Here is a 115343-nt window from a genome sequence, read left to right as displayed (position 1 = left end):
GCGGGGGAGCGGGTCGAGGGCATCGGGTTCGCCGAGGCCGGAGCAGCGGTCAACGACTACCCCATCGGGGTCGTGTCCGCCACCTCCGACGCCGGGCTCGCCGCCGACTGGGTGGAGCTGGTCCGCTCCGGGACGGGCGTGGAGGCACTCGACGCGGCGGGGTTCGAGACGCCGTGACACCCGAGCACACACCCGCCCCCGCGCCGCCGCGGGGGCGCGCGCCGCGGACACTGCGGGCACGCCCCGGACGCCCGCCGTGGGTGCTGCTCCTGCCCGCGCTCCTGGGCGCCGCCTTCCTCGTCCTGCCCCTGGCGGGCCTGCTGGTGCGCGCACCCTGGTCCACCATGGGCGGCCGCCTCACCGAGCCCGAGGTGCTGTCGGCCCTGTGGCTGTCGCTGTCCACCGCCACCGCGGCCACCGCCCTCTCCCTGCTCCTGGGGGTGCCGCTGGCCTGGCTGCTGGCCCGCACCGACTTTCCCGGACGCCGCCTCGTGCGCGCACTGGTCACCGTCCCCCTGGTGATCCCGCCCGTGGTCGGCGGTGTGGCCCTGCTCCTGGTCCTGGGCCGCAACGGACTCCTGGGGCGGTACCTGGACGCCTGGTTCGGGATCACCCTCCCCTTCACCCCCGCCGCGGTCGTCCTCGCCCAGGTGTTCGTCGCCATGCCGTTCCTGGTGATCAGCGTGGAGGGCGCGCTGCGCGGGGCGGACCGCCGCTACGAGGAGGCCGCCGCCACCCTGGGCGCCGGCCGGGTCACCGTCTTCGCCCGCGTCACCCTGCCCCTGGTCCTGCCGGGCATCGGCGCGGGCGCGGTCCTGTGCTGGGCGCGGGCCCTGGGCGAGTTCGGCGCCACCATCACCTTCGCCGGGAACTTCCCCGGCACCACGCAGACCATGCCGCTGGCCGTGTACGTGGCCATGCAGCACGACCCCGAGGCGGCCATCGTGCTCAGCCTGGTCCTGCTGCTGGTCTGCCTGGCCGTCCTGGCCACCCTGCGAGAGAGGTGGACGAACGCCTGATGGCCCCGACCGACGAACTCCCCGAAGCCCCCGCACACGTACTCGACGCGCGGCTGCGCCTGAACCGGGGCGGCTTCGCCCTGGACGTGGACCTGCGGGTCCGGCCCGGCGAGATCCTCGCCCTGCTGGGCCCCAACGGCGCGGGCAAGTCCTCGGCCCTGCGAGCCCTGGCCGGACTGCTCCCCCTCACCGGCGGCCACGTGCGTGTGGACGGCCGCGACCAGACCGCCGCCCCCGTGGAGCGCAGGCCCGTCGGCATGGTCTTCCAGGACTACCTGCTCTTCCCGCACATGAGTGCCCTGGACAACGTCGCCTTCGGCCCGCGCTGCCAGGGGCTGTCCCGCTCCGAGGCCCGCGAGCGCGCCGCCGGGCTGCTCGCCCACATGGGCCTGTCCGAGCACCTCCGCTCACGGCCGGGCGGCCTCTCCGGCGGGCAGGCCCAGCGGGTGGCGCTGGCCCGCGCCCTGGCCGTGCGCCCGCGCCTGCTGCTGCTGGACGAGCCCATGGCCGCCCTGGACGCCAGCACCCGTATCGACGTGCGCGCCCGGCTGCGCCACCTGCTGGAGGAGTTCGACGGCGCCACGGTGCTGGTCACCCACGACCCGCTCGACGCCATGGTGCTCGCCGACCGGGTCGCGGTCGTCGAGAACGGCGGGATGGTCCAGCAGGGGCCGCCCTCCGAGGTGGCTCGGCGCCCCCGCACCGCCTATGTCGCGCGCCTGGTGGGGCTGAACCTGTTCCGGGGCACGGCCGAGGGCACCACCGTCACCCTGGAGGCCGACGGGCCCGGCGGCCCCGCCCGGGTGGAGGCGCACGAGGCCCACCACGGCCCCGCCCTGGCGGCCTTCCCGCCGCGCGCCGTGGCCCTGTATCCGCGGCGCCCGCACGGCAGCCCGCGCAACGTGTGGCGGCTGAGGGTGGAGGGAATCGAGCGCTTCGGAGACCAGGTGCGGGTGCACCTGGCGGGCCGTCCGTCCCTGGCCGCCGACATCAGTCCGGCGGCCCTGGCCGAACTGGGCCTGACCCGGGGGGACGAGGTCTGGGCGGGGGTCAAGGCCGCCGAGGTCGAGTGCTATCCGGGCTGATCCCGGCGGCGCCCGCGGCACACGGCCCGCGCCTCCTCTCGGGCCGCCTCGGACAGCAGAAAAGCACACAAATCTACCCAGTGAGAGATATTGAAACCAGTAACGGAAAACCTGTGCACATCTGGATATCTCACCCTGACGCTGGGGAGACTGTAGAAACCTGGCGACGAAGAGTCCTTCCCCCAGCGGCCGAGGAGGGTGCCATGTCCCTGAGAGAGCACGAGAGAAGGATCCTCGAGGAGATCGAGCGGCAGCTCAGCGAGGAGGAGCCGGACCTTGCCGGACGCATGGAGTCCTTCGGATCCGAGGATCCCGACGCGCCGGCGGATCCCAACCTGGCCAGCTGGAGGCCGTGGGTGGCGTGCGCCCTGATCGCGGCGGTCACGGCCAGCCTGCTGGTGCTGCTGTTCGTGCTCACCCCGAGTACACCGCAACCGTCCGCGCCGGCGCCCGCCAGCACGTCGGAGACCACCGGTGGCCCGGTGCCGGAGGAGGACCCTCTGGACACCGATCCGGCGAACACCGGAGCCAACGGGACGGAACCAGTCGAAGCGCCCTGACCACCGTCGTACGGCGGGCACCTTCGCCGCGGCAGGGGCGCCCGTGGGCCCGGTCGGCCTGATCCAGGGGGACCACGGTCCTCCGGGGGCCTCCTTCGGAGCGGCACCCCGGGCTCCGACACGCGACGGCGTGTGACGCGCACCTGTGCGGGTGCGCGCCACACGCCGTCGTGCGTTCACCATCGGTACCGGGCGCACCGCCCGCCGGGGAACGCGTTCAGGAACCGTAGCCGAGGACCAGGGTCCAGAAGGGGCCGTCCTCGTCGTGCACGACGCCCGCGCCGACCTCCTTGGCGGAGCACCTCATGAGCACCTTGTCGTGCCCGGAGTGGCTGGTCCAGGCCCGCACGGCCTCCTCGGGCGTCTCGAAGCCCCTGGCCACGACCTCGCCCGCGACGCGGTCGTATCCCAGGTCGCGGGCACGGTCGCCGGCCGAGGCCTCGTGGAGGAACGGCGAGCCGGTGGCCGAACCTCCCCCGGCCCTGGCCTGGCTGTGCTCACGGGCCGCCTTGGCGAGCACCTCGTCGGTGCCCAACGCGGAGCACCCGGCCTCGGCCCTCTTCGTGTTCAGCAGCCGTACGACCTCGGCCTCGGCCTCGGGCCAGGGCTCGGCCTGCTCCGCCTCCGAGCCGCTGACCCAGGGCGGCGGCCAGCCGCCACCGGGCCCGGAGGCGGGCGGCGGGGCCCCCTCCCCGAAGGGGTCGGCCGCCCCCGTCACACCAGCGCAGCACAGGGCCATCGCCAGTCCCGCGAGGACGGGGCCTCGCACCCACCGGTTTCGCATGTCCTTCCACCTTCCGCACGCGGGGCTCCGCCTGCCGCGACGCCTCCGCGCATACCAGGGGCGGACGACCGGAGGCCGTCCGCCCGCAAAGGAACTCACTTCGCCGCGCTGGTGGTCCTGTCCACCGCGGCGCCGTGCATGGAGGCCGTGTAGGTCACGTACTCGTAGGTGACCTTCCCGTCCTCGTCCGCGTGGCTGTGTACCACCGTCATGGTGGCTCCCTCGACGCCGGCGGCGCCGAAACTGCTGTGGAAGCTCGCGTCGGCGGCCGCGACCGAGGGCGCACCCAGGGCCAGGCCGGACGCCAGGACGGTCAGGAACAGTGCTCGTCGTCTTGGAGTCATCGGTTCTCCTTCGAAATGGTCGGGTCACGCCCGCCGGACGCGGCGGTCCGCGGACCGCCGCGTCCGGCAGAACCGATCTCTAGCGCGCAGCGCTGACGACGCTGTGGATACCGGCGCCGTGGGGGCCGGCCCAGGAGGCGCTCTTCTTGAAGAAGGCACCGCCGTCGTGGTGGCCGTTGTCGTCGTCCTCGTCCTTGTCGTGGTGGCCGTCGAAGGCGACCGCCTTCACTTCGTAGCTCACGGCGCCCTTGGGGCCCGCCGCGTTGGACCCACCCGAGAAGAAGCTGTCGGCCAGAGCCGTGGCCGGAGCGCCGAAGGCGAGGGCCGGGACGGCGACGGCGGCGAAGGCGAGCCGGGTGAGAGACTTGCGGTTCATGCTGTGTCCTTTCGAGGCGGACTGGCTCTCTGCCAGGCCGATGGCGCGGGTCCCCCCATCTCGACCCCGGAGGGAACCGTTCTCCTGGCGCCGTTCGTACATCTGCCCCGAGACCGAACGTATTAACTCTTAGTAGTAACTCAATAGCTTAAAGTAATAATTGGCCGTTTTGGATCCGATTTTCCCTGGTCTGGAAGGGCATGTGCTCCGAACAGGGAAGGGTCCGGGCCGCCCCCGGCCGCGGCGGACCCGACGCCCGAGGCGCCCTCGCGGATGTACGGGAACACGAACGGCGCGCACCGGCGGAACCGGTACGCGCCGTTCACGTCGGCGGGAGCCGACGGGAGGTCAGAGGGCGTTGGCGAACTTCACGGCCAGCGGACCGGCCACGGACGAACCGCCCCCACCGCCCTCGACCACCACGGCGAAGGCCACGTCGCCCTTGAAGCCGATCATCCAGGCGTGGCTGGGCAGGTTGCCGTCCTCGTCCGCGTCCTCGGGGGTGCCGTACTCGGCGGTGCCCGTCTTGCCGTACACCTCGCCCTGGAAGGACAGGTCCTTGGCGGTGCCCTCGGTGACGACCGCGCGCATCATCGTCCGCAGCGTGTCGGCGTGGGTGACCGGCCGGGGCTCGGGCATCCCCTCCCGCACGGGGTCGGTCACCAGTACGGGATGGCGCCAGGAACCGTCGGCGACCGCTGCGGGCACCGTGGCCATGTGCAGCGGCGAGGTGAGGATCTGGCCCTGGCCGATGCTCTGCGCGCCCAGCAGGACGTTGCCGTCCGGCGTCGGGAACGACGGCTCGAACGTGGGCACGCCGACGTCCAGGGGCGCGTTCATCCCGAACTGCTCGGCGCTGGCCTGCAGGATGCCCGGGTCGATCCGGTCCACGACCTGCTGCACCAGGGCCGTGTTGCAGGAGGTCGCGAACGCCTGGGTCATCGACTGGGCCCCGTAGGCGGCGCCACCCGCGTTGGTGAAGGTCCAGCCGCCCGGGTCGTACTCCTCGGTGCAGTTCATGGGGGTGTCCACGCCCACCCCGTTGTCCAGCAGGGCGCTGTAGGAGACGACCTTGAACGTCGACCCGGGGGCGTACTGGCCCTCGAAGGCCCGGTTCATCCCGCCGGGCACGTTCACCGCGGCCAGGATCTCCCCGGTGGAGGGACGCAGGGCCACCATCCCGGCGGGGTCGCCGGAGCCGATGATGGCGTTGGAGGCCGCGTCCTGGACGGCCATGTCGATGCTGGTGGTGATGTCCTCGCCGTCGGAGCCGTCCAGGGTGGCCACCGTGTTCTCCTCGGTGACCTCCAGGGAGGCGGGGTCCTCCGCCGCGGCCGCGTCGGCCATCACGATGGTCGTGGCGGCCTCACCGGCCAGCCGTTCCTCGTAGGTGCGCTGGAGCCCGCCGACGCCGATGGTGTCGCCGACGCTGTAGGCCGGGCCGAGGCGCTCGACGTCCTCCTCGGTGGCCTCGCCCAGGGAGCCCGCGAGCATCTGCAGCGAACCGGAGACGTCGGTGGTGTCGATCCGGGTACCGTCGGCGGCGAGGATGTGTCCGCGCTCGCCCCACACGGCGGTGCGGGCCAGGACCTGGCCCTCGCCCAGGCCGGGGTAGGCGACCTCGGGGGAGAAGTCCACCCACCACTCGCCATCCTCGCGGACCAGCGGAAGCTCGCCCTCCCAGCCCCAGTCGCCGGCGTTGGTCAGGCTCACCGTGACCTCGTAGGAGGCGCTGCCGCCGCCTCCCTCGGTGCTCGGCGCGCCGACCTCCACGTCGAGGGACTCGATACCCAGTCCCGCGTCGATTCCGCTGAGCACCGAGGCGGCGTCGCCGCCGGTGGTGACCGCGGCCAGCCGCTCGTAGTCCTGCGCCTCCCACGCGGCCTCGTACTCGGCGGTGGTCTCCTCGGGCCGGGGCATCGTCAGGACGTACCAGGAGGCGGCGCCGCCGACGAGCAGCAGGACCACCACGGCGGAGACGACGCCGATGACCAGACCGCGCCGCGACCTGCGCGGCGGCGGGGGAGCAGGGTCGTAGCCCTCGGCTCCGGAGTAGTCGGGGCCGTCGGGGTGGCCGGGGCCGCCCGGTCCGCCGGGGGACGCGCCGCCGTAGAGGTACTCGAAGCCCTCCGCGGGGCGCTGCCCGGACCGTGGCGCGGACGCCGCGGCCTCGTACTCCGGCTCGGGCGGGCCTCCCGGATAGGGGGTGTCGCCGTGGTGGACGGGCCCGCCGGGATAGGGGTCCTCGTCCCAGGAGCCGTCACGGCCCGACGGTGCCTCGTACCCGGTCGGGGAGGGCTCCTGCCAGGAGTCGTGGGCGGGACCGGGACCGCCGGGAGCCCCGCCGCCGTGGTCGCTCCAGCCGCCGGCGGGTCCCTGTGCCGAGGGATAGGGGGTGTCCCAGCCCTCGGGGCGGTTCGGTCCCGGAGCCGAGGGGGCGTCCCAGGAGTCGGTGGGGGAACCACCGCTTCGGGGCGCGTCCCAGGAGCGGTCGGGGGCGTCGGAGCCCTCCGGACCGCTCCAGGAGGCGGCGGGCCGTTGCTCCGGGCGCGGGTCCGCCCAGGCGTGTGGTGCGGAGCCTCCGTGCGGGGGAGCGCCCCACGCGTCGTCGGGCTGTTCCTCCGGGCGCGGGTCCGCCCAGGCGTGTGGTGCGGAATCCTCGCGCGGGGGAGCGCCCCACGCGTCGTCAGGCCGTTCGTGGGAGAGGCTCTCAGGAGGAGCACCGAACGCAGACCCGGGCGGGGGCGCGGGATCCGTCGGCCGCGGGGGCTGGTGTCCACCGGGGCCGAAGGGGTCCGTGGGAGGTGCCCCCTGTGGCCGACGGGGGATGCGGTAGGGGTTCTCGGGGCGCGGGGCGTGCGCCGGGTTCTCGTCCGTTTCTTCGGGCGGCCCGGAGGAATCCGGCTGCCGGGGGGACCGTTCGTCCACGCCTGACCGTCCTTCGCTGCGTTTGCTGGAGATACCACGATGCCCCGCTCCCACCTCGGTGGGAGCGGGGCACGAGGATGAGGGTCGGCATGGCGGTCGCCTCTCGGCGCGGGGCACAACGGGGCTCCTGACCGTACGGTCACCCACCCGGGGGCGGGGCCGGACGCGGTATTCCGCGAAGGCAATAGTTGAGGCCCGGGGGACACTTGCTACCACACCGACCAACAGTGACTCTAACCCATCGGGAAGAGCCGTTGTTCCGCTACCCGGGGATGAGGCGCATGCGCAATCTCACGGTGGGAGGGGGCGGAAGCGGGGAAGGGGTGGCCGATCCCGCAGAGGGGTGCGGGACCGGCCGGGGAGCACGCGCGCCGGAGACTACTCCTGGCGTGCGACGCTGGTCTGTTCCTCGCGGGAGAGCAGCTTCAGGCGCTTGCGTCCGCGCTCGGCGCCCAGCTCCTCCTCCCTGGCCTCGATCCGCTGCCAGCCCTCCCAGGTGGTGTAGCGCACGCCGCGCTCCTCCAGCAGGGCGCGGAAGGCGACGGGGTCGGGCTCGGCGGCGGGGGTGAAGGACTCGCGGTCGGCCACCAGGTTGGTGACCGTCTCCAGGGCGTCGCCCTTGGTGTGGCCGATGAGGCCGACGGGACCGCGCTTGATCCACCCGGTGGCGTACACGCCGTCGATCGGCTTCTCGTCCAGGTCCAGGACCCGGCCCTCGGCGTTGGGGACGACGCCGCGCTCCTCGTCGAAGGGCAGGTCGGCCAGGGGCGATCCCAGGTAGCCGATGGCGCGGTAGACGGCCTGCACCTCGTGGTCGACGTACTCGCCGGTCCCCCTGACGTTGCCGTCGCCGGTCAGCTCCATGCGCTCGGTCCGAAAGCCCGTGACCCGGTCCTCGCCGAGCACGGCCACGGGGCTGTGCAGGAAGTGCAGGTGCAGGCGGCGCTCGTCGCCGCGCTCGTCGCGGATCGCCCAGTTCTGCAGGATCTTGACGTTGGTCTTGACCTGGTTGGACTCATCGCAGGCCTGCAGGCTGCCCTCGTCCATGTCGAAGTCCTCGGGGTAGACGATGACCTCGACGCCGGGCTGCTTGTCCAGTTCGCGCAGCTCCATCGGAGTGGCCTTGCACTGGGCGATGCCGCGGCGGGCGAAGACGTGCACGTCGGTGATCTGCTTGGCGCGCAGACCCTCGTACACGTTGTCGGTGATGTCGGTGTCCATCAGGTCGTCCGCGCTCTTGGCGAGGATGCGCGCCACGTCGACGGCGACGTTGCCCGCGCCGATCACGGCGACGCTGGTGCCCTCGACGTGCCAGGACGGCGAGACGTCGGGGTGGGAGTCGTACCAGAAGACGAAGTCGGCGGCGCCGTGGCTGCCGGGCAGGTCGATGCCCGGGATGTCCAGGGGCCGGTCGCGGTCGCTGCCGGTGGCGAAGACGACCGCGTCGTAGTGGTGGCGCAGGTCCTCCAGCTTGAGGTCCACGCCGTACTCGACGTTGCCGTAGAAGGTGACCTCCGGCTTGTCCAGGATCTTGTGCAGCGCCCCCTGGATCTGCTTGATCCGGGGGTGGTCCGGGGCGACGCCGTAGCGGACCAGCCCGTAGGGGGAGGGCAGCTTGTCGAGGATGTCGATGCTGACGGACGTGCCGCACGCGGACAGGGTCTCGTCCTTGGTGAGCAGGTCCGCGGCGTAAATCCCCGCGGGGCCCGCACCCACGATTCCCACTCGCAGTGGTCGCGTCATCGCACAGCTCCAAGTCTTCGCGCCAGAGTCGGACGCCATCAAAAGGTAAGGCTTGCCTAATCTATCCGGTGTCGGCACCGGGAAACCCTACTATAAAGGTAGAGAATTCCACTCGTGGTGCCAGGTGCCGCCGCGACGCTGCGGAGTCCCTCGGGAGCGGTCATCGCAGGCAGAGAGGGGCCGGGGCACCTCGCGGGCGTCCCGGAGGAGCCCTCAAACAGGGGTCAACGCCGCGTCACCGGCACATGAGTTCCGAACGGGCTGTGGGGAAAGTCACCGGGTGAAGGCGGGGGTGTGCCGGCCGCCGGCGCCGGGAGGCCTCATCCCTGGTCGAGCTCGGCCTTGACCGAGGCGGCGAACCTGGGCACCTGCTCCTGGCCGGACAGCTTGGCGATGGCGTCCATGATGGCGTCGGTGGCCTCGCGGCGCGGACGCGCCATGTGGGCCCGGCCCCGCCACGGCGACAGGTCCACCGCCTCGCCGAAGCGCACGCCCACGCGGTTGAGGGAGGGCACCTTCCGTCCGGGCGGCAGGATGCGCTCGGTCCCGGCCAGCGCCACCGGCACCACCGGGGCGCCCGTGGTCAGCGCGAGCCAGGCCAGCCCGGTCTGGCCGCGGTAGAGGCGGCCGTCGGGCGAGCGCGTGCCCTCGGGGAAGATCCCGAACACCTCGCCGCTCTCCAGCACCGCCAGGCTGTTGTCCATGGCCTCCTGGGCGCTCTGGCCCGGACGCCGGTCCACCGACAGCTGGCCGATGGCCCGCAGCGCGCGGGAGAACAGGCGCCGGGGCAGGGTCCCCTCGTCGAAGAGCTCCTGCTTGGCGATGAAGCGCACCGGCCGGGGACAGGCCACGCCGATGAAGAGCGGGTCGATCAGCGCCAGGTGGTTGACGGCCAGGATCAGCGGGCCGTGCGCCGGGACGTTGTGCACGCCCTCCACGCGCTGGGGCCACACCACGCGGGTGGCGGGCGCGATGACGGTTTTGGCGGCTCCGTACAGTGACACTGGTCGGCTCTTCTCGGTGAATGGCGGGTCCGTGCGGCGGGGGCGGACGGTCCGGAGGGCTCCCCGCGCTGGAGGGCTCCCGTGGTCCGCGCTCCGAGCTTATCGGTGCAGGCGGCACGGGACGCGGCCGCGGGGTCGGTGGGCGGCCGCCCCGGATCCGTTCGGGGGAACACTGCCGTGGTGGGGGTCACAGGCGCTAGGCTCATGGTCTAGACCTCTGGTGCAGGTCAGGGGTCGTTCCCGACGCGCTCGTGAAGCGAGGAAGAACAGCCATGCCGAAACTGGTCGACGTCAGCCATCAGATCACCGACGGGATGACCACCTTCCCGGGCCTGCCCGAACCGGCCGTTGAGGAGAGTACCTCGGCCCCCGGCGCCGCCCCCGGCCGCGAAGCCAGCAGCGGGCGCGTGACGATGGTCGGTGCCACCGGCACCTACGTGGAGATGCCCGCCCACCGCTACCGGGACGGCGCCGACCTCGCCGACCTGGACCTGGCCCGCGTGGCCGACCTGCCCGGAGTGGTCGTCACCATCGCCTCCTCCGCCCCGATCGGTCCCGAGGCGCTCTCCGGCCTGGACGTGCACGGACGCGCCGTGCTGGTGCGCACCGGCTGGGACCGGCACTGGCGGACCGAGGCCTACGGCGGCCCCGAGCACCCGTACCTGACCGAGGCGGCCGCCAAGGCGCTCGTCGACGGCGGCGCCACCCTGGTGGGCATCGACTCGGTCGGTGTGGACGACACCTCTCCCACCGCCGAGGGCGCCCGCCCCGCGCTGGCCGTCCTGCTGGCCGCCGGGATCCCCGTCGTCTCGCACCTGTGCCTGCTCGACCAGCTGCCCGAGGACGGCTTCACCTTCTTCGCGGTGCCCGCCAAGGTCCGCGGGATGGCCGCCTTCCCCGTGCGTGCCTTCGCCCTCACGGACTGAGCGGGGCCTGGCCGGGGAAGCCCCGGTCGCCCGGGGCCGGCCCGCCCGCCCTGAGGGGGCTCAGAGGTCGGCGTCCACGTCCCTTTGGGCCCGGTGCCGCTCGCGCTGGGCCCGCCGCTCGGCCTCCTGGCGGGCCGCGCGCTCGTCCTGGGCGACCGCGCTGGTCATCGCGTTGGACAGCGCCCGCAGCTCCATGTTGAGCCGCGGGTAGGCGGGCAGGCGGGGTACGGCGCCCATGCGCGGGGTGCGCCTCTCCTCCATCGAGGAGACCAGCTCCCCGAAGGCCAGGTCCACCCGCTGCAGGGTGATGACGCCGGCCGCTTCGGGTATGTCCCGCGCCAGCGCCGCCAGCGCCAGGTAACCGGTGCGCTGGGTGGCCACCACCACCGGCCACAGCGGCAGGGTGGAGGCCGCGCGCGGCACGTCCCCGATCGCGCTGTCGTAGACCCCGCGCAGGTTCACCAGGGCCGCCCGCATGTCCCGGCGCAGCCGGTAGCGGCGCTCCGGGCCGATCTCCACGTCCTGGTCCAGGACCGCCACGATGCACTCGCGCGCGATCCTCAGCACGCTCGTGATGGCCTGGGGCAGGCGGGTCGCCGACGCCCTGCGCCACAGCAGCAGCGCGCCCAGCAGGCCGAACGCCGAGCCCACCACGGTGTCGATGATGCGCGACCCGGCCAGGTCGGTGATGGGGTCGGGCGCGGCGGTGTTGGCCAGCAGCAGCGCCATCGGCGTCACCAGCACCGAGGCGTAGAAGAAGTTGCGGCCCACCACCAGCTGGGTGAGGCCCTGGAAGGCCCCGGCGAGCACGATGGTCAGGGCCAGCGGCGGATGCGTCGCGATCACCGCGGCACCGATGAACACGCCCACCAGGGTGCCCAGCGAACGCTGCAGGGAGCGGTTCATGGTCAGCACCACGTTGCCCGCCTGGAGGACGGCGGTCGTGGTCAGGCCCACCCAGTAGTAGTGGTCCAGGCCCATGAACAGGCTGAACGCGCCCGCCGCGGTCACCGTGATCCACATGCGCAGCGCGGTGGGGCGTACCAGCGAGTCCGAGCCCAGACTGGAGCGCAGCGAGTCCCACAGCGCCGGATAGCGCTCGTCGTGCAGGGCGTCCGCCCGCTCGTCGTCCTCGTGGGAGGCGCGGCGCGCGGACTGGGCGGCCCGGGCCAGCTGGCCGTAGAGCCGGGCCTCCAGGGAACGGGGGCGCATGCCCCGGCGCAGCTCGTCCAGCTCCTCGGGTTCGGGGGCGCGGGCCGGGTCGGCCACGGCCCGCGCCATGCGTTCGGCGAAGTCGGCCGCCTTCTCCGGCAGCGGCGTGGGGCGGGCCATGCACACCTGGGTGGTGGACAGGTGCACGTCGGAGACCCAGCGCAGCAGGGAGCGCAGCCGGGCCGCCTCGGGGGTGGTGCGGTAGCCGCGGGTCTGCGCCAGCAGGACGATCCGCCAGGCCTCGGCCACCGCCACCGAGGCCTCGTGCTGGGCGTGGTCCAGGTCGGGGGTGCCCACGGAGCGCAGCAGGGACGCGAGCTGGCGGTAGGCCCCGGCCACGGCGCGGTACTCGGGGTGGCGGGCGCGCACGGGCGCGCCGGACATCGACACCGACCAGCCGATGGCCGCGCCGACGGCGGCCACCGCCGCGTGGAAGGGGACGTCGGCCAGTCCGCCGGGGGCGATGGTGGAGATCGCGCCGACCAGCACGAAGAACAGGGCTCCGGGCTTGTCCACCCGCCATGCGGCGCACACCCACGTGGCGACCCCGGCGGTCAGCCCGATGGACAGCACGGGGGCCCAGGGGGCCAGGGCCGAGGCGAAGGAGCCGAGGGCGACGCTGGCCACGAAGCCCAGGCCGACCAGGGCCAGGGCGGCCGAGCGGTAGACGTAGGGCGTCTTCTTCTCGTACAGGACCGTCATGGAGCCCAGGGCGGCCAGTGTGCCGACCTCGGGGCCGAACAGCCACGCGGCCAGGGCGAAGGAGAGTGACATGGACAGGGCGGCCTTGACCGCGGTGGTCCACGCCCAGGCGCCGGACTGCAGGCCGAACAGTGCCTTGAGGTCGACCCTGGGACGGGGTCGGGCGCCCACTGCGACGCGTTCGGGTCCTTCGCCGGGGGAACCACCCAGGTCCATCGGCCCGGTGTCTCCAGTGGTTCCCAGATCTCGCACGATTTCCATCCTAGACCGGGATGAACCGGTGCTTAGGTGACTTCCTGGACACAGGGAGGGAGGTCCGTCACGCCTCGGCGGCGGCTCTGCCACCCGCCCCGGTGCTCCCGCCGCTCCCGGCCTGCTCGGCCCGGGCCTCCGCCTCCTCGGCGCGCCGCTCGGCGTGTTCGGCGCGTTCCACGGCCCGGTCGCGCGCCTCCTCGGCCAGGGCCAGGCGGGCCGCGGCGGCCTCCCTGGACTCGGCCAGGGTGATCTCGGCGTTGCGGCGCTGGGCGTCGAGCTCCCCGGTCAGGCGCTCGCGCTCGGCGTGCAGGCGTTCGAGCTCGGCGGTGAGGCGCTCGCGCTCGGCGGCGGCAGCGGCCCGGTCCGCCTCCAGGCGCTCGCGGGACCGCTCCAGCTCGGCGTCCAGGCGCTCGCGCTCGGCGGCCAGGGTCCGGGCGGCCTGGTGGGCCTGCTCCTCGGCGCGCTCGGCGCGGGCCCGGGCGCTCTCGGCGGCCAGGACGGCCTCGTCGCGTCGGCGGACGTGCTCGGCCGTCTCGGCGCGCAGGCCCTCGATCTCGGCGCGCGCGTGCTGCAGGCGCCGGGCGGCCTCGGCGCGCTCATGTTCCAGCTCCTCACGGGCCCTGGCGGCCTGCTCGGCGATCCGGCGCTCGGCGGAGGCCAGACCGGCGTTGGCCTCGGTGACGGCGGCGTCGCGCTCGGCCCGGGCCTCCCGGGCCAGGATCTGCTGGCGGCCCCGTTCGGTCTGGGCGGCGTCCCGGTCGGCCAGGGCCTCCTCCGCCATGCGCTCGGCCTCCTGGGTGGCGGCCACGGCCGAGGCGGCGGCGTCCTCGGCCGCGCGCAGGGCGCGTTCGGCCTCCCGGCGGCGGTTCTCGGCCTCCAGCCGTGCGCTGTCGGCCTCGGCGGCGTGCCGGGCCCCGGCCAGGCGGGCCGCCTCCACCTGTGCCTCGGCCGCGGCCGGGTCGGTCATGGTGGAGAACGCCTCGGTGGCGGCCCGGAGGGTGGCGGTCAGCTGCTCGCTCTGGACCGCGAAACGGGTGAGCAGGTCGTCGGCGCGCAGACGCGCGGCGGTGACCGGTTCGGCGCCGGGAGCGGGGGAGGGCGCGGCGGCCTCCTCCTGGGCGGCCCGGGTCTGCTCCTCCTGGCGCTCGGCCTCCTGGGCCTGGCGCTGGCGTTCCTTCCAGGCCCGCCACCGGGTGTGTTCGGGCAGGTCGCAGTACTGGGGCGGGCGACCGGGGGAGGAGGCGCGGGGCACCGGCCGGTCGCAGCCGGGGAAGTTGCAGGTGTTGGAGTCGGAGGAGGCCACGGGGGTGAGCGTAGCGGTTCGCCCGCCTCCGGCGCGGAGGGTGTGTCGTCTCGCCGGCCCCTGCGGAGCGGGGGAGGGCGCCACGGGGCACCGGGAGGGCGCGGCCGCCGACGGCCCGTGCCGCTGTGGCCGGAAGGGCCCACCGGCTCGGCTCCGACCGGCGTGATCCCGTACCTGCGGCGAGGTCGGATGTCCGAGCGCGCCATGGGTGCGGGATCACGGCGCCGGAAGTCCCCTGGCGCGCACCGGCGGCGGTTCCGGCCGATCCGGCGCGTGCTGCGAACCGCGGTCCGCCCCGACGCGTCGGACCGGACGGGGCCGCGTCGGGCGGACCCCGCCGACGAACGTGGGGAGCGGATTTTCCGTGCGATCGGTATCTCGCGCACCGAACACCCGGAGGACGAGCGCGTCCGGAGCGGGGCCGGCGGTGCTCCGCCTGCTCCTGGCGGTGTCCGTGGCCGCCCTGTTCGCCTGGGCCCTGGGCGTGGCGCTCCTGCTCCTCTCCGTACTGGGGGGAGAGTGCCGCCTCTGGGGTGTCCCGCGGGCCCCGGATCCCTGGTCGGTGCCCCTGCACCACGTCGATCCCCCGTGTGACGGGAGGACCTCCCTGCTGTGGGGGTGGGTGGTGATGACCGCGGTCATCGCGTGGGTCGCCCTGCTGCTCCGGGCGCGGCTCCGCTCCGGCCGGGGCGGAGCCGGGCGGCCCGCTGCCGCGGCGGTCGGCGCGGTCGGCGCGGTGTGCCTCGCCTGCGCTCCGGTGATCGCCCCGCAGTCCCTGGACGGGTTCCGCCGCCTGTGCGGGAGTCCGCTGTTCGGCATCGCCGACACGTGCGTGTACCGCGTCGGGCCGTGGTGGTGGGCGGCGGTCGCCTTGCTGGGCGCCTTCTCCGTGCTCGCCTGGGCCTGGGACCGGAAGGAGTGAGACGCGCAACCGCCGCGCCCCGGGGCAGGGACGCGGCGGACGGCGGCGGAGGTCCGGTCAGTCGTGGGCGCCGAAGCCGTCCACGCGGCAGACCATGGTGGTCACGAAGGGCCGGAAGCCCTCCTGCTCCAGGAAGCGGATGTCCTCGGAGGCCGTGGCCAGCGCGGAGAACTCGATGTCGCGCACACCCATGGCGGCGAGCTGGTGGCGCACCTCCTCCAGCAGCTTGGAGCCCACGCCGGTACCGGTGTACTCGGGGTCGATGGCGAAGGTCTGCACGACCGCGACGCGCTCACCGCGGTCCCAGCTGCCCTGGGCGTTCTCGCGGACGGTCACCATCGCGTACCCGGCCAGGTCGCCGCCGCTCTCGGCGAGGATGGCCATGGTGTCGGGGTCGGAGAGCCAGGAGATGTACTGGGCGCGGCGGCGCCTCCAGGACTCCTCCAGGCTCACCTCGCCGATGATGTCCGCGAGGTGGGGGGCGGTCAGCGTGTGCTGCTGGTGGAGGGCGCCCCACAGGTCCGCGAGTTCCTCTATCTCGTGCACGCCCAGGTAGCGGAAGCGGAGGACACCCACGTCGGCGGGTCGAGGTTTGGTCATCAGAGAATTTTGCATGTTTTTCTCCCCCGTTTCACCAGCATTGGGTGCTGTTCCCCTCCGGGGTCCCGTTGGAGGGGCCCGTGTTCGAGCTGTGGAACCGACTGTACGTGTCGGTACCAATCTGGGCGTGTGCGACACGGAGGAAAGAGGCGCGTGAGATGCCCTTCGGGAAAGAAAATCGCTTTTTCTTTCCGTGGTGTCACGTAGTGCCCCGTGGGCGAGGGCCATGCGCGGACAGCGGACGGTGTGCACGGAATCACGCTGTAAAACGGTGCAACACAAGCGAAACCGCCCGGAAACCCGTTCGTACTTGCCATAGGTTGGACGGCATGATCGATGTTCGGCGGCTGCAGCTCCTCCAGGCACTCGACCACCACCACACGGTGGCCGCGACCGCGGAGGCGCTCAACGTCACCCCGTCGGCGGTCTCCCAGCAGCTCTCCGCCCTGGCGAGGGAGGCGGGGGTTCCGCTCGTCGAGCGCAACGGCCGCCGCTTCCTGCTCACCGGCGCCGCGCGGGTCCTGCTCAAACGCGCGCACGTCATCTTCGCGGAGATGGAGCGGGCCACGGCCGACCTCGCCGAGTACGCGGAGGGCGACCGCGGTGTCACCCGCGTCGGCTCCTTCTCCACCGGTATCAGCGACCTCATCGCCCCGGCCCTGGCGCGCCTGCGCACCAGCCACCCCGGCTGGTCCTTCGAGGTCGTCCAGGCCGAGCCGGAGCAGAGCGCCGAGATGGTGCGCTCGGGCCGCCTGGACGTGGCCCTGACCATGTCCACCGGGCACCTGCCCCCCACGGGGGACCCCGACTTTCGCACCGACCCGGTGATGGTCGAGATGTTCGACGCGATCCTGCCCTACCAGCACCCGCTGGCCACCCGCACCAGCCTCCACCTGGCCGAGGACCTCGCCGACCAGGACTGGATCCTGTCCGCGCCCGGCACCGCCTGGCACGAGTGCGTGTCCGGCGCCGCCCACCAGGCGGGCTTCCAGCCGCGCGTGGTGCACACCGTCGACGACTTCAGCGCCGTGTTCGCCCTGGTGCAGGCGGGCCTGGGCATCGCCCTGATGCCGCGCCTGGCCTGGACCGGTCTGAGCACCACGCAGATCGTGGTGCGCGGGGTGCGCGAGAGCGCCCGGCGGCACATCATCGCGCTCTCGCGCGCCGGCGCCACGCCCGAACCCCTGCTGACCGCCGTCCGCGAGGCCGCGAGCAAGGTCCCGGTCCCGTCCGTGGGCCCCTTCGCCATCGCCGGTTAGTCCCGGCGCCGCGCTCCCCGGGCCTTCGTCCCGGCGGGTGTGCGCCCCGGGAAGCGGGGGGAGCGTGTCGGCCCGGCCGTGCCCGGCCCCTACGGGGACTCGGGCAGCGGCGGCACGTCGTCCAGCACGCTCTGGGCGGACTGGTGCAGGTACCGGGCCACCACCCGGATCGGCTTCCATGCCCAGCCGCCGGTGCGGCCCGCCAGGTACACCCGCCGGACCCCGCCGAGCTCGCCCAGGGGCGCGTGCGCGACCCCGCGCCGGGTCACCGCCGACAGCCGGGGCACCACCCCCACGCCCACACCGTCGGCGGCCAGCTCCTCGAACAGGTCCAGGTTGTCGATGCGGTGCACGATGCGCGGGGTGAACCCGGCCTCGGCGCACATGCGCTGGACGAGCGCCTCCTCGTCGCCCCGGTAGGGGCTGGCCATCCACGCGGCACCGTCCAGCTCACGCAGCCGGCGCCGCGTCAGGGTGCGGCTGTCGGCGCCCTGGGAGGGCTGGACGAGCAGCAGGTCCTCGCTCCCGATCGGACGCACCGTCAGAGTCCCCGGGAAAACCCGGGGGAGGAGGCTGTACTGGTACACCACCCCCAGATCGGCCCCTCCGTCCTGGAGGAGGCCCAGTGCCTGCTCGGACTCGTGCTCGGTCAGGTGGACCCGGATCCCGGGATGGTCGCGCCGCAGACGGCGCAGCGCGGGCAGCACCAGGGGCGCCGCCGTGGTGTACATCACCAGGTCGACGCGGCCGACCGGCTCTCCCCCGCCCTCGAACTCCGCCTGCGCCGCCTCCACCCGGGCCAGGATGTCCACGGCGTGCTCGGCCAGCCTTCGTCCGGCCGGGGTGAGGCGCACCCGCCGGCCGTCGGGGGCCAGCAGGGAAACGCCCGCCTCCCGCTCCAGGACGGCGAAGTGCTTGGAGATCGCCGAGGTGCTCATCCCCGTGACCTCGGACACGGCCGCCATCGTGCCCAGGCGCTCCAGTTCGACGAGCAGGCGCAGCCGGGTGAAATCCATCCACCAAAACTACATGGTGTATCCACCATCAGTCCGTGGACAGAAACAAAACCGGATGGGTCCAATGGTCGGGTGATCCGCTTTCCTGCTTCCTCGCCCCGTCATGTCCGCTTCCTGGTGCCCGCGCCCCTCATGCTGCTCATCGGCATGTTCACCCTGCACACCGGCAGCGCCCTGGCCGTCACCGCCTTCGCCCAGGCCAGCCCCGCCACCGTCACCTGGCTCCGGCTGAGCTGGGCCGCGGTCCTGCTGCTGGCCCTGGGCGGTCGCTCCCTGTGGCGGTCCGTGCGCGCGGCGACGTGGCGCGAACTGGGTGCCGTGGTGATCCTGGGCACAGCGAGTGCGGGGATGATGCTGTTCTACTCCGAGGCGACGGCGCGGATCGAACTCGGCACCGCCACCTCCATCGAGTTCCTCGGCACCCTCGTGGTGGCCGTGGCCGCCATGCGCCGCCGCCGTGAGCTCGTGTGGATCCTCGCCGCCGTGGCGGGCGTGCTCTGCCTGACCCGCCCCTGGCAGAGCGAACCCGACCTGGTCGGGATCGCCTTCGCCCTGGCCGGGGCGGTCTGCGTGGTGGGCTACATCGTGCTGACCCAGCGGGTCGGTGCCGGTTTCGGCGCCGTGCACGGACTGGCCCTGACCATGACCGTCGGAGCCCTGGTCAGCGCGCCGCTGGGCGCCCCCGCCATGATCGCGGCCCCCGACACGGACCTGATCCTGTTCACCCTGCTCATCGCGCTGCTCTTCCCGATGGTGCCCTTCCTGCTGGAGATGATGGCCCTGCAGCGGATGGGCCGCACGGCCTACAGCACCTTCTCCAGCCTGGAGCCGGCGGTCGCCCTGGTCATGGGCCTGGTCGTCATCGGTCAGGCGCCCGCCGCGGTGCAGGTCGCGGGGATGGCCCTGGTGGTGGTCGCGGGCGTGGGCGCGGCCCGGGGCGACCGGGCACGGCGGCCCGCCGTGTCCGACCGGGCGGTGGAACACCCCGTCGCCGCCGACGGGCTCCGGCCCGGTGGACAGGCTCCGGTGGAGGAGGTCGGGCCCGGGATCGCGGACCGGGCCGAGGCCGGTGTCCTGTCCGGCCGGGGGGCTTGAGGGCCGCGGTGCGCTCCCCGCGCCCCGGCCGTCGACCGGAACGCGGGCGCCGACGGGCTCGCCGTCGGCGTCGCGGGGGCGGAGCCGCCGCTCATCACCCGACTTCGGGGATGCGGACGGAGGCGCCCGAGGCGATCTCGCGCAGCGCCAGCACGTGCTGCTCGAAGGCCGTCCTCCCCTCCCGGCTCAGGGACAGCGAGGTACGGGTGCGTCGTCCCACCGGGAACTTGCGCACCTGAACGTAGCCCGCGTTCTCCAACACCGTGATCTGTTTGGACAGTGCCGAGTCGGTGACCTCGACGGTGTCACGCAGCACCCGGAACTCGATCTCGGTCGCCGAGGCCAGCGCCGCGACGATGGAGAAGCGCACCGGGGCGTGGATCACCTCGTCCAGTCGGCTGCGTGGATGGTTCACACCGCGCTCCTGCTCCGACGCAGCGCCATGCAGCCCGCCACCGAGGTGGGGACGGCGCTCAGCGCCGCCATGGGGATCCACCAGGCGGGGTCCTCGGGGAAGAGGTACATGCCCGCCACCACCGCCAGGCCGTAGACCGCGCCCCACACTCCGATCCCCCAGGCGTGCAGTCTGGCGTAACCGAGCGGCTTGACCGGCTGGCGTGCCTGGTAGACGCTCAGCGCCGTCAGGCACACCGCCAGGACGGCCATCGCGACCACCACACCCCGGAGCGTCTGGCTCAGTCCCATCGTCAGGACCACGACCATGCTCATCAGCCCGTACCCGATGCCGTAGACCGCGTACCAGCGCCCGAGGGCACGCACCCGCGTCCCCACCGTCTCCGCCCGCTCCAGGGTCTCCAGGGCCTCGTCCTGTCGCATACGACTCTCCGTTCGTTCAACCTTTTGTAAGGATGGCACTCACTTTCCAAGTTGGCAAGTGATTTCCCGAGGTTCAAACGAAGGCCGCGCACACCCCGATGCCCCGTCCCACAAGCGACATCCGTCACCGTCGCCGCCCCGCCTCATCGGCGCGGAGCGTCACCGGGATGCACTAGCTTGGTGCGATCATGGCCGCGAATTCTGATCTCGAACTCCTCCGCGCCTACGAGCCGGTGCTGATGTGCACCAAGGGGGAGCTCTTCTTCCCCACCGACGTGGACGCCTACGTACGCAACTGCAGCCTGTGGATCGAGGAGCCGGGAGGGCGCGAGAGCCGTCTCGTCCCCGCCGGAGAACTCACCCTGGACCGCCTCGCCCGCGCCGAGGAGGAGTGGCCCGGACGCCACAAGCACCTGCGCTTCGTCCAGGAGGAGACCCTGCGCGAGGAGGCCCGCCGCTACAGGGGAGTGGCCCGCACGGTCATCCCCAAGAGCGGACGCCTGGCCGCCGTCGGCGTCCTGGGCCGGGTCCTGGACATCCTGATGAAGCTCTCCCTGCTCATCCGCGGAGCGGTCCCCGGCGGTGTCACCTTCGCGGCGGTGACCCGCTACCGGGAGCGCGTCGACAACGGCGGCGCCACCTACTACGGCCGGGTCACCCGCGAGGGCGGCTACACCATCCTCCAGTACTGGTTCTTCTACGCGATGAACGACTGGCGGACCATCTACGGCGGCGTCAACGACCACGAGGCCGACTGGGAGCGCGTCACCGTCTACCTCGTGGAGGACCCCGACGGCACCACCCGCCCCGTGTGGGTGGGCGCCTCCTCGCACGAGTACCACGGCGACGACCTGCGCCGCAGCTGGGAGGATCCCGACCTGCACCGGGACGGGGACCACCCCGTCGTCTACGTCGGCGCGGGCTCCCACTCCCACCAGATGCTGCCCGGCGACTACCTCATCCAGGTCGACCCCGCCTTCCTGCGCGGCCCCATCCGCGTCTGGCGGCGGATCACCCACCGGATCCTCCGCGCCGACAGCGCCCTCAACCGGCACGGCATCGGCGTCCCCTTCGTCGACTACGCGCGCGGCGACGGCGTCCGCCTGGGCCCCGACGGCGACCGCGAGTGGTCCGTCGTCCTCATCGACGACGAGACCCCCTGGCTCAAGGGCTTCCGCGGCCTGTGGGGGCGCGACACCGGAGACTTCTTCGAGGGCGAGCGCGCGCCCAGCGGGCCCCGCTACGAACGCGACGGCACCATCCGCCGCTCCTGGGCCGACCCGCTGTCCTGGGCGGGCCTGCAGAAGGTCGCCCCCACCGAGACCGCCGCACGCGCCGAACTGCACGCCCACGTGCGCTCCCTGGACGAGCGGGTGAGCGCCCTGGACGCCGACATCATCGACCGCCGCGACCGCCTGCGCCGGCTCGACTCGGCCCGCATGGTCCTCGAACGCGAGGCCCACACCCGCCCGCGCGCCCGCGAGTACGCCGAGCGCATCGCCGCCCTGGAGATGGAGCTGGCCGGGGTCTACGAGACCCGCGTGCTCATCGCCGACGAGCGCGACGCCCACCTGCGGGCCCTGGAGGCCGACACGCCCCTGGTGCCCTCACCCACCGGGCACCTCAAGGCGCCCCACCTGCCCTACTCCTCGGGGCAGCAGCGCTCCACCCGCTTCCTGCACCTGTGGGTGGCTCTGAGCACCCCGCTCCTGCTGGTCTCGCTCGCCCTGCCGCTGTTCCTCCTGGACCCGCAGTACACCCTCTACGCGATGCTCGGCGTCGTCGTGGCCTTCGCCGCCATCGACTCCGTCGCCCGCCGCAAGTTCGTCCAGTACCTCGTCGGACTGGCGGTCATCGCGGTGGTGGTCGGGCTCGTCGTGGGGATCGTGGTCGCGTTCGCCGTCAACTGGCGCATCGCCATCACCGTGCCCATCGCCGTCATCGTGGTGCTGCTGCTCGTGGTGAACATCCGCGAACTGCTGCGCCGCTGATCCGTCCATCCCACCCGTCCCGCGCGATGCCCGCGCGGGACGGGCAGGGCAGGGGCCCTGCCGCCCCCCGCGTCCGGCCGGCCGGACCGCCGACGGCGGTGGCACGATGGAGGCCATGGACGAGGCGCTGTTCGGAAGTCCCCCCGTGGAGGTGGCGCCCGGCGCCGTGCACCTGCCCGGATGGCTGGCCGCCGACGCCCAGGCCGACCTGGTCCGGCGCTGCCGCGACTGGGCGCGCGGACCCGCCGGGATGCGTCGGCACACCATGCCGCGCGGAGGGGTGATGAGCGTTCAGATGGTCAGCCTCGGCTGGCACTGGTCCCCGTACTCCTACACGCGGACCCTGCCCGACGGCGCACCCGTCCAGCCCTTCCCCGACCTCCTCGGCGACCTGGCCGCGCGCGCCGTGGCGGACGCCTACGGAGCCCCGCCCCCGGCAGGCGCCGACCCCTACGACGTCGCCCTGGTCAACTTCTACGACGCCGACGCCCGCATGGGCATGCACCAGGACCGCGACGAGCTCTCCCGCGAGCCCGTGGTCTCCCTCAGCCTCGGCGACACCTGCGTGTTCCGCTTCGGCAACACCGAGACCCGAGCCCGCCCCCACACCGACGTCGAACTGCGCAGCGGCGACCTGTTCGTCTTCGGCGGCCCCTCCCGCATGGCCTACCACGGAGTCCCCCGCACCCGGCCCGGTACCGCTCCGCCCGGACTGGGCCTGGACGGACGGCTCAACATCACCATCCGCGCCTCCGGACTGCGCGGCTGACACCGCCCCGGATCCGGTGCCCCGCTCCTGGCGTGCCCGCGCGTCCGCCGCACCAGGGTCGGCCCGCTCCCGCCGGGAGGCCGCTCCCCGCCGTGCGCGGGGCCCGTCCGAACCCGACTGCCTCCTCCCGTACGGGGCAGTGCTCCCAGAGGGCGGCTCCCGACGGGGAGCCCGCGCGCCCCGGAGAAGCCGGGCCGCGTCCGTACCGTCAAGCCGAGCAGGAGGCCAGAACGCATGACCGACTCCTCGCCCGAACGCATCATGGACCTGGGCCGCCGACGGGCCGCGCTGCCCGACCGGACCTCTCCCGGACCGGTCCGCACCGTCCTCTACCGCGACGGGCACCGCGAGCGCGAGACCGGCACCGTCGCCGAGGCCCACCAGGTCATGGGACGGGAGAGCGGCCTCATGGCCTGGATCAGCATGAGCATGCCCGACCGGGACCAGCTCACCGAGGTCGCCCGCCTCTTCGGCCTGCCCGGACTGGCCCTGGAGGACGCCATCGTCGCCCACCAGCGCCCCAAGGCCGAGGTCTATCAGGGCGTGCTCTTCCTCGTGCTGCGCCCGGCCCGCTACGACACCGCGCGCGAGTCCGTCGAGGTCGACGAGATCCACCTCTTCGCCGGACACGACTTCGTGGTCACCATCGGCCACGCCGACCACGTGGACTTCGAGACCGTCCGCGGCCTCCTGGAGGCCGAGCCCCGTGTCCTCGCCCACGGCACCCTGGCCGTGGTCCACACCGTCCTGGACCTGGTCGTGGACGGCTACGCCCCCGTGGTCTCCGAACTCCAGGACGACGTCGACGAGGTCGAGACCCAGGTCTTCAGCGGTGACTCCAGGGCCTCGAAGCGCACCTACCGCCTCGCCCGCGAGGTCATCTCCCTCTCACGCGCCGTCGAACCGCTGGGCGCGGTCCTGGACGGACTGATGGAACCGCTGTCCCGGCATCCCGACCGCCCCCGGGAGCGGCCGGACCGCTACGAGGTCGTCTCCATCGCCCCGGACCCGTTCGCCCCCGCCCAGGGGCGGAGGGGCATCGCCACGGCCCTGCCCTTCCGCATCCCCGCCGAGAGGCGCGGCGAGATGCACCACCGCCTGCGCGACGTCGCCGACCACGTCGCCGCCGTACGCGAGCGCGTCGACGGCTTCCGTCAGCTGCTCCAGAACATCATGACGGTCAACAGCGCCCTCATCGACCAGGCGCAGAACGAGGCGATGAAGAAGGTCTCCTCCTGGGGCGGCATCCTGGTCGTGCCCACCCTCATCTCCTCCGTGTACGGCATGAACATCGAGCCACGGCCCGGCTTCCACTGGATGTTCAGCTGGCCGCTGGCCCTGGTTCTCATGGCGCTGTCGAGCCTGAGCCTCTACGTTGTCTTCCGTCGCAACGGTTGGCTCTGACGGGGATGGTGGCGATGACGGGGAACGGATCCGCCGAGCGCGAGGTGCTGCGGCTCATGACCGGGCCGTGGGTCGCCCGGGCGGTGGCCACCGCGGTCGAACTGGGGGTGCTCGACCGCCTCGCCGAGGACGCCGCCGACGACGCCGACGGCCTGGCCGCGGAACTGGACCTGCACCCCGACCGGCTGGGCCGCCTGCTGCGCCTGCTCGCGGCCGTCGGGGTCCTGCGGGAGCAGCGGGGGCGCTACCGGCCCACCGAGGTCGGTGCCGCCTTGCGCCGCGGCCATCCCTCGGGCATGGCCGACCTCGCCCTGCTCTACGACAGCGACATGTTCACCTCCGCGTGGACGCGCCTGGCCGACACCGTGCGCACCGGGGAACCCGCGTTCGAGGCCGCCCACGGTACCGACGCGTTCACGTATCTGGAGGACCACCCCGAGGACGCCGCGCGCTACACGGCCGGGATGGCCGCGAGCGGACGGTTCTCCACCGCGATCCCCGACGTCCACGACTTCACCGGCGCCCGCGTGGTCGTCGACCTCGGGGGAGGGGACGGCGAACTCCTGGCCGCGGTCCTGACCCGTGCGCCGCGGGCGCGCGGCGTACTCGTGGAGCGTCCGCCCGCGCTGGCCGCCGCCCGCACCCGCCTGGGCGCGTTCGTCGACGCGGGGCGGTGCGAGCTGGTGGAGGGAGACTTCCTCCGGGGCGTGCCCGCGGGCGCCGACGTCTACCTGCTCAGCCGGGTCCTGCACAACTGGTCCGACGAGGACGCCCGCGCGGTGCTGCGCCACTGCCGGGAGGCGATGGCCCCCGACGGGCTGGTGCTGATCGCCGAACGCGTCCTGCCCGACGACGGCCGGCCCTGGCTCTCGTCGGTCCTGGACGCGCACATGATGGTGATGACCACCGGCGCCGAACGCACCGAGCGCGAGTACGAGGCGCTGCTGCGCTCGGCCGGGCTCACCACCCGCCGGATCCTCGACCTCCTGCTGGAGATGCGGCTGCTCGTGGCCGGGCCCGCGGCCCCCTGAGCCTCAGGCGTTGAGCAGGCGGTCGATCTCCCCCGCCTCGCGCCTCGCCGTGACGGCGTACTGCTCTGAGGCCAGCAGCTTCTCCCGCCACTGCTCGGCGGCCTCGGCGATGCTCCGGTCCAGGCGCCGGACCGCGGCCTCGGCCGTCTCCCGCGACTCGGTGCGCCCCCTCAGGACGGCCACGACCGAGGCCGCGGCGCACGCGGCGGCGGCCAGGCACAGGAACCAGGCCAGGCTGTTGGCCGAGACCAGGCCCAGCACCGCCAGCAGGCCGGTCACGGCCAGGAAGCCCCACACGTACACGGGGGCGGAACCCTCGTACCCCCACTGCATGCGCAGCCGGTCCCGGGCGCGTTCCAGCTCCCCGGGGTCCGCGCCGTTCGAGGTGATCCTCACCCGTACCCCCTGCGCGCTGAGGACCGTGGCGTCCTCCACCGGCGCGGCGGCCTCGCGCACCAGCTCCTCGGCGCCCTCCATCACCGCCGGGCGCTGGAGGACCAGGGCGAAGGTGCGTCGGTGGGGCGGGGCGTCCTGGCGGACCAGGTCGTCGTCGAGCAGTTCCCCGACGGTTCCCACGGTCTCGGTCCACCGCGGTCGCGGCCCGTCCTCGCCCTCGATGACCGCGCGCAGCTCACCGGCGCGGGCGAGCAGCGGAGCCTCCTCCGCGCTGCCCTCCTCCACGAGCAGGCGCAGGGTCTGGTCCAGGAACTCGGCGCTGACCTCGTCGGGGGCGAGCGCCTCCAGGGGCGTCCCCTCGCCACCGAGGGCGGTGATGCGGGCGACGCTCTCGCGCAGGCCGGTGATCCGCTGCGCCGCCGCGGCGCGCCGCTCGATCCCCTGCGGCTCCCGGCGGGAGGAGGGGCCGCGCCGGACGGGCCGCACGGAGGACGCCTCGGCGGCGGGTGTGAGGGAGGCGGACAGGGCGGTGGCGGCGGGAGCACGCACCTCCTGCCGCGCCCAGTGCCCGACGGTGGACAGCAGCAGGTGCTCGCGGGCCTCGTCGCCGAAGGACCCGTCCGCGGTCAGCAGCCACAGGGCGCGCTGGCCCCGGGTCACCTCCTCCGAGGGGCCGGGCAGGTGGGGGAGCAGTTCGGCGGTCACCCCCTCGCCCATGGCGCGGGCGTGTTCGGCGCGGGTCAGGGCGGTGGCCATCGCCGCGAAGTGGCGTGCGCGCCCGGCGTCGCGCCGGGCGGCCTCGTCGAAGCGCGCGCGTGCGGTGCCCGTGTCGCCGGCCAGCAGCGCGTGCAGGCCTCGGGCGGCCGGGGTGAGCCAGTACCCGGGAACGTCCGCCAGGTCCAGGCGGGGGAGGGCGGCGCCGTCGAGCATCTGCAGGACGCGGTGCCGGGCGAGGGCCGCGCCGTCGAACATCGCCAGGGTGGCGCGGATGTCGCTGAGCTCGATGAAGGCGTCGAGGGAGGCGGAGACGCGATTGACCCGCTGTTCCAGCGTGCCCTGGATGCGGGACAGTTCCGAGCGCATCCTCCTGCGGTCGCTCGCCATCTGGTAGTGCGCGGAATTGAGACTGTCCTCCAGGTCCCTGATCTTCCGGTTCTGCGAGTAGTCGATCCAGTTGCTCAATGCGTCCCTTCCCTCACGCGCGCCAGGACGATGCGGCGCGCCGCGGAGTGTGACGACCGGAAAGGGCCTCCGGTTTCCCGGACCACGTCCTTTTTCGGGGACGGGACACGTGGGAGACCGCGTGGGACCGGCGAACCAGGCACTCCCGTTCCTCTGCGTGCCTGCTCCGCTACCTGGGGCCCCTTGGTGTCGCAGGCCACATCGCCTACACTTGGGAGCGCTCCCAGAAAGGAATCCCATGGACGAGCCCACACTGCCTGCCAGCCTCCTCTTCGGCACCGCCACCGCCGCCTACCAGGTGGAGGGAGGCGTGCACGAGGGCGGCCGGGGCCCCTCCATCTGGGACACCTACTGCCGTACCCCGGGGCGCGTCGCCCGCGGCGAGACGGGGGACGTGGCCTGCGACCACTACCACCGCTACGGCGAGGACGTCGCCCTGCTCGCCGACCTGGGCGTGGACCTGTACCGCTTCTCCGTGGCCTGGCCGCGCGTCCAGCCCACCGGCAGGGGCCGTCCCAACCCGGAGGGGCTCGCCTTCTACGACCGCCTCGTGGACACCATCCTCGGCGCCGGGATCGAACCCGTCCTCACCCTCTACCACTGGGACCTGCCCCAGGCTCTGGAGGACGAGGGCGGCTGGCGGGTCCGCGACACCGCCTACCGCTTCGCCGAGTACTCCGGCATCGTCGCCGACCGCCTCGGCGACCGGGTCAACCGGTGGATCACCCTCAACGAACCCTTCTGCTCGGCCTTCGTCGGCCACGCCGTGGGCCGCCACGCGCCCGGCACCCGCGAGGGCACGCCCGCCCTGGCCGCCGCGCACCACCTGCTGCTGGCCCACGGCATGGCCGTCGGCGAGCTGCGCGCGGCCGGGGCCGGGGAGGTCGGCATCACCCTCAACCCGGACCACCTGCTGCCCGCCACCGAGTCCGACGCCGACCGCGCCGCCGTGGAACGGGCCCGCACGCTGCACAACCGCGTGTGGTTCGACCCCGTCTTCACCGGCGCCTACCCCTCCAACGAGGACGAGGTCTGGGGCGAGATGGCCGACGGCTCCTACCGCGCCGAGGGCGATCTGGAGATCATCGGCCAGCCCCTGGACTTCCTGGGCGTCAACTACTACCGGCCCATCATGCTGCGCGACGCCCCCCACGCCGAGGCCGATCCGGCCCTGCGCACCGCGGTGGACATCCGCACCGAGCAGGTGGCCATCGAGGAGGTCCGGCACACGACCATGGGCTGGCCGGTCGTTCCCGGCACCTTCGCCGACCTGCTCATCGACCTGAACCGCCGCTACCCGAACCTGCCGCCCATCCTCATCACCGAGAACGGCTCGGCCGAGGACGACCGGCCCGACGAGGACGGCCGGGTCCGCGACACCGAACGCATCGAGTACCTGCGCGACCACCTGGACGCGCTGGCGCGGGCCATCGAGGCGGGGGTGGACGTGCGCGGCTACTTCGTGTGGTCGCTGCTGGACAACTTCGAGTGGGCGTTCGGCTACGACCGCCGCTTCGGCCTGGTCCGCGTCGACTACGAACGCCTGGAGCGCCACCCCAAGGACAGCTACCACTGGTACCGCGACTTCCTGACCTCGCACCGCGCGCGCAGGGTCGGCGAACTCGCCGCCCGGTGGGAGGAGTAGGAGGAGGGCTCCCGCGCGCCGCGGACGGTGCCGGGGGCGCGGTCAGGCGTGCTGGCGGGCCACGTTGCCGAACGCGCCCACGACCGCGCCGAACGCGAACATCGACGCCTCGTCCTCGTCCATGTGCACGATGCCCGCGGGAACGCGGACACGGTAGGGTTTGGCCTCGCTCGGGAGGATCTCCAGGCCGTCGATGATCCCCTGCCCCTCCAGCATCAGAAGGGCCTCCTCGACCCTTCCGGTCCGGTCGCCGCGAGACCATATCGACATACGTCAAACCCTAACTACGGCCCGAGCCGAGACAAGGGCACCCGAAAACGGCACCACGGGGGCAGAGCGGTCCACTGTTTCCCGGGCCGGGGGACCGGCCCTGTCGCGCTCCGGGGGATGTGTCCCGGTGTGCGCGGGGAGTCACACGGTCGGCTTCTCGTATCCGAAGGACCGAGTGCGCGGGCGGGTCCCTGGTTCTGGTGGCCAGGAGGGCCCTTCCGCGTTCACCGACTCCCTCAGAGGGTAGCGGGGCGCACGGCGGGCGTCCGGCGTTCCGCGCAACCCGTCCTCGGCGGGCGGGGCCGCGGGGAGCACGTATGTCGGCGCGCGGCACCGCACCACGGCGGACGCGGGCGGAACCGGATCTGGCCGGAACCGGCCACCGCCCGAAGGAGAGAGCGTGTGCACGTGGCCCGGACGGGGCCGCACGTACCCGGCCCGGACGGGGCCCGGTGCCGGTCGTGGCCGCTACCGGCCTCCTCGCGCGGAACGCACCCGCGGCAGGCCGCCGACCAGCACGGACGCTGTTCCGTTTCTCCGTTCTGGCAAGGGAAACACGGGCACGGATGTGCCCCGGGATGCCGGTGGGGTTGTCCTGGTGGGCGCGCCGTTGGATCCTGACGACGCCTACCGGACCGGCGGGCTGGATGTGGACGCGCGGACGACCGGAGGGTGGCACCCCCGCTTCCGGAGCTCCGTGGTGGCCCACGGAGAAGGTCTCGGAGCCCTCCCCGGGCGCTCCCGCGTTCGGACCAGCCGCGCCAATGAGCCCCGACCATCCCCTGCGAACCCGACCGGACCAAGGCCGACCGGGCCGCGGGCACACCTGTGGTGCCATGCGGCCCGGGTCGGCCCTAGGTCGTGCACTCCCGCGGTCACGGGGCCGTGCCTGGCACCGCGAGCGCGTTCGGCTTGTCCTTCGAGTGCGGGAGAGCGGGGTTCGCACGCTCCACCGCCCGTCCTGGGACGGTCCTCCACCAGAGGTGGTCCACGATGATCTCGGCGTCATCGGCCTGGTACTGGTACCGGTCGGGGCAGGCCGAGCGCTGCGGGCCCTGGGCGACGTCACCGATCGGCTCCAGACCCAAGAGCGCCTATGCCGACGGTCACGAGGAGGTCGGCGGCACCGGGCGGCGGCCGCGGGACCCGCGCGGTGCGGCCATCCCAGGCCGGGCGGGAGCGTGCGCCGACCTCGCGTTCGCCCCGGACCCGGGGGAATCCGGAGGAGGCGACTCCCAGCGGCCGATCCGGCGAGCTACCGCCCCCGTGGCCGTCGACAGGAACCTCGGCCCACACGGCACTAGGATGTGCCCGACCGTTCACCCCGCTCTCACCCGGATCCGTAGGGTGGAAGCGGGGGACGAAAGTGTTTTTCCGGGCCCGCCCGCGCCTCGCCGCGTTCGCGCCGTACGGCGGACCGGAGCGGTCCCCGATGGGGGAGGTGTGCCCTCGCCCGCCCTCCACGTGGTGAACGTGCCGGAGCGCCCCGTACCGGGAGTGGCGGGACGCTTCCGGGTGGGGTCCGCCCGACGGGTGCGGCCGCGCGGACGCACCCGTCACTCCCTAGTGGTGGGGAGGCTTGATGACCGCGGCGACAATCCCGGTGGCGAGCATCATCGTCAGACCCACGATCATGAGCACGAAGGCGACGGTTCCGACCATGGTGTTTCCTTAGCGTTCGTTGTTCCCGTGCGCCGTGCGTGGCGCACGCCGCGCCGGTGCCGTCCGGGGAACGGGGGCGGCGCGCACTTCCTCGGAGGATCACCCTATCCCGGCCGTGTGCCGCCACCGCGCCGGGTGCCCGCTCTGACCAGCGTGGTCGTCGACACGGCCCCGGAACCGGCGACCGGTACCCGGTTCAGCGGTCGGCCCAGGCCCGCTGGTAGGTCCGCACCAGCCAGCGGTCGGCCCAGGCGGCGTCGGGCTCCTCGGGCAGGTCGGAGGTCTCGCACAGGCCGACCAGCCGCTCCTCCAGTTCGGTCGTCCGCGCCAGGGCCTCGGCGCGGCTGTGCTCGCCGCGCCGCAGTTCGCGCAGCCAGGTGCGGTCGGGTTCGGGCATGGGCAGGGTCAGGCGGCCGGTCCTCATCAGCTCCACTCCCTGGATGCCCAGACGGAGCATGTGGTAGGCGAACTTGGTGTCGAAGCCGTACCTGTCGATGAGTTCGGGCCGGTTGGTGTGCTTGCCGCCGCGCAGGCCCTCCATGCGTTCGCGCTGGGCGCGCATGTAGCCCAGGAAGCGCCTGCCCGCCCGGCGGGAGAGCAGCCGGTCGGCGTTGGCGCGCAGGTCGTGGCCGACGGAGGTGACGGCGACGATCTCGCTCTCGGGCACGAACAGGGGCAGCAGGACGGTGGGGTTGCCGTCCAGGGCCAGCCGCATCCACTTGCGCAACGAGTAGACGGTCAGGTCCAGGTCGCCGGGGCCCGAGCGGATGTGGTCGGGCCGGGTGCGGTGGACGTACTGCTCGAAGGAGCGCAGGCCGATGACGTACTCGGGCGGTTCCACGCAGATGCCCAGCTCGTCGCGGTCTCCCTGGTCGGAGACGGTGAGTCCGTGGACACCGGAGCCGACCTGGCACCGCAGGACCGTTCCCTCCTCCGCGATCCGGGCGAACTCGGGGGTGGAGTGCTTCACTGGCGGCTCCTCTTCTCCTGTGGTGCTGGCGCGGACGCCGGGGGCGCCGCACGGCAACCTATCCGGTGCGTCCCCGCGGCCACGAGTGCTTTTGTCGTGGGTCGCCTTCCGGCGCCTGTGCGCGCAGGCGAACGCGTCGGCGCGGCCGGGGCCGCCCCGCGGGCGGACCGGAAACGACCGACGGCCCCCGACACATGCGCTCCGGCACTTGCCCGGTAAACCCTCGGAACCGTTTACTTGTCCGAGTACGCACTTTTTGTCGGCACAGCGAGCGCAGAAAGCAGGACCGTGCCCCCCGAGACCCCCGAGGGTTCCACCCCCCAGATCGACACCTCCGTTCCGCACAACGCCCGTATCTGGAACTACTGGCTGGGCGGCAAGGACAACTATCCGGTGGACCGGGAGATGGGCGAGCAGATCCGCTCGTTCTTCCCCGAGATCGTGGACAACGCGGTCGCCGACCGGGGCTTCCTCGCCCGCGCGGTCACCCACCTGGCGCGCGAGGAGGGCGTCCGGCAGTTCCTGGACGTCGGCACCGGGCTGCCCACCCACAACAACACCCACGAGGTGGCCCAGGCCATCGCACCCGAGTCCCGGGTGGTCTACGTGGACAACGACCCCCTGGTGCTCGCCCACGCCCGCGCGCTGCTCACCGGCACGGACCGGGGCGCCACCGACTACGTCGACGCCGACCTGCGCGATCCGGACACCATCCTGGAAGCGGCCGCGCGGACCCTGGACCTGTCCCGGCCGGTGGCGCTGATGCTGCTGGGCGTGGTCAACTTCGTCGCCGACGACGCCGAGGTCCGCTCGGTACTGGACCGGCTCCTGGGCGCGCTGGCCCCGGGCAGCTTCCTCGTGCTCTCCCACCCCACCGACGACATCGACCGGGAGCGGGCCCACCAGGTGGCCGCGGCCTGGAACGAGCGCGGCACGCCCAAGCTCACCATCCGCACGGCGAAGCAGATCACCGCGCTCTTCGACGGACTGGAACTGCTGGAGCCGGGCGTGGTCTCCTGCGCGCTGTGGCGCGCGGAGCCCACTGAGGTGGGCGAGGTCCGCCCGGTGGCCGAGTACGGCGGCGTGGCCCGCAAGGTCTCCTGACACCTGTCGGGGCGGGGGCGCGTCCCCCGCCCCGTTCGCGGCACGCCGCCCACGGCGGGCCCCGGACGTCCGCCTCAGTCGGCGCGGGCGATGGCGATGGTCGCCCCGAGCCTGCTGCCCGCCTCGTAGAACATGTACTGCACGCCTCCGTCGGAGCCGAAGGAGGGCGCCGCGCTGCGCCCGGAGTCCGGGGGCCCGGCCATGGGGGTGTGCACCGTGCCCAGGTGTTCGCGCAGGCCGAAGTCGCGGCCCACCTCGGTGAGGCGGATGTCGCCCCGGCTGGTGTGGTAGGCGACGTAGGTACTGCCCCCGCGCTCGACCAGGTGCGGGCCCGACAGGTCGGACACCCCCACCTCGGCGTGGCTGACGAGCGGCTCGGGGTCGAAGTCGAAGGTGATGCCGTCGGCCGACCATCCCCAGCCGATGGAGCGGTGGTTGCCGGTGCTGTTGCGCATGAACACCATGACGTAGCGCGATCCCCGGTCGGGCAGCGGGTGTTCGAAGACCCTTGCGTAGGAGGCCTCCGTGGTGCCCGGGACCATCGCCGTGGTCAGCACGGTGCCCTCGTAGGCGAAGTGGATCCCGTCGCGCGAGCGGGCCAGCCGGGTGGTGGTGTTCTCCCCGTGGAAGTACAGCCACATCTCGCGGTGCTCGGCGTTCCACATCACGTGGGGCGAGGAGACGTGGCTGACCCGGTAGTGGGGATCCCACACGTTGGCCACGACCGGGTTGCCCGGGTACTCGGTGAAGGGTCCGTCGGGACTGTCGGCGTAGGCCAGGCAGACGCCGCCGGGGGCGTCGTGCGGGGCGTAGTAGAGCAGGAAGCGTCCGGGTGGGTCGGGCAGTCGGCCCGCCGTTCCGCGCAGGCACGGGAAGATCAGCTCGCCCGTGGGGTTGTAGGCGAGCGACGCGGTGTCCAGCGCCTCGCGCAGGAAGGTGTAGGTCGGCAGGACACCCGGGGCCCGTGCGGCGGTCGCCGGCGCCGGGGAGAGCAGGCCCGGAGCCAGCAGGGCTCCGGCGGTGGCCGCTCCGGCGCCCCGCAGGACCGTGCGGCGGTCGGGGGAGGGCCGTGTGCGGCGGGGGTGCGCGTCGGACATGACGATTCCCTTCCGGAGCGGGTCGGGGGGTGCTCCGAGGCCCGAAGTCTTCACCAGGGGTGATGCGTCAGTCAAGGTTCTAATACGTATTAACGAAACCTTCTGGCCCTCGCTGGAAATCTCCTGCTCCCCCTCTTGACACATAGCGTGCCGCAGCTCACAGTCATCAACTAATGCGCATTAGCACGGCGGCCAAGAGGAGAAACAGGTGACGGAAGTCAGGAGGGCGGGTGCGCGGCGCCGCCCACGCCAGTCCGACATCGCGCGGATGGCGGGGGTCTCCCAGGCCACGGTCTCGCTGATCCTGCGGGGAACCCCCGCCGGGATGGCCCTGGCCCGCGAGACCCGCCAGCGGGTGCTGCGGGCCGCCGAGGAGCTGGGCTACGTCCCCGACCCCGTGGCCACGCGGCTGGCCTCGGCCAGCAACGCGATGCTGGGGCTGTACACCTTCAGCACCACCTTCCCCACCGACGTGGCGCACTCCTACTACCCGATCCTGGTCGGGGTGGAGGAGGAGGCCGCGGCCCAGGGGCAGGACCTGATCCTGTTCACCGGATCGGCCCGCGCCGCGGCGCGGGCCGACGACCCCGCGGCGGTGCGGCGCGTGCGCGCCGCCGACGGCTGCCTGTTCTTCGGCCGCCACGTCCCCGAGGAGCCCATCCGCCGCCTGGCCGAGGACGGGTTCCCGTTCGTCTACATCGGCCGCCGCGACGAGCCCGGCATCCCCTACGTGGGCGCCGACTACGTCTCGGCCTCGGCGCAGGTCGTGGCGCGACTGGCCGCACTGGGCCACCGCGAGCTGCGCTACCTGCGCGAGCACGACGAGGCCCCGGCCTCGGCCGACCGCGAGGAGGGCGTGGTACGCGGCGCCCGCGCGTCGGGGATCGACCCCTCCCGCCTGGTCGTGTGCACCGACGGATCGGACCTGGACGACCTGCTGCGCCGCTGGCTGGACGAGGGCGTCACCGCCGTCGTGGTCGAGCAGACCGACACCGGCGCGGCCCTGGACGGACTGGGGGCGGCCGTGGACCGGGCCGGGCTGCGCTGTCCACGCGACCTGTCCCTGGCCCTGCTCGGCGCGTCGACCGGGACCCGGGGGCACGCCCCGGGAGGTGGCGCGGCCTACGGCGGGTTCGACGTGCCCATGCGCGCGATGGGCCGCGACGCGGTCCGTCTGCTGCTGGAACTGATCGCGGGCGCCCACGGGGAGCCTCCCCGGCGCCTGCTGCCCTGCGAGCCGGTGGAGGGCGGCACCGTCGCCGCGCCCCGGACACGAGACACCTGAAAGGCGCAAGATGACCGAGACCAGCACAGAGATCCTCGTCGTCGGCGGGGGCCTGGGCGGGGTGGCCGCGGCCCTGGCCGCCGCCGACTCCGGGCGCCGCGTCGTGCTGACCGAGGAGACCGACTGGATCGGCGGACAGCTCACCTCGCAGGCGGTGCCGCCCGACGAGCATCCGTGGATCGAGCGGTTCGGAGCCACCGGGTCCTACCGGCGCCTGCGCGAGGGCATCCGCGACCACTACCGGCGCGCCTACCCGCTCCGCGCCGAGGCGGCGGCCTCGCCCACCCTCAACCCGGGGGCGGGCCGGGTCAGCAAGCTGTGCCACGAGCCCCGGGTCGCCCTGGCGGTGCTGGAGGAGATGATGGGCCCGCACCGCGCGGCCGGGCGCGTCACCGTGCTGCTGCGGCACCGGCCCGTGGAGGCCGTGACCGACGGCGACCGGGTGGCGGCCGTGGTCCTGGAGGACGAACAGGGACGGCGCCACACCGTCAGCGCCGCCTACGTCCTGGACGCCACGGAGAGCGGCGACCTGCTGCCGATGGCGGGCCTCGACCACGTCACCGGCGCCGAGGCGCGTTCGGAACACGGTGAGCCGCACGCTCCCGAGGCGGCCGACCCGGCCAACCTGCAAGGCATCACCTACTGCTTCGCCGTCTCCCACCACGAGGGGGAGGACCACACGGTCGAGCGCCCGGCCATGTACGACTTCTGGCGCTCCTACAAGCCCGACTTCTGGCCGGGTCCGCTGCTGGGCTTCTCCGCCCCCGACCCGCGCACCCTCGAACCGGTGGGGCGCACCTTCGTCCCCAACCCCGGCACCGACCCCCTGGCGGTGGACGCCGACCAGAGCGCCGACGCGGGGGACAAGGAACTGTGGGGATTCCGGCGCATCCTGGCCCGGCGCATGCACCTGCCCGGCGCCTTCGACTCCGACATCACCCTGGCCAACTGGCCGCTCAACGACTACTGGCTCAGACCGGCCCTGGAGATCGAGGGGATGGTGGACGCCGAGGCCGTCCGCCAGGCACACGAGGAGGCCCGCCAGCTGTCCCTGTCGGTGCTGTACTGGCTGCAGACCGAGGCACCCCGCCCCGACGGCGGCACAGGCTTTCCGGGGCTGCGGCCCCGGCCCGACGTCACCGGCGCCGAATTGGGCCTGGCCAAGGCGGCCTACGTGCGCGAGTCGCGCCGTATCCGCGCGGTCACCACCGTCACCGAGCACGACGTGTCCCTGGACCTGCTCGGCCCGCACGGCATCGTGCGCCGCCACGACTCGGTGGGTGTGGGCAGCTACCGCATCGACCTGCACCCCTCCACGGGCGGCGACAACTACGTCGACGTCGCCAGCGTCCCGTTCGAGATCCCGCTCGGGGCGCTGCTGCCCGAACGCGAGACCAACCTGCTCCCCGCCGCCAAGAACATCGGCACCACCCACATCACCAACGGCTGCTTCCGGCTGCACCCCGTCGAGTGGAACATCGGCGAGGCCGCCGGTCGGCTGGCCGCCTTCGCCCTGGAGCACGGCACCACACCGCACGCCGTGCACGCCAAGGGCGAACTGCTGGAGGGCTTCACCTCCCTGCTGGACCGCACCGGCGTCGAGCGCCACTGGCCCGACGTCCGCGGCTACTGACCATCCCCATGGGGGTGGGCGGCCGAACCGTCCCGGCGCGCCCACCCCGACTCCCCACAGAAGGGGCGACATGAGCGACCCATCCCCATCCCCCACACCAGGCCCCGTGCGCATCGGCATCGACGTCGGCGGAACCTTCACCGACGCCGTGGCCGTCAGCGCCACCACCTACGCCCTGCTCGGACAGGTCAAGGTCCCCACCAGCCACGACCACGCCGACGGGGTGGCCCACGGCATCATGACCGCGCTGGAGGGCCTGCTGGACGACATCGGCGTGAGCGCCGAGGACGTCGGCTTCCTGGCCCACGGCACCACCCAGGCCACCAACGCCCTGCTGGAGGGCGACGTGGCCACCATCGGCATCGTCGGCGTCGGCAGCGGCTACGACGCCTTCGCCACCGGACGGCTGCGCTCCCTGGGCAAGCTGAGGCTGGACTCGGGCCATCCGCTTCCCGTGCGCTACTCCGCGCTGCGCGACCCCGACCGGGAGGGGGCGGCGCTGGCCAGCGTCGACCGGGTACTCGCCGAGGGCGCCGAGGTCGTCGTCGCCGTCGAGCCCTTCAGCGTGGACGACCCCCGCGGTGAGCTGGCCGTACTGGAGGCGGCCCGCACCCGCGGGGTGCCCGTCACCGCCACCCACGAGATCACCCAGCTCTACGGGTTGGGCAAGCGCGCGCGCACCGCCGCGCTCAACGCCGGGGTCATGCCCCGCATGCTCCAGACCGCCGACCTGGTCGAGCGCAGCATCCACAAGGCCGGGGTCACCGCCCCGCTGATGGTGATGCGCTGCGACGGCGGCGTGATGTCTCTGCCCGAGATGCGCCACCGGCCCCTGCTGACCGTGCTCTCCGGACCCGCCGCGGGTGTGGCGGGCGCGCTCATGGGCGAGAAGGTCAGTGAGGGCGTGTTCCTGGAGACCGGCGGCACCTCCACCGACATCAGCGTCATCCGGCGCGGCCGCGTCCAGATCCGCCACGCCCGCCTGGGCGGCAAGGAGACCTACCTGTCGGCGCTGGACGTACGCACCGTCGGCGTCGGCGGCGGCTCCCTGGTGCGCGTCGGCGGGGGAGAGGGACCCGGACGGGCGGACCTGACCGACGTGGGCCCGCGCAGCGCCCACATCGCGGGCCTGCCCTACGCCTGCTTCGCCGATCCGGCCGAGCTGGAGGGCGCCCGCCTGGTGCGGATCAGCCCCATGGCGTCCGACCCCGGCGACCACGCCGTCCTGGACACCGGGAGGCAGCGCTTCGCCCTCACCGTGACCTGCGCGGCCAACGCCGCCGGGCTGGTTCCCGAGGGTGACTACGCCCGCGCCGACGCCGACGCGGCCCGCGCCGCGCTGGCCCCGCTCGCCGAGGCCCTGGGCACGGGTGTGGAGGAGGCCGCTCGCGCGGTACTGCACAAGGCCACCGAGCGCGTCGCCGAGGTGGTGGAGGAGCTGGTGGGCGACTACGGCCTGGACCGGCAGGTGTGCGCCCTGGTCGGCGGGGGCGGCGGCGCGGCCACCGTCACCCCCTACCTGGGTCGGCGCACCGGCCTGGCGGCACGCATCGCCGCGCACAGCGAGGTCATCAGTCCCCTGGGGGTGGCGCTGGCGCTGGTACGGGAGTCGGTGGAGCGCATCATCCCCGGCGCCACCCACGCCGACGTGCTCGCGGTGCGCGCCGAGGCCGAGCGGGCGGTACTGAGCCAGGGCGCCGACCCGGCCGGGATCGAGGTGGACGTCACCGTCGACCCCCAGCGCAACCTCGTGGCGGCCGTGGCCACGGGAGCCACCGAACTGCGCACCAAGGACCGCACCGCCGGCGCCGACGACGAGACCGCACGTGCCGCTGCCGCCGACAGCCTGGGCGCCGGCCCGGGCGAGCTGACCGAGTACGCCTCCACCGGCCAGTACCGGGTCCTGGGACTGGTGCGCAGGCCCAGGGGGCCGCTGGGCCGCCTCGCCCGCGAACGCACCCATGTGCGGGTGGTCGACGCCGAGGGCGTGGTGCGCCTGCACAGCGCCGACGCCCGGGTGGACACGCTGGTGGCCGCCGAGGCCGAGGGGCGGATCAAGGACCTGGTGGAGGAGCGCACCACCTACGGCGACGGCGGGGCCCTGCCGCCGGCCGTGTGGCTGCTGCTGGGGCCCAAGCTCGCCGACCTGTCGGGCGTGCTGGACCCCGGGCACCTGGTCGCGCTGGCCTCGGCGGAGGTCGCCAGGCGCGCCCCCGACGAGCGGATCGTCGCGGTGATGGAGAAGCGCCGATGAGCGCGCCCACGGTACTGGCCGAGCAGTACGCGCGCATCACACGCGCCCGCGACGAGGACCTGGCCGCCGACCTGCTCGCCCTGACACCCACGCACGAGGGCCGCGACCGCGACCGGTTGCGTGCCTGGGCCTCCGCCGCACTGCGCTTCGGGGAGCGGATGGCCGACGAGGACGCCGGGGAGCCCGGGGGCACCGCGGCCGCGGAGGTGTCGGAGAGGGCCACCGGCGGACTGCGTCCGAGGGAGGTCCTGCTCGCCGAGTTCGTACACCGCTCCGCCGGGGACCGGGTGGTCGTCTACACCGACGCCCTCAACTATGCCCACCGCGTCGCCCGCGCCGCCGGGTGGGGCCGCGACTACACACGCGCGGCCCTGCGCGAGACCGCCCTGGCCCACGAGCACGCCCACCGGATGCTGCACGACGGACGCGGCCGGGCGCTGCTGCGCGAACTCGACCACGTCGTCCTGCGCCTGGGGCCGCTGCGCCTGCGCGGACACGTGGTCGGAGCCGACGAGATCGCCGCGCACGCCTACGCCCGCCGCCGCGCGGGGCTGCGCCGCAGCCCGGTCGCGCTCACCGCGGCGATCGCCGCCACCCTTGCCCACCGGGGCCCGGAACCGGACCGGACAGCCCCACGAACCTCCCCCGGAGAGTGCCCGTGACCGCCTTCGGAATCCTTCTCGCCATGGCGGTGGGCGTCGGCCTCATGCTGACGCGCCGCCTGCCCACCGCCTTCGCTCTCGTCCTGCTCTCCGTCGCGATCGCGCTCATCGCGGGCGCTCCGCTCATCGGCGAGGAGGGCAGCGTCCTCGGAACCGTCGTCCAGGAGGGCGCCCCGCGCCTGGCCGCGACCATGGTCGCCATCCTCCTGGGCAGCTGGTTGGGCACGCTGATGTCCGAGGCCGGGATCGCCTCCACCCTCGTGCGCAAGATCGTGGAGTTCGGCGGTGAGCGGCCCTCCCTGGTCGCGGTCGGCGTCTTCGCCGTCGCGATCCTGTGCGGCAGCATCACCGGGTCGGCCCCCGCGGCGATGCTCGCCGGTGTGGTGGGCATCCCCGCGATGATCGCGGTCGGGGTCACCCCCACCGTCGCCGCGGGGACGGTGCTGGTGGGTATCGCCGCCGGACTGCCCCTGGAGCTGATCAACTGGCAGTTCCTGTCCGACGCCATTGGCGTGCCGGTCTCCACCGTCCAGCACTTCCAGCTGCGCATGTTCCCGATCGCACTGGCGGGCGGGCTGGCCTACATTCTCATCGAGATGCGCCGCAAGGGTGCCCGGCACACCTGGGCGGTACGGGTCCCGGCCGGATCGGGCGCGGGGGGAGAGGAGACCGGTGACAAGGGAGCCGGGACGCCCCCGAGCCGCCGTGAACGGGCCGCGGAGCGGCGCAGGCGCCGCGGGGACGCACCCTGGTACGCGCTCGTCACGCCGCTGGTGCCGATCGTCCTGGCGCTGGGACTGGAAGTGCCCATCGTGCCCTCGCTGCTTGCGGGGGTGGTCTTCGCGCTGGTGACGGCCGTGCCGTGGCGGGAGATGTCCTCCACCGCGCTGCGCACGCTCTACCGGTCCTTCGACGTGGCGGCACCGCCCATCGTGCTGTTCATCGCGATCGGCATGCTGCTGGCCGCGGTGAACCTGCCCGGGGCCGTCTCGGCGCTCACCCCGGTGGTCACCGCGATCAGCCCGAGCAACCCGTGGCTGTTCGTGCTGGTCTTCGCGGTGCTGGTGCCGCTGAGCCTGTACCGGGGGCCGATGAACATCTTCGGGCTCGGCGCCGGGGTGGCCGGTGTGCTGATCTCCGGGAGCATCTACCCGGCTCCCGCGGTCCTGGGACTGATGGCCTCCTACGGGCAGGTGCTGGGGGTGTCGGATCCCACCAGCACGCAGACCGTGTGGAGCTCGCAGTACGCCGGTGTGCGCCCGGAGAGGTCGATGCTGTCCACGATCCCCTACACCTGGGTGGTCGCCGTCGCGGGGCTGGTACTGACGGTGTTCCTCTACCTGCTCTGAGGGTCCCGTGCCGGGTCTTCGAAAGTGTGGCGGGAGCCCTGCACGAGGACTTCCGCCGCACCGGTCCGGGGGCCGCGGCCGAGCCGTCCCGGCTCCAGCTCACGAGGGTGGCAACATCGCCCGGACGGCGAGGGGGCCGCCCGCGTGGCCCGGCCGGTCCCAGTACGGGGAGAGGGACTCGACCAGGCGCAGGCCGTGGCCGCCGATCGGCAGGGGGCCGACGGGGTCGGCGACGCGGGGGAAGCCGATGCCGTGCCCCGGCCGGGGCCGTCGCCGGTGACGCGGAGTTCGAGGCGCAGGCGGGTGCGGAGGAGTTCCACGCGGACGGTTCCGCCGGTGTCACCGCTGGCGGAGCGGCGTTGGGCGTTGGTGACCAGTTCGGAGGCGGCCAGGCTGATCCGGTCGGCCAGGTGGGCCTACGCCTCGGAACCGCTGGACCCGGTCCCGAGGCGTTTTTCTTGCGATGAAGCTGCGTGCATTCCACCCTTGACCCCACAAAAGGGATAAGGGTGATGTGGATGTTCCGCTGCGGCGGCGAAACGGCCCGGTCCACTCCGCGTCCCAGGGTTCTTCCTGACCGGCGCGGGGGGAACGCCCTGGCCCGAGGAGCGGGTGGGTATTCGATCCTCCAGGCACAACTATGCACAAGCACAGGTCAGCGGTCTACTGTGTCGAAGTCGCCGAAGGCGCGGTCACCGGTGTCCGTGACACCCGGGACCGTGAACAGGGCCGCCTCGACGTCCCCGCCGTCGAGTGGGCCGCCCCGGTCAGTGCAGTGCGCGGTCGGTAGCACCCCCGCCTACACGACCGGCCTCTCACCATTTCCCCTTCCTCCTGGTGAGGGACCGGTTCGCGTGGTTGTCGGCGCGTGGTTCTAGAGTGCGTGCATGGGAAGCCGCCTTCAGGTGATCGCCATCGACGCGATCGACATCAGGACCGTGGCCACGTTCTGGAGCCGGGTGCTGGACTGGCCCGTCGTGGAGGAGGTCGAGGACGGGATCAGCCTCGCACCGGCCGAGGGGGTGTCCCCCGGAATCGACGTGTTCCTCGTGCCCGAACGCAAGAGCGTCAAGAACCGCCTGCACCTGGACCTGTGCGTCACGGACGGGCTGACGGTCGCCCAGGAACTGGAGAGGCTGCTGGGACTGGGCGCGGTGAGGGTGGACGTGGGACAGCCGGAGGACGCCCCGTGGACGGTGCTGGCCGACCCCGAGGGCAACGAGTTCTGCCTGCTGCACGGACGCGACGACGCCCTCTGACGGAGTTCCGACCCTCCTTCCGTCTCCCGCTTCCCTCATCCGCTCTCCGCCGTCTGCCCCTCCACGACGCCGTGGTACCTGCCGATGGGAAGCATGAGCGGTTTCCCCGACGTGGGATCGGTGATGATCTCGCTGCGGAGCCCGAACACGGTCCGCACCGTTTCGGGGGTGAGCACCTCCTCGGGCGTGCCCGCCGCGTGGAGCCGGCCGGACGCGAGCGCGATGAGGTGGTCGGCGTACCGCGCGGCGAGGTTGAGGTCGTGGAGGACCATCACGATCGTCGTCCCGAGCGAGCGGTTGAGGTCGGTGAGCAGGTCGAGGACCTCGACCTGGTGGCTGACGTCGAGGAACGTGGTCGGCTCGTCCAGCAGGAGCAGATCCGTCCGCTGGGCCAGGGCCATGGCGATCCAGACGCGCTGGCGCTGCCCCCCGGAGAGTTCGTCGACGGGCCTGTCGGCGAGGCCGACCGTCCGCGTCACCTCCAGAGCGGCGGCGACGGCCTCGTCGTCCTCCCTGTTCCACCGGGAGAGCAACCTCTGGTGGGGGTGGCGCCCCCGCCCGACGAGGTCGCTCACGGTGATGCCCTCCGGAGCGATCGGCGACTGCGGAAGCAGGCCGAGCGTGCGCGCGACCTCCTTCGGCGGCAGGCGGTGGACCTCCTTGCCGTCGAGGAGCACGTGCCCGCCCCGGGGCGCGAGCAGCCGCGACATCGAGCGGAGCAGGGTGGACTTGCCGCACGCGTTGGCACCGACGATCGCGGTGATCCGCCCGGGCGGGACGGCGAGGTCGAGGGACTCGATGACGACATGGTCCTTGTAACCGAGCGTCAGGTCCTCGACGAGGAGCGAATGGGCCGTGGTCACAGGGAGCCTCCCACGCGGTTGGTGCGGACGATCAGGTAGACGAGGTAGGGCGCTCCGAGCACACCGGTGACCACCCCGACCGGGTAACGGGTCCCGAGGGCGAACTGCGCGCACAGGTCGGCGGTCAGGACCAGCAGCGCCCCGACCAGCGCGGAGGGCACGAGCAGGGAGCCGTTCGGCCCGACGAGGCGCGCCGCGATCGGACCCGAGAGGAAGGCGACGAAGGCGATCGGACCGGCCGCGGCGGTCGCGAAGGAGATGAGGCCCACCGCCCCGACGATCGCGACGAGCCGGGTGCGGTCGACGCGCACGCCGAGGGCCGAGGCGGTGTCGTCGCCCAGTTGGAGCGCGGAGAGGCTGCCCGACTGGTACAGGAGCACGGGGGTGAGCACGAGCAGCGCGACGGCGACCGGGACGACCTTGTCCCAGGTGGCGCCGTTGAGGCTGCCGGTCAGCCACCGCATCGCCTCCTGGAGGTCCCACTCGGCCGCCTGGTCCAGGATGTAGGCGGTGACGCTCTCGAGCATGGCCGAGATGCCGATGCCGATCAGGATGAGGCGGGTACCGGCGACCCCGTCCTTGAAGGACAGCACGTACACGGCCAGGGCCACCAGCAGGCCGACGGCGATCGCGAAGACCGACACCCCGGTCTCGCCGAGCGAGAGCGTCACGATCGCGAACGTCGCCGCCGCGCTGGCCCCCGCGCTGATGCCGATGATGTCCGGGCTGGCGAGGGGATTGCGCAGCATGGTCTGGAACGTGACGCCGGCGAGCCCGAAGCACAGGCCCGTCACCACCGCGAGCACGGCCCGCGGCAGCCGGAGCCGCCCGACGGTGAACGAGGCGCCGGGCACGTCCTGTCCCAGGACCACCCGCACCACGTCGCCGGGCGGATAGAAGGTCCGCCCGACCATCAGGGTCACGGCGAACACGAGGACGATCAGGGCGGCCAGGACCGCGATCACCGTGCGCCGCCGGTACGCACGGCGCACCCGGCCGCGGGTGACGGTCTCGACGGTGGAGGCGCTCACGGCGTCGACGGTGGAGGTGCTCACAGTGCGCGAACCTTCTGACGGCGGACGATGTGGATGAAGAACGGGGCGCCGATCAGCGCGGTCACGATCCCCACGTCGACCTCCCCGGGGCGCGCCACGACGCGGCCGACCACGTCCGCCGCCGTCAGGAGGGCGGCGCCGCCGAGCGCCGAGAACGGGACCAGCCACCGGTGGTCGACACCCACGAGCAGGCGGCACACGTGCGGGACGACGAGGCCGACGAAGCCGATCGGCCCGGTGACGGCGGTGGTCGCGCCGCACAGCACGACCGCGCCGAGGAAGGCCGCCCCCCGCGCCGTCGCGACGCGTTCGCCCAGGCCCGCCGCCAGGTCGTCGCCCAGGGCGAGGAGGTTGAGCGCCCGCGCCGACAGCAGGCAGGCGGCGAGCCCGACCGCGAGGAAGGGGAGCGCCTGCGTGATGCTGTCGAACGTCCCGCCGCCCACGCCGCCGATCTGCCAGGACCGGGCTCCGTCGGCGATGTCGTTGCGCGGGATCACGACGGCTCTGATGAACGACGCCAGGGCCGCGGAGGTCGCCGCGCCGGCGAGGGCGAGCTTGAGCGGTGTCGCCCCGCCCCGCCCCAGGGAGCCGATCGCGTAGACGAACACCATGGTCAGGCTCGCGCCGATGATCGCCACCCAGATGAAGCTGGTCGCGGACGCCAGACCGAAGTAGGCGATACCCGCGACGACGGCGAGCGAGGCCCCCATGTTCACGCCCAGGATGCCCGGGTCGGCCAGCGGGTTGCGGGTCACGCCCTGCATGACCGCCCCCGCCACGCCCAGGGCGGCGCCGGCGAGGACGGCCAGCAGCGTCCGGGGGATCCGCTTGGCGACCGCGGCCTGGTCGAAGCCCTCGGCCGAGCCGCCGAAGGCCGCCACGACGGCCGGCCAGGGCACGTCGCGGGAGCCGACGACGACCGAGGCGAACATGAGTGCGCCCAGTACGGCCAGCACGGCGAGCAGCCAGAGGGTCCTGCCGCGCCTCGGACGCCGCGCGGCGGCGGCGCCCGGGGCGGGGGGTGAGGTGTCCGTCGTCACTGCGCCTCGTCGGCCGCTTCGGCGAGGAGCGACAGGTAGTCGTCGAGGACCCACGAGATCGACAGCGGGGTCGGGTTCGCGGCCGTGCCGAGGGGGCTGTCCCCGGGGAGGCCGACGATCGCGTCGTTCTCCACCGCGGGCATCTGCGACAGCAGCGGATCGCCCTCCAGGGCGCTCACGAGCTCGTCACCGCCGTACGTGACGATGATGTCGACGTCGTTGAACGCGTCCGCCTGCTCGGCGCTCCGGCTCAGGGAGAACCGGTCGGTGCTCTCGGAGGCGGTCGCGATGCTCTCGGGGGTGGTCAGACCGAGGTCCTCGAAGAACATGGCCCGGGTGTCGTGGGCCGTGTAGAAGCTGACCTCGCTCAGGTCCGTGGTGTCCACGTGCGTCAGGAACATCGCCGAGCTGCCCTCGATCTGCGGGTACTCCGCGACCGAGTCGGCGACCTCCTGTTCGAGGCCCTTGATGAGCTCCTCGCCCTCGTCCGCCATGCCCAGGGCCTGGCTGTTCAGCCGGATCATCTCCCGCCAGGGCGTCCCCCAGGCGGTCTCCGGGTAGGCGACGACGGGGGCGATCTCGCTCAGCGTGTCGTAGTCCTCCTGGGTCAGTCCGGAGTAGGCGGCGAGGATCACGTCGGGTCGGGTGTCCGCGACCGCCTCGAAGTCGATCCCGTCCGTCTCGTCGAACAGCACCGGGGTCTTCGCGTCCAGCTCCGTGAGCTTCTCCTCGACCCACGGGAGCACGCCGTCGGCGTTGTCGTCACCGAAGTTGGCGGCGGCCATGCCGACCGGCACGACCCCCAGGGCCAGCGGGACCTCGTGGTTGGCCCAGTTGACCGTCGCGACCCGCTCGGGCTCGGACTCGATGGTCGTCGTGCCGAGCGCGTGCTCGATGGTGACGGGGGTCCAGTCTCCGGAGCCGCCGCCCTCACCGCCGGAGGAGTCGGCGGAGGACGAGGAGCAGGCTGCGAGTCCGACGGTGAGCAGCGCGGCCGTGGAGAGCGCGGCCAGCTTTGAAACGCGGGGCATGGTTTCCTTCCCGTTGCGGCCGTGTGGCCTCAGCCATGGCGGTGCCATGGTCCGGCTCCCGCCTCGCCCGTGGCGCGCACGCGGGGGCGTGCGGCCCGGAGGGGCCGATCGGAGTCGCGTTGACGGGGGTACAGGGCACGGGGACACACGTCACCCCGATCGCGGCGATGGCGAGAGCTTAGGTTTGCCTAACCGAATTTAGGGTGTCCTTGGTGAGTACGCAATCACGCAGATGTGACACCTTTTGTCGCGAAACGGACAGAGTCTTCCCGGTCGGGCGCCGACACGGCGTCACTGCGCGCGGAACCGCCCCGGACTCGTCCCCGTGATCCGTCGGAAGACCACGCCGAACGCGCTCGCCGAGTGGTACCCCACACACGCGGCGACCTCGGCGATCTCCTCTCCCCGCGCGAGCATCGCGACCGCGTGCTGCACGCGGGCGGTGGCCAGCCACTGGCTGAACCCGAGGCCGGTCTCGGAGCGGAACGTGCGCGTGATGGTGCGGGTGCTCACACCGAGCCGCGCCGCCCACACGGCCAGGGTGGTGTCGTCGGCGGGATCGGCGCGCACGGCGGCGACGATGGGGGCCAGCAGCGGTGACTCGGGTATGCGCAGGATCAGTTCGTGCTGGGCGGGGGTGAGCAGGTCGGGCACCAGCGCCTCCGTCCTCGCGCGCGCGTCAGGGGCGAGGCCGTCGGCGTCGAGCCGGTCGAGCAGGAGCCGCAGGAGCGGTGTGACCTCCAGCGCGACGGGCCTGTCGGAGATCGAGGGCACCGCGTGGACGCCGAAGTGCGCGGCGCGGTGCCACGTTCCCGCGGGCGTCCAGCCGGAGTGGCGGACACCGGCCGGGATCCACAGGCCGACCGTCGGGGTGATCGTCCAGACCCGCCTGCCGATCGTCGCCGAGGACGCGCCCCGCTGGTTCCAGAGCAGCTCGTGCGTCGGGTGGGAGTGCTCCTCCCAGAACGTGTCCCGGGGAATGACCTCGGTGCTGCCCAGGACGACGAACGGCACGTCGATCTCACCGGCGGCGTAGAGGGGGAGCCTGCGGCTGTCGACCGCGTCGCCCCGTGCCGGCCCGGCGGTGCGCGGTACGGCTGCTGGACTCGTTCGGGTGTCTGGTGCGGGCACGTCAGCCAGGTTATGCGCTGGTGGGAGGCCGTGACCGGGACGGTCTGCCGACGTGCGGTCCCGGGGGCGGGCGAGGGGGCGAACGCAGGAAGGCCGGGGCGCCCTCGTGGGTCCACAGCCAGTCGGGCGGCGACAGCTGCTTCCTCAGGCGGACGCGCCGGCGTGTGTGGCCGGCCAGGGGCGCCGCGACCGCGTCGTCCTCGGGCACCTCCACCCGCGTGAGGAGGTCGTGTTCGGGGCGGATGAGAACCGGGCCGCCCTCTGGCCCGCGCCCTATCAGCCTCAGGTGCCTGAGCGGTCGGCAGGCCTTCTCGGGGGTGGGCGGCATGGTGAGCAGCGTGCCGGAGGCGGACCACACGTACGGCCCGGACCGGTCGACGTGGAAGATGCGGCCGCGGGCCGGGTCGGCGGCGCCGGTCAGGTGGCGCCGTCCGTGTCGTCCTCCGGTGCGTGTGGCGTCGTTCGTGTGGCGCTCCGGACGAATCCGACGATGTGGTCCCGCAGGCGCTCCTGGCCCTTCTCCCCGTGGACGTCCGGACCCACGATCAGCCGGGCGAGCTGAGGTGCGATCTGCGGCCACGCGGCCAGGCCGATGAGGCTCAACAGCAGGTGCCGTGTGTCCAGTGAGGGCGGTGCGCCGAGCCGTTGCGCGAGGGAGGAGAGCTTGTCCTCGTACAGGGCGGTCCGGTTCTCCTCGTCCGGGAGCGGCTTCTCACCGTAGTGCAGGGCCTCCCACAGCAGGAGCCTGAGCAGTTTGGGGTTCGACCGGTGGTAGTCGAACACGCGCGCCACGTAGGCGGCCGGGTCCGTGTCGTCGTCGAGCGCCACGGCCTGGGACAACTCGTCCAGGGCGTCGCCCACCACGTGCTGGAAGAGCTTCTCCTTGTCACCGAAGTTCGCGTAGAGGCGCTGTTTGTTGACTCCGGCCCGTTCGGCGATGCGGTCCACGCGCGCGCCCGCGATCCCGTACGCGGCGAACTCCGCCCGTGCGGCGTCGAGCAGGAGTGCGCGCGTCGTCTCCGTCCTCTTCGTCATCACGACATCGTAATCCAGCACCAACCGGTTGGTTGTAGGGGGTGTCGGGCGGTTCCCCGTCGCGGCGTGCGAGGTGGGCGTACGACCGGAGCCAGGGTCGGATGAAGCGCCCCTCTTGACAACCAACTAGTTGGTTTAAATAGTACGGGCATGGCATCGAGACAGAACGAGAGCACCACGAGCGAGGCTCCGGCTTCTCCGCGTACGTCGTTCGCGGCAACCGTCGCGGCGCTCTCCCTCACGGGCATGCTGGTGGTCGGCCAGCTCTACACCGTCATTCCGCTCTTCGCCCTCATGGCCTCCGACTGGGGGAGCGGTCCCGGCGCGGTCGCGTGGACGGCCACCGCGTTCGCGGCCGCCTACGCCGTCGGCTTCCTGTTCGCCGGGCCCGCCGCCGACCGGTTCGGTCCCCGCCGCACGATCGTCGCCGGCCTCACGGCCACCGCCGTGGCCACCGTCGCGGTCCCCCTCGCCCCGTCGCTGGGGGCGGCACTCGTCCTGCGCGTGGTCCAGGGGCTCGTGGCCTCGGCCTTCGCCCCCGCCGCTTTCGCCTACGTCGCATCCCGGGTCGACCCGCACCGCCGTGTCACCGCCATCACCTGGCTGACCAGCTCCTTCCTCGCCGCGGCGGTCCTGGGCCAGCTCGCGGCCCAGGCCGTCGGACAGGCGGTCGGCTGGGAGCCGGTCTTCCTCGCCGGCGGGGTCGCGCTCGCCCTGGGCGCGGTCGGACTGCGCCTGGTCCTGAGCCCGAACGGGGGCGGCGGCCGGGCGAGGCCGGTCGGCGCCTTCACCGCCATGGCCGGCCTTTTGGGCGACGGGCGGCTCCTGCTGCTCTACGGGGCCACGTTGACGGTCCTTACCGGTTTCGTGGGTGTCTACGGCGGTCTGCAGGTCGCGGGCCCGCCGACGCTCGCCGGAGACGACGGTGCCCTGCTGGCCCTGCGCGCCAGCGCGCTCCCGGCGATGCTGGCCGTCCCGCTGCTGACCCCCTGGCTGGTACGGAGCGCTCCGGAGCGGCGGGCGGCCCTCTCGCTCGGCGCCGCGGCCCTGCTGTCGGCCGTCTGCGCGTTCCTCGCCGGGGGAGCGGCCATCGGCGTGTGCCTCTTCGTCTTCGTCGCCGGTATCGCGGTGGCGGCGCCCGCCTTGGTCCAAGCCGTCGGCGCGAGGGCGGGTGCCGCACGCGGCACGGCCGTCGCGCTCTACACCTTCTTCCTCTTCGTCGGCGCCGGGCTCGGCCCGCAGCTGGCCGCCGCCCTCGCCGGGTCCGGCTTCCCGGTGGTGTCGCTGGCCGCCGCCGCGGTCCTGGGGAGCGGGGCACTGCTCGCCCTGGGGTCGACGGTTCGCAGGGGGAGCGCACGTCGGTCCTGAGGTACGGACCGGTCCGCCGGACGCGCGGTGCACGGGCGGGGCCGGGAGCCGGGACCGGTCCCCGGGCGGGCGGGTCGGCGTTCACGTCCCGCAGGTCCGCCCTCCGCGCACGGCACGTCCGCCGCGGGGTCCTCCCACCCGTCCCGCGGCGGACGTGCGCTGTCGACGTTCCCGCTACTCCTTGGGCCGCTGGTCGATGATGCGGCGGAACTTGCCCACCGAGCGCTCGATCTGCTCGGGATCGACCACGTCCACGCTCACGCTCACACCCACCTTGTCCTTGACCGTGGCGACGATCTCCCTGCTCAGGGCCGAGCGGCGCTCGGGGGTGCAGTCCGGGGCGGCCTCGATGCGCACGGCCATGCGGTCCAGGCGACCCTCCTTGGTGAGCACCAGCTGGAAGTGCGGGGCCAGGCCGTCCAGGCCCAGGACGATCTCCTCGATCTGGGTGGGGAAGACGTTGACGCCGCGCAGGATGATCATGTCGTCGCTGCGGCCGGTGACCTTGTCCATGCGGCGCATGGGGCGGGCGGTGCCGGGGCGCAGCGTGGTCAGGTCGCGGGTGCGGTAACGGATGACGGGCATGGCCTGCTTGGTCAGCGAGGTGAAGACCAGTTCGCCACTCGAGCCGTCGGGAAGCACGTCCTGGGTGACGGGGTCGAGCACCTCGGGGTAGAAATGGTCCTCCCACACGTGCAGGCCGTCCTTGGTCTCCACGCACTCGTTGGCCACACCCGGGCCCATGACCTCCGACAGGCCGTAGATGTCCACGGCGTGGATGTCGAAGCGCTCCTCGATCTCGGTGCGCATCTTCTCGGTCCAGGGCTCGGCGCCGAAGATGCCGACCCTGAGCGAGGTGCTACGCGGGTCGATTCCCTGATGCTCGAACTCGTCCAGGAGTGTCAGCATGTAGCTGGGGGTGACCATGATGATGTCGGGCTGGAAGTCCTGGATGAGCTGGACCTGCTTGGCGGTCTGCCCTCCGGAGGCGGGGATGACCGTGCAGCCCAGCCGCTCGGCGCCGTAGTGGGCGCCCAGGCCGCCGGTGAAGAGGCCGTAGCCGTAGGAGACGTGCACCTTGTGGCCGGGGCGGCCGCCCGCGGCGCGGATGGAGCGGGCCACGACCTCGGCCCAGGTGTCGATGTCCTCGCGGGTGTAGCCGACGACGGTGGGGCGGCCCGTGGTCCCGCTGGAGGCGTGGATGCGGCTGACCCTCTCCTGGGGGACGGCGAACATCCCGAAGGGGTAGTTGTCGCGCAGGTCGGCCTTGGTGGTGTGCGGGAAGTGGCGCAGGTCCCCGAGTTCCTTCAGGTCCTCGGGCCGCACCCCGGCCTCGTCGAACTTCTTCCGGTACAGGGGCACGTTGGCGTAGGCGTGCTCCAGGGTCCATCGGAGGCGCTTGAGCTGCAGGGCGCGCAGTTCGTCGACACTCATGCGCTCGGCCGGGTCCAGGAGTTCGGGCGAGGGCGCCTGCCCCAGGCGGGGGGCTGCGTCGGCCGTCCGCATGGTGGTGTCGTGGCTTGCCATGGGCCTCTCCATGTACTGTGCGCGGGACCCGCCAGGAGCGGTCCTGGAGGGGGCGGGCGGGTGCGTGCGCGGGTCGTGGGCGGGTGGTGCGGTCCGTCGCGGAGCGGACCGACTTGCTTACTGACCGAACGTTCGGTTACTAATGCATTAACGCAGTCTCCGGGCAGCCGTGTCAAGGAGAAGTGTCGATGAGTTCACAGGTGGCGGTGGCCTGGACCACCGTCGTTAACATGGGAGGCCGCACGTGAGCGAGGTCTACTTGGTCGACGGGGTGCGAACCCCCCAGGGCCGCTACGGCGGTGCCCTGGCAGCAGTGCGCCCCGACGACCTGGCCGCCACGGCCGTGGCCGAGGCCGTCCGCCGCGCGGGCGTTCCCGGCGAGGTCGTGGACGAGGTCGTCCTCGGCGCGGCCAACCAGGCCGGTGAGGACAACCGCAACGTGGCCCGCATGGCGGCGCTGCTGGCCGGGCTCGACCCCAGCGTTCCCGGCTACACCGTCAACCGGCTGTGCGCCAGCGGCCTGACCGCCGTGGCCTCGGCCGCCCAGGCCATCCGCGCGGGCGAGGCCGACGTGGTGGTCGCGGGCGGCGTGGAGTCCATGACCCGCGCCCCCTGGGTGATGGCCAAGCCCGGCACCCCCTGGGCCAAGCCGGGAGAGGTCGCCGACACCTCCCTGGGATGGCGCTTCACCAACCCGCGCTTCGCGCAGGCCGACGCCCAGGCACCGGACGACGCCTCCCCCGACGACCTGCGCTATACCCTGTCGATGGGGGAGACGGCCGAGGAGGTCGCGCGCCTGGAGGGCCTCACCCGGCAGGAGTGCGACGCCTTCGCCCTGCGCAGCCACGAGCGCGCCGTCGCGGCCGCCGAGGCGGGCCGCTTCGACGCCGAGATCGTCCCGGTCACCGTGCACGGACGCAAGGGCCAGACCCACGAGGTCACCGCGGACGAGGGCCCGCGCCCGGGTTCGAGCATGGAGAGCCTGGCCAAGCTGCGCCCGGTCTTCCGTGAGGAGGGCATCGTCACCGCGGGCAACTCCTCCTCGCTCTCCGACGGCGCCTCGGCCCTGGTACTGGCCAGCGCCGAGGCCGTGCGCCGCCACGGCCTGACCCCCCGCGCCCGCGTGGTGGCCTCCGCCTCGGCAGGTGTGGCCCCGCAGGTCATGGGCCTGGGCCCGGTCCCGGCCACCCGCAAGGTGCTCGACCGCGCGGGGTGGGACCTGGACGGGATCGGCGCCGTGGAGCTCAACGAGGCCTTCGCCGCCCAGTCCCTGGCCGTGATGCGCCGGCTCAAGCTGGACGAGGCCCGCGTCAACGCCGACGGCGGCGCCATCGCGCTGGGCCACCCGCTGGGCAGCTCGGGCGCGCGCATCCTGGTCACGCTGCTCAACCGCATGGAGCGCGAGGACGCCGCCCGGGGCCTGGCCACCCTGTGCGTGGGCGTGGGGCAGGGCACCGCACTGCTGGTGGAGCGCCCGTGAGCGAGCAGGAGGACACCCGGGAGTTCACGACCCTCAGGGTCGACTGGCGCGAGGACCGCGTGGTGGTGGAGCTGTACCGCCCCGAGGCCCGCAACGCCATCAACGGGCGGATGATCGCCGAGCTGCACCAGGTGTGCGAGCGGATCGAGGCCGACCCCAGGCCGCTGCTGCTCACCGGGCACGGCACCGTGTTCGCGGGCGGCGCCGACATCTCCGAGCTGCGCGAACGCGGCCGCGAGGAGGCGCTGGCCGGGATCAACAGCCGCCTGTTCGAGCGCCTGCACCGCCTGCAGGTGCCCACCGTGGCGGCCGTGGACGGCTACGCGCTGGGCGGCGGCGCCGAACTGTCCTACGCCTGCGACATCCGCGTCGTCACCCCCACCGCCGTGTTCGCCCAGCCCGAGCCGGGTCTGGGCATCATCGCCGGGGCGGGCGCGTGCTGGCGGCTGCGGGAACTGGTCGGGGCCTCGGTCGCCAAGCAGGTGCTGCTGGGCGGCTACCGCCTGGACGCCGAGGCCGCGCTGCGCCACGGCCTGGCCGCCGAGATCGTGCCCTCCGAGGAGCTGCGCGAGCGCGCCCACGCCCTGGTGGACCGTATGGCCGCCTCCTCCGCACTGGCCCTGCGCATGACCAAGATGGTCCTGGACGCCGACGGCCCCCACCCGCTGGCCGACGACCTGACCCAGGCGGTGCTGTTCGAGAGCGCCGACAAGCACGACCGGATGACCCGTTTCCTGGAGAGGAAGAAGCGTTGAGCCCCACCGAGCACGGCCCCGTCGAGCAGGGCGTCGGCAAGCAGGGCGTTCCCGCCACCGTCGCCGTCATCGGCGGCGGCACCATGGGTGCCGGCATCGTCCAGCAGTTCCTCACCAGCGGTGCGGACGTGGTGCTGGTCGAGGCCACCGGCGAGGCGGCCGAGGCCGGTCGCGCCCGGGTGGCGGCCGGCCTGGACAAGGCCCGCCGGCGCGGCAAGATCGACGCCGACCCGGCCGCCTTCCTGGCACGGCTGGGCACGGTCACCGACGCCGCCGACATCCCCGCCGACGCGGGCCTGGTCGTGGAGGCCGTACCCGAGAAGCCCGAGTTGAAGATCGCCGTGCTCACCGCGGCCGAGGCCGCCGTGGGCGAGGACACCGTGCTGGCCTCCAACACCAGCTCGCTGTCGGTCTCCGAGCTGGCCGCCGCCCTCAAGCACCCGCGGCGCTTCCTGGGCATGCACTTCTTCAACCCGGTCCCCGCCTCCAAGCTCGTGGAGCTGGTGGTCGCCCCCGAGACCGGTGACGGGGTCGTGGCGTCGGTGCGCGGCTGGGTCGGCGCCCTGGGCAAGACCGAGGTCGTGGTCAGGGACGCCCCAGGGTTCGCCACCAGCCGCCTGGGCGTCACGCTGGGCTTGGAGGCCATCCGCATGGTGGAGGAGGGCGTGGCCTCGCCCGCCGACATCGACACCGCCATGGAGCTGGGCTACCGCCACCCCATGGGCCCGCTGCGCCTGACCGACCTGGTGGGGCTGGACGTGCGCCTGGCCATCGCCGAGTACCTGGCCGCCGAACTGGGGGACCGGTTCGCCCCGCCGGAGCTGCTGCGCCGTATGGTCGCCGAGGGAAAGCTGGGTCGCAAGAGCGGCCAGGGCTTCCACACCTGGGACGAGGGAGAGTAGAGAGTTGAGCGAGGACACGGCGGCCGGGCAGCAGGCCCCGAAGGCAGTGGAGTTCAGCGAGGCCGACGGGTTGGCCACGGTGCGGCTGAACACGCCCGGCCTGACCCGGCAGGTCAAGGAGGAGCTGCTGGTCGCACTGCGACGGGCGGCGGAGTCCACCACCGCCCGCGCCGTGCTGCTGCTGGGGTCCGACAAGGCCTTCTGCGTGGGCCAGGACCTGGGCGAGCACGCACAGACCCTGCAGGACAAGCCGCAGGACGCCCTGGACACCGTGCGCGAGCACTACAACCGCATCGTGCTGGCGCTGGAGGACATCCAGGTGCCGGTCGTGGTCGGCATCGGAGGGGCCTGCGTGGGCGCGGGGATGGGCTTCGCGCTGGCCGGTGACGTGCGCGTCGCGGCGCGCCGGGCCAAGTTCGGCACCGCCTTCACCGGCATCGGCCTGGCCTCGGACTCGGGGCTGGCCCACCGCCTGGTGACCGCGCTGGGGCAGGCCAGGGCCATGGAGCTGCTGCTGCTGAGCACGGTCTTCGGCGCCGAGCGCGCCCTGGAGCTGGGCCTGGTCACCGAGGTCGTGGACGACGACGCCTGGGCCGACCGCGCCCGGGAGACGGCCCTCCAGCTGGCGTCGGGACCCACCAGCGCGTTCGTGGCGGCCAAGCGCGAGGTGCGCTCGGCGGCCCAGGGCGGCCGCGAGCTGTCCGAGCTGCTGGAGGAGGAGGCCGACCTGCAGAACCAGCTGGGGCAGACGGCCGACCACGTGGGAGCGGTCCGCGCCTTCCTGAACAAGGAGAAGCCGGCCTTCACCGGCAGCTAGCTGCTCCTTCCCCCGCCCGGGGACTTGCCCGGGCGGGGGATTCCGGGGATACTAATTACTGACCGAACGTTCGGTTATGAATGGGGAAGAAGCCAATGACCACGCAGACGGCCCAGGCGCCCCCCGGCGCCGACCTGGACCTGCAGGCGGAGTTCGACGCCAAGGTCGCAGCCGACCAGCGCATCGAGCCGCGCGACTGGATGCCCGAGGGCTACCGTAAGACGCTCGTGCGCCAGGTCTCCCAGCACGCGCACTCGGAGATCATCGGTATGCAGCCCGAGGGCGACTGGATCGCCTCCGCGCCCAGCCTGCGCCGCAAGGCCATCCTGCTGGCCAAGGTCCAGGACGAGGCCGGGCACGGCCTGTACCTGTACGCGGCCGCCGAGACCCTGGGCGTGGACCGCGCCGACCTGACCCGGCGCCTCATCGAGGGCCGTCAGAAGTACTCCTCGATCTTCAACTACCCCTCGCTGACCTTCGCCGACGTCGGCGTCATCGGCTGGCTCGTGGACGGCGCCGCCATCTGCAACCAGGTCCCGCTGTGCCGCAGCTCCTTCGGCCCCTACGCCCGCGCCATGGTGCGCATCTGCAAGGAGGAGTCCTTCCACCAGCGCCAGGGCTACGAGCTGCTCATGCGCATGATGGAGGGCACCGAGGAGCAGCGCCGCATGGTCCAGGACGCCGTGGACCGCTGGTGGTGGCCGTCGCTGATGATGTTCGGCCCGCCCGACGCCGAGTCGCCCAACACCCAGCAGTCCATGGCCTGGCGCATCAAGCGCGACACCAACGACGACCTGCGCCAGAAGTTCGTCGACATGACCGTCCCCCAGGCCGAGAAGCTGGGCGTCACCCTGCCCGACCCCGAGCTGGTCTGGAACGGGGAGCGGGGCCACTACGACTTCGGCGAGCCCGACTGGAACGAGTTCAAGCAGGTCATCTCCGGCGCCGGCCCCAAGAACGCCGAGCGCGTCGAGCGCCGCCGGGCCGCGCACGAGAAGGGCGCGTGGGTCCGTGAGGCCGCCACCGCCTACGCCGGGAAGCACAGCGCCAAGGAGGCCGCGGCATGAGCAAGGACACCAACGCCACCGGCGGATCCGGCTCCGGGGCGGCACGCCCCGAGTGGCCGCTCTACGAGGTCTTCGTGCGCGGCAAGCGCGGCCTCAACCACGTCCACGTGGGCTCCCTCCACGCCCCGGACGACACCATGGCGCTGCACAACGCCCGCAACCTCTACACCCGCCGCAACGAGGGCGTGAGCATCTGGGTGGTGCGGGCCGAGCACATCGCCGCCTCCAGCCCCGACGAGAAGGACCCCTACTTCGCGCCCAGCGGGGACAAGGTCTACCGGCACCCGACGTTCTACCCCATCCCCGAGGACGTCCCGCACATCTAGGTCAGGGGTGGGACCAGCGCGAACACGAGGGACAAAGGAAACAACCAATGAGTGGCGACCACATCTATTCGGCCCTGAGCGAGGAGCACGGCGGCGACGCCCGCTGGGCCTTCGGGACCGGCTTCACCGACGCCCTCGCCGGGGTGGACACCACCCTGCCCGAGGGGGTGGACGGCCAGGACCTGGCGCTGTACTGCCAGATGCTCGGTGACGACGCGCTCGTGCAGGCCCAGCGGCTCGTCCACTGGGTCACCGACGCGCCCGAGTTGGAGGAGGAGGTCGCGCTGGCCAACATCGCCCTGGACCTGCTCGGCCAGGCCCGCCTGCTGCTGGCACGCGCCGGACAGGCCGACGGCACCGGACGCGACGAGGACGACTTCGCCTACCGGCGCGGCCCCGCCGAGTTCCGCAACGTCCACCTGGCCGAGGCGCCCCGGGGCGACTTCGCCCGCGCGGTGGTCACCCTGCTGGTGCTCTCCAGCGCGCGCCTGGCCGTGTTCACCCGTCTGGCCGACAGCCGCGACCCCGTACTCGCCGCCATCGCCGCCAAGGCCGTCAACGAGCTCGCCTACCACCGCGAGTACGCCCTCTCCTGGACCCTGCGCCTGGGCGACGGCACCCCCTACTCGCACGAGCGCGCGGTCGCCGCCGTCGCCGACGTGTGGCCCCTCACCGGCGAGCTGTTCGCCACCCACCCCGTGGAGGCCCGCATGGCCGGGCAGGGCGTGGGCGTGGACCCGGCCTCCGTGCGCGAGGAGGTGCACGCCGTCCTGGCCCAGGTGCTCACCACCGCCACCCTCGACGCCCCCGCGCCCTTCCCCGAGGCGGCCGTGGCCGGACGCGGGGGTCGGCACACCCCCGAGCTCGCCCCCCTGCTGGACGAACTCCAGAAGGTGGCCCGCGAACACCCGGAGGCGACATGGTGACCACGGCCCGGAACAGGACCGGGGAGGAGGCCCGCGAGCGCGCCCGTGCGGCGGCCGCCGCGGTGACCGACCCCGAGCTGCCCATGCTCACCCTGGCCGACCTGGGCATCCTGCGCCGGGTGGAGGTCGGGGCCGACGGCACCGTCGCGGTGTGGATCACCCCCACCTACTCGGGCTGCCCCGCCCTGGCCGAGATGCGCGCGGACGTGGACCGCGCCGTGCGCGCCGCCGGGTTCGACCGGGTGGAGGTGCGCACCGAGCTGTCCCCGCCCTGGACCACCGACTGGATCACCGACGAGGGCAGGCGCAAGCTCGCCGAGCACGGCATCTCCCCTCCCGGGAGCGCGCCCCCGCGCGCGTCCGGCCCCGTCCCGCTGACCCTGCTGCCCACCCGCACCGTCCCGCACTGCCCGCTGTGCGGGTCGGACCGGACCGAGGAACTGTCCCGCTTCGGCGCGACCTCCTGCAAGTCGCTGCACCGCTGCCGGTCCTGCCTCGAACCTTTCGAGCACGTCAAGGAGATTTGACCGTGACCACACCCGTCACCGAGACCGCGCCCGGGGCCGCGCGCCGCCGAGGCGCGTTCCACCGGCTGCGCGTGGCCGCCGTCGAGCGCCTGTGCGACGACGCCGTCGCCGTCACCTTCGACGTCCCCGACCACCTGGCCGAGGAGTTCGCGTTCGCCCCCGGTCAGTCGCTGACCCTGCGCCGCGAGGCGGACGGGGTGGAGGAGCGGCGCAGCTACTCCGTGTGCGCCCCCGTCGGCCAGGCCCCCCGCGTGGGCGTGCGCCTGGTCTCCGGCGGCCTGTTCTCCAGCTGGCTGGTCAACGAGGTCCGGCCGGGCGACGAGATCGAGGTGGGCGCGCCCACCGGCCGGTTCGTCCCCGACCTGGGCACCGCCGCCCGCCACGTGATGCTCGCCGCCGGATCGGGGATCACCCCGATGCTGTCCATGGCCTCCTCGCTGCTGCGCCGCACCGACTCCCACGTCACCTTGCTCTACGGCAACCGCCGCAGCGACACGGTGATGTTCGCCGACGAGATCGCCGACCTCAAGGACGCCTTCGGGGCGCGCTTCGAGCTGGTGCACGTGCTCTCCCGGGAGCCGCGCGAGGCCGAGCTGTTCACCGGGCGCCTGGACGGCGCCAAGCTGGAGGCGCTGCTGGACACCGTCGTGGCCGCCGACGCCGTCGACCACTGGTGGCTGTGCGGGCCCTACGGCATGGTCACCGACGCCCAGGAGGTGCTGGCCCGCAGGGGCGTGCCCGGCGAGCGGGTGCACCAGGAGCTGTTCTTCGTGGAGGGCGCCGAGCCGCCGCCCCAGGCGCGCCACGAGGATCCCGAGGTGGAGGGGCCCTCCAGCGAGGTCACCGTCGTCCTGGACGGGCGCACCACCACCCTGACCCTGCCGCGGGGGGTGCCCGTGCTGGACTCGGCGCAGCGCTACCGCCCCGACGTGCCCTTCGCCTGCAAGGGCGGGGTGTGCGGTACCTGCCGGGTCAGGGTCTGCGAGGGCGAGGTGCGGATGCGGCGCAACTACGCGCTCACCGACGCCGAGGTGGAGGCGGGATACGCCCTGTCCTGCCAGGCGCTGCCCGAGACCGACGCCGTGACCGTGGACTTCGACTCGTGAGCGGGCGCAACGAGGCCGCCTGGCGCATGTTCGAGGCCGACCGGGCGTCCAAGAACCTCGGGATGCGGCTGGTGGAGGCCACCGACGGCAGGGCGGTCGTGGAGATGGCCGTGGGCCCCCTGATGGTCAACGGGCACGGCATCGCCCACGGCGGGTTCGTGTTCACCCTGGCCGACACCGCGTTCGCGTGCGCGTGCAACGTGGAAGGACAGGGTGTGACGGTGGCCTCCGGGGCGGACGTGACGTTCGTGGCCGCGGCCCACGAGGGCGACCTGCTGGTGGCCACCGCCCAGGAGCGCACGCTGTTCGGCCGCAGCGGCCTGTACGACGTCACGGTGCGCCGCGGCGAGGAGGTCGTCGCCGAGTTCCGCGGGCGCAGCCGCACCCTGCCCCAGCGCGGGTAGGGGCCGCTGCGGGGCCGGGGCCGTCGAGGACGGTCCCGGCCCCCTCGCGTGTCCGGAGGACGACCCGGTCTCCCCGGGCCCGCGTCGTCGTGGGGAACCTGGAACGCTTCCGGGCCGCGGGGCGTCCCACTCTTCGTCACCCCCAGACGGACGAGTGCGAAGGCCCCCATCCCCCATGAGCGTCACCCCATCCCCCATCCCCTCTTCCGCGCGCCCCCTGCCGACGGGGCTCGAGCCCCTGGAGAAGGGCGACCCGGACCGGCTGGGCCCCTACCGGCTCGTGGGCAGGATCGGCGCGGGAGGTATGGGCGCCGTCTACGGCGGGATCGACGGGGGCGGGCGGTGCGTGGCCGTCAAGACCGTGCACGCCAGGTTCGCGCGCAAGCGCGCCTACCGCGAGGCGTTCGCCCGTGAGGTGGACATGCTCTCCCGTGCCCGGGGAGTGAGCACCGCGCACCTGCACGCCGCCGACGTCACCGCCCGCGTGCCCTGGCTGGCCTTCGACTACGTCCCCGGCCGTGACCTGCGCTCCCACGTACGCGAGTTCGGTCCCTTGGAGGGGGAGGCGCTGCGCGCGTTCGCGGCGGGCACCGCCGAGGGCCTGGCCGCGCTGCACGCGGCCGGGATCGCGCACCGCGACGTCAAACCGGGCAACGTCATCCTCTCCCCGGACGGCCCCAAGATCGTCGACTTCGGCATCGCCACCACCATCGGCGCCCGGCGTGCCACCGACCGGGGCGCCTCCTACGGCACCCCCGGCTGGGTGGCGCCCGAACGCTATACCGGGGCGGCCGCCGATCCGGCCGCCGACGTGTTCGCCTGGGGCGCCCTGGTGGCGCTCGCGGCCACCGGCCGCGATCCCTTCGGCCGCGGCACCCCCGAGGAGCTGCGCGAGCGGGTCAGCGCCGGACACCACGACGTGGAGGGCGTCCCGGAGGGCCTGCGCCCCCTGGTGGAGGGCGCCCTGTCCACCGACCCCGACCGGCGGCCGAGCGCGGTGGATCTCATGCGGGCCCTGCTGCCCCCGCCGACCGAGGCCGGTGTGGACGGCCGCGGCCGCGTGGTCCCGGCCGCCGAGGCCCTGCGCGCCCTGCTGCGCGACTACTGGCGCGGTGTCGACGCCGCCGGACACGATCCCGCCCGGTGGGCGGCGGCCGTGGGCATGGTCTCCGCGGCCGGCATCGCCGGAGGACTGCTCGGCGGCGCGGGAACCGGAGCGGGCACGGGGGTGGGCGCGGGGGCGGGCACGGCGACGGGTTCCACCGGGGGGACGGCCGCGGGGTCGGGCGGCGCGGTGGGCCTGGCCACCGGGACCGGCACCACCACCGCCGGCGCCACGGGCGGCACCCTCAGCACGCTCGTGGGCTCCAAGGCGGCGGTCGCCGGTGCGGGCGTGCTGGTCACCGCGGGGGTGGCCACCGGCGGATACGTCGTCTACGACCAGGTCAGCACCGCTCCGGTCGAGGCGGTCACCGCCGCAGCCACCACCCTGGAGGAGGGCGGTGGTTTCGTGGTCGAGGTCGAGCGCCGCTTCACCGACGCGCACGCCGAGGAGGTCGCCGCGCGGACCGGGCGGTCCGTCGAGGCGGTGCTGGAGGAGAGCCGGGCCGCCGTCGAGTACCGCTACGCGGCCGGCCAGGACACCTTCCTCGCACGTGGAGAGGTGATGGGGCAGGGCTCCGTCGCGGCGGCCGGCAGCGACGGGCGGCTGTACGTGTACGGGCCCGCGCTGGGGGAGAGCCAGGCCTCCCAGCCGGTCACCCCCGCATGGGAGGCCACCGCCGAGGACCTCGGCCCCCACCTGGTCACCGGGCCCCTGCGCGAGATGGCCGGATCCGGGGACCTGGAGGAGGCCGGGTCCGGGGGCGGTGCGGGCGGCCGTGTCTACACCGGTCCGCTCACCGCACGGCTGGTGGTGGACGGCGCGGTGGTCGATGAGGCCGCGCGGGGCCTGGTCGAGGTGGACGCCGAGGGCGCCCCGGTGCGCATGGAGTACACCGGCGAGCGCTGGCGGGTCGAGGCCGACCTCACCGAGGCGGGCGGCTCCGTGGAGGTGGCCGACCCGCAGCAGGGGCCTGAGCTCGGAGGCGAGGGGTGGGAGGTGTTCCACGCGCCCGCCTGCGGCGAGGTGGAGCTCTACGAACGCACCTGGCAGGTGCGCGCGGACGCCTGGGAGATGACCTGCGATCGCGCCATGGAGGTGGCGGGGCTGCTGGGCACCGAGAGCGAACGGGTGGAGACCCCCCTCGGGTACGCCGGCACCGGTGCGATCACCTACCTCGTGGACCGCGAGATGGCGTGTACGGGGGTGAGGGACTTCGTCCCGGGGCTGTCGGGGGCGAGTTCCCCCTGGTCCCTGGTCCACTGCACGCCCGCGGCGTCCGCCGGGGAGACGGACCTGGGATGGGAGGAGTTCGAGTTCGGGCCCTCCACACTCATCCGGTTCGTCCGGGTGGAGTAGCCGCGAGGGCGTCCGGCCGGCACCGCCACCACCGGGACACACCTCGCCGAGCGCCCGCGCCCTGGCGGGGAGGAGGAGCGGTTCTTCCCCCGGCGCCGTACCGGGACGGTTCAGGGCAGAGCGCTGAACTCCGGGGTCTCGGACACCTGTCCGCTCCGCTCCCGCCGCCGCCCCGGGCGGTCCAGCAGGCCTGCCACCACCGCGATGCCCAGGCCCACCACGGCCAGCACCGCGCCGATGGCGGCCGGGGACGCATACCCCAGGCCGGCGCCGATCCCGACACCGCCCAGCCACGCCCCGGCGGCGTTGGCCAGGTTGAACGCCGAGTGGTTCGAGGTCGCGGCCATGGTCGGCGCCTGGGCGGCCTTGTTCATCACCAGCACCTGGAGCGGGGTGGCCACACCGAACCCCACGGCGCCCAGGACCAGAACCGTCGCCGCGGCCGTCCAGGGGTTGTGCACGGTCACCGTGAACACCACCAGCACCACGGCCAGGGAGGTGAGCGCCCCGTAGATCGTGGGGCGCAGCGCACGGTCGGCCAGGGGGCCGATGACCAGCGATCCGAGCGTCATACCGGTTCCGAACAGGGCCAGGACCACGGGCACGCCGGAGGCGGACATGCCCGCCAGCTCGGTCATCATCGGCGAGACGTAGCTGTAGACGGCGAAGACCCCGGCGAACCCGAAGACCGCCGTGACCAGGCCGAGGACGACCTGGGGACGGCCCAGTTCGCGGACCTCGTGCCGCAGGCCCGTACCCGGGGGCGAGGGCTGGCGCGGCACGAAGGCCGCGATGCCGAGCATCGCGAGCAGGGCGATCCCGACCACGACCAGGAACGCCGCGCGCCAGCCCAACGCCTGTCCCAGGAACGTGCCCGCGGGCACACCGACGATGTTGGCCACGGTCAGGCCCAGGAACATCCGCGAGACCCCCGTCGCCTGGCGTCCCGGGCCGGCGATGTGCGCCGCGACCAGCGATCCCACTCCCAGGTAGGCGCCGTGGGGCAGCCCGGCCAGGACCCGCGAGGCGAACACGGCCCCGAAGGAGGGGGCCAGGACGGTGGCGAGGTTGCCCGCGAGGAAGAGCCCCATGAAGACGAGCAGGACCGTCTTGCGGGGCAGCCGCGTGCTCAGCGCGGTGAGCAGGGGAGCGCCGACCACGACGCCCAGGGCGTAGGCGGAGATGAGGTATCCGGCGGTCGGGACCGGGACGCCGAGGGCGGTGGCGACCTCGGGCAGCAGTCCCATGATGACGAACTCGGTGGTGCCGATGGCGAACGCGCCGACGGCGAGGGCGAGCAGGGCCAAAGGCATGGGCGGGTCCCCTTCGAAGGTGGGCCGGGGTCGCGGGCACCGGGCGCCGTGGGCGGCCCGGGAGGTCCGGCTTCGGGACGCCGGACGACGACGGAGGGTGATTTAGCACGTGCTAAATCCAGTGTCGGCCCTGTTCGGGGCGAATCCAACCGTCCCGCCGTGTGATCTGCCTCCCGGTGTGGTCGGCGCCGACGGTGACGGGTCCTCGGAGCGGGGCGGTGGCCGGAGAAGGGCGTCCCGGCCTGTCCGGGCCGGCCGGCCCCTCAGTGCGGGGAGCGGTCTCCCCCCAGTCGTGAAGGGCCTCGTTCACGGCGGCCGACCCCTCAGCGCGGGGGAGCGGTGCTGTCCCGGACCGTGAGGGAGGGCTCCAGCAGCAGGTGGCGGCTGCGGGTACGGCCCCCGTCGAGCCGCTCGGCCGCCGAGCGGACCGCCAGCCGCGCCATGTTCTCGGCGTCCTGGCGCACCGACGTCAGCCGCAGGAAGGACAGCTGCGCGGTCCGGCTGTCGTCGTACCCCACCACCGACACGTCCCCGGGCACGCCCACCCCGGCGCGGACCAGGGTCGCCAGCAGCCCGAAGGCGCACAGGTCGTTGGCCGCGACCACGGCGGTGGGCAGGGAGTCCCGTGCCAGGAGGCGCCGGGCCGCCCGCGCGCCCGCCTCCTCGGAGTAGTCGCCGGTCAGGACCTCGACATGGTCGTCCAGACCGTGTTCGCGCATCGCCTCGGCGTAGCCCCGCGCGCGCTCGTCGGCGCCGGGGAGGCCGCCTCCGTCGACGTGGACGATCGCGCGGTGTCCCAGTCGGACCAGGTGCTCGACGGCCTGGCGGACACCGGCGGCGTCGGCGGTGCGCACGCTGTCGGTGCCCTCCGCGCCGGTGCGCTGGCCGATCTCCACCACGGGGACCCGCTCGGCCACCCGGGCCAGGTCCGCCGGCGCCTCGGCGGACAGGCCGATCAGGAGCAGCGCCTCGCAGCGCAGCCCCATCAGTTCGTCGATCGCCTCGCGTTCGCTGCGGGTGCTGGCCATCGCGCTGAGCACCACGCCGTACCCCAGTTCGGCGGTGGCCGGGTAGAGCGCCTCGACCAGGTGGGCGTCCATGGGGTATCCCATGCCGAAGAGCACGCCCACCTGCCTGCTGCGCGCCCGGCGCAGCAGGCGCGCGGCCGTGTCCGCCTGGTAGCCGAGTTCCTCGGCGGCCCGCAGGACCCGTTCGCGGGTCCGCGCGCTCGGGCCGGGGCGCTCGCCGAGCACCAGTGAGACGAGTTGGCGGGAGACCCCCACGTGGGTGGCCACGTCGGCCATCGTCGGGTGCCGTGCGGACCGGGCACCCGCCTCGTCTTCGGACATCGCGCCCTCCCGTTCCACGCCGTCGCTCACCACCCCGGAACCTGGGGAACCGGATGGACCCCACCCCATCATGTTCCCGGACGAGGGAGGGGAGAACGTCAGGGGACCAGGACGATCCGTCCTCGCGCGACCCCTCGGGCCTGCCGCTCCCATCCCCGTGCCGCCTCCTCCAGCGGAACCCGCTCGAAGGGGACGGACAGCCTGCCGAGCGCACACTCACGGGCCACAGTGTCCACGGCCGCGCTCCGCTGCTGCGGGGTGAGCGCGTTGTTGGTGTAGCCCAGCAGGCGCAGGGAGCGCCCGCGCAGGGTGCCCGAGTCCAGGGGCGCGTGCTCTCCGGCCGAGGAGCCCAGGTTCACCAGGCGTCCCTCGGGGCGCAGGACACGCGCGGCGGCAGCCGCGGGAGCGCCGAAAAGGGGGTCCAGGACCAGGTCGACGGGGCCCTGCGCGGCCTCTTCCAGCAGAGCGGCCAGCGCGTCGACGTCGTCGGTGTCCAGGGAGGCTACCGCGTCGGCGCCCGCACGGGCAGCCCTCTCCCGCCCCTTGTCCGACCGTGCCGCAGCCACGACCCGGCCCGCTCCGGCGGTGCGCGCCAGCTGCACCGCGGCCAGGCCCACCACCCCGCCCGCACCCAGGACCAGGACCGTCTCCCCAGCGGCGAGCCCGCCGCGCCATGTCAGCGCCATGTGCGCGGCCACCGCCGACAGGCCCAGCGCCGCGACGGCAACGGGGTCGGCGTCCTCGGGCAGGACCACCATCTGGTCCTCGGGTACGCTCACGCGTTCGGCCATGCTCCCGTCTCCCGGGGCCATCCCGGCGGCGGTGGGGAACCAGACCAGGCGTCCGTCCCATCGCCCGACCCCCTGTACTCCGGGTACGTAGGGGGTGGCGGGCACCCCGAAGTAGGACTGCCCCCCGGCGCACAGCAGGTCCAGGGGTGTGATCGGTGCGGCCAGGACCTCGACCACCGCCCGGCCCGGATTGCTTTGCGGGGAGGGCAGGTCGGTCAGGACCGGAGGTCGGCCGGGTGCGGGGATCTGTGCGGCGATCATGGCGTGGCCTTCCTCGTTCGCGACCCGACGTGCCAGGTCAGTGCACCTGGGGCGTGCGGGTCACCTGTGGTACGGACTCCAGGCGGGCGACGTCGGCGCTGATCTCGCCCGCCGTGCGCAGCAGCAGGGGCAGGTGGTGCAGGGTCAGATGCTCCAGCGACGTCTCGGCGGCGTGTGTGTTGACGTTGAGCGCGGCGAACACCCGGCCCCGTCCGTCCCGCAGCGGCGTGGCGACCGAGCGGATGCCCCGGGCCAGGTGCTCGTCGGTCAGTGCCCACCCCTGGGCGCGGACCTCGCGCAGAACGGTGTCGCGCTCCTCCCGGTCGGGACACCACAGCGGAACCAGCCCGGACCGGGTGGGCTCGGCCAGTACCCGGTCGGCCTCCTCGGGCGCCAGGTCGGCCAGCAGGACCTTGCCCAGCGAGGTCTGCAGCGCGGGGAAGCGGGTGCCGATCTGCACGTCCAGCGTGACGATCTTGGGCACCGCGACGCGGGCGACGTAGACGATGTCCGACCCGTCGAGCTGGGCGATGGAACATGACTCGCCCGTGCGTTCGGACAGCTCCTCCAGGTGGGGACGGGCGATCTCCCACAGGCTGGTCGAACGTATGTAGGCCACCCCCAGCTCCAGCACGCGCGGTGTCAGGGAGTAGCCCGCGCTGCCCGAACGCACATAGCCCAGCTCCTGCAGGGTGATCAGGATTCGCCGCGCAGTGGGACGGGCCAGCCCGGTGACCTTGGCCACCTCGGCCAGGGTCATCGTCGGCTGGTGCGGCTGGAAGGCCCGGATCACGTCCAACCCCCGGGCCAGCGCCTCGATGAAGTCGGGGCCGGTACCCTCGCGCGGCATGGTGTCTCCCGTCCGTGTCGTGGAAGCGCCAGCATATCCAGCGGGTGTCCGGTCGGCGGCTCGGCGCCGACCGGTTGTCGCTCACCTGCCTCGGGTACTGGAGTCGCGGTAGTCGGTGTAGGTGTACGGGTTGTCGAGGACCTTCGACTCGGGGATCTCGGGGTTCATACCCACCACCCACTCCTGCTCGCCGACGGCTGTGCGCAGGTGGTCGACGGTGGCGTCCACGCTCCGGCGTACGGCCGCCAGGTCGATGTCCACCAGCCGGTGTTCGTACTTGACCACCCGTCCGTCGACCAGGACGGTGTGCACGTCGCCGCGTTGGGCCTGGAAGGCGACGTGCCCGTACGGGTTGAGCATCGGGAACGACACGGGGGAGTTGTCGTTGCGGATCAGTACCAGGTCGGCTTTACAGCCGGGCGCGATCCGGCCCAGGTCGTCACGGCCCAGGGCGGTGGCTCCGCCGCGTGTGGCCCACTCCACCACCTGGTCGGCGCGCAGGGCGCAGTGGGTGACGGTGTTCCCCAGCCGCTGGGCCTCCAGGTGCTCACGGGAGCGGTCGGCGCCCAGGGTGGTGCGCATGGCGCTGAACAGGTCGCCGCTCCACCAGGCGCTCGTGTCCACCGACAGCGACACCGGGATGCCGTGCGCGCGGATCGCCCAGGTGGGCGGGTAGCCCTGACCGGCGCTCTGCTCGCTCTCGGTGGACACCGACACCGACCCGCCGGTGGCGGCGATGCGCTGGTAGGAGTCCTGCGACAGGGAGGCGGCGTGCACGTAGACCGTCTCCGGTCCCATGAAGCCGTGCTCGTACATGAGCCGGATGCCGTTGTCCCCCGTGGCACCCCACACGCCGGCATGGGTGGTGACGGGCAGCCCCAGGTCGCGGGCGGCCTCGAAGGCGGGCCGCTCGGGGAACTCCGGGTCGCCGGTCACGTCGAAGGCGATCTGCAGGCCGAGCATGTCGTCCTCGCGGTTGCGCTCGACGAAGGCACGGAACTCCGGGGCGGTGGCCCATTCGGCGGGCGCCTGGTGAATGTTGCCGTAGGCCAGGACGTAGCGCCCGGGCACCGAGCGCAGCGCGTCCACGGCCGCGTCGGCGTGCTCGGGCGTCTGCAACCCGTGGGACCAGTCGACGACGGTGGTGACCCCGGCCTCCAGCGCCTCGACGGCGGCGAGTGTGTTACCCGCGTGCACGTCGGCGGGGCGGAACTTCGTGCCGTGTTCCAGGTAGTACCAGACGAAGTACTGGGTGAGGGTCCAGTCGGCCCCGTAACCACGCATGGCGGTCTGCCACATGTGCCGGTGGGTGTCGATCATGCCCGGCATGACCAGTCCTCCGGCCGCGTCGATCTCCGCGGTGCCGTCGGGCACCGGAAGGTCCCGGCCCACGGCGGCCACGCGGTCGTCGACGACCAGTACGTCGGTGTTCTCTAGGACGGTGCGCGCGTCGTCCATGGGCAGTACCGTGCCGCCGCGCAGGACCACCGGTCGGCCTGGGGGGAAACCGATCTGTCTGTTCATGGGGGACTCCTCGCCGTAGCGTCTTGTTGGCTGGTGCACCGCTCTACCCCCGCCCTCTCCGGACGTCGGTCCGCTGTGCGGTCGCCAGTGTGACTCCACTTTTGGTGAGGTTGCCACTTCTGTCAAGGGATGTGGTGGAAGGTCCGACTCCAGGGGCGCTGATTCCTGCGTGCATCCTGAAAGGAACATGGCTGTTCCATCGTGGGGGTTGACGCGAGGAAGGGGCAGATACAGAATCCCCTTAGCGGACATATGTCCGCTGGACGGACATTGAAGGGATGAGAAATGGCGGGGGACCCATACGTACGGGACGGAACAGCCGAGGGGGAGGCCACCGGGACCACCCCGGGCGGTCCGCTGGCGGGGCTGCTGGTGGCGGACTTCTCACGGATCCTGGCCGGGCCCTACGCCACCATGCTGCTGGCCGACCTGGGCGCCGAGGTGGTCAAGGTGGAGAGCCCTGCGGGGGACGACACGCGCTCGTGGAAACCGCCCGTACGCGGCGACGTGTCCACCTACTACCTGGGGGTGAACCGCAACAAGCGCTCCATCGCCCTGGACCTGCGCCAGGAGGAGGACGCGAAGGCCGCGCGCGAACTCGCCCGCCGCGCCGACGTGGTGATCGAGAACTTCCGCCCCGGCGGACTGGCACGCTTCGGGCTGGACCACGACAGCGTCCGGGAAGCCAACGCCGGTGTGGTCTACTGCTCCATCACGGGCTTCGGCTCCGGCGCCGGCCGGGACGTGCCTGGCTACGACCTCATGGTGCAGGCGGTCTCCGGACTCATGAGCCTGACCGGGGATCCGGACGGGACGCCCTACCGCGCGGGCATCTCGGTGTTCGACGTCATGGCGGGCAACCACGCCGCCATCGGCATCCTCGCCGCGCTGCGCCACCGCGACGCCACGGGCGAGGGCCAGCGGGTCGAGGTCAACCTGTTGTCCTCGGCGCTGACCGGACTGGTCAACCACAGTTCCGCCTACGTGGCGGGCGGGACCGTGCCGATGCGCATGGGCAACGCCCACCCCAGCGTGTTCCCCTACGAACCCCTGCCCACGGCCGACGACGACCTCATCGTCACCGCGGCCAACGACCGCCAGTTCCGGTCCCTGTGCGAGGTGCTGGGCATCTCCGGGACCGCGGACGACGAGCGCTTCGCCACCAACGCCGCCCGCACCGCCAACCGCGCCGAACTGCGCCCGATCCTGGTCGAGCGACTGGCCAAGCGGAGCGCGCTGGAGTGGTTCGACCTGCTCGTGGCCGCCGGGGTGCCCTGCGGGCCGATCCAGACCATCGACGGCGGGTTCGCCATGGCCGAGCGCTTCGACCTGGATCCGGTGGTGGAGGTCGGACAGGGAGAGCGCGCGGTCCCCACCACACGCCACCCGATCCGTTTCTCCGCCACCCCCGCCTCCTACCGGCTTCCCCCGCCCGAACTGGACGAGCACGGCGCGGACCTGCGCGCCTGGCTGGCCGAGCCCGAGCAGCGAGAGGAAACCACATGAGCGAGCACCGACAGGACTCCGGCGCGAAGCGGGCACCGCACGGGCGCGATGGGTACCCCACCGCCCTGGGTGCCTCCAGCCCCACCTCCATCACCCTGCTGGGTCAGGACCTGGCCGAGGACGTCATGGGCAAGGTCGGGTTCGGCGAACTCAGCTTCTGGCTGGCCACCCAGCGCCGCCCCAGCCCAGGGGAGACCCGTGTCTTCGAGGCGGTGCTGGCGGCCCTGGCCGACCACGGGTTCACTCCCACGGCCATCGTCACCCGTCTGACCTACCTGTCCGCACCGGACTCGATCCAGGGCGCGCTGGCCGCGGGTCTGCTCGGCGGGGGATCGCGCTTCCTGGGTGTCACCGAGGACACCGGCCGCTTCCTGCACGGGGTACTGCGCTCCCTGGACGGCGACCTGCCCACCGACGACGCCTCCTGGGACGAGGCCGCGCTGCGCACGGTGCGGGCCGAGCGCGAGGCGGGCCGCTTCGTACCCGGCCTCGGCCACCACGTGCACAAGCAGGGCGATCCGCGTACCCCCGCGCTCATGCGCATCGCCCGCGAGGAGGACCTGTTCGGCCCGCACCTGTCCCTCTTCGAGGCGATCGGTCGCGTCCACCCCGAGGTCCTCGGCAAGAGGCTGCCGCTCAACGGCGCCGGAGTGTGCGGCGCCGCCCTGGCCGACCTGGGCCTGCCCATCGAGCTCCTGCGCGGCTTCGCCCTGCTGGCCCGTACCGCCGGGCTGGTCGGCCAGCTCGCCGAGGAGCTGCGGGCGCCCGTCGCCAACGACGTCTTCCTGTCGGTGGACCTCGACAACAGGCCCGTCGACCCCACCCCCTACACACCCGATCCACTGACCCCCTGAACTGCGGGAGAACGATTCCCATGGCGTTCGTGACCGAGAAGAACCTGACCGACCTGGCCGTGGAGCGCTGGGAGAGCGCCCACGACCCCCGCACTGCCCAGCTGCTGACCGCGCTGGTGCGCCACCTGCACGCCTTCGCCCGCGAGGTCGAACTGACGGAGGAGGAGTGGGCGGCCGCGATCGAGTGGCTGACCGCCACCGGGAAGGCCTGCGACGACAAGCGCCAGGAGTTCATCCTGGCCTCGGACGTGTTCGGGCTGAGCACGCTGGTGGTGCAGCTCAACAACCGCTTCTCGAAGGAGGCCACCCCGGCGACCGTGCTGGGCCCCTTCCACATCGACGGCTCGCCGGACGCCGAGTTCGGCCACGACATGTCCGAGGGGATCGAGGGCACGCCCCTGTACGTCACCGGCCGCGTCACCGACACCGACGGCGCGCCCGTGGCCGGGGCGGTCCTGGACGTGTGGCAGGCCGACGCCGAGGGCGCCTACGAGTCGCAGTTGGAGGTGGACGAGGCGCGGCTGCGCGCCAAGTACCGCACACGCGAGGACGGCACCTACTGCCTGCGCACCATCGCGCCGCTCGGCTACACCATCCCCATGGACGGTCCGGTGGGCGACCTGGTGAAGCGCACCGACATCAGCCCGTACCGTCCCGCGCACATCCACTTCCTCATCGACGAGCCCGGTTACGCCCGCCTCATCACCCACCTGTTCCGCGAGGGCTCGGACTTCCTCGCGACAGACGTGGTCTTCGGGACCAAGGACGCCCTGGTCGTGCCCTTCACCGACCACCCGGCGGGCCCGGCGCCGGACGGGAGCGTGTGCGACCGACCCCACCTGCGCGCCGAGTACGACTTCGTCCTGGACCGTCGCGGCTGACACCCGCGGAGCCGGGGAGAGGTTCGGAGAACAAGAGTCCGGGGGCGCGCGGCCTGGGCCGCACACCCCCGGACATGGCTGTGGCCCACGTCCCCCAACGCGGGCCACAGCGGGCGCGGCCAGTGTGCACTGAGTGCGGTCTGGCCGCTGGGAGGGCGGATGCAGCGTCTGAATACGTGTCGGAAACCCCCATTACCGACACGAGCGCGTGCATCCGCGCATGGATTGTGGTGAGCGCCTCTCAGGGCCTTCGATCGGGGTCGGGAGTTTCGGTCTGGGGCGCTTCACCTGAGAGAACGCTTCGTATGACTGAGGTGTTCCCGCTGTACGGACCGATTTTCGGGTCGTCCGGTAAAAAGCGGGTGCGGATCATGCATGCTCTCTCTAAGCTCCTGCCCACGCACTACCCAAGGAAGCGGTTCCCATGTCCGAGACGACCACCCTGTGGCGGCCCACAGGCCCCGCGGAACTCGCGCTGGTCAGGGGGTCCGGCTGGCGGGAGTGGCCGCCGCGCCTGCCGGAGCAGCCCATCTTCTACCCGGTCCTCAACGAGGACTACGCGCTGCGGATCGCACGGGAGTGGAACCTGCCACGCGATGGTGAGGGCCACGTCACGCGGTTTCACGTGGACGCCCGCTTCGCCGCCCGCTATCCGGTCCGCCAGGTCGGCGGGAGCACGATCCTGGAGTTGTGGGTGCCCGCCGAGGAGCTGGCCGAGTTCAACTCCCGCATCCGCGGCCCGATCGAACTGGTGCGCTCCTTCCTGCCCGAGCATCCCGAGGGGATCGCTCCCGGCTGAGGGGCCGCCTCCCGGCTGGGAGCCGGCCGGTGCGGGGACGGCGGCCGGCGGGCGCGCACCTGGTAGCCGTGGGCGCCCGCCGGGAGGTGACGGTCGCGGTGGGTCAGGCCTCGGTCCTGTGCACGGGCAGCAGGTCCGGGTCGACCTCGGTGAGGGCGGCCATGACGTCGCCGAGGGCGTCGGCGAGCACCACGGGCTCGCGGTCGGTCCGGTCGTGGTCCTGGTGGGGAAGGTGCCGTCGGGGGTCGAGGGTCGTGGCCATGGGGCTACGGGCGCGTGGGTCGGGGTGCGCGCCCTCCTCCTTCACGTGTGCTCACGTACTCAGCCGTGCCGGTCGCCGTGACACCCGGTGACCGTTCCGGTGCCAGCTTTTCCAGGGATACCAGGGGATGGTGACATTTGACAGATACGGAGCGTGCCTGTGGGTGAACACTGACCCTCGGATCGGCGCGTCGGGGAAGGAACAGGGGAGGGGCACCAGGCGTTCGCCATGATAGTTTAATAGGAAACTACTTCTTTGGAAGCTAGCTAGGGGAGCGGGCCATGCAGTTCGGAATCTTCTCGGTGAGTGACGTGACCACCGACCCCACCACCGGACGTACGCCGACCGAGGCCGAGCGGATCAAGGCGATGGTCGCCATCGCGCTCAAGGCGGAGGAGGTCGGGCTGGACGTCTTCGCCAGCGGCGAGCACCACAATCCGCCGTTCGTGGCGTCCTCGCCGACCACCATGCTCGGCTACATCGCGGCGCGGACCGAGAGGCTCATCCTGTCCACGGCCACGACCCTGATCACCACCAACGACCCGGTCAAGATCGCCGAGGACTTCGCGATGCTCCAGCACCTGGCCGACGGCCGGGTGGACCTGATGATGGGCCGCGGCAACACCGGCCCCGTCTACCCCTGGTTCGGGCAGGACATCCGCCAGGGCATCCCGCTGGCCCTGGAGAACTACAACCTGGTGCACCGGCTCTGGCGCGAGGACGTGGTGAACTGGGAGGGCAAGTTCCGCACCCCGCTGCAGGGCTTCACCTCCACCCCGCGCCCCCTGGACGGCGTGCCGCCCTTCGTCTGGCACGGCTCCATCCGCAGCCCGGAGATCGCCGAGCAGGCCGCCTACTACGGTGACGGCTTCTTCCACAACAACATCTTCTGGCCCGCCACCCACACCAAGAAGCTCATCTCCCTGTACCGCCGCCGCTTCGAGCACTACGGCCACGGCAAGGCCGACCAGGCCATCGTCGGCCTGGGCGGACAGGTGTTCATGCGCAAGAACTCCCAGGACGCGGTCAAGGAGTTCCGGCCCTACTTCGACAACGCGCCGGTCTACGGCGGCGGCCCCTCGCTGGAGGAGTTCACCCGCGAGACGCCGCTGACCGTCGGCAGCCCGCAGGAGGTCATCGACCGCACGCTGACCTTCCGCGAGATGTTCGGCGACTACCAGCGCCAGCTCTTCCTCATGGACCACGCGGGCCTGCCGCTCAAGACCGTCCTGGAGCAGCTGGACCTGCTCGGCGAGGAGGTCGTGCCGGTGCTGCGCAAGGAGTTCGCCGCCAAGCGGCCCGCGCACGTGCCCGACGCGCCCACCCACGCCTCGCTGCTGGCCGGCAGGCAGGAGCCCGGTCAGGGCGCGCGGCAGTAGGCCGCTCCTCCCCGGGGCCGGGGCCGTGGAACGCGGGGGCGCCCACGGCCCCGGCCCCCGTCGCGCCGCCTCAGCCGCAGTTTCCCCAGGTGTTCCGGCCTCCCCGGGCGAGGGCGCCCGACGTGTTCCCGAAGGTGCTGAAGTACCGCACGCACCGGCCCGCCCCTGGCGCCTGACCCGCCCCAGGAAGCGGGAGGGGACCCGAGCGCGGCTCGGGTCCCCTCCCGCATCACAGGCCGGAGCGTGGGCTCCGTGGGGCGGCGGCTAGCCGACCGGCTCCCCGACCCGCCGCACCGGAGCCCCGTCCTCGTCCCCGGCGGGCCCGTCGGAGGAGCGGGGCGCGGCGACGATGCCCTGTTCGACGGCCATGGTGCGCAGCAACCCGGGCGTGGTCCACAGCGTCGGCAGCATGATCAGCCCCACGGGGACCGCGGTCACCACGATGAAGGACTGCAGTGCCTGGATCCCGCCGTCACCCACCAGGAGCAGCGCGACGGCGGCCAGGCCCATCCCCCCGCACCAGAACGCGCGGACCAGGCCGGAGGGCTCGCCCTCGCGCATGCTGGAGACCGAGATGGCGTAGGACATCGAGTCCAGCGTGGACGCGAGGAAGATCAGCGCGACGAACACCATGAGCACGCCGAGCACCGCGGTCATCGGCAGCGCCTCCAGGATGGACAGCGCCGCGGCGGGAAGGCCGTCCTCGGCGTAGGGACCCGTGATCGTCCCGGGGTCGCGCTGTTCGAGCCAGATGCCGGTGCCGCCCAGGGCGGTGAACCAGACCGTGGTCACCACCGTGGGCATCACCGTCGCCCCGACGTAGATGTCGCGTACGGTGCGGCCCTTGGAGATACGGGCGAAGAAGATCGCCATCATGGGGCCGAAGCCGAGGAACCAGCCGAAGAAGAACAGGGTCCAGTAGCCGAGCCACTGCTCGTCGCCCCGGTACAGGGCCATGGGCAGGAACTCCTGGACCTGCACCACGGTGGACCGCAGGTACAGGTCGGCCACGAAGGGCAGCGACGCCATGCCGACGATGGCCAGGATGAGGACCAGCGCCACCCAGACGTTGGCCCGGCTCAGGATCTGGATGCCCCGGCGGACGCCGCTCAGCACCGACACCGCGGCCACGACGGTCAGGCCCACGATGATCAGGACCTGGGTGGCGTAGGTGTCCGGCAGCCCGAACAGCTCACTGGAGATATAGGAGATCTGGAGTCCGAGGAAGCCGATGGGGCCCACGGTCCCGGCGACCACGGCGAGCACGCAGCTGACGTCCACGACCGCGCCGATCCAGTGCGTGCGCACGCGCTCGCCCATGACCGGCCACAGCAGGGTGCGCGGGCGCAGCGGCATGCCCTTCTCCACCCCGCGCATCATGACCAGGGTGGCCAGCGAACCGCCGACCGCCCAGCCGATGAAGCCCCAGTGCACGAAGCTCTGCGCCATCGCGATCGCCGCGCCCTGGGCTCCGCCGTCGACCTGGTCGGCGTACTGGGGCGGCGGGGAGGCGTAGTGGGCGATGGGCTCGGCCGCCGCCCAGAACACCCCGCCGGCGGCCAGCAGGGTGGTGGTGATCATCGCGATCCAGGAGAACCGGCTGAACGCGGGGGCCTCGGGGCCGCCCATGCGGACCCTGCCGTAGCGGGAGAAGGCCAGGATGGTGACGATGACGAAGGTGGCCAGCATCAACAGCTGCCAGTAGGCGCCGAACCAGCGCGCGGACCAGGTGAAGGCCGTGTCCACGGCGGCACCGACCACCTTGGGGGCGGCGAGCGCGGAGGCGACGAAGGCGACCATGAGCAGGCTGCTCACGCCCATGACCCAGGGATCGGCGTGTCTGCCTCGCGCGGACGCGCGTGAGCGCAGAGTGGAGAACATGAAGTAGAGGGTGCTCCTCGTATGGAGGCACCGGTCGGGGCGTGCCGCGGCCGGTATCTGAAGGTCCATGCGCTGTGCGCGCGTGACGGCCGCCGGGAACGACCGCCCGGTCTCACGGCCAGCGCAGCAGGCGCGGCATGGAGGAGGCGGGGCATCAGAAGCTGCCTCGCCGGAATCGCCAACGAACGAGAACGGGCGGGGACGGGGAGAAATTCCGATCCCACGGTGGTCGACGCGGCGACGTCCCACACTACCGCAGGCCGGAGCGCGTATCCGTGTGAGCGTCAACACCGCCGACGCCGTGGCGTGTGGGCCCGCCACGGCGGCCGGGGCCACAGTCGGTGGCGGCCCTCGCCGTTGCCCGGTGGAGCAGGGCGACGGTCACCGCACCGGGGCAGGGGTGCTCCACCGGGTCGGGCACCAGGGCTCTGTGCTCGCGGTCGGGGAACCTATCAGGAGCGCTTCAGCGCGGTTCGAGCCCGTTGTGGGAGGTTCCCGTCTCCCAAGAATCTCCCGTCCCCGATGGGAGACGGGTGCCTCCCACCCTCACCGGACCGAGCGCCTTCTGTTCCGTGAAGGTCCCCCGGTCATCCGGACGGGGCGGCCGGAAGACGGTCTCCTGCTTGGTCACGGATAGTGACGAACATGGCCGCCCCGCTGTGCGGACATCACCACGGTGGTGTCCTGCCCGTGCAGGCGTTGAGCTGACCGGCCCGGCCTGGGGTGGAGGCCTGGACGCCGTCCTGGAACCTTGCTTTGGCGGCAGCCGCGCGCAGAATCCGCAGATCCCATCCCGGCCAGGCCGGGCGGGACATCACACAGCAGCAGCCCACATGAGCCTGCATGTCCCCACGCCCCGTGGGTCGCGCCGATGATGATTCCCCTGACTATCGACGGCCTGGTGTACGCCGCGTCCATGGTGATCCTGCATTCGGCCCGAGCGAGAACCAAGCCTCCTTGGCTGGCTTGGCTCCTGGTCTGCTCGACTCGCGCGCTCCGTTCGAACTGGAGTTTTGCGGCACACCTGGCAGGATTCGAACCTGCGGCCATCGCATGAGAAGTCCGGCGATTCCGTGTCTCTATGTGCCACGGTGTGCCGTTTCGTTCCTACCCATCCGATTACCGCTGTCATCTCGTGGCAAGAGGTGCCGCTCGGTGCCGTGCCAGTGCGGAACTGCGGAGCATAATCGGAGCACACATCGGCCCTTGGTGGCGTCCGATGGCACCTCGCGAGGTCTTCCGTGGGCGGGGAGCCATCTTCCGTCACACGGTGGAGAGCGGCCACCAACACCCCGAGGAGGTTGTACCTATGTCGTGTACGCCGTTGTGCTCCGCCTACCGGCAGGGCGAGGTGGAACGTGGAGCCCTGCTCGAGAGAGCCAAGGTGGGTACCGTGTGAAGGACGTTCTCGTGGCACTTGAAGCACTGACCGGCTGCGATCCGGACCGGCGAGACCTCGCCGCCGAGGTGCTCGGAGATTTCCTACGCTGCGCCGTGCTTGACACGGCCACCGCCTGCCTGGTCGTTGGCCGGCTGGCCAGCCTGGCCGTCACCGAATCCGTGGTCAAAGTCCGTGAGTCCGCCCTGAACGCGGTCTGCGAAGCGTTCGATCACTACAGCCTGCCCTTGGGCCTTGTTGAACCGCTGGCCTCAGTCGTGAGGACGCTGGAACCCGAACTCCTCGAATACGCTCTTTACATCTTCGGCGCCACACAGGACCCGCGAGCACGGTCGCTGATCGAGCCCTTCCTTCACCATCCCGACCCGAACGTGCGCGAGGAAGCCCGCCTCGCAGGTGCCGAGATCGCCATGTCCATGACCTTTGGCCATGGCTCTCCGGGGCCCGCTTCTCAGTAGCGCACCTTGGGGTTTCGTCAGTGAAGCACATCGACTTTCCTGTGTGGTTTCTCCAGGAAGTTCTTTGTCCCGTGCTGGTCGGGAGAGGCCCTGGTGCGTGCCGGGATCGCCTCCCGTCACTCCCGTGATCAGGCAACCGCCACTTTCGATCATGGGGTATTGGATTCCAGCTCGGATCATTCGATGCGGATTTGATTGATGATCTCTTCCATGTTCGCGATGCTGGATGAGATCCGGTAGTCGTGGTGGCCCCCGTCTGCGGTGGCTATCGTCCACAGTTCATTTGGGGCAAAATGGTCATCGCTGTACTCCATGCACGTGATGTCGTGGTAGTACGCATCTCGTCCATCCACCTGGGTGTTGGAGTCTGGCAGTAGCCCTTCAAGGCACGGGTCCTCAGGCCAGCCCGGGGAGACGCCGTCCACTGGTAGGTCAAGGGGCTCCTTGAACTGGGCAGGAGTAACGGGTTGGTGCGTGATAGCGGGTGAAGGTCTCGCTGGAGGACCGTGGCATGCTCTGGTCGTGACGATCAAGGTCAACCGTGCGGTCCTGGCCCATCCCTGGCTCACCGGCATCTCGCGGCACCACTTGTCCGTGCTCATCGAGGAGCTGGCCCGCCCTTGGGAAACGGCCATCGAAGATCGCCGGCACCGGGTCCGGGGCGGGGCGAGGAAGCGGGCCGCCGGGGCGGGCGCCCGGCACCGCCTGGTCTTCGTCGACCGCCTGGTGGCCACCTTGATCCACCTGCGTCACGACCTGCCGCACGCGGTCCTGGGCCTGCTGTTCGATGTGGATCGCTCCACCGTCACACGTGCCGTTGGCCAGATCCGCGCTTTGCTGACCGAACGTGGGTGCGCGGTCCCCGACCGTCCAGAGGTGCGTTTGCGCACCTTGGAAGACGTGTTCGCCTACGCTCAGGCCGAAGGCGTCGAACTGAGGTTGGACGCCACAGAGGTCCAGGTGCGCAGGCCCCGCGCGAGCCGAGGTGGCCGACGGGCGTTCGTGTCGGGCAAGAAGAAACAGAACACCATGAAGGCCACCATCGTCGCCGATCACCGCGGGCGCACGTTGTGGACCGACTCCCTGCGGCCCGGGAGGATGCACGATGCTACCGCGGTCCGCACCGAGGGAATCGACTCCTGCTTCCGGTATTTCCCGCAAGTGGAGGCGCTGCTGGACGACGGCTACCTCGGTCTGCGCCGCGACCACCCGGGGAAGGCCATCACTCCACCCCGTAAGCCGAACAAGAGTGCTCTGCCCGATGTCCATGAACGATGGAAACGCCATCGTCATGCGCATTCCTCTGATCGGATCACTGTTGAACACGCCCTGGCCGACCACAAACGCTGGAAGCAACTGATCCGCTGGACCCACCGGCGCGAGAACCTCCCGGCCACCTACCGGGCCATCGCCGGATTGGTCTCCGACCGCACCGCGAACATCTGACAAGCACCGCGAACGGGATCACCATGCCTCACCCGCTATCACGCACCAACTCGTAAGAGGGCTTTCGGATCACCGAGCGGTCCGGGCTGCCCCTGTCCGTGGCGATCTCGGGAGCCAACACCCACGACAGCCAAGCCCTGCAGCCCCTGATGTGCGGGATGCCGCCTCTCCGGTCCCGCCGTGGATCCAGGAGGCGCAGGCCCGCCACGCTGCACGGCGACAAGGGTTATGACTACGACCACCTGCGCCGATGGCTGCGCAGGCGTGGAATCGTCCACCTCCTGGCCCGCAAGGGTGTGGAGTCCTCGCAATGGTTGGACCGGCACCGGTGGCAGACCGAGCGCACCATGGCCTGGCTGGCCGTACGCCGCCGTCTGTACCGCCGCTACCGGCCGACCACTTCCTGGCCTTCGCCGGCATCTCCTGCACACTGATGTGCTACCACCGCCTCACCAAATGAGATGAGTCCTCAGCCACGTACGCACCTGCGGGTGGATCTCCTCAAGCACTGCTGGTCAACGCGGCGCTCTCGACAGGAGGCCTCTGCACATCAGGTGATACGCCGTGCGATCAGGAGGGCTGACCCGCAGGAGGTCGAGTCCGATCAGGAGTGAGGGCTGAGGACGCGCTGTGACCCGGTGAAGAACAGTGTGCGGGCCGAAATTCGCCTCGACCCGCACAAGAAGCCCAAAGTCCCCCGTGAGAAGGGTTCGTGTCCGATGCCGGTCACGTGTCCTCGTGTTCAGCCGACCTGGTGTGTCACCAGCTGATGATGTGGGGCTGGGAGGCCTCACGCAGCCCGTGGACGCCGAATTCGAGGCCGAAGCCGGATTCCTTCGCTCCGCCGAAAGGGACACGGGGGTCGACGGCACCGTGTTTGTTGATCCAGGTGGTGCCGGCCTCCAACCGGGCGGCGACCTGCCGTCCCCGCTCGATGTCGGAGGACCAGACCGAGGAACCTAGTCCGACCTCCAGGCTGTTGGCCCACTCGATGGCGTCCTCCAGTTCGGTGTAGCGGATGATCGGCAGGGCAGGGCCGAACTGCTCCTCGGTGACCAGCGGATTGTCGTTGTCGATATCAGCCACCAGGGTGGTCGGGTAGAAATACCCGGCCGCGTTCGGATCGGGGTCTCCGCCGGTGAGGATCCGGGCCCCGGCCTCCTTGGCGGCGCGGACAAGCCGGTCGACGATCTCCCACTGGGCGCGGTTCTGCACCGGGCCGAGCACGTTCTGCTCCTCCAGCCCCACACCCATGGGAGTGTTGCGGGCGACCTCGACCAGCGCCTCGCAGACCTGGTCGTAGAGGGAGTCGGGCACGTAGAGGCGCTTCATCGCCGCGCAGGTCTGTCCTGTGTTGATGAACGCGCCCCAGAACAGGTCTTCAGCGATCGCGGCCGGGTCGGCGTCGTCGAGTACGATCCCGGCGTCATTGCCGCCGAGCTCCATGGTCAGCCGTTTCACCGTCTCGGCGGCGGCCTTGATGATCGTCTTGCCCGTGGCGGTGGAACCGGTGAACATGATCTTCGCGACTTCGGGGTGGCGGGTGAGCCTGCCCCCGACCTCACCACCACCGGGCACGGCGATGAGCACGTCATCGGGCAGGACGGTGTTGAGTACCTCGACCAGGGCCAGCACGCTCAACGGGGTGTATTCGCTGGGTTTGATCACGACGGTGTTGCCCATCCGCAGTGAGGGGGCGATCTGCCAGATCGAGATCATCATCGGCCAGTTCCACGGCCCGATCGCCCCGACCACACCCAGCGGGCGGTGATGCAGCTCCGCACGCCCGGACTCGTCATCGACCACCACCTCCGGCTCGATGGGGAACCCGGCAGTGGCCCGGAGCCAGGCCGCGCAAGCACCGACTTCGAACCGGGCATTGGGGCCGTTGAGCGGCTTGCCCTGCTCCCGGGACAGCAGCACAGCCAGCTCCTCGGCCTGAGCCTCGATCGCCTCCGCGGCCGCCTCCAACAGCTGGGCACGGTCCCGGTCACCCCGGGCTGCGAACCCCGGCTGCGCGGCCCGAGCCCGGGCCACCGCGGCATCAAGATCCTCCACGGTCGCTTCCGGGACGCGGCCCACAAGCTCACCGGTGGCAGGATCACGGATCTCTCGCCCACCCTCGGCAGGCTGGACTCGCTCCAACAGGGACAGGACGTCCTGCGTGTTCTGTGCGTTCATGACCAGACTCCTTCTTGACGAGTGGTTGCGCTGCCCTCAGGTTCGCTCAGCGGTCGGAGACCGAGGTTGTCTGCCCATGCAGGCACCTACGACGTTCGTGCACACTTGGGGCGCCAGCGGACCGGCGGCCCCGCTGTGTCATGAGCAGAGCGGCCCCCGCGAGAACCACCTCCAGGCCCGCGGTACAGGTGGCGATGAGCATCAGCGGCTCGTGCAGATCCACCAGGAGGTCGGGCCCGCCGCCGTGGGCGTGCGCCACCGCTTCGGAACCAGGCTCCCGGACCGGCGCCGACACAAGGGGCGCGCGGCTCATCAGCCAGCCATGGGCGGCCAGCATGCACGTTCCCATGGCAGCGAGGAGCACCCACGCCCGGCGGCTGTCCGACCTCCACAGACGCCCCGCGCACGGCAGGCAGAGGACAGCCATTGCGGCCGTGCCCACCCTGAGCAGCGCGCCACCGTGTCCCAGCATGGCCAGGTGAAGGACCCCTGAGACGACCACTGCGCCGGCGGCGGTCCGACGCAGGAGGAGGTTGTCTTCCATGACACCCTTTCGCAGCGCTTGTGAAACGTGTCATATTTGTAGTTGAGCGTTCGCTCAAAAACAAGGAGGAGCTCCATGGTCGGCAAGGCGTCGCACGAACACAGCAGGCATCCGCTCACCCCTCTCTCGGTCGAGGAGATCGACAGGACGCGCGAGATCCTGGACGGAGAAGGACTGCTCAGCGAAGCCACCCGCATCTCCTATGTGGCGCTTCGCGAGCCGGACAAACACGAGGTCCTCTCCTGGAGTCCGGGCGAGCGGATCGCCCGCCAGGTCTCACTCCTCGTGACCGACCTCAGCACCCTGACGCTGACAGACCTCATCGTGGAGCTGGACAGCGAGCAGATCGTCGAGCGCCGGGTGATCGACGCTGCGCGGGAGGGGTCCGCACCGTCCTTCAACGAGGACCTGGAGGGCGCCGACCCGATCGTCAAGGCCGACCCGGAATGGATCGAGGCCGTCCGCCGACGCGGAGTCACCGATCTCGACAAGGTGGTCGTGATCGGCCTGTCCGCCGGCGTCTTCGGTTACGAGGACGAGGTCGGCAGGCGTGTCGTCCGTGCCCTGGCGTTTCGGCAGGACCACCCGGGGGACTCCATCTGGGCACACCCGATCGGAGGGGTGGTCGCCCACGTGGACCTCACCGAAAGGAAGGTACTGCGTGTCGTCGAGACGGACGTCACCCATGTGCCTGAGGAGTCCGGCGACTACCTGGACCCCGCGGTGCACGGCGGGCATCGCACATCGCTGAAGCCCATCTCGATCACCCAGCCTGAGGGCGTGAGCTTCACCTTGGAGGACGGTGTGCTCAGCTGGGAGAAATGGAACGTCCGCCTGGGGTTCAACGGGCGCGAGGGGCTGACACTGCACCAGCTCAGCTTCGAGGACCAGGGGCGTGAACGTCCCATCATGTACCGCGGGTCGATCGCGGAGATGGTCGTCAACTACGGCGACCCCTCTCCCACCAACGCCTGGCAGAACTACTTCGACGTCGGCGAGTTCCAGTTCGGGCGCCTCGCCAACGCCCTGGAACTGGGCTGCGACTGCAAGGGCGAGATCACCTACGTCGACGCCGTGGTCGCCGACGACTTCGGTCGGCCCACGACGCTGCCGAACGCCATCTGCATCCACGAGGAGGACTACGGGATCCTGTGGAAGCACTCCGACGACATCTCCGGCACACGTGAGGTGCGCCGCCAGCGCCGCCTGGTGGTCTCCTTCTTCGTCACGGTCGGCAACTACGACTACGGCTTCTACTGGTACCTCTACCTCGACGGCAAGATCGAGCTCGAGTGCAAGGCCACGGGTATCGTCTTCACCAACGCCCATCCCGGCGGCGACTACCCCTACTCCACGGAGATCGCCCCGGGTCTGGGCGCCCCCGTGCACCAGCACCTGTTCTGCGCCCGCCTGGACATGGCGGTGGACGGCAACGCGAACGCGGTCGACGAGATCGACGTCCGCCGTGTGCCCAGCGGCGGGGACAACCCGTGGGGCAACGTCTTCACCCGCGACATCACCCGGCTGAGGACCGAGCAGCAGGCGATCCGCGATGCGCACGGCTCCGTCGGGCGCGTCTGGAGGATCAGCAGCACCGAGACGGCGAACCGGCTGGGCCAGCCGACCTCCTACCTCCTCCACACCGAGGACAGCCCCACGCTGCTCTCCGCTGAGGACTCTTCCATCCGACGTCGTGCCGCCTTCGCGGCCCACCACCTCTGGGTCACCCGGTATGAGCGTGACGAGCTCTACCCCGCCGGCCGTTTGGTCAACCTGAACCCTGGACACGGGGGCCTGCCGGAGTACGTGCGCCAGGACGACCCGATCGACGGCGAGGACATCGTCCTTTGGCACACCTTCGGGCTGACCCACTTCCCGCGGACCGAGGACTGGCCGATCATGCCGGTGGACTACGCCGGCTTTCGTCTGACCCCCAACGGCTTCTTCGACCGCAACCCCACCCTGGACGTGCCGCCGGAGACGGCGGGGCGGTGCACGTCCGACGGCGGCGAGGAGCGGTCCTGCCACTGCTGAGGCGCTGCCCTCGCCGCGCGGCCGGCCTCATGCCTCGGGTGCGGCAGGAATCCGCGTCGGTTCCAGGAGGCCCGATGCCCGAGCCCCTTGATCGGTCAGCCAGCCAGAGAGGCAGTGGTGCACCGCGCGCCACTGCCTCTCTCTGCGGGCGATCGGTGTGTGCAGGACATACTCGACCTGGGCGCCCGTGGTCAGGATCATCAGCATGTCGGTGATCTGGGCGACGGGCGCCTGCGGCACCAACTCGTGTCGTGTGACGGCCTCGTAGAGGTGGTCGGCGATCCGCGCACGCCACTGTTCGGCCACCCGTACCTGCAGCCTGCCGAGGGAGGGGTTCGCCGGGACGCGTCCCCAGAAGCTGACAACCACGTAGGCCTCGTCCTCGGTGTCCTTCTTCACGGGCAGGACCTCGTGCAGCATCCGCGTGATCGCCGCGAGCCCCTGGTGCTTCCCCACGCCGCGGGAGATTCGCTCGTCGGTCCGCTCGAAGATGAGCTGGAAGGCACGTGAGAGGACCTCGTCAAAGCCGGAGAAGTAGTACCACAGTGAGCCGACGGCGACGCCCAGTTCCGCGGCGAGCGCGCGCGTCGTCGCGGCTTCCACGCCGTCGCGGGACGCGATCTTCAGATAGGTCCGGACGATCTCATCGCGGCGCGCGGCCCGATCAACTCTCTTCGGCATACCGTCGATTCTTCCGCACCTGTGCAGTCGCCGCCCCGACAGCGACCTGATCAGCGGCTTCATGCGTCGGCGCCTCGGCGCCGCTCAACTGGCGGCTTCGACGGCCTGGGCCAGCTGAGCACGGCGGTAGGCGCTCGGAGACTCGCCGAACTCTGCACGGAAGAGCCGTGAGAAATGGGCCGGGTCCTGCAGGCCCCATCGACCCGCCACCCAGGAGACCGGCCTGTCGGCGTACACGGGGTCCGCCAGGTCTCGCCTGATGAGTTTGAGCCGACGCGTGCGTATCCAGGCCGAGACGGTCGCACCCTCCTCGGAGAAGATCGTGTAGAGGTGGCGCAGCGAGATGAAGTGCGCGGCCGCGATGGAAGCGGGAGTCATCGTCTCGTCCGAGAGGTTCCTCAGGATGTACTCCCGGATCTGCCGCCCCAGGGCCAGCGCTGGAGAGCCCGCGTGTCCCTGGCGCTCATGCAGTGCCTGGGAGAGCATCGTGACCATGAGGTCCAGGGCGGACCGGACCAGTCGCGTGGCGTAGGTGCCGGAGAGCTGGTCCAGGTTCCTCCCCAGCTCGACGAAGAACGGGTTGATCATCCGGCCGAACCCGTGGTCGCCGGGGAACCTGATGGCAGTGACCGCCGAGAGTTCCTCGGGGATGAGCTCAACGAGCTCCTGCGGGATGATCATCACCATCGACTGGCTGAGTTCGGGCAGGTGGAGCGTGTAGGGGCGGTGGGTGTCGTAGACCGCCAGATCCCCCGGGTTGAGCACCGCTCGCCGTCCGTCCTGCTCCAGGATGGCACGGCCCGACAACTGCAGGCTCATCTTGTAGAACCGGGCGTCGTCGGCGGTGATGAGCGCCGACGTCCTTCGGACCGTATGCGGTGTGGTGACCAGCTGGAAGAGCCCGACATCGTCGACCACGGACCTGAGCAGGTGGCCCCGGAAGGGTCGGTCGCCCTCCTCACGGATGTCCAGCGTCACCACGGACTCGGCGATGGCGGCCCTCCAGGCGGGCAGGCTCATGGCTGTGCTGGGAAGCTCGAGAACGACGTTGTCGGTGTCTCGCCGATGCATGATGCCTCCTGCTGGGCGTATGTCACTGATTATTGAGCGATTGCTCAATATCGGTCGCACACGTACGCCAAGGCTGGGGAATACCTGTGAGGAATGAGTGTGACACGCCTCACGTGGCCTGTAAAGTGCTCGGGCCTCTCGGTGCGGACAGGTGGGTGCACAGCACCTCAACGCCCCTGCGGCCCTCGCCGGCCCCGGCGCGAGCCGGACCTTGGAGGCCGCGTGGATCGATGGAGTGGGCACGGCCGCCGTTGGGGGCGCCCCTCCCGGCGGCGTGCCGCCCAGGTCTTCCGGCACACCATGAGAACAGGAGTCCCGCGCCTCGAAGCTCCTGTTGACCCGCATCGTCAACTCGTGTGCATGGAGTCACAAGACTGGGCCCGGCGATGCGGAAACACTGTTCCTCACCGAACCGCACATCAGAGACCTGTTCCCGGGAATCGGCGCGGAGATGAGGAGACACATGGGAGAGAAAGGACCGCAGGGAGTCCACAGACGCACGTTTTTGCAGGGCGCAGGCGCCGGTCTCGCCATCGGTGCCCTGGGAGGTGCCCTCGGCGCGGCGTCGTGGGCCCGGCGAAGCTCTCACGCGGACATGGTCCTCTACGGCGGGAACGTCCTGACGCTCTCCGGTGAGTTCCGGCCCCATCAGGCCATCGCCGTCAAGGACGGCTTGGTGCATGCGGTGGGAGACTCCTCCGAGCTGCGCCGGATGGTCGGTGCCAGTACCGACGTGGTGAATCTTCGTGGCCGTACGGTCATCCCCGGGATCAATGACAGCCATTTCCATCCCCTGCGTTACGGCACCACCCAGCCGCCGCTCACCTTGGCCCTCGGCAGGGAGCACGTCTCGTCCATCGCTGAGATACGCGACTCCGTCGCCCAGGCGGTGGAGGACGCGGAACCCGGCGAGTGGATACGGGGATACGGGTGGGACCAGGGATACCTGGAGGAGGGACGCTACCCGACCAGGGAGGACATCGACGACGTCTCCCCAGAGAACCCGGTCATCCTCCACGAATGGTCGGGGCACGCCGTGTGGGTGAACTCGGTTGCCCTGGAGCTGGCCGGCGTCGACCACACCACGGAGACTCCAGCCGGAGGCGAGATCCATCGTTACGGCGACGGCGAGCCCACAGGGGTACTCGGCGAGAGCGCAGTCGACCTCGTCGAAGACGTCGTCCCGGACTTCACGGAGGAGGAACTGCGAGAGGGCCTGGCGCTGGCCGTCGACTCGATGCACGCGCACGGCATCACATCCGTGACGGACGCTGGGACGGACCTCACGACCGTCGAGAGGTACCAGGACCTGCTGGACTCCGGACGCATACGGCACCGAGTGACGGTCATGCTCGAAAGTGCCGGGGACGACGCCGCTCTGGATGAGCTTCTTCGCCAAGGCCGGGAACTGGAGACGATCCCCCAGTGGCTCACCATCAGCCAGTGCAAGATCCGGGCGGACGGCGTCCCCACCCAAGCCAGGACCGCATGGATGTCGGAGGAGTATGAGGCCGGGGGCCTAGGAGGCCTCGTCCTTCCCGGAGACACCGAAGAGGATCAGCTGGACGCGCTGCACCGGCGCATCCGCATCGCACACGACGCCGGGTTCCAGGTGGGCGTGCATTCATGCGGCGACCGGGCCATCGACGCTGTGGTCGATGCCTATGACCGGGTCATCGGCGAGCTGGGGCACCAAGGTCTGCGGCACTACGTGATCCATGGAGACTTCGTCTCCCAGCGGTCCCTCGACACCCTCAGCGCCCACGGTCTCGGGGTGAACTTCAACCCCAGCATCAAACGATCGCTCTCGCACCAGCTGGAGGAGGTCCTCGGACGCCGACGCACCGACTATCAGTGGCCCTACCGGAGCGCGCTGTCATCCGGCGTCGTGGTGGCCAGCTCCTCCGATGCGCCGAACGTCCCGCCGGACTTCCTGGAGGGCATCGCGGGCATGCTCACACGACGCAGCCTGGCCACCGGCGAGGTGTTCGGCGAGGACGAGGTCCTCGACCTCGAACAGGCACTCCACACCTACACCACAGCTGGCGCGTGGCAGGACGGAGCGGAGGACTGGAAGGGCACGCTCGCGGAAGGCATGGTCGCCGACCTGGTCGTGCTCGACGGCGACCTCCTCAACACCCCTGGCGAAGAGGTCGCGGAGATCCCCGTGGGCATGACGGTCGTGGGCGGCGAAGTCGTCTTCGACGCCGCGTCCGCTTCGATCACCCGAGCGACGGCGTCGGCCGCCGCCTCACGAGCCGCCGGGCTCAACACCTACATGGCTGTCGGCTGTTGCGGCACCGAAGCCGGACGACATGGAGCACGCACATGAACGACGGAGCCCGTCACACGACGATTCCCCTCCCTGAGGAGACGACACTGGCCAGACGCACCCTTGGGGTGCCAGCGCTCGTTTTCCTCATCATCGCGGCCTCGGCCCCGTTGACCGTTCTTGCCGGCGGAGCCACCACGAGCTTCGCCGTCACCGGAGCGCGGGGAGTCCCGGTGGGGTACTTCCTCCTAGGCGTGATCCTGGTGTTCTTCGCCCTCGGCTACGGACGGATGAGCTCGTTCATCCAGAACGCCGGCGCCTTCTACGCCTACGTCACCGCGGGGCTCGGCGTCCGCCAGGGCATCGGCACCTCGTTCCTGGCTCTGGTCACCTACAACGCGATGCAGATCGGGCTCTACGGCGTTTTCGGATTCACAGCGTCCTCCACTCTCGCCGAGCTGTTCGGGGCCGCGGTCCCGTGGTGGGCCTGCGCACTGGGCGGCTGGCTGCTGGTCGCTTTCCTGGGTGTCAGCAAGGTCGACCTGTCGGCGAAGGTCCTCGCCACCATCGTGACCCTGGAGTTCCTCGTCGTCATCGGTGTGAGTCTCCTGTCGTTCGGCGTGGCCCCGGAGGGCGTCAGCGCAGCCCCCCTTCTGCCAGCGCACTGGCTCTCCGGAAGCCTCGGCACCATCCTGGCCTTCGGTATTGCCGCCTTCATGGGCTTCGAGTCCGGCGCCATCTACTCTGAGGAGGCGAAGGACCCCGAGCGTTCGGTGGCGCGGGCGACATACATCGCGGTCGCGGTCATCGCGCTGTTCTACGCGTTCTCAGCGTGGGCGTTCTCCATCGGGGTCGGCCCTTCGGAGATCGTGCCGCAGTCCCAGCAGTGGGGGCCGGACCTCATGTTCGTCTTTTTGAACCAGCATGTGCCCGCCATCGTCTCCAACCTCACCGCGGTACTCTTCCTGACCAGCATCCTGGCGGCGCTGGTCGCCTTCCACAACGCCGCCGCACGGTACTTCTTCTCGATGGGCCGGGCCAGGGTGCTGCCGCACCGCCTCGGCGCCACCGGCGCCAGGAACGGCGCTCCCGTCGCCGGGTCCCTCACGCAGAGCGCGCTTGGCATGGTGTTCATCATCGTCTTCGCGGTGGCGGGCGCGGGCTCCGAACTGGGCCCGCTCTTCCCGGTGATGACGATGTTCACGTGGCTGACCAACGCGGCCGGCCTCGGCATGGTCCTGCTGCTCTGCGTGACCTCGGTGGCCATCATGCGCCGGTTCGGCCGGGAGCCTGAGAAACACCCGCTGTTCGTCCGCACCGTCGCTCCGCTGGTCGCCGCGGTCGGTCTGGGGACCATCGCGGTGCTCATCATGTTCAACTTCGACGTGATGATCGAGTCCGACGGTTTCTCGGCCCTGGTGGTGGTCCTTCCCGGAGTGATCATCGGTTCGGGGATCGCGGGGCTCGTCTGGGGGGAGTTCCTGCGTCGCAGGAGGCCCGAGATCTACGAGGAGGTCAGCCGGTCGAACATCGGTTAGGCCGTTGACCGGGGTTTCCGAACTCCCGCGCGCATGCCGCAGGGTGTCAAGGATCATGGTGCTACCCAAGAGACCTTGACGCCCTCCGGCAGCGTTCCCACGTCCACTCGGACGATGACGTGCTTTCCTTCGAACCAGCTCCGCGAATGCGAGCCGAGGCCGCCGCTCACCAAAGCGAACTGGTATGCGCGGCCCGTGGAGGAACCGCTCCTTGCCCTCGGAGGCGATCGACGCGGACAGGTCGAGCAGCGGCTCTAGGCCCTGGACCTCGTTGGTCCGGCGCACCTGGGCCAGGAACCTGCCCGGCGGGGTGGTCAGGGCGCAGCCGACGCGCCCGTCGCGGTCGGTGGCAACGGGCGGCGCCGACAGACCCGCGAGGGGACCGACCTCGCGGCCGTGTAGGGCGCCACTGGCCACGGCCCGCCGCGTCGCGGTCTTGTTGCCGACCGGCAGGTTGGACCAGCCGTTCGCCTCGGCCTCGCCGACTCCTACTCCGTTCTCACCCAGCTCTCAGGAAACACCAAGGTTCACGCCCTACCTTCGTCTCCATGACGAACACCATCGACCAGAGGACCGCGAGCGGCTGGCACCGGCCAAAACGCACCAAGGCAGCAGGGGTCGTGACGGCGTTGCTGCTGGCGCTGTTCCTGCTCAGCGGGTGCGCCACCGCGGGCACCACCGCCTCGGAATCGTCCATCGCGACATCGTCGGCCTCGGAGACGGCCGACTCCGGGGACACGTCGTCCACGACGACCGAGGAGACGATCACGGACACCGCCTCCGCAGCGGAGGCGTTCATGGCGACGCTGTCAGACGAGCAGCGCGAACAGCTGCTCTACTCCTACGACGACGAGTCCAAGACCACGTCATGGTCGAACTTCCCGGTCACCTTCGTCGACCGGGCCGGACTGAACCTGGAGGACCTGGACGAGGAGCAGAGGGCCGCGGCGATGAAGGTCCTCGAAGCGTTGCTGAGCGAAGAGGGCTATGAGACCGCCACCGGCATCATGGGCGGTGACGAGTTCCTCCTGGAGAACAGCTCCAGCACCGAGGACTCGCTGGGCCAGTACTACATCGCCTTCTTCGGCGACCCGTCCGACTCCGGCGCGTGGCAGCTCCAGTTCGGCGGCCACCACCTCGGGCTGAACGCCACGCTGGACGGTACCGACGACTCGATCACGTTCGCGCCCACGCACCTGGGCCTCCAACCCGCCGTCTACACCGACGACGAGGGCAACGAGGTCGAGCCGCTCGCGGGCATGTACGAGTCGGCCTTCGCCTTCTACGACAGCCTGACCGACGAGCAGAAGGCCGAGCTGTACCAGGGCTCGGAGGTCGCGAACCTCACCTGCGCGCCTGGCGGCACCTGCTCCTACCCGACGGGGACCGGAATCGCCGGAGCGGACCTGACCGACGAGCAGAAGCAGCTGCTGCTCGACGTGGTCGCGAACTGGGTGGGCCTGGCGGACGAGGAGACCACGGCCGAGGCCCTGGCCGAGATCGAGGCGACGCTCGACGAGACCTACGTGAACTGGTCCGGGGCGACCGAGTACGACATGACCCAGGGCGAGGGCATCCACTTCCAGATCTCCGGCCCGAACGCCTACGTCGAGTTCTCCAACCAGCAGGGCTCGGCGGGCGCCGACGTGGACGGGTACACCACGTCGGGATGGGGGCACGTCCACACCATCTACCGCGACCCGACCAACGACTACGCCGGCAGCGTCACCCAACAGGAAGCATCCGGCATGGGCGGCCCCGGCGGCGGCGCTCCCTCCGGCGGCCCCGGCGACGGTGAACCCCCGTCCGGCGCCCCTGAAGGCGGTCCGCCCGAAGACGGCTGATCCCGCGGCCTGGACACACCCGTGACCGCGGCGTGCCCCTCGGGCCCCGGACGGCACTGTCGTCCCTTGGACGGGCGGCGAATCCATGCCACCTCCCCTGGACGACGTGGTCGCACCCATGACCGCCCTCAGCCCGGGTAGGAGGAACACCTGGTGAACCGGGGCCTGTACCCGTTTCCGTGTGCTCACGTACACGTTTCGGGATGGGCTCCGACACCGTCGTCGAGCGGGTGTCGGGCCACGGGAGCCCGGTACGCGGAAGGCAGGTATCCGGCGCCCCGTTCCGACCCGTAAGACTCCACGTCCCTGCGGGTGTTACGCGATGACACGCTGGTCGCGTCCGGCGGCCGGTTCGCACTGTGCCTCTCGCTACCGTGGACGCGCTTCCCTGCGCTCGAGGCAGAACTCCACGAACACCTGTGCCCGGCGGTTGGGACGCATCGTCTTGGGCCAGGCAACGAGGCCCCGGGATTCGCCGACCGGTTCGGTGATCTCCTTGACGACGACCCGGTCGCCCTCTACCTGTACCGCCGGATGGTCCAGGACCGGGACACTGACGCTACGCGAGTCCGACGAACCCGAGACGGGCTCATCGGCCTGGTCGCGAGCCGCAGCGCTGTCTTTTCCGGGCCGTGCAGTAGCGCGGTTGCGATGACTCCCGAGTTGTCGGATCCGCAACCTGCAGGAGTTCTTCCCGAGGTCCCGGCCGGGTAGGAGAAGACGTCGTAGGCGATGCCCGCAGGGGAGGTGGCGCTGCGCCGCGCCCGTAGCCGCAGGTCTTCGGCCCTCGCGCCGCCGGGGCCGGATCGCGGCTGCGGCCCCGCTCCACTCGCGTGGACACATGAGGAGCAGAGCGCATCACCCTTCCGGTACAGGGATGCTGAGGGCGCGTCACCGGACGTGCCGGTCGGCCACCTGACGGGGCCGCGTCCGCTGATGTCATCGGCAAGGCGATCAGCATGCTTGAGGCCCGGTGTCTTCGCATGCTCGTGCATGGGTCATGGCAGCCCGGAGAACGCCCTCTGCAGCTGGTGGGGAGCTCTCATTTCCAGCATGGATGGAATCGCAGTGCCGGACATTGCGGCCAGAGGGTGGTGGTGGGGCAGAGTTGAAGGAGCTGAACAACGCTCTTGCACGTCCTACCTGCCGAAAGAGTCATGATGATCTTCATAACCGTGAAGTTCTCCATCCGTCCCGAGCGGAGTGCGGACTGGATGGACCTTGTCGATGAGTTCACCCGGGCCACCCGCCGGGAACCGGGCAACCTGTTCTTCGAGTGGTCCCGCAGCGTGGAGAACCCGAACGAGTTCCTTCTCGTGGAGGCCTTCCGCGATGGCGAAGCGGGTCGTGAACACGTGGAGTCCGAGCACTTCACACGGGGCACGGAGGCCATGTCGTACGCCGTCGCCGCAACCCCGCAGATCGTCAGCGTCGAGATGCCCGATCGCGAGGGCTGGGACCTGATGACGGAGGTCTCTCCCCGTGAAGCATGACGACACCTACCGCGGCGGAGCGGTGACGGTCGGCGGACCGCCGGCCGTGCGCGAGCTGGCGGCCGCGACCATCACGAAGGTCGCGGTCGGCCCGATGAACAACAACGCGTACCTGCTGCGTTGCCGGGCCACCGGTCAGCAGCTGCTGATCGATGCCGCAGATGAGGCCCCGACGCTCCTGGAACTGGCAGGTGAGCGCGGCCTTTCCGCGGTGGCCACCACACACCGGCACGACGACCACTGGCAGGCGCTGGGCGCGGTCGTGGACGCGACCAGGGCGCGGACATACGCCGGTAGGTACGATGCGGAAGGCATCCCGGTACCCACCGAGGTCCTCGTCGACGACGGGGACAGGATCCGCCTGGGCGACATCGAGCTCGTCGCTCACCACCTTGAGGGACACACGCCAGGCTCCATCGTCCTGGTCTATGACGATCCGCGAGGGCACCCCCACCTCTTCACCGGGGACTGCCTGTTTCCCGGCGGCGTAGGCAACACCTCCAACGGCCCGGCCGCCTTCGCCAGTCTCCTCGACGGGGTGGAAGCCAAGGTATTCGACCGGCTGCCCGACGCCACCTGGGTATATCCTGGCCATGGCGCAGACACCACGGTGGGCACGGAGCGGCCCCACTTGCCGCAATGGCGGGAACGGGGCTGGTAGCCAAATCGCTCCCGGGCGCAGGCGCAGCACCACGACGAGTGAGGAGGAGCGGGGCCCATGCCCGGTCAGACCGGGCCGCGAGCAGCAGAGCGCACCCTTGAGGTCCTCGAACTCGTCGCTGACGCGGCCGAGCCGGTGTCGGCCAAGGCACTGGCCCGCAGTCTCGGCTGCGCGCTGTCCACGGTGTACACCCTGCTGACCCCGCTCACCGAGCGGGGATACCTGGTACGCACAGACGGCGGCTACGTACTCGGTTACCGGGTCCCCGCCCTGCACCGCTCGTTCCAGAGGCAGATGGATCTGGACGAGGGCATCGTCGGGCTGCTGGCGTGGCTGCAGCGCACCACCCGTGCTTCGGCCAACTATGTGGCCTTCCAGGGAAACGGCCTGGTGATCGCGGATGTCAGGACCGTCACCGCCCAGGGAGCGGAGCGGCCTCATATCGGCGTCGGTATCGATCCGCGCACCCACGCCTACGCCCACGGCAAGATCGCGCTGGCGGCCGCGCGCCCGAAAATCCGGCGCCGGTACCTGGAAGAGCCCGGTCTGCGCCGGTTCACGCCGCACACGATCGCGTCCGTCACCCGACTCGACGAGGAACTGCGGCGGATCCGGCGCTTCGGAGTCGCCCTGGACGTCGAGGAGGCCCGGCCCGGACTGGCCTGTCTGGCAGCGCCCGTACTCGGTACGGAGGGGACCGTGACCGGGTGTATCGCCCTGTCAGTTCATCCGGACGAACTACGCGTCAATCGATCGCCGTTGATCGACACCGTGCGGCGAGCGGCCCAGAAGGCGACACAGGTCAACCACCGCTGACGGAAATGGTCGCGGCCACATCATTGACGTCCACGGGAGCGGGGCGGCGTGAGTGGCACGCTCCACGTCGACGGCGTCATCCGGTCAGGCGCCGGAGCGCGGGGTCACGCGGCAGGCCAGGACCGGGCGACCGAGCGCTGGCTGCGCGTCGAGCTGCGGGCGGAGCGGCTCGACTGGTTGCCTCCAGTACTCGCCTCACTCGACCGGCCGTTCGTCATCGAGCGCCCCGATGAACCGCGCGGCCTCGTCACCGTTCTCGCCGATCGCCTCGCGTCCTACGCTCGCCAAGCCTGACCGCGATGAACCGATGCCATGAGATGGCACACCCAGGGCGTCGAATGCGTAGCGGACGCCGTTCAGTTCTGCCCAAACGGTGCGTAGCCCAGGCCCCGTCGCTGACGGTGGTGGTCCCGTAGGGTCACGCCGAGCTCCGCGAGGACCTCGTCGATTCCATCCGGGCTTTGATCTGCGCGAATAGGTGGAAGGCGCTGCGAGAACTTGGCAACCCTCCACGATGATCGTTGCCTCAGCGTGACGATCGGCAGCCCGACTCGGCAAACCCTCCTTCGTGAAGTGGTGCCCACGACACCCGCTTCGACGAGGGAGAACACGTGACCGGCATCACTCGCACGAGCACCATCATCGGCCGACTCAACGCACCGCCAGGCCGCGAGGTCTGGTCGGAATCCTCCCCGTTCACGAGGAGGAGGAAGTCAAGCGCTCAACCGGCGCAGGTGTGACAGCGTGGCCTCGGTGACCGGGTGCTCCACGCCGAGTTCGTTCAGGTAGGCCGCCACCGCCTCCATTTCGTGCACGCGCCGCCCGGCATGCTGCCGGGTGCCCTCCACGAGCCGGTCCACCAGGTCCCGGCCGTTCTCACCCAGCTCGGCGGCGATCTGGTCGCGGATCTCGTCCTCGGCTCCGGCGGCGCACGCGGCGTCGAGCGCTTCGATGATGAGCGCGGCCAGTCCCTTCATGAACACGCTGCGCAGCAGTTTCCTGGCCGCGGCGTCACCGGCGTCGGAGGAGACCGCGCGAACGGGCGTGCCCAAGGGCGAGAGTGCCTCGACGAAGGCCTCGGCTCCGCTCCCGGCCGCGAGCAGCGGCGTGCGGCTGCCCGCCCGCGGGACGGGGGCCATGACCGCGACGTCGGCGAAGGGAACCCCGGAACCGGCGGCCAGCGCACCGATCGCGCTCTTCTCACCGGGGGAGAGGGTGTTCAGGTCCGCGTAGACAGCCGATGCGGGCAGCAGGGGAAGGACGTCGGCGGCCACCTTCTGCGCGGCGGCGGGACCGACGAGGCTGATGACGACCTCCGCGCCGGTGAGCGCATCGTCCAGCACGGAACGCTGCACGATGGGCGTGTCGGACAACGCGACGAAGGGGTCGTGGCCCTGGACCCGGGCGCCGGCCCGCGCCAGCCCTTCGCCGATGAGCCGGCCGGCTTCGCCCAGGCCGATCATTGTGATGACGGTCATCGCGCCCTCCGTAGCGAGTTCCACCCTGATGTGAACAACATTGTTTACAATAATGCATACCAAGATGAGCGAAAGGAAGACCATGACCCAGGAGGCAGTGAGCCGGGACACGAGCCGCGGCGTCAGCGATGCCGAGCGTGTGACGTCACGGCTCCGACAGGCCATCGTCGCCGGCGAGTTCGCGCCCCGGCAGCGGCTCGTGGAGACGGACCTCATCGAGATGTTCGACGCCAGCCGGGGCGCGGTGCGCGCGGCCCTGGCGGCGCTCACGGTGGAGGGTCTGGTGGAAAAGGTGCGCAACCGCGGTGCTCGCGTGCGTGCGGTCGACCTGGACGAGGCGCTGGAGATCGTGGAGGTGCGCGCGGCCCTGGAGTCGCTGTGCGCGGCGCGCGCGGCCGAGCGCATCGACGAGGGCGGCGTGGCGCGGCTGCGCGCCATCGGCGAGGTGATGAGAGAGGCTGTGAACGCGGGCGACGGTGAGGCCTACGCGCAGGCCAACCGCGATCTGCACCAGGAGGTGATGGACATCAGCGGCGCCAAGGTCGCGCCCGATGTCGTCAAGCGCCTGCGCGCCCAGAACGTCAGGTACCGCATCCGGCTGGCCATGCAGCCGAACCGCCCGACCACGTCGCTGCCCGAGCACCTGGAGATCGTGGAGGCGGTCTGCGCCAAGGATCCGGAGCGTGCGTCGGAGGCCATGCGGGCGCATCTGAACAGTGTGTACGAGGCCACGCGGGACTACTTCGCCCAGCGGGGATGAGTGGTCGGCGCCGACCTCCCTCCGGTGGTCGGCGCGCAGAGGCGTCGCATCGTGCACGGATGTGATCTGGGCCCTGAGGGATGTGACCTGGGTCTTGACTGTTGTCACCAAGATCGTTAACAATGTCGCTCACCAGTTTGTTAGCGAAGGGGCGGCATGAAACACCAGGTACCCAGCGCACACGCCCGCGAGCTCGTCCGGGGCGCCTACGACATCCACGTCCACATCGCTCCCGATGTGATGAAGCGCAGGGTGAGCGACCTCGAACTCGCCCCGCGCTTCCTCGAGCACGGCATGGCGGGCTTCGTGCTCAAGTCCCACTACACGCCCACGACCGAACGCGCCGAGGTCGTCCGCAGCGTCCACCCGGACGTCGACGTGCTCGGCGCCATCACGCTCAACGCCTCGGTGGGCGGACTCAACCCCGTCGCGGTCGAGATCGCCGCACGCGGCGGCGCCCGGTTCGTCTGGCTCCCGACCGTGGACAGCGACAACCAGCGCAGCTGCCTGGAGGAGACCCCCGAGGGCGCCACGCCGCCCATGTGGGCCCAGATCCAGGAGGACCTGCGCGAGGCGGGGATCGACAGTCCCGCCGTCGACGTGCTCGGCGAGGACGGGGAGGTCACGGCTCCGACCCGCCAGGTCCTCGACGTCATCGCCAGGCACGACATGACCCTGGCCACCGGGCACCTGCACGGAGACGAGTCCGCGAAGGTCATCGCGGTCGCCCGCGAACACGGCGTCCGACGCATCGTCGTCACCCACCCCGAGTTCACCTCGCAGCGCATCCCCGCGGAGAACCAGAAGACGCTCGCCGAGCACGGCGCCTACCTCGAGCGCTGCCTCACCACCCCGCTGACCGGCAAGGTCTCCTGGCAGGTGTGGCTGGACAACATCAGGGCGGCGGGCCCGGAGTCCTCCGTCATCAGCTCCGACCTGGGGCAGCCCTTCAACCCGCCGGTGGAGGACGGGCTCGCGCTGGCCGCCGACGTCCTCCTCGACAACGGCTTCACCGACGAGGAGGTGCGCCTGATGGTGGTGCACAATTCCCGATGGCTCGCGGGAGCGGCCCCGCTCCCCGAGGCACCTCGGGCCCACCACGAGGCGCAGGCGGTCGCCTCATGAGCGTCGTCCTGGAGATCGAACACCTCACCAAGGAGTTCCAGCGCGACGACGTCGCCACGGTGGCCCTGCGCGACTTCAACCTCAGCATCGAAGAGGGCACCTTCGTCACCATCCTGGGCCGGTCCGGCTGCGGCAAGTCCACGATGCTGAACCTGCTCTCCGGACTCTCCAAGCCCACCTCGGGCCGGGTGCTGCACCGGGGCAGCCCGCACAGCGGGCCCACCCCCGACATCGGCTACCTCACCCAGACCGACACGCTGATGCCGTGGCGCAGCGTGCAGCGCAACGTCGAGATGCCCATGGAGATCGCCGGCGTCGACAAGGCCGAGCGCGAGGCCAAGGCACGCGAGCTTATCTCCACGGTCGGCCTGGCCGAGTTCGCCGACAGCTACCCGCGCGAGCTCTCCGGCGGCATGCGGCGCCGCGCCAGCCTGGCCCGCATGCTGGCCAACGGCGCCGAGACCATCCTGATGGACGAGCCCTTCGGCGCCCTGGACGCCCAGCTGCGCGCCGAACTCCAGCGCGAGCTGGCGCGGCTGTGGAAGACGACCGGGCACACCATCGTCTTCGTCACCCACGACATCGAGGAAGCCCTCATGCTCGGCGACCGCGTCGTCGTCCTGGGCCCGCTGGGCACCGTCCTGCTCGACCAGCAGGTCGACCTCGAGCGACCGCGCGAATCCGACGAGACCAAGGTGCGGCCGCGGTTCGTGGAACTGCACGCCACCCTGGCCTCTGCGTTGAAGAAAGGAGCGCGGTGATGATGACCGAACCGGTTCCCGACACCGACGCGCACAACGGCCTGAGCACGAGCGGCCCCGTCAAGGAGGCCCGCCGCCGCAGCTGGTGGCACCGCAACCGCCGCACGACCACCGTGTGGGGACTGCGGTTGGGCGTGGTGCTGGTCTTCCTCCTGCTCTGGCAGCTCGTCGGCAAGGCGGTCGCCAACCCCATGTTCGTCTCCAACCCGGTCAGTGTGTGGGAGCAGCTGAGCGACTGGATCGTGGACGGCACCCTGGGGACGCACACCTGGATCACCATCCAGGAAGTGGTGCTCGGCTACGTCATCGGTGCCGCCACCGGTGCCCTCGCCGGGTACGTGCTCGCCTCGATCCGCCTCATCTACGACGTGTTCGAGCCGTTGATGATGGCGCTGTACTCGATCCCGAAGGTGGCGCTCGCACCACTGTTCATCGTGTGGTTCGGCATCGGCATCGACATGAAGGTCATCCTGGCGGCCGTCAGCGTGTTCTTCCTGGTCTTCCTCAACACCGCCGCCGGCGTCCGCGACGTCGACCGCGGCCTCATCGACGCCGTCCGGCTCATGGGCGGATCGAACAAGGACATCGCGCTCAAGGTGGTGCTGCCGGCCTCCATGACCGGTCTCATCACCGGACTGAAGGTGTCCATCCCCTACGCGCTCATCGGCGCGGTGATCGGTGAACTCGTCGCCTCCAACCGCGGCCTGGGCTACCTCATCAACGACTCCGCCGCGCAGTTCAACACCGCGGGCGTGTTCGCCGCGGTCGTGGTGCTGACCGCACTGGCGATGGTCCTCAACACCCTGGTGGGCGTTCTGGCCTCCCGGGCCAACCGATGGAAGCCACTCGACGCCGACTAGGGCCCCTTCCGCGGATCGAGCGCCCAGCGTCCCGAGTACCCCGGATCCCCGAGCGGACCTCGTGCGGTTCATCCCCCAAGGCCGTGGGCTCTCCACGGCCGTCTCACCCAACCGAAAGTCACGCCATGAAACTCAGCACGCATATCAAGACGGCGGTCGCGATCGCGGCGACCGCGGGCCTGTTCATCGCCACGGGCTGCGCCGGTGACGCGGCCGAATCCGACGCGGGCGTCCTCAACGTGGGGCAGATCAGCAACTCCGTCGCGTTCTTCCCGCTCTACGTCGCCGAGGAGGAGGGCTACTTCACCGACGAGGGCGTCGAACTCGGCGAGCGGCCCCGCATGGGTACCGGTGCCAAGCTCGCGGCGGCCCTGACCTCCGGCTCCATCGACGTCGGCGCGGGCGTCCTCACCGACGCGTTCAACCTGGCGGAGAGCAACCCGCAAACGCAGGTCACCGGCTCACTGGTCACCGACTACTACGTGGACATCGTGACGGCCTCGGACTTCGACGGGCCGGCGGAGGACGCCTCCCTGGAGGAGAAGGTCCAGGCCCTGGAGGGCAGGAACATCGGTATCACCGGTCCGGGTTCGGGCACCGAGGCGCTGGTCATCTACCTGTTCGAGCAGGTGGGCCTGGACGCCAAGACCGACGCCACGCTGGTGAACCTGGGCGCCGTCCCCTCGTCGGCCATCGGCGCCCTCTCCGAGGGACAGGTGGACGCCCTCGCCTTCTTCCAGCCGACCGGTCAGATGGCCGAGACGGAAGGGGTCGGCGACATCTACATCTCGCCGCAGCGCGGCGACATCCCCGAGCTGTCCGGCTCCCTGCACGGCGCGCTGTTCAGCACCTCCGGGGTGCTCGAGGAGAAGGGCGAGGAGGTCGAGGCCTTCAACCGCGCCATCGACCGGGCACTGGAGTTCATCCAGAGCGACCCGGAGGCCAGCGCGGAGCTGCTCTCGATCTACCTCGAAGGCACCGACCCCGAGGCGGTGGAGGCCCTCAACGAGATCCTCCCGCAGGAGTTCGCCTCCTCGTCCCAGGTGTCGCAGGACGCCTTCGACACGGCGGTGGACTTCCACCTGGAATCCCAGCTGATCGACGAGGCACCCGACTACGACTCCCTCGTCTGGCCCCAGGTCCAGCAATAGCCACCACGCAGGACGAGGACGGGCCGCACGCCTGGCGCCGCGAGACCGCGGCGCGAGTCCTGCCCCGCCTCCCCGCCATCACCGCCCCTCCGCGGCCCACGCCGGGCTCCGCGGGCGACCGCACGAGGACGAGGATGACACGTTCACAGACACCGCCGGCCGAGGAGCGACGTGCGGACAGCCATGCGCACGCGGCTCCCTCGGCAGCGGCCCCGGCCGCATCGGGCCAGGTCCGTGTGCCGCACGGCGTGCACGAGCCGGAAACGGGGCACACGCCGGAACGGGTGCACGAGCCGCGCCCGGGGACGCGGGTCCGCGGGCACCAGCTCGCGATCCCCTCCGTCCTGATGCGTGGCGGGACCTCCCGCGGACCGTTCTTCCGCCGCGCGGACCTGCCCGATGACGACGAGACCCTCGTCCGGGTGCTCCGGGCCGCGCTCGGCTCACCCCACCCGCTGCAGATCGACGGCCTGGGCGGGGGACACCCGCTCACGTCCAAGGCCGGCATCGTCGGCCCGAGCACGGAGCCCGGCGCTGATCTCGACTTCCGCTTCGCCCAGCTACAACCCCACGACGACTCCGTGGACATGAACGCCAACTGCGGCAACCTGCTCGCCGCGGTCGTGCCCTTCGCCATCGAGACCGGCATGGTCGTGCCCACCGAGGACACCACGACCGTGCGGGTGCGCACCCTCAACACGGGAGCGGTCGCGCAGATCTCGGTGCACACGCCCCAGGCCGGCGGCGTACGGAGCGTCGACTACGCGGGGGACACCCGCATCGACGGCGCCCCCGGCAGCTCCTCGCCGGTGACGATCGGCTTCCTCGACACGGCGGGATCCATCGCCGGTTCCCTGTTGCCGACGGGCAACCTCCGAGACACGGTCGAGGTTCCCGGCGCGGGGCCGGTCGAGGTCACCTGCATCGACAACGGCCAGCCCCTCGTCATCGTCGCCGCCTCCGCGCTCGGCGCCACCGGGCGGGAGAGCCCGGCCGAGCTCACCGCGGACCCCGTGCTGCGCGACCGGGTCGAGGCGCTGCGGTTGGCCTGCGGCACGCTCATGGGACTCGGCGACGTCTCGGACCGCAACTACCCGAAGATGACGCTGATCTCGCCTCCACAGCACGGGGGCGCCGTGACCACGCGCAGCTTCATCCCCAGGGTGGTCCACGAGTCGATCGGCGTGCTGGCGGCCGTCACCGCCGCCACCGCCTGCGCGCTCCCGGGAACGGTCGCGCACGACCTCGCGGACCTGCCGGCCACCGACGGGGCCGAGGCCACCCTCTCCATCGAGCACCCGAGCGGGGCCTTCGGCGTACGGCTCGGCTGGGAGCCCGGCGACCCCACCCGCATCACCAGTTCCGCGCTCGTACGCACCGCACGAGCGCTCATGGCCGGGGACCTCTACGTCCCCCTGGGCGTCTGGACCCCATCAATGAAGGAAACGAACCGATGATCATCGACTGCCACGGGCACTTCACCACCGCGCCCGACGCCCTCGGCCAGTGGCGCCAGGCCCAGATCGCCGCACTCGACGGCGGACCCGAGCCCGACGAGCTGCGCATCGGCGACGACGAGCTGCGCGAGGCGATCGAGAGCAACCAGCTCGCCCTCATGGACCAACGCGGCATCGACCTGACCGTGTTCTCGCCGCGGGCCTCCTTCATGGCCCACCACATCGGCGACGAGGCCACCTCCGTCCAGTGGGCCAGGATCTGCAACGACCTCATCGCCCGCGTGACGCGACTCTTCCCGGAACGCTTCGCTCCGGCCGCCATGCTGCCGCAGTCCCCGGGCGCCGCCCCGGCCGGCTGCCTGCCCGAACTGCGGCGCGCCGTCGAGGAACTCGGCGCGGTGGCGATCAACCTCAACCCGGACCCCTCCGGCGGGCTGTGGGACTCGCCCCCGCTCACCGACCGCTCGTGGTACCCGATCTACGAGGCGATGTGCGAATACGACATCCCCGCGATGGTGCACGTCTCCACCAGCGTCAACCCCGCCTTCCACACCACCGGCTCGCACTACCTCAACGCCGACACCACGGCGTTCATGCAGCTGGTCCAGGGCGACCTCTTCGCCGACTTCCCCGACCTGCGGCTCGTCATCCCCCACGGGGGCGGGGCCGCGCCCTACCACTGGGGGCGCTTCCGCGGACTCGCGATGGCCCTCGGCAGGCCCGAGTTGGAAAAGCACGTGCTCGGCAACGTGTTCTTCGATACCTGCGTGTACCACCAGCCGGGCATCGACCTGCTGCTCGACGTCGTCCCGCACGAGAACATCCTCTTCGCCTCGGAGATGATCGGCGCCGTCCGCGACATCGACCCGCGCACAGGGCACCACTTCGACGACACGGGCCGCTACCTCCAGCGCGCGGACCTGCCCGAGACCGCACGCGAGGCCGTCCTGGAGGGCAACGCCCGCCGGGTGTACCCGCGGCTCGACGCCCGGTTGAGGAGACAGGGCCGATGAGGGCCGGTCCGAACCCATCCACCCACGCACGAGGAGAGTCATGACCGAGCTCGGAGTCGTCCACCGCTCCATCGAGCGCGCCGCGCCGGAGACCGTCGAGGAGCTGTCCCGCTTCGGCGTCGCCACCGTGCACGAGGCGCAGGGGCGCACAGGCCTGCTGCGGCCCTACATCCGGCCGGTCTATCCGAAGGCCAGCCTGTGCGGAACCGCGGTCACCGTGCTGCTCCAACCCGGCGACAACTGGATGCTGCACGTCGTCGCCGAACAGATCCGCCCCGGTGACGTCGTCGTGGCCGGTTGCACGACGGAGTCCGAGGACGGGTTCTTCGGCGAACTCCTGGCGACCTCCTTCCGTGCCCGGGGCGCCGTGGGCCTGATCATCGACGGTGGCTGCCGGGACGCCGCCGAGCTCAGCGAGATGGACTTCCCCGTCTTCAGCCGTGCGATCAACGCCAAGGGCACCGTGAAGGCGACACTGGGCTCGGTCAACGTGCCTGTCACCGTGGCCAACGCCCTGGTCCACCCGGGCGACGTCGTCGTCGCCGACGCCGACGGCGTCGTCGTGGTGCCCCGCGTCTCCGCCCCGGAGGTGGCCGAGGCCGCACGGCGCCGCGAGGAGAACGAGCAGTCCAAGCGCGCCCGGTTCCAGGACGGCGAGCTGGGCCTGGACATCTACGGCATGCGCGAGAAGTTGGCGTCGGCCGGCCTGCGCTACCTCGACTGATCCGACTGACCTGGCTGATCGGCTGACACCTCTCGTCAGGTGGGAGGCACGGACAGCGGCATCCACGGCCCCGTGGACGCCGCTCACGAATCGCTACGACCGCACCTGGTGCGGGAGTGTCTTGTGCCGACCGTGATGGAGGCCGGGGCGTGTGCCGGGACCGCCTCCCGGCACTCCCGTGTGTCAATCGGTCATCGCTCCCTTCGATGGCAGGTGTGCTCTGCTCCCGTCCCGCCACAGACGCACCGTCCACGTGCTGTGGGGGACGGGGGCCGACGCCGCCGGCGACATCCCCGTCTCCGCGGTGACAGGCGCGACCGTGCGGGCGCGACGACGCTCGACGGGCCCGCGGCGTCCTTCCGGGGGAGCGGTGTGTTGCGGTGGGTCACGGGACCCGGAGGTCTTCGGTCGACGCGGCGGGCTCAGGGGCGGACAAGTGCGTCCGTTCGGGCAGCAGGAGCGGGGGCGCGAGCAGGAGAACGCCGGTGGCCCGCCGTGCTCCGACGAGGCCACGGTCCGAGCGTCGGCCGAACGTGACGTGGCCCACGCCAGGAGCTATGCTTCGACTCTGGTCAACCACTACGCCGCCGACCTCGACGGACCGGCCCGAGGCGGCTTCGGCCACATCGCGGCGCCGACGCTCGTGGTCCACCGCGGCCACGACCCACTCCTGCCGCCGCCGCACGCGAGGCGTTGCGCGACGTGGTCCCCGAAAGCGCGACTGCCGGCCCCGGAAAGGGCCGGACACGACCTGCCGAGGCCGGTGGGGGATGTCTTCGTGCCGGCCCTGGTGCGGTACACGAAAGGAGGCCGCCCATGAACCGGCTACGGTCGGCACTCCGGCCGCCGCTCTTCGACGACCTCGCCGACCCACTGCCGCACGCCGCCGGCGCGACCTGGGGGCTGCCGGAGCCCGAACCGGGTGCACGGCTCGGCGCGGTGCGCGGCGTACTCCGCGACGGTCCAGCGGGTCCGGGCGGTGATTGAGTTGTTCGACTACGACGCCGAACTGAGCCGCTACAACCCGCGGCTGCGAGCGGCCGCCGACGTCCGGGCCACTGATCGCGTGCTCGACATCGGCTGCGGTACCGGGCAGACCACGCGGGACGCCGCCAGGTCCGCGCCGTCGGGAAGCGCGCTCGGCGTGGACCTGTCCCGCCCGATGGTGGACCGCGCCCGCCGGCTGAGCGAGGAGGAGGGGGTCCGCAACGTCGGCTTCGAGCGGGCCGACGCCCAGGTCCACCCCTTTGCGCCGGGGGGTTTCACCTTGGGGATCAGCCGGTTCGGCACGATGTTCTTCACCGACCCGGTCGCGGCGTTCGCCAACATCGGGTGGGCGTTGCGGCCGGGTGCGCGGCTGGTGCAGCTGGTGTGGCAGGCCGAGGACCGCCAGGAGTGGTTCGGCGCGATCCGGCGGGCGCTGGCCGGTGACCGGACGGTGCCGGCCGGACTCGGTGGTGGCGCCTTCTCGCTGGCGGATCCGGCCGTCGCGGCCGGCGTGCTGACCGCTGCCGGCTTCACCGCGGTCGAGACCACCGAGGTAGGCCAGCCGATCTACTACGGCCCGGACGCGGCCGGTGCCCGTGACACCCTGTTCGCTCTGCGGATGGTCAAGGATCTGGTCGCCGGCCTGGACACCGCGGCGGCGGCGCGTGCTCTCGAACGGCTGCTGGCCGTGCTCGACGCCCATGACACCGGCGAGGGCGTGTGGTTCGACTCCCGTGCCTGGCTGGTCACCGCGCGTCGGCGTTGACCTTCGGAGTAGTGGACATACGGCTCTCCTCGGTGCGGTGCGGTGCGGTGCGGGGGCGTGGATCAATTCCGGATGGAGGAGAGGGCGACCCCGGCCAGGATCAGGGCCGTGCAGGCGACCTGGGCGCCCGTGACGGGTTCGGCGATGGTGAAGTAGGCGAGAACGGCGACGCAGACCGGTTGCAGGTAGTAGACGACTCCGGCGCGGGTGGCGCCGACCGACTCCACGGCCTTGTTCCACAGGAAGAACGCCAGCGCCGAGGACGCGGCTCCGATATAGGCCAGGGCGGACAGGGTGCCGGTGGTGGGAGTGAAGCCTCCTTCCACGACCAGGGAGACGATCTGTGCGGGCAGCAGCATGACCAGCCCGAACAGGACGGTCGCGGCGAGGAACACCACGGCGGGGATCTGCTGGGGTTTGCGCTTGAGAAGGGCGGAGTAGGCGGCGAAGGTGAGCATGGCCGCGATCATCCACAGGTCGCCGGAAGCGAATTCCGTGTGGAGCAGCGCGCCCACATCCCCCTTGGTGATCAGGGCGACCACACCGGCGAGGGCGATGAACATGCCGGTGATGCGCAGGGGCGAGAGGCGTTCTCCGCCGACGACGGCGAGCACGGCGATCGCGACAGGGGAGGCCGCGGCGATGAGGGCGAGATCGGTCGCCGACGTGGTGTGCCCTGCGATGTAGATGAGGGTGTTGAAAAGCGTGACGCCGAGCAGGCTGACGAGCGCGATGTAGAGAGCGTGCCGATGGATGGTGCGGCGGTGCTCCCACAGGCCCTTGGCCGCGAACGGCGCCAGGACGGCCAGGGCGATCGCCCACCGCCAAAAAGCCGTTTGGACGGGAGGGATCTCGCCTGAGACGGCACGGGCGATGACGAAGTTGCCCGACCAGATGAGCGTTGCCGCTCCCGCCAGAACAGGGCCTGCCCATACCGCCGACCGCAGAGCACGGGTGGCTGTCGATTCAGTGGACCGCCGGGTGGAGGGGGTTTCGGTTGCGGTCAAGAGGGGGTGTTCTCCTTCGGTTCGGTGGTGGGAGTCGTGTGTCGGTCGGCTCCATCCGGCGCCGTCGGCTGGGGCGACCGGGGTTCTGGACGCGATGACGTGCGGGGCGGGCGTGGCGACGGACCCGGTCAGGAGGGCGGGGGGCGAGGCGGCTGGCGACAGCGGCGGAAAGGGCGGCGAACTCGCGGAGCATGGGCGCACGTGAGCTCGCGACCCCCTCCGGGTGGTCGACCATGGCCCGATGGACGGATCCAGCAGCGGCGTCGACTCCGAGTGCTGACAGCACACGACCCCCTGTGTGATGATCCGATCTTTGTTTCGAGGCCGATTCTCCTGCAAGCCGGACGCGTTGTTGCCAGTCCGGTTCCTGCCGGGGATAAGGCCCTGTCGTACGAGGTGTCGCACGGGCAGGCCGACGGCTCCCGGGAAGCGGATACGGGGCGGGGCTCCGCGTCCGGCCCGGCCGCGTGCGTGCCGACAAGGCGTACGCCTCTCGGAGGAACCGGGCCGACATGCGCTCAGAGCGGCCGAAGACCAGCGCCGGTTCCAAGCGGTGGAAGAACGTCCGGCTCCTACCGGCGCGGGGCCCGCCGAGCTCGGCGGCGTGTCCGTGGAAGAGGTGGTGGCCGTCGCCGCCGGCGGGACCGCCAGCCTCCTGGCAGACCGTGTGCGGGGCGGGCCTCACCGGGCCTCCTCGGCGGCCGCGGGGGAGCCTGGCCGCCGGGGCCGCGCACGAGGTGCCGACCGATCCCCGCCACTTTCACTTTATATCAGATCCGCGCGTCTCATGAGGCACTGAAAAATATTCCATACTTGCTGCCTTGCGCACCGCATCGACGAATGGCAGGGCAAAGAAATTGCGATACGTGATGGATTTCGATCAGATCAACGCGACGAATGTCGCTGACGTCGGCGGAAAGGGGGCGCTTTTGGGCGAGCTCTCGCGAATCTCCGGTATCCGCGTGCCGGAGGGCTTTTGCATCACGACGGACGCCTTCCGGCGGATCGTCGCCGAGGCACCGTCGATCGACACCCGGTTCGACCTGCTGTCGCGCGTGGAACCGGACGACCGCGCGGCGATCCGTACCCTGAGCGCCGACATACGCCGCAGCGTCGAAGGCGTCGCGGTGCCCGACGACCTTGCCGCGGAGATCGGCGAAGCGCTCACCCGGTTCGATGAACACGCCTCCTACGCGGTGCGCTCCAGCGCGACCGCCGAGGACCTGCCGACCGCGTCCTTCGCCGGCCAGCAGGACTCGTACCTGAACATCACGGGTCCGGCGGCCGTCCTTCGGCACGTCCGGCGGTGCTGGGCCTCGCTGTTCACCGAGCGGGCGGTGACCTACCGCCTCCGCAACGGCTTCGACCACCGGAAGACGGATATGGCCGTGGTCGTACAGCAGATGGTGTTCCCGGACGCTGCCGGGACCCTGTTCACCGCGGATCCGGTGACCTCGGACCGCAAGACCGCCACCGTGGAGGCCGGCTGGGGGCTCGGCGAGGCCCTCGTCTCCGGCCAGGTCCGCGGTGACGTCCACACGGTGCGCGACGACCAGGTCGTCTCCACGGCGATCGCCGCCAAGACCCGGTCCGTGCAGGCCTCACCGGGAGGCGGCACCCATGACGCACCGGTCGAGCCGCAGCGGCAGACGCGGTCGACCCTGACAGAAGCACAGGTCGTGCGCCTGGTGCGGCTGGGCCGACGCATCGAAGCGCACTTCGGCCGACCCCAGGACATCGAATGGTGCCGGGTCGGCGACGACTTCCACATCGTCCAGAGCCGGCCGATCACCACCCTGTTCCCCGTCCCCACGAGCGATGACCAGGAGAACCACGTCTACGTCTCCGTCGGTCACCAGCAGATGATGACCGACGCGATGAAGCCGCTGGGGCTCTCCCTGTGGCAGCTGACGACCCCGAGGCCGATGCACGAGGCGGGCGGGCGGTTGTTCGTGGACGTCGCCCCCGCCCTGGCGACGCCCACAGGCCGCGCGAGCCTCTTGAAGGCCCTGGGGGGCTCCGACCCGCTGCTCGGGGACGCGCTGCGGACCGTCCTCGACCGCGGCGGCTTCCTCAGAACGCTTCCGGACGAAGAACCCACCACCGCACCCGCCGGTGACGCACCCGGCCCGGTCGCGACCGATCCCGACATCGTCAGCGAGCTGATCCGACGCAATGAGGCCTCCGTCGCCGCCCTGCGGCGCGAGATCCGGAATCTGTCCGGGCCGGCGCTGCTCGACTTCATCCGGGCCGACATCGCAGAGCTGAGGCGCATCCTCTTCGATCCGCAGGGCCTCCAGGTGGTCATGGCGGCGATGGAGGCCGGCCAGTGGCTCAATGAGCACGTGGAGGAGTGGCTGGGCGAGAAGAACGCGGCCGACGCGCTCACACAATCCGTCCCCCGCAACGTCACCTCGGAGATGGGATTGGCGCTTCTCGACGTGGCGGACACCATCCGGCCGCACGCGGACGTCGTGGCGTTCCTGCACCGTGTCGTGGACGAGGGCCGCGAGGGCGACGGCTTTCTGAACGAGATGGCCGGGCTGGCCGGCGGACCGGAAGCACGTGACGCCGTCCGTGACTACCTCGACACGTACGGGATGCGCTGCGTGGGCGAGATCGACATCACCAGAACGCGCTGGAGCGAGCAGCCCGCCGCACTCGTGCCCATCATCCTCGGCAACATCAGGAACTTCGCACCGGGAGAAGGCGAGCGACGCTTCGAACGGGGGCTCCGGGAGGCACGGCGGAAGGAACGGGAACTGCTGGCGCGCCTGAGCGCCCTTCCCGACGGCGAGCGCAAGGCCGAGGAGACCAGGCGGATGATCGACCGCGTCCGCGCCTTCGCCGGATACCGGGAGTATCCCAAGTACGGCATGGTCAGCCGCTACTTCGTCTACAAGCAGGCGTTGCTGCGGGAGGCCGGCCGCCTCGTCCGGTCCGGCGCCCTGCGCGAGGACGAGGACATCTTCTTCCTCCGGTTCCACGAGCTGGAGGAAGCCGTGCGAACCAACGACGTGGACGCCGGACTCATTCTGCGAAGGCGGGAGGCGTTCCGGTCGTACGAGGCGCTCACCCCGCCCCGGCTCCTCACGTCGGACGGCGAGGCCATCACCGCCCGGTACCGGCGTGACGACGTCCCGTCCGGCGCGCTGGCCGGTCTCCCGGTCTCGGCCGGGGCCGTCGAAGGCCGTGCCCGTGTCGTCACGGATATGGCGCAGGCCGACCTTGAGGCGGGCGACATCCTGGTCACCGCCTACACCGACCCCAGTTGGACCCCCCTGTTCGTCACCGTCGCCGGACTGGTGACGGAGGTGGGCGGACTCATGACGCACGGGGCGGTGATCGCGCGGGAGTACGGTCTGCCGGCCGTCGTGGGTGTGGACCAGGCCACCCGGAGGATCCGGGACGGGCAGCGGATCCGTGTTCACGGAACCGACGGGTACGTCCAGATCCTCGCCTGAACCGCCGCACCGGCCCCGGGACCGCCGCACAGGGCGTGAACCGCCATCGGTGACGGGGGCGTTCTCCCGGTGCTTCGCTCTGAAGTCTTACGCGGTGGAAGGCCGTAGCGCGAGGGGAGGAGGTCCCCCGGCTCGGATGCGTCGGCAAGGTAACGCGCACGGCCCCACCAACCTCAGTGATCAATGCACCTAGGTGTCGACCGCGGGCAGCATGCGCAGCACCAGCGGGGCCGAGCGCGGCGTGGGCAGTTCGGCGCCGTCGAGGACGACCAGCCCGGCCAAGGGTGGCACGGGCACCTCCGTTTCGCTCCCCGGGGCGATCCGGCGGAACCGGAACTCCGGCTCGCCGGCCTCCTCGTGCATCGCCGCCTCGTCCTCGGGCCCGGGCTGGCGTGCGGTCGACCGGCTGGTCCGCCCGACCGCCTCCGAGGGGCCCGGGTCGGCGCAGCCCTGCGGTCTGGGCGGCGGACACCCGGGCACCAGCCACAGCGTCTCGCCGGGTGTACACAGTCCGGCGAGCAGCCCGGGCACGGTGTCGCCCGGTCCGGTGAGGCGCAGCGACGCGCTGCGGCCGCGGACCAGCCGCTCCAGGGCGGCCGCCTGCTCGTTCGGCAGAGCGTCGGCCTCCAGCAGCTCCACGGCCTTCCCGAGCGGCATCGCCTCGGTGGCGCCGCGCCGCAGCGGCCACCGGGGGAAGACCGGACGGGGCCAGACGTAGGGCAGGCCGCCGGGCGTTCCGGGGAACAGGGGACCGTAGTGGGCCGGGTCCTTGTACACCAGGGCCGAGCGGTGCGAGGCGTGCAGCGCCCCGTCCCCCAGCCACGGCGGGAGCAGGTCGCGCTCCCACAGTTCCTCCTCCTCGGGGACGCGGCCCCCGGTGAAGGCCGGCAGCGAGGGCAGTACCGAGTCGGCGTACCCGCGGCGGCGCCACTCACGGCACACCGCGACTCCGTAACCCACCAGCGCGGGCACGAAGCCGCGCCACATCGCCACGGCGGGGTGGCGTTTCCACCCGTACGCGGGCCACACCAGGGCCCGCAGTACCTGCATGGTCTCCACCCGCTGCTTGCCCAGCCTGCGGTCGTCCAGTGCCCGCGCGCACTCGGCGAACGCGGGGTGGGGCAAGAAGGTCTGCATCGTCCCCCCATCCGACCCGCGGCGTCCTCGCCGATCAGGCCTGTCGTGCGGTCCGCTGCCGGTGTTGCCCCTGAGCCGGCTCCGCCCTCTTCCTCGGACCGACCTTCGCAGGATCGCGTTCGGATGGTCCACCGCGGGGGACATCGACTGGACGAGTAGATCGCCGCCGCGTCCACGGAACTCCTTCCCGCGCCGCGTTCCTTCGCCCGCGGCCTCCGCCACGACCGCACGGCGGTCCGCGCCGGCCTGAGCCTGCCCCACAGTTCCGGAGCAGCGGAAGGAACCGTGAACGAGATCAAGACGCTCAAGGGGCGGATGTCCGGCAGGGCGAACTCCGATCTCCTTCGCACCAGGGTCCTCGACCCCGTCTGAGTGGCGGGTTGCCACCGCACCACAAGGTCAGTGCCGGAACCCGCCCTCCTGGCTGTCGGAAACGAGCAGGGCCCGCTGCGCGGGGTCCGCGCGTCGCCCTCGCGCCGCGTGCCTCATGCGGTGGCGGCCTCCACCGCCGTCCGGTAGAACAGGGCGATGGTCACGGCGCCGGGGTCCGGGCTGCCCAGAGCCGACTCACCCACGTAGCTGGTGCGTCCCCGGCGGCCGAGGAGGTCGCTGGTGCCGTCGGCCCCCCGGCGCGCGGCCTCCGCCGCGGACCGCAGCCCCTCCACCAGGCCGGAACCGTCGTCGACCGCCGTGGCCAGGGCCTCCGAGGCCGGGGCGATGGCGTCGACCATGGTGCGGTCCCCGACCTTGGCCGAGCCCAGCCGTGCCAAGGTCGCCCACCCGTTCGCCGTGGCCTCGGCCACCATCGCCAGGGTGAGGGCCCCGGCGTCGGCGCCCACCTTGCCGAAGTCGCGGAACCACATCCCGAACAGCGGGCCGCTGGTGCCGCCGCTGTGGGCGAGGAAGGTCTCGCCCATCACCTGGAAGGGGGCCCCGGCCGTGGAGGTGTCGGCGCCCGCCAGGACCTCCCGCGAGCGGCGCAGCGCGGTGACCATGTTGGTCCCGAAGTCGCCGTCGCCGCTGCGGCGGTCCAGGTCGGTGAGGTGGTCGCCCGCCTCCTCCACCGCGTCGACGAAGCCGTGGACCCACCGTTCGACGTGGGCGGGGCTGAGCTGGTCTGCCATGGCCGGTACTCCTGTGCGGTCTGGGGCGGGCGGGTCTACCAGGTGAGCGCCGGTGTGGCGGCCGGGGCGTCCCACAGCTTCAGGATCTCCTCGTCGGCGCGTACCAGGGTGACCGAGCAGCCCGCCATGTCGAGGGAGGTGACGTAGGAGCCCACGAGCGGGCGCGCGATGTCGATCCCGGCGCCTTCGAGGAACCGCCGCACCTCGCCGAACACGCCGTACAGCTCCAGGTCGTGGGTGGCGCCCAGGCCGTTGACGATCGCTATCACCTGCTCGCCGCGCCCCAACTCCAGCGCCTTCACCAGCGGAGACACCATCTGGGGGACGAGTTCGCCCGTGGGGCCGAAGGCGCGCCGCTCCCGGGCTCGCTCGCCGTGGATGCCCACACCGAACTCGACCGCGTCCTCGGGCAGTTCGAAGGAGGGCCGCGACTGCCCCGGGTGGGCACCCGCGGCCAGCGCCACGGACAGGGTGCGGCTGTGGGCCGCGACCCGGCGTCCGAGCGCGGTCAGCGTCTCCAGGTCCGCGCCGCGCTCGGCCGCGGCACCGCAGACCTTCTCGACCGCCACGACCGCCGCCGTGCCGCGCCGCCCGGGGCCGTCGGCGTCGCCGGTGTCGGTGGCCAGGTCGTCGTCGACCAGGACGATGTCGCTGCGCACCCCCTCGTCGGCCAGGAGTTCGCCCGCGATGCGGAAGTTGAGCACGTCGCCCGTGTAGTTCTTGACCACGTGCAGCACGCCGCGGCCGGTGTCCGCGGCCATGGAAGCGGCCCTGATCTGCACGGCGGTGGGGGAGGCGAAGACGGCTCCGGGCACGGCGGCGTCGAGCATGCCGGTGCCCACGAAGCCCACGTGCAGGGGCTCGTGGCCCGAACCGCCGCCGGAGACGACCGCGACCTTGTCGGTGGCCGGACGGGCGCGGACGACGTAGGCGGGATCCTCGTTGAGGCGCACGTGGTGCGGCCAGGCCGCGGCGAACCCCTCCAGCGCCTCGGAGACGACGTCGTCCGGCTTGTTCAGGAACTGTCTTCTCAAGGGCATGCTCCGCGGTCCGGCGACGGTGTTCGGCGGTTCGTACATAGCCGTGGACCGCGTCCCCCAAACGTCCGGGTCCCGGAGTCCCGCCGTACCCGGGCGCTACCGTCCCCGCCCGGGAGCGCCTGGGCCCCGCCGGGCAGGCGGCCATGAGGATGCGGAGCGGACGCGACCGCCGCGCCGGGTCTGACCAGCCCGCCGCTGCCGGGCGTGACCGCCCTGGTTCCGGGATAGGGGGTGCCCATGGCCGGGATCCTCGCCCTGGCCGCTCCTGAACCAAGGAAGAGAACATGACTGAACGCCCGATCCTGGCCATCACCGTCGGCGACCCGGTCGGCATCGGCCCGGAGATCACCGTGCGCACCCTCGCCGAGGCCGCCGCCGGCGCCCCGGCCCGCGGGGTGGTCGTCGCCGACCCCGCCGTGCTGCGCCGCGCGGTCGGCGTCTGGGGCCTGGACACCGAGGTGCGCGCCACCACGACCTGGGACCTGCCTCCCGAACAGGAGGGGGTCATCGACTGCTTCGACATCGGCGAGCTCGGCGACACCGAGCTGGAGTGGGGAAGGGTCGACGCGCGGGCCGGGGCCGCCGCGGTCCGCGCGATCGAGGTCGCCACGCGGGCGGCCCTGGAGCGGCGCGTCGACGGGATCGTCACCGGGCCCATCAACAAGGAGGCCGTCTGGGCCGCGGGCAGCCGGCACCTGGGCCACACCGAGATGCTCGGTGAACTGACCGGAGCCACACGCCAGAACACGATGTTCGTGGTGCGCGGCAGGAAGATCTTCTTCGCCACCCGCCACGTCTCGCTGCGCGGCGCCCTGGACATGATCGACGAGGAGCAGCAGGTGGGGGCCATCACCGAGGCGCTCACCGCGCTGCGCGTGTTCGGCCACGACGAGCCGACCCTGGCGGTGGCGGCGATCAACCCGCACGGCGGGGAGAACGGCGCCTTCGGCGACGAGGAGATCCGTCATCTGGCCCCGGCCGTGGAGCGGGTGCGCGCCTCGGGCGCGGACGTGGTCGGCCCGGTCCCGGCGGACTCGGTCTTCCACCGCCTGTTGACCGGCCACTACGACGGCGTGCTGTCCCAGTACCACGACCAGGGCCACATCGCGGCCAAGACCTTCGACTTCGACGGGACGGTCTCTGTGACGGTGGGCCTGCCGATCCTGCGCACGTCGGTGGACCACGGCACGGCCTTCGACATCGCCGGCGGGGGAGTGGCCGACCACGGCACCATGCGCTCGGCCTTCCTGCACGGAGCCGACCTCGCCCGCTTCGCCGACCGCATCCGCGCCGAGTACGGGAGCTGACGGCCGGTCCCGCGCGCGGGCGACCTCTTCCGCGCGCGACGGCGTCCCCCGTGCACGCGGTGCGCGGGGGACGCCGTTCGCGTGTCAGGCGCCCAGGCCCGACATCAGTTCGGCGAAGGGGGTGGGCTCCTCGTAGGGGTCGCCGGCTCCGGGGGTGCGCTCGCCCACCAGTGCCGCGAGCTGGCCGCCGGCGCGGTCGATGCGCGCGGAGAGTTCGCGGCCGCCGCCCTCGCCGGCGCCCCAGTCCTCCGAGGCCGCGTACACGCCGGTGGGCGCGACCACCGAGCGGGTGTGGGCGAACATCGGCCGCAGGGCGTGCTCCAGCACCAGCGAGTGGCGCGGGCTGCCGCCGGTCGCGCCGATCAGCACCGGCTTGCCGTCCAGGTCCTCGGGGTCGACCACGTCGAAGAACGACTTGAACAGACCGCTGTAGGAGGCGTTGAACACCGGGGTGACGGCGATGACCGCGTCGGCGCGGGAGACGTCCTCCAGCACCGTGCGCAGCTCACCGGTGGGTACACGGGTGGTCATCGCGTTGACGATGTCGTGCGCCACCTCGCGCAGCTCCACGGTGAGGATCTCCACGTCCTCCCCGCGCTCCTCCAAGGAGCGTGTCGCGGCGGCGGTGAGCCGGTCGGCGAGCAGACGGGTCGAGGACGGCGTGCTCATCCCCGCCGAGACGGTCACCAGTGTGCGGGTCGCCATCTATCCCCCTAGAAAAAAGCTTCCTGAGAAGTAATCTGAAGTTACCACGGTGAACGGGGGAGGGGGCGCCGCTATTCCGGGTGCTCAAAGGTCGCGGATCCCCGGCGGGGTAGGGCCCCGCTCCGGGGTGAACGCGGTTGTTCACGGGGTGTTTACACGGGAACGGGAGGCGGCTACTCTCATGGGAGCGCTCCCGAATGAGATGGACCACATTCGAGGGCGTGGACGACCGACCGGCGCTTCCAGTCCATTCCCCACGGCACCCCCTCCGCCTTTGCTCTGGGAGCGCTCCCAGTCATGCGGAGAATCCCCTCGCGACCCCTGGAGGCCGTGTGCCCCGCGCACCGCCACGTCCCTCGCTCCCCACGGATTCCACACGTCAGTCGGTGACCGCCTTTGCGCGTACCGACACTCTGGCCCTCTGGCACACCCCCCACCACGAGGAAAGCAAGAGATGAGCAGAATCCTGCGTGCACCGGACAGGCGTCCGGGCGCACGGCGCGGCCTCGCCGCGACATCGGCCCTGATCGTCGGCACCGCCCTGGCCGTCGCCCTACCGGCCTCCGCCAGCGCCGCGGCCGGCTGTGAGGTCGACTACCAGGTCAACGACTGGGGCTCGGGCTTCACCGCGGCCG

The 115343-nt window shown here is 71.7% G+C and carries 102 protein-coding genes and 2 pseudogenes (1 of these 104 running past the window's edge); 62 read left to right on the top strand and 42 right to left on the bottom strand.

The genetic code is table 11. The annotated features are described in order from the left end of the window. The 4 genes from modA to A6A08_RS14940 form a co-directional block, all read left to right on the top strand. Positions 1-177, top strand: partial view of a molybdate ABC transporter substrate-binding protein gene (gene modA, locus A6A08_RS14955; protein WP_073703208.1) — the 3' portion only. The gene continues 630 nt to the left of window position 1, outside the view; 177 of the gene's 807 nt are visible here — the last part of the coding sequence; its start codon lies off the left edge, out of view; it ends in the stop codon at positions 175-177. Continuing rightward, on the top strand, positions 174-1019 hold the full coding sequence (locus tag A6A08_RS14950; RefSeq protein ID WP_378698994.1) for an ABC transporter permease: 846 nt from the start codon (positions 174-176) through the stop codon (positions 1017-1019). Before modA ends, A6A08_RS14950 begins: the two co-directional genes overlap by 4 nt. Then, the gene (locus A6A08_RS14945) at positions 1019-2104 is read left to right on the top strand and encodes an ABC transporter ATP-binding protein (RefSeq protein ID WP_073703537.1); all 1086 of its coding nucleotides are present in this window, start codon (positions 1019-1021) and stop codon (positions 2102-2104) included. The genes A6A08_RS14950 and A6A08_RS14945 overlap by 1 nt, the downstream gene beginning before the upstream one ends. A gap of 203 nt (positions 2105-2307) precedes the next feature. Beyond that, positions 2308-2664 (top strand): DUF3040 domain-containing protein, encoded by a 357-nt coding sequence (locus tag A6A08_RS14940; protein WP_073703207.1) that lies wholly within the window; start codon positions 2308-2310, stop codon positions 2662-2664. 217 nt (positions 2665-2881) lie between these two features. Here A6A08_RS14940 and A6A08_RS14935 read toward each other — a convergent pair whose 3' ends face one another. The 6 genes from A6A08_RS14935 to A6A08_RS14910 all read right to left on the bottom strand — a co-directional run bounded on the left by A6A08_RS14935 (position 2882) and on the right by A6A08_RS14910 (position 9843). Beyond that, the gene (locus A6A08_RS14935; RefSeq protein WP_073703206.1) at positions 2882-3448 is read right to left on the bottom strand and encodes a CAP domain-containing protein; all 567 of its coding nucleotides are present in this window, start codon (positions 3446-3448) and stop codon (positions 2882-2884) included. 95 nt (positions 3449-3543) lie between these two features. Beyond that, positions 3544-3792, bottom strand: coding sequence for a hypothetical protein (locus A6A08_RS14930; protein ID WP_073703205.1), 249 nt, complete (start codon positions 3790-3792; stop codon positions 3544-3546). A 79-nt stretch (positions 3793-3871) separates the two neighbouring features. Next, entirely contained in the window at positions 3872-4168 is a 297-nt protein-coding gene (locus A6A08_RS14925; RefSeq protein WP_073703204.1) for a hypothetical protein, read from the bottom strand. A 348-nt stretch (positions 4169-4516) separates the two neighbouring features. Further along, positions 4517-7096, bottom strand: a complete 2580-nt coding sequence (locus tag A6A08_RS14920) for a penicillin-binding transpeptidase domain-containing protein (protein ID WP_073703203.1) — start codon at positions 7094-7096, stop codon at positions 4517-4519. Between the two features lie 378 nt (positions 7097-7474). After that, the gene (locus tag A6A08_RS14915) at positions 7475-8821 is read right to left on the bottom strand and encodes an FAD-dependent oxidoreductase (RefSeq protein WP_073703202.1); all 1347 of its coding nucleotides are present in this window, start codon (positions 8819-8821) and stop codon (positions 7475-7477) included. A gap of 338 nt (positions 8822-9159) precedes the next feature. Continuing rightward, a complete protein-coding gene (locus A6A08_RS14910) occupies positions 9160-9843 on the bottom strand; it encodes a 1-acyl-sn-glycerol-3-phosphate acyltransferase (RefSeq protein ID WP_073703201.1) in 684 nt (227 codons plus the stop codon). A 272-nt stretch (positions 9844-10115) separates the two neighbouring features. Between A6A08_RS14910 and A6A08_RS14905 the strand changes: the two genes are divergently transcribed. Continuing rightward, on the top strand, positions 10116-10769 hold the full coding sequence (locus tag A6A08_RS14905) for a cyclase family protein (RefSeq protein WP_073703200.1): 654 nt from the start codon (positions 10116-10118) through the stop codon (positions 10767-10769). A 60-nt stretch (positions 10770-10829) separates the two neighbouring features. On the opposite strand, the gene A6A08_RS14900 is transcribed toward A6A08_RS14905, so the two are convergent. Both A6A08_RS14900 and A6A08_RS14895 read right to left on the bottom strand, forming a co-directional pair. Then, entirely contained in the window at positions 10830-12899 is a 2070-nt protein-coding gene (locus A6A08_RS14900) for an FUSC family protein (RefSeq protein WP_083609126.1), read from the bottom strand. Positions 12900-13002: 103 nt separating this feature from the next. Continuing rightward, complete coding sequence (locus A6A08_RS14895) at positions 13003-14241, bottom strand: hypothetical protein (protein ID WP_073703198.1); 1239 nt, start codon at positions 14239-14241, stop codon at positions 13003-13005. 427 nt (positions 14242-14668) lie between these two features. On the opposite strand from A6A08_RS14895, the gene A6A08_RS14890 reads away from it, so the two are divergent. Continuing rightward, positions 14669-15163: a hypothetical protein gene (locus tag A6A08_RS14890; RefSeq protein ID WP_073703197.1), complete on the top strand. Its 495-nt coding sequence runs from the start codon at positions 14669-14671 to the stop codon at positions 15161-15163. A gap of 57 nt (positions 15164-15220) precedes the next feature. On the opposite strand, the gene A6A08_RS14885 is transcribed toward A6A08_RS14890, so the two are convergent. Beyond that, positions 15221-15763, bottom strand: coding sequence for a GNAT family N-acetyltransferase (locus A6A08_RS14885; protein WP_073703196.1), 543 nt, complete (start codon positions 15761-15763; stop codon positions 15221-15223). A 329-nt stretch (positions 15764-16092) separates the two neighbouring features. On the opposite strand from A6A08_RS14885, the gene A6A08_RS14880 reads away from it, so the two are divergent. Further along, positions 16093-17022, top strand: a complete 930-nt coding sequence (locus A6A08_RS14880) for a LysR family transcriptional regulator (protein ID WP_073703195.1) — start codon at positions 16093-16095, stop codon at positions 17020-17022. Positions 17023-17111: 89 nt separating this feature from the next. Here the strand turns inward: A6A08_RS14880 and A6A08_RS14875 are convergent, their stop codons facing one another. Further along, complete coding sequence (locus A6A08_RS14875) at positions 17112-18038, bottom strand: LysR family transcriptional regulator (protein WP_073703194.1); 927 nt, start codon at positions 18036-18038, stop codon at positions 17112-17114. A 132-nt stretch (positions 18039-18170) separates the two neighbouring features. Here A6A08_RS14875 and A6A08_RS14870 point away from each other — a divergent pair, with 132 nt between their 5' ends. Beyond that, positions 18171-19133, top strand: a complete 963-nt coding sequence (locus tag A6A08_RS14870; RefSeq protein ID WP_073703193.1) for a DMT family transporter — start codon at positions 18171-18173, stop codon at positions 19131-19133. Between the two features lie 94 nt (positions 19134-19227). On the opposite strand, the gene A6A08_RS14865 is transcribed toward A6A08_RS14870, so the two are convergent. Both A6A08_RS14865 and A6A08_RS14860 read right to left on the bottom strand, forming a co-directional pair. After that, the gene (locus A6A08_RS14865; protein ID WP_073703192.1) at positions 19228-19548 is read right to left on the bottom strand and encodes a transcriptional regulator; all 321 of its coding nucleotides are present in this window, start codon (positions 19546-19548) and stop codon (positions 19228-19230) included. Beyond that, positions 19545-19970, bottom strand: a complete 426-nt coding sequence (locus tag A6A08_RS14860; protein ID WP_073703191.1) for a hypothetical protein — start codon at positions 19968-19970, stop codon at positions 19545-19547. Before A6A08_RS14860 ends, A6A08_RS14865 begins: the two co-directional genes overlap by 4 nt. A 188-nt stretch (positions 19971-20158) precedes the next feature. Here A6A08_RS14860 and A6A08_RS14855 point away from each other — a divergent pair, with 188 nt between their 5' ends. From A6A08_RS14855 to A6A08_RS14840, 4 genes are all read left to right on the top strand, one after another. Then, complete coding sequence (locus A6A08_RS14855) at positions 20159-21961, top strand: hypothetical protein (RefSeq protein WP_073703190.1); 1803 nt, start codon at positions 20159-20161, stop codon at positions 21959-21961. Positions 21962-22076: 115 nt separating this feature from the next. Continuing rightward, positions 22077-22730, top strand: a complete 654-nt coding sequence (locus A6A08_RS14850; RefSeq protein WP_073703536.1) for an alpha-ketoglutarate-dependent dioxygenase AlkB — start codon at positions 22077-22079, stop codon at positions 22728-22730. A gap of 234 nt (positions 22731-22964) precedes the next feature. Beyond that, positions 22965-24134, top strand: coding sequence for a magnesium and cobalt transport protein CorA (locus A6A08_RS14845; protein ID WP_073703189.1), 1170 nt, complete (start codon positions 22965-22967; stop codon positions 24132-24134). A gap of 14 nt (positions 24135-24148) precedes the next feature. Next, a complete protein-coding gene (locus A6A08_RS14840; protein WP_073703535.1) occupies positions 24149-25165 on the top strand; it encodes a methyltransferase in 1017 nt (338 codons plus the stop codon). Positions 25166-25168: 3 nt separating this feature from the next. Here the strand turns inward: A6A08_RS14840 and A6A08_RS14835 are convergent, their stop codons facing one another. Further along, positions 25169-26743 (bottom strand): hypothetical protein, encoded by a 1575-nt coding sequence (locus tag A6A08_RS14835; protein WP_073703188.1) that lies wholly within the window; start codon positions 26741-26743, stop codon positions 25169-25171. A 238-nt stretch (positions 26744-26981) separates the two neighbouring features. On the opposite strand from A6A08_RS14835, the gene A6A08_RS14830 reads away from it, so the two are divergent. Further along, positions 26982-28388, top strand: coding sequence for a GH1 family beta-glucosidase (locus A6A08_RS14830; RefSeq protein ID WP_073703187.1), 1407 nt, complete (start codon positions 26982-26984; stop codon positions 28386-28388). Between the two features lie 42 nt (positions 28389-28430). Here the strand turns inward: A6A08_RS14830 and A6A08_RS14825 are convergent, their stop codons facing one another. The 3 genes from A6A08_RS14825 to A6A08_RS14815 form a co-directional block, all read right to left on the bottom strand. Beyond that, positions 28431-28658, bottom strand: a complete 228-nt coding sequence (locus tag A6A08_RS14825) for a hypothetical protein (RefSeq protein WP_073703186.1) — start codon at positions 28656-28658, stop codon at positions 28431-28433. An 875-nt stretch (positions 28659-29533) separates the two neighbouring features. Beyond that, positions 29534-29746: a hypothetical protein gene (locus tag A6A08_RS14820; protein ID WP_073703185.1), complete on the bottom strand. Its 213-nt coding sequence runs from the start codon at positions 29744-29746 to the stop codon at positions 29534-29536. A gap of 770 nt (positions 29747-30516) precedes the next feature. Beyond that, entirely contained in the window at positions 30517-31290 is a 774-nt protein-coding gene (locus A6A08_RS14815) for a DNA polymerase beta superfamily protein (RefSeq protein ID WP_073703184.1), read from the bottom strand. A gap of 288 nt (positions 31291-31578) precedes the next feature. On the opposite strand from A6A08_RS14815, the gene A6A08_RS14810 reads away from it, so the two are divergent. Next, positions 31579-32394 carry an SAM-dependent methyltransferase gene (locus A6A08_RS14810; protein ID WP_073703183.1) on the top strand — a complete coding sequence of 272 codons (816 nt, stop codon included), beginning with the start codon at positions 31579-31581 and terminating at the stop codon, positions 32392-32394. Positions 32395-32468: 74 nt separating this feature from the next. Here the strand turns inward: A6A08_RS14810 and A6A08_RS14805 are convergent, their stop codons facing one another. Then, positions 32469-33491, bottom strand: coding sequence for a hypothetical protein (locus A6A08_RS14805; protein ID WP_073703182.1), 1023 nt, complete (start codon positions 33489-33491; stop codon positions 32469-32471). Between the two features lie 208 nt (positions 33492-33699). Here A6A08_RS14805 and A6A08_RS14800 point away from each other — a divergent pair, with 208 nt between their 5' ends. The 5 genes from A6A08_RS14800 (at position 33700) to A6A08_RS14780 (ending at position 40674) form a co-directional block, all read left to right on the top strand. Continuing rightward, positions 33700-34776, top strand: coding sequence for a LacI family DNA-binding transcriptional regulator (locus A6A08_RS14800; protein ID WP_073703181.1), 1077 nt, complete (start codon positions 33700-33702; stop codon positions 34774-34776). Positions 34777-34786: 10 nt separating this feature from the next. After that, positions 34787-36409, top strand: a complete 1623-nt coding sequence (locus A6A08_RS14795; protein ID WP_073703180.1) for an FAD-dependent oxidoreductase — start codon at positions 34787-34789, stop codon at positions 36407-36409. Between the two features lie 70 nt (positions 36410-36479). Continuing rightward, the gene (locus A6A08_RS14790; protein ID WP_199866942.1) at positions 36480-38663 is read left to right on the top strand and encodes a hydantoinase/oxoprolinase family protein; all 2184 of its coding nucleotides are present in this window, start codon (positions 36480-36482) and stop codon (positions 38661-38663) included. Further along, entirely contained in the window at positions 38660-39325 is a 666-nt protein-coding gene (locus A6A08_RS14785; RefSeq protein ID WP_073703178.1) for a hypothetical protein, read from the top strand. The genes A6A08_RS14790 and A6A08_RS14785 overlap by 4 nt, the downstream gene beginning before the upstream one ends. After that, positions 39322-40674, top strand: coding sequence for a transporter (locus A6A08_RS14780; RefSeq protein WP_073703177.1), 1353 nt, complete (start codon positions 39322-39324; stop codon positions 40672-40674). The genes A6A08_RS14785 and A6A08_RS14780 overlap by 4 nt, the downstream gene beginning before the upstream one ends. Here the strand turns inward: A6A08_RS14780 and A6A08_RS29375 are convergent. Next, positions 40662-41051, bottom strand: coding sequence for a hypothetical protein (locus A6A08_RS29375; RefSeq protein WP_378699025.1), 390 nt, complete (start codon positions 41049-41051; stop codon positions 40662-40664). The two genes, A6A08_RS14780 and A6A08_RS29375, sit on opposite strands and share 13 nt — an antisense overlap. 263 nt (positions 41052-41314) lie before the next feature. On the opposite strand from A6A08_RS29375, the gene A6A08_RS14770 reads away from it, so the two are divergent. Both A6A08_RS14770 and A6A08_RS14765 read left to right on the top strand, forming a co-directional pair. Further along, positions 41315-41464: a DUF397 domain-containing protein gene (locus tag A6A08_RS14770; RefSeq protein ID WP_073703175.1), complete on the top strand. Its 150-nt coding sequence runs from the start codon at positions 41315-41317 to the stop codon at positions 41462-41464. A 97-nt stretch (positions 41465-41561) separates the two neighbouring features. After that, positions 41562-41933 (top strand): VOC family protein, encoded by a 372-nt coding sequence (locus A6A08_RS14765; protein ID WP_073703174.1) that lies wholly within the window; start codon positions 41562-41564, stop codon positions 41931-41933. A 35-nt stretch (positions 41934-41968) separates the two neighbouring features. On the opposite strand, the gene A6A08_RS14760 is transcribed toward A6A08_RS14765, so the two are convergent. The 6 genes from A6A08_RS14760 to A6A08_RS14730 all read right to left on the bottom strand — a co-directional run bounded on the left by A6A08_RS14760 (position 41969) and on the right by A6A08_RS14730 (position 48088). Further along, the gene (locus A6A08_RS14760) at positions 41969-42796 is read right to left on the bottom strand and encodes an ABC transporter ATP-binding protein (RefSeq protein WP_073703173.1); all 828 of its coding nucleotides are present in this window, start codon (positions 42794-42796) and stop codon (positions 41969-41971) included. After that, the gene (locus A6A08_RS14755) at positions 42793-43827 is read right to left on the bottom strand and encodes an iron chelate uptake ABC transporter family permease subunit (protein WP_073703534.1); all 1035 of its coding nucleotides are present in this window, start codon (positions 43825-43827) and stop codon (positions 42793-42795) included. The genes A6A08_RS14760 and A6A08_RS14755 overlap by 4 nt, the downstream gene beginning before the upstream one ends. Positions 43828-43847: 20 nt before the next feature. Next, entirely contained in the window at positions 43848-44891 is a 1044-nt protein-coding gene (locus A6A08_RS14750; RefSeq protein ID WP_073703172.1) for an iron ABC transporter permease, read from the bottom strand. Further along, positions 44888-45922: an iron-siderophore ABC transporter substrate-binding protein gene (locus tag A6A08_RS14745; RefSeq protein ID WP_073703171.1), complete on the bottom strand. Its 1035-nt coding sequence runs from the start codon at positions 45920-45922 to the stop codon at positions 44888-44890. Before A6A08_RS14745 ends, A6A08_RS14750 begins: the two co-directional genes overlap by 4 nt. Before the next feature lie 291 nt (positions 45923-46213). Beyond that, complete coding sequence (locus tag A6A08_RS14740; RefSeq protein ID WP_073703170.1) at positions 46214-47053, bottom strand: AraC family transcriptional regulator; 840 nt, start codon at positions 47051-47053, stop codon at positions 46214-46216. A 417-nt stretch (positions 47054-47470) separates the two neighbouring features. Then, positions 47471-48088 (bottom strand): TetR/AcrR family transcriptional regulator, encoded by a 618-nt coding sequence (locus A6A08_RS14730; RefSeq protein ID WP_073703169.1) that lies wholly within the window; start codon positions 48086-48088, stop codon positions 47471-47473. A gap of 150 nt (positions 48089-48238) precedes the next feature. Between A6A08_RS14730 and A6A08_RS14725 the strand changes: the two genes are divergently transcribed. Further along, positions 48239-49456 carry an MFS transporter gene (locus A6A08_RS14725; RefSeq protein ID WP_242422628.1) on the top strand — a complete coding sequence of 406 codons (1218 nt, stop codon included), beginning with the start codon at positions 48239-48241 and terminating at the stop codon, positions 49454-49456. 174 nt (positions 49457-49630) lie between these two features. Here A6A08_RS14725 and paaK read toward each other — a convergent pair whose 3' ends face one another. Then, positions 49631-50983, bottom strand: coding sequence for a phenylacetate--CoA ligase PaaK (gene paaK, locus A6A08_RS14720; protein ID WP_073703167.1), 1353 nt, complete (start codon positions 50981-50983; stop codon positions 49631-49633). Between the two features lie 244 nt (positions 50984-51227). Between paaK and A6A08_RS14715 the strand changes: the two genes are divergently transcribed. The 11 genes from A6A08_RS14715 (at position 51228) to A6A08_RS14665 (ending at position 61754) form a co-directional block, all read left to right on the top strand. Then, positions 51228-52463, top strand: a complete 1236-nt coding sequence (locus A6A08_RS14715; RefSeq protein ID WP_073703166.1) for a thiolase family protein — start codon at positions 51228-51230, stop codon at positions 52461-52463. Further along, complete coding sequence (locus A6A08_RS14710) at positions 52460-53218, top strand: enoyl-CoA hydratase/isomerase family protein (RefSeq protein WP_073703165.1); 759 nt, start codon at positions 52460-52462, stop codon at positions 53216-53218. Before A6A08_RS14715 ends, A6A08_RS14710 begins: the two co-directional genes overlap by 4 nt. Then, complete coding sequence (locus A6A08_RS14705) at positions 53215-54120, top strand: 3-hydroxyacyl-CoA dehydrogenase family protein (protein ID WP_073703164.1); 906 nt, start codon at positions 53215-53217, stop codon at positions 54118-54120. Before A6A08_RS14710 ends, A6A08_RS14705 begins: the two co-directional genes overlap by 4 nt. Before the next feature lie 4 nt (positions 54121-54124). Continuing rightward, entirely contained in the window at positions 54125-54937 is an 813-nt protein-coding gene (locus A6A08_RS14700; RefSeq protein ID WP_073703163.1) for an enoyl-CoA hydratase/isomerase family protein, read from the top strand. A gap of 95 nt (positions 54938-55032) precedes the next feature. Then, positions 55033-56004 (top strand): 1,2-phenylacetyl-CoA epoxidase subunit PaaA, encoded by a 972-nt coding sequence (gene paaA / locus A6A08_RS14695; RefSeq protein WP_073703162.1) that lies wholly within the window; start codon positions 55033-55035, stop codon positions 56002-56004. Further along, complete coding sequence (paaB, locus tag A6A08_RS14690; RefSeq protein ID WP_073703161.1) at positions 56001-56330, top strand: 1,2-phenylacetyl-CoA epoxidase subunit PaaB; 330 nt, start codon at positions 56001-56003, stop codon at positions 56328-56330. The genes paaA and paaB overlap by 4 nt, the downstream gene beginning before the upstream one ends. Before the next feature lie 47 nt (positions 56331-56377). After that, positions 56378-57256, top strand: a complete 879-nt coding sequence (paaC, locus tag A6A08_RS14685) for a 1,2-phenylacetyl-CoA epoxidase subunit PaaC (protein WP_073703160.1) — start codon at positions 56378-56380, stop codon at positions 57254-57256. Continuing rightward, complete coding sequence (gene paaD / locus A6A08_RS14680) at positions 57250-57783, top strand: 1,2-phenylacetyl-CoA epoxidase subunit PaaD (protein ID WP_073703159.1); 534 nt, start codon at positions 57250-57252, stop codon at positions 57781-57783. Before paaC ends, paaD begins: the two co-directional genes overlap by 7 nt. A gap of 2 nt (positions 57784-57785) precedes the next feature. Further along, on the top strand, positions 57786-58889 hold the full coding sequence (paaE, locus tag A6A08_RS14675) for a 1,2-phenylacetyl-CoA epoxidase subunit PaaE (RefSeq protein WP_073703158.1): 1104 nt from the start codon (positions 57786-57788) through the stop codon (positions 58887-58889). Beyond that, a complete protein-coding gene (paaI, locus tag A6A08_RS14670) occupies positions 58886-59293 on the top strand; it encodes a hydroxyphenylacetyl-CoA thioesterase PaaI (RefSeq protein WP_073703157.1) in 408 nt (135 codons plus the stop codon). The genes paaE and paaI overlap by 4 nt, the downstream gene beginning before the upstream one ends. A gap of 175 nt (positions 59294-59468) precedes the next feature. Continuing rightward, positions 59469-61754, top strand: coding sequence for a serine/threonine-protein kinase (locus A6A08_RS14665; RefSeq protein WP_073703156.1), 2286 nt, complete (start codon positions 59469-59471; stop codon positions 61752-61754). A gap of 110 nt (positions 61755-61864) precedes the next feature. Here A6A08_RS14665 and A6A08_RS14660 read toward each other — a convergent pair whose 3' ends face one another. From A6A08_RS14660 to A6A08_RS14640, 5 genes are all read right to left on the bottom strand, one after another. Further along, positions 61865-63067: an MFS transporter gene (locus A6A08_RS14660; protein WP_073703155.1), complete on the bottom strand. Its 1203-nt coding sequence runs from the start codon at positions 63065-63067 to the stop codon at positions 61865-61867. A gap of 323 nt (positions 63068-63390) precedes the next feature. Continuing rightward, positions 63391-64416, bottom strand: coding sequence for a LacI family DNA-binding transcriptional regulator (locus A6A08_RS14655; protein ID WP_073703533.1), 1026 nt, complete (start codon positions 64414-64416; stop codon positions 63391-63393). 98 nt (positions 64417-64514) lie between these two features. After that, positions 64515-65468 (bottom strand): zinc-binding alcohol dehydrogenase family protein, encoded by a 954-nt coding sequence (locus tag A6A08_RS14650; RefSeq protein WP_073703154.1) that lies wholly within the window; start codon positions 65466-65468, stop codon positions 64515-64517. 37 nt (positions 65469-65505) lie between these two features. Next, positions 65506-66318, bottom strand: coding sequence for an IclR family transcriptional regulator C-terminal domain-containing protein (locus A6A08_RS14645; RefSeq protein ID WP_073703153.1), 813 nt, complete (start codon positions 66316-66318; stop codon positions 65506-65508). An 81-nt stretch (positions 66319-66399) separates the two neighbouring features. Next, on the bottom strand, positions 66400-67842 hold the full coding sequence (locus A6A08_RS14640) for an amidohydrolase family protein (protein ID WP_073703152.1): 1443 nt from the start codon (positions 67840-67842) through the stop codon (positions 66400-66402). 285 nt (positions 67843-68127) lie between these two features. Between A6A08_RS14640 and A6A08_RS14635 the strand changes: the two genes are divergently transcribed. From A6A08_RS14635 to A6A08_RS14620, 4 genes are all read left to right on the top strand, one after another. Beyond that, entirely contained in the window at positions 68128-69348 is a 1221-nt protein-coding gene (locus A6A08_RS14635) for a CaiB/BaiF CoA-transferase family protein (RefSeq protein WP_073703151.1), read from the top strand. After that, positions 69345-70202 carry a citryl-CoA lyase gene (locus tag A6A08_RS14630; protein WP_073703150.1) on the top strand — a complete coding sequence of 286 codons (858 nt, stop codon included), beginning with the start codon at positions 69345-69347 and terminating at the stop codon, positions 70200-70202. The genes A6A08_RS14635 and A6A08_RS14630 overlap by 4 nt, the downstream gene beginning before the upstream one ends. A 20-nt stretch (positions 70203-70222) precedes the next feature. Then, positions 70223-71083: a dioxygenase gene (locus A6A08_RS14625; RefSeq protein ID WP_073703149.1), complete on the top strand. Its 861-nt coding sequence runs from the start codon at positions 70223-70225 to the stop codon at positions 71081-71083. 424 nt (positions 71084-71507) lie between these two features. Further along, a complete protein-coding gene (locus A6A08_RS14620; protein WP_073703148.1) occupies positions 71508-71882 on the top strand; it encodes an ADP-ribosylation/crystallin J1 in 375 nt (124 codons plus the stop codon). Between the two features lie 103 nt (positions 71883-71985). On the opposite strand, the gene A6A08_RS28245 is transcribed toward A6A08_RS14620, so the two are convergent. Beyond that, on the bottom strand, positions 71986-72144 hold the full coding sequence (locus tag A6A08_RS28245; protein WP_199866941.1) for a hypothetical protein: 159 nt from the start codon (positions 72142-72144) through the stop codon (positions 71986-71988). A gap of 281 nt (positions 72145-72425) precedes the next feature. Between A6A08_RS28245 and A6A08_RS14615 the strand changes: the two genes are divergently transcribed. Further along, on the top strand, positions 72426-73523 hold the full coding sequence (locus A6A08_RS14615; protein ID WP_073703147.1) for an LLM class flavin-dependent oxidoreductase: 1098 nt from the start codon (positions 72426-72428) through the stop codon (positions 73521-73523). A gap of 264 nt (positions 73524-73787) precedes the next feature. Here the strand turns inward: A6A08_RS14615 and A6A08_RS14610 are convergent, their stop codons facing one another. Beyond that, positions 73788-75404: a BCCT family transporter gene (locus tag A6A08_RS14610; RefSeq protein ID WP_073703146.1), complete on the bottom strand. Its 1617-nt coding sequence runs from the start codon at positions 75402-75404 to the stop codon at positions 73788-73790. A 1410-nt stretch (positions 75405-76814) separates the two neighbouring features. On the opposite strand from A6A08_RS14610, the gene A6A08_RS14600 reads away from it, so the two are divergent. Further along, the gene (locus A6A08_RS14600) at positions 76815-77261 is read left to right on the top strand and encodes a hypothetical protein (RefSeq protein ID WP_242422626.1); all 447 of its coding nucleotides are present in this window, start codon (positions 76815-76817) and stop codon (positions 77259-77261) included. 176 nt (positions 77262-77437) lie between these two features. On the opposite strand, the gene A6A08_RS28425 is transcribed toward A6A08_RS14600, so the two are convergent. Then, positions 77438-77575, bottom strand: coding sequence for a hypothetical protein (locus tag A6A08_RS28425; RefSeq protein ID WP_206780076.1), 138 nt, complete (start codon positions 77573-77575; stop codon positions 77438-77440). 208 nt (positions 77576-77783) lie between these two features. Here A6A08_RS28425 and A6A08_RS14590 point away from each other — a divergent pair, with 208 nt between their 5' ends. Beyond that, complete coding sequence (locus tag A6A08_RS14590; protein ID WP_242422624.1) at positions 77784-78707, top strand: transposase; 924 nt, start codon at positions 77784-77786, stop codon at positions 78705-78707. A 68-nt stretch (positions 78708-78775) separates the two neighbouring features. Next, positions 78776-79167, top strand: a pseudogene (locus A6A08_RS14585) (transposase); the annotation flags it as partial. A gap of 299 nt (positions 79168-79466) precedes the next feature. On the opposite strand, the gene A6A08_RS14580 reads toward A6A08_RS14585, so the two are convergent. Beyond that, a complete protein-coding gene (locus A6A08_RS14580) occupies positions 79467-80888 on the bottom strand; it encodes an aldehyde dehydrogenase family protein (RefSeq protein WP_073703142.1) in 1422 nt (473 codons plus the stop codon). 619 nt (positions 80889-81507) lie between these two features. Between A6A08_RS14580 and A6A08_RS14570 the strand changes: the two genes are divergently transcribed. Further along, entirely contained in the window at positions 81508-83466 is a 1959-nt protein-coding gene (locus A6A08_RS14570) for a primary-amine oxidase (protein WP_073703140.1), read from the top strand. A 27-nt stretch (positions 83467-83493) separates the two neighbouring features. On the opposite strand, the gene A6A08_RS14565 is transcribed toward A6A08_RS14570, so the two are convergent. Together A6A08_RS14565 and A6A08_RS14560 are read right to left on the bottom strand one after the other, a co-directional pair. Continuing rightward, positions 83494-84147, bottom strand: coding sequence for a TetR/AcrR family transcriptional regulator (locus A6A08_RS14565; RefSeq protein ID WP_073703139.1), 654 nt, complete (start codon positions 84145-84147; stop codon positions 83494-83496). Between the two features lie 84 nt (positions 84148-84231). Further along, entirely contained in the window at positions 84232-85218 is a 987-nt protein-coding gene (locus tag A6A08_RS14560; RefSeq protein WP_073703138.1) for a helix-turn-helix domain-containing protein, read from the bottom strand. Between the two features lie 334 nt (positions 85219-85552). Between A6A08_RS14560 and A6A08_RS14555 the strand changes: the two genes are divergently transcribed. From A6A08_RS14555 to A6A08_RS28240, 7 genes are all read left to right on the top strand, one after another. Beyond that, a complete protein-coding gene (locus A6A08_RS14555) occupies positions 85553-87550 on the top strand; it encodes an amidohydrolase (RefSeq protein ID WP_242422622.1) in 1998 nt (665 codons plus the stop codon). 68 nt (positions 87551-87618) lie between these two features. Beyond that, on the top strand, positions 87619-89028 hold the full coding sequence (locus A6A08_RS14550) for an APC family permease (protein ID WP_199866940.1): 1410 nt from the start codon (positions 87619-87621) through the stop codon (positions 89026-89028). A gap of 548 nt (positions 89029-89576) precedes the next feature. Further along, a complete protein-coding gene (locus A6A08_RS14545; protein WP_073703135.1) occupies positions 89577-90872 on the top strand; it encodes a DUF3500 domain-containing protein in 1296 nt (431 codons plus the stop codon). Between the two features lie 1160 nt (positions 90873-92032). Further along, positions 92033-92365: a putative quinol monooxygenase gene (locus tag A6A08_RS14540; RefSeq protein ID WP_073703531.1), complete on the top strand. Its 333-nt coding sequence runs from the start codon at positions 92033-92035 to the stop codon at positions 92363-92365. Further along, complete coding sequence (locus A6A08_RS14535; protein WP_242422619.1) at positions 92355-93026, top strand: MBL fold metallo-hydrolase; 672 nt, start codon at positions 92355-92357, stop codon at positions 93024-93026. The genes A6A08_RS14540 and A6A08_RS14535 overlap by 11 nt, the downstream gene beginning before the upstream one ends. Before the next feature lie 57 nt (positions 93027-93083). After that, entirely contained in the window at positions 93084-93842 is a 759-nt protein-coding gene (locus A6A08_RS14530; RefSeq protein ID WP_073703134.1) for an IclR family transcriptional regulator, read from the top strand. Positions 93843-93890: 48 nt separating this feature from the next. After that, on the top strand, positions 93891-94136 hold the full coding sequence (locus A6A08_RS28240) for a hypothetical protein (protein WP_199866939.1): 246 nt from the start codon (positions 93891-93893) through the stop codon (positions 94134-94136). A gap of 419 nt (positions 94137-94555) precedes the next feature. Here the strand turns inward: A6A08_RS28240 and A6A08_RS14520 are convergent, their stop codons facing one another. Beyond that, positions 94556-95320: a DUF1932 domain-containing protein gene (locus A6A08_RS14520; protein ID WP_073703133.1), complete on the bottom strand. Its 765-nt coding sequence runs from the start codon at positions 95318-95320 to the stop codon at positions 94556-94558. 82 nt (positions 95321-95402) lie between these two features. Here A6A08_RS14520 and A6A08_RS14515 point away from each other — a divergent pair, with 82 nt between their 5' ends. The 10 genes from A6A08_RS14515 to A6A08_RS14470 all read left to right on the top strand — a co-directional run bounded on the left by A6A08_RS14515 (position 95403) and on the right by A6A08_RS14470 (position 104924). Continuing rightward, on the top strand, positions 95403-96080 hold the full coding sequence (locus A6A08_RS14515; protein ID WP_083609122.1) for a GntR family transcriptional regulator: 678 nt from the start codon (positions 95403-95405) through the stop codon (positions 96078-96080). Between the two features lie 156 nt (positions 96081-96236). Next, positions 96237-97205, top strand: a complete 969-nt coding sequence (locus A6A08_RS14510) for a DUF6282 family protein (RefSeq protein WP_073703132.1) — start codon at positions 96237-96239, stop codon at positions 97203-97205. Next, positions 97202-97966: an ABC transporter ATP-binding protein gene (locus tag A6A08_RS14505; protein ID WP_073703131.1), complete on the top strand. Its 765-nt coding sequence runs from the start codon at positions 97202-97204 to the stop codon at positions 97964-97966. The genes A6A08_RS14510 and A6A08_RS14505 overlap by 4 nt, the downstream gene beginning before the upstream one ends. Continuing rightward, on the top strand, positions 97966-98826 hold the full coding sequence (locus tag A6A08_RS14500) for an ABC transporter permease (RefSeq protein WP_199866938.1): 861 nt from the start codon (positions 97966-97968) through the stop codon (positions 98824-98826). Before A6A08_RS14505 ends, A6A08_RS14500 begins: the two co-directional genes overlap by 1 nt. A gap of 125 nt (positions 98827-98951) precedes the next feature. After that, positions 98952-99977, top strand: a complete 1026-nt coding sequence (locus A6A08_RS14495; protein WP_073703130.1) for an ABC transporter substrate-binding protein — start codon at positions 98952-98954, stop codon at positions 99975-99977. 284 nt (positions 99978-100261) lie between these two features. Beyond that, the gene (locus A6A08_RS14490; protein ID WP_073703129.1) at positions 100262-101434 is read left to right on the top strand and encodes a 4-oxalomesaconate tautomerase; all 1173 of its coding nucleotides are present in this window, start codon (positions 100262-100264) and stop codon (positions 101432-101434) included. Further along, positions 101431-102447, top strand: coding sequence for an amidohydrolase family protein (locus A6A08_RS14485; protein WP_073703128.1), 1017 nt, complete (start codon positions 101431-101433; stop codon positions 102445-102447). Before A6A08_RS14490 ends, A6A08_RS14485 begins: the two co-directional genes overlap by 4 nt. A gap of 40 nt (positions 102448-102487) precedes the next feature. Continuing rightward, positions 102488-103171 (top strand): 4-carboxy-4-hydroxy-2-oxoadipate aldolase/oxaloacetate decarboxylase, encoded by a 684-nt coding sequence (gene ligK / locus A6A08_RS14480; protein WP_073703127.1) that lies wholly within the window; start codon positions 102488-102490, stop codon positions 103169-103171. A gap of 816 nt (positions 103172-103987) precedes the next feature. Further along, positions 103988-104158 carry a hypothetical protein gene (locus A6A08_RS27625; RefSeq protein ID WP_199866937.1) on the top strand — a complete coding sequence of 57 codons (171 nt, stop codon included), beginning with the start codon at positions 103988-103990 and terminating at the stop codon, positions 104156-104158. After that, a complete protein-coding gene (locus A6A08_RS14470) occupies positions 104151-104924 on the top strand; it encodes a class I SAM-dependent methyltransferase (RefSeq protein WP_073703125.1) in 774 nt (257 codons plus the stop codon). Before A6A08_RS27625 ends, A6A08_RS14470 begins: the two co-directional genes overlap by 8 nt. A gap of 62 nt (positions 104925-104986) precedes the next feature. Here A6A08_RS14470 and A6A08_RS14465 read toward each other — a convergent pair whose 3' ends face one another. Beyond that, on the bottom strand, positions 104987-105931 hold the full coding sequence (locus tag A6A08_RS14465; protein ID WP_073703124.1) for a DMT family transporter: 945 nt from the start codon (positions 105929-105931) through the stop codon (positions 104987-104989). A gap of 869 nt (positions 105932-106800) precedes the next feature. Here A6A08_RS14465 and rph point away from each other — a divergent pair. After that, positions 106801-109395, top strand: coding sequence for a rifamycin-inactivating phosphotransferase (rph, locus tag A6A08_RS14460; RefSeq protein ID WP_073703123.1), 2595 nt, complete (start codon positions 106801-106803; stop codon positions 109393-109395). Positions 109396-109584: 189 nt separating this feature from the next. Here rph and A6A08_RS14455 read toward each other — a convergent pair whose 3' ends face one another. From A6A08_RS14455 to A6A08_RS14445, 3 genes are all read right to left on the bottom strand, one after another. Then, positions 109585-110532: an MSMEG_6728 family protein gene (locus tag A6A08_RS14455; protein WP_073703122.1), complete on the bottom strand. Its 948-nt coding sequence runs from the start codon at positions 110530-110532 to the stop codon at positions 109585-109587. A gap of 485 nt (positions 110533-111017) precedes the next feature. After that, on the bottom strand, positions 111018-111656 hold the full coding sequence (locus A6A08_RS14450; protein ID WP_073703121.1) for a DAK2 domain-containing protein: 639 nt from the start codon (positions 111654-111656) through the stop codon (positions 111018-111020). Positions 111657-111691: 35 nt separating this feature from the next. Then, positions 111692-112690: a dihydroxyacetone kinase subunit DhaK gene (locus A6A08_RS14445; RefSeq protein WP_083609151.1), complete on the bottom strand. Its 999-nt coding sequence runs from the start codon at positions 112688-112690 to the stop codon at positions 111692-111694. Between the two features lie 290 nt (positions 112691-112980). On the opposite strand from A6A08_RS14445, the gene pdxA reads away from it, so the two are divergent. Next, positions 112981-114003, top strand: a complete 1023-nt coding sequence (gene pdxA, locus A6A08_RS14440) for a 4-hydroxythreonine-4-phosphate dehydrogenase PdxA (protein WP_073703119.1) — start codon at positions 112981-112983, stop codon at positions 114001-114003. 84 nt (positions 114004-114087) lie between these two features. On the opposite strand, the gene A6A08_RS14435 is transcribed toward pdxA, so the two are convergent. Then, positions 114088-114708 carry an FMN reductase gene (locus A6A08_RS14435; RefSeq protein WP_073703118.1) on the bottom strand — a complete coding sequence of 207 codons (621 nt, stop codon included), beginning with the start codon at positions 114706-114708 and terminating at the stop codon, positions 114088-114090. Positions 114709-115162: 454 nt separating this feature from the next. Here A6A08_RS14435 and A6A08_RS14430 point away from each other — a divergent pair. After that, positions 115163-115343: pseudogene (locus A6A08_RS14430) on the top strand (cellulose 1,4-beta-cellobiosidase); the annotation flags it as partial.

Source organism: Nocardiopsis sp. TSRI0078, from assembly GCF_001905145.1.
GTDB lineage: Bacteria > Actinomycetota > Actinomycetes > Streptosporangiales > Streptosporangiaceae > Nocardiopsis.
The sequence above is the reverse complement of the archived record's forward strand: the minus strand, read 5'-3'. Positions and strand labels throughout refer to the sequence as shown.

What these genes read in the sequence shown, in the direction of transcription:
- A6A08_RS14485 (WP_073703128.1), top strand. Translation starts at nt 101,431, where the DNA reads ATGATCATCGACTGCCACGGGCACTTCACCACCGCGCCCGACGCCCTC.
- A6A08_RS14515 (WP_083609122.1), top strand. Translation starts at nt 95,403, where the DNA reads ATGACCCAGGAGGCAGTGAGCCGGGACACGAGCCGCGGCGTCAGCGAT.
- pdxA (WP_073703119.1), top strand. Translation starts at nt 112,981, where the DNA reads ATGACTGAACGCCCGATCCTGGCCATCACCGTCGGCGACCCGGTCGGC.
- paaA (WP_073703162.1), top strand. Translation starts at nt 55,033, where the DNA reads ATGACCACGCAGACGGCCCAGGCGCCCCCCGGCGCCGACCTGGACCTG.
- A6A08_RS14925 (WP_073703204.1), bottom strand. Translation starts at nt 4,168, where the DNA reads ATGAACCGCAAGTCTCTCACCCGGCTCGCCTTCGCCGCCGTCGCCGTC.
- ligK (WP_073703127.1), top strand. Translation starts at nt 102,488, where the DNA reads ATGACCGAGCTCGGAGTCGTCCACCGCTCCATCGAGCGCGCCGCGCCG.
- A6A08_RS14520 (WP_073703133.1), bottom strand. Translation starts at nt 95,320, where the DNA reads ATGACCGTCATCACAATGATCGGCCTGGGCGAAGCCGGCCGGCTCATC.
- A6A08_RS14770 (WP_073703175.1), top strand. Translation starts at nt 41,315, where the DNA reads ATGCACAAGCACAGGTCAGCGGTCTACTGTGTCGAAGTCGCCGAAGGC.
- A6A08_RS28425 (WP_206780076.1), bottom strand. Translation starts at nt 77,575, where the DNA reads ATGGAGTACAGCGATGACCATTTTGCCCCAAATGAACTGTGGACGATA.
- A6A08_RS14545 (WP_073703135.1), top strand. Translation starts at nt 89,577, where the DNA reads ATGACGAACACCATCGACCAGAGGACCGCGAGCGGCTGGCACCGGCCA.
- A6A08_RS14745 (WP_073703171.1), bottom strand. Translation starts at nt 45,922, where the DNA reads ATGCCCCGCGTTTCAAAGCTGGCCGCGCTCTCCACGGCCGCGCTGCTC.
- A6A08_RS14655 (WP_073703533.1), bottom strand. Translation starts at nt 64,416, where the DNA reads ATGTCCGAAGACGAGGCGGGTGCCCGGTCCGCACGGCACCCGACGATG.
- A6A08_RS14580 (WP_073703142.1), bottom strand. Translation starts at nt 80,888, where the DNA reads ATGAACGCACAGAACACGCAGGACGTCCTGTCCCTGTTGGAGCGAGTC.
- A6A08_RS14845 (WP_073703189.1), top strand. Translation starts at nt 22,965, where the DNA reads ATGACCGACTCCTCGCCCGAACGCATCATGGACCTGGGCCGCCGACGG.
- A6A08_RS14790 (WP_199866942.1), top strand. Translation starts at nt 36,480, where the DNA reads ATGAGCGACCCATCCCCATCCCCCACACCAGGCCCCGTGCGCATCGGC.
- A6A08_RS14765 (WP_073703174.1), top strand. Translation starts at nt 41,562, where the DNA reads ATGGGAAGCCGCCTTCAGGTGATCGCCATCGACGCGATCGACATCAGG.
- A6A08_RS27625 (WP_199866937.1), top strand. Translation starts at nt 103,988, where the DNA reads ATGAACCGGCTACGGTCGGCACTCCGGCCGCCGCTCTTCGACGACCTC.
- A6A08_RS14530 (WP_073703134.1), top strand. Translation starts at nt 93,084, where the DNA reads ATGCCCGGTCAGACCGGGCCGCGAGCAGCAGAGCGCACCCTTGAGGTC.
- A6A08_RS14645 (WP_073703153.1), bottom strand. Translation starts at nt 66,318, where the DNA reads ATGCCGCGCGAGGGTACCGGCCCCGACTTCATCGAGGCGCTGGCCCGG.
- A6A08_RS14650 (WP_073703154.1), bottom strand. Translation starts at nt 65,468, where the DNA reads ATGATCGCCGCACAGATCCCCGCACCCGGCCGACCTCCGGTCCTGACC.
- A6A08_RS14825 (WP_073703186.1), bottom strand. Translation starts at nt 28,658, where the DNA reads ATGTCGATATGGTCTCGCGGCGACCGGACCGGAAGGGTCGAGGAGGCC.
- A6A08_RS28245 (WP_199866941.1), bottom strand. Translation starts at nt 72,144, where the DNA reads ATGGCCACGACCCTCGACCCCCGACGGCACCTTCCCCACCAGGACCAC.
- A6A08_RS14900 (WP_083609126.1), bottom strand. Translation starts at nt 12,899, where the DNA reads ATGGACCTGGGTGGTTCCCCCGGCGAAGGACCCGAACGCGTCGCAGTG.
- A6A08_RS14785 (WP_073703178.1), top strand. Translation starts at nt 38,660, where the DNA reads ATGAGCGCGCCCACGGTACTGGCCGAGCAGTACGCGCGCATCACACGC.
- A6A08_RS14880 (WP_073703195.1), top strand. Translation starts at nt 16,093, where the DNA reads ATGATCGATGTTCGGCGGCTGCAGCTCCTCCAGGCACTCGACCACCAC.
- A6A08_RS14495 (WP_073703130.1), top strand. Translation starts at nt 98,952, where the DNA reads ATGAAACTCAGCACGCATATCAAGACGGCGGTCGCGATCGCGGCGACC.
- A6A08_RS14455 (WP_073703122.1), bottom strand. Translation starts at nt 110,532, where the DNA reads ATGCAGACCTTCTTGCCCCACCCCGCGTTCGCCGAGTGCGCGCGGGCA.
- A6A08_RS14860 (WP_073703191.1), bottom strand. Translation starts at nt 19,970, where the DNA reads ATGCGACAGGACGAGGCCCTGGAGACCCTGGAGCGGGCGGAGACGGTG.
- A6A08_RS14850 (WP_073703536.1), top strand. Translation starts at nt 22,077, where the DNA reads ATGGACGAGGCGCTGTTCGGAAGTCCCCCCGTGGAGGTGGCGCCCGGC.
- A6A08_RS14830 (WP_073703187.1), top strand. Translation starts at nt 26,982, where the DNA reads ATGGACGAGCCCACACTGCCTGCCAGCCTCCTCTTCGGCACCGCCACC.
- A6A08_RS14875 (WP_073703194.1), bottom strand. Translation starts at nt 18,038, where the DNA reads ATGGATTTCACCCGGCTGCGCCTGCTCGTCGAACTGGAGCGCCTGGGC.
- A6A08_RS14570 (WP_073703140.1), top strand. Translation starts at nt 81,508, where the DNA reads ATGGTCGGCAAGGCGTCGCACGAACACAGCAGGCATCCGCTCACCCCT.
- A6A08_RS14905 (WP_073703200.1), top strand. Translation starts at nt 10,116, where the DNA reads ATGCCGAAACTGGTCGACGTCAGCCATCAGATCACCGACGGGATGACC.
- A6A08_RS14940 (WP_073703207.1), top strand. Translation starts at nt 2,308, where the DNA reads ATGTCCCTGAGAGAGCACGAGAGAAGGATCCTCGAGGAGATCGAGCGG.
- A6A08_RS14870 (WP_073703193.1), top strand. Translation starts at nt 18,171, where the DNA reads ATGCTGCTCATCGGCATGTTCACCCTGCACACCGGCAGCGCCCTGGCC.
- rph (WP_073703123.1), top strand. Translation starts at nt 106,801, where the DNA reads ATGGATTTCGATCAGATCAACGCGACGAATGTCGCTGACGTCGGCGGA.
- A6A08_RS14505 (WP_073703131.1), top strand. Translation starts at nt 97,202, where the DNA reads ATGAGCGTCGTCCTGGAGATCGAACACCTCACCAAGGAGTTCCAGCGC.
- A6A08_RS14930 (WP_073703205.1), bottom strand. Translation starts at nt 3,792, where the DNA reads ATGACTCCAAGACGACGAGCACTGTTCCTGACCGTCCTGGCGTCCGGC.
- A6A08_RS14630 (WP_073703150.1), top strand. Translation starts at nt 69,345, where the DNA reads ATGAGCGAGCACCGACAGGACTCCGGCGCGAAGCGGGCACCGCACGGG.
- A6A08_RS14885 (WP_073703196.1), bottom strand. Translation starts at nt 15,763, where the DNA reads ATGACCAAACCTCGACCCGCCGACGTGGGTGTCCTCCGCTTCCGCTAC.
- paaK (WP_073703167.1), bottom strand. Translation starts at nt 50,983, where the DNA reads ATGGCAAGCCACGACACCACCATGCGGACGGCCGACGCAGCCCCCCGC.
- paaD (WP_073703159.1), top strand. Translation starts at nt 57,250, where the DNA reads ATGGTGACCACGGCCCGGAACAGGACCGGGGAGGAGGCCCGCGAGCGC.
- A6A08_RS14560 (WP_073703138.1), bottom strand. Translation starts at nt 85,218, where the DNA reads ATGCATCGGCGAGACACCGACAACGTCGTTCTCGAGCTTCCCAGCACA.
- A6A08_RS14935 (WP_073703206.1), bottom strand. Translation starts at nt 3,448, where the DNA reads ATGCGAAACCGGTGGGTGCGAGGCCCCGTCCTCGCGGGACTGGCGATG.
- A6A08_RS14855 (WP_073703190.1), top strand. Translation starts at nt 20,159, where the DNA reads ATGGCCGCGAATTCTGATCTCGAACTCCTCCGCGCCTACGAGCCGGTG.
- A6A08_RS14945 (WP_073703537.1), top strand. Translation starts at nt 1,019, where the DNA reads ATGGCCCCGACCGACGAACTCCCCGAAGCCCCCGCACACGTACTCGAC.
- A6A08_RS14610 (WP_073703146.1), bottom strand. Translation starts at nt 75,404, where the DNA reads ATGTTCTCCACTCTGCGCTCACGCGCGTCCGCGCGAGGCAGACACGCC.
- A6A08_RS14450 (WP_073703121.1), bottom strand. Translation starts at nt 111,656, where the DNA reads ATGGCAGACCAGCTCAGCCCCGCCCACGTCGAACGGTGGGTCCACGGC.
- A6A08_RS14805 (WP_073703182.1), bottom strand. Translation starts at nt 33,491, where the DNA reads ATGTCCGACGCGCACCCCCGCCGCACACGGCCCTCCCCCGACCGCCGC.
- A6A08_RS14795 (WP_073703180.1), top strand. Translation starts at nt 34,787, where the DNA reads ATGACCGAGACCAGCACAGAGATCCTCGTCGTCGGCGGGGGCCTGGGC.
- A6A08_RS14635 (WP_073703151.1), top strand. Translation starts at nt 68,128, where the DNA reads ATGGCGGGGGACCCATACGTACGGGACGGAACAGCCGAGGGGGAGGCC.
- A6A08_RS14565 (WP_073703139.1), bottom strand. Translation starts at nt 84,147, where the DNA reads ATGCCGAAGAGAGTTGATCGGGCCGCGCGCCGCGATGAGATCGTCCGG.
- A6A08_RS14510 (WP_073703132.1), top strand. Translation starts at nt 96,237, where the DNA reads ATGAAACACCAGGTACCCAGCGCACACGCCCGCGAGCTCGTCCGGGGC.
- A6A08_RS14660 (WP_073703155.1), bottom strand. Translation starts at nt 63,067, where the DNA reads ATGCCTTTGGCCCTGCTCGCCCTCGCCGTCGGCGCGTTCGCCATCGGC.
- A6A08_RS14615 (WP_073703147.1), top strand. Translation starts at nt 72,426, where the DNA reads ATGCAGTTCGGAATCTTCTCGGTGAGTGACGTGACCACCGACCCCACC.
- A6A08_RS14540 (WP_073703531.1), top strand. Translation starts at nt 92,033, where the DNA reads ATGATCTTCATAACCGTGAAGTTCTCCATCCGTCCCGAGCGGAGTGCG.
- A6A08_RS14725 (WP_242422628.1), top strand. Translation starts at nt 48,239, where the DNA reads ATGGCATCGAGACAGAACGAGAGCACCACGAGCGAGGCTCCGGCTTCT.
- A6A08_RS14620 (WP_073703148.1), top strand. Translation starts at nt 71,508, where the DNA reads ATGTCCGAGACGACCACCCTGTGGCGGCCCACAGGCCCCGCGGAACTC.
- paaB (WP_073703161.1), top strand. Translation starts at nt 56,001, where the DNA reads ATGAGCAAGGACACCAACGCCACCGGCGGATCCGGCTCCGGGGCGGCA.
- A6A08_RS14640 (WP_073703152.1), bottom strand. Translation starts at nt 67,842, where the DNA reads ATGAACAGACAGATCGGTTTCCCCCCAGGCCGACCGGTGGTCCTGCGC.
- A6A08_RS14730 (WP_073703169.1), bottom strand. Translation starts at nt 48,088, where the DNA reads ATGACGAAGAGGACGGAGACGACGCGCGCACTCCTGCTCGACGCCGCA.
- A6A08_RS14435 (WP_073703118.1), bottom strand. Translation starts at nt 114,708, where the DNA reads ATGGCGACCCGCACACTGGTGACCGTCTCGGCGGGGATGAGCACGCCG.
- A6A08_RS14665 (WP_073703156.1), top strand. Translation starts at nt 59,469, where the DNA reads ATGAGCGTCACCCCATCCCCCATCCCCTCTTCCGCGCGCCCCCTGCCG.
- paaC (WP_073703160.1), top strand. Translation starts at nt 56,378, where the DNA reads ATGAGTGGCGACCACATCTATTCGGCCCTGAGCGAGGAGCACGGCGGC.
- A6A08_RS14840 (WP_073703535.1), top strand. Translation starts at nt 24,149, where the DNA reads ATGACGGGGAACGGATCCGCCGAGCGCGAGGTGCTGCGGCTCATGACC.
- A6A08_RS14625 (WP_073703149.1), top strand. Translation starts at nt 70,223, where the DNA reads ATGGCGTTCGTGACCGAGAAGAACCTGACCGACCTGGCCGTGGAGCGC.
- A6A08_RS14500 (WP_199866938.1), top strand. Translation starts at nt 97,966, where the DNA reads ATGATGACCGAACCGGTTCCCGACACCGACGCGCACAACGGCCTGAGC.